This window comes from Janthinobacterium sp. SUN033, assembly GCF_030397595.1.
In the GTDB taxonomy this organism is placed as follows: Bacteria; Pseudomonadota; Gammaproteobacteria; order Burkholderiales; family Burkholderiaceae_D; genus Janthinobacterium; species Janthinobacterium kumbetense.
In genome coordinates, this window is record NZ_JAPQNV010000008.1 from 57,672 (window position 1) to 173,014 (window position 115,343).

99 protein-coding genes, 4 tRNA genes and 1 pseudogene (2 of these 104 cut by a window edge) are annotated in these 115,343 nt (G+C 62.2%); 38 read left to right on the forward strand and 66 right to left on the reverse strand.

Features of this window, described 5'->3' with window-relative positions; genetic code table 11:
- Window positions 1–2,238 carry the 3' portion of an AAA domain-containing protein gene (locus OX460_RS27005; RefSeq protein ID WP_289900503.1) on the forward strand. Its footprint begins 1,101 nt before the window's first position, so only the last 2,238 of its 3,339 coding nucleotides appear in the window; its start codon lies off the left edge, out of view; its stop codon occupies window positions 2,236–2,238.
- Window positions 2,239–2,376: 138 nt separating this feature from the next.
- Here OX460_RS27005 and OX460_RS27010 read toward each other — a convergent pair whose 3' ends face one another.
- Together OX460_RS27010 and OX460_RS27015 are read right to left on the reverse strand one after the other, a co-directional pair.
- The gene (locus OX460_RS27010; RefSeq protein ID WP_289900504.1) at window positions 2,377–3,786 is read right to left on the reverse strand and encodes a heavy metal sensor histidine kinase; all 1,410 of its coding nucleotides are present in this window, start codon (window positions 3,784–3,786) and stop codon (window positions 2,377–2,379) included.
- Window positions 3,783–4,493 carry a heavy metal response regulator transcription factor gene (locus tag OX460_RS27015; RefSeq protein ID WP_289900505.1) on the reverse strand — a complete coding sequence of 237 codons (711 nt, stop codon included), beginning with the start codon at window positions 4,491–4,493 and terminating at the stop codon, window positions 3,783–3,785. Before OX460_RS27015 ends, OX460_RS27010 begins: the two co-directional genes overlap by 4 nt.
- Window positions 4,494–4,631: 138 nt before the next feature.
- Between OX460_RS27015 and OX460_RS27020 the strand changes: the two genes are divergently transcribed.
- Together OX460_RS27020 and uraH are read left to right on the forward strand one after the other, a co-directional pair.
- A complete protein-coding gene (locus OX460_RS27020) occupies window positions 4,632–5,126 on the forward strand; it encodes a heme-binding protein (protein WP_289900506.1) in 495 nt (164 codons plus the stop codon).
- An 11-nt stretch (window positions 5,127–5,137) separates the two neighbouring features.
- Window positions 5,138–5,548: a hydroxyisourate hydrolase gene (uraH, locus tag OX460_RS27025; protein WP_289900507.1), complete on the forward strand. Its 411-nt coding sequence runs from the start codon at window positions 5,138–5,140 to the stop codon at window positions 5,546–5,548.
- A 7-nt stretch (window positions 5,549–5,555) separates the two neighbouring features.
- On the opposite strand, the gene OX460_RS27030 is transcribed toward uraH, so the two are convergent.
- Entirely contained in the window at window positions 5,556–6,254 is a 699-nt protein-coding gene (locus OX460_RS27030) for a glutathione binding-like protein (RefSeq protein ID WP_251351679.1), read from the reverse strand.
- A gap of 188 nt (window positions 6,255–6,442) precedes the next feature.
- Between OX460_RS27030 and OX460_RS27035 the strand changes: the two genes are divergently transcribed.
- A complete protein-coding gene (locus OX460_RS27035) occupies window positions 6,443–6,868 on the forward strand; it encodes a hypothetical protein (protein WP_251351680.1) in 426 nt (141 codons plus the stop codon).
- A gap of 16 nt (window positions 6,869–6,884) precedes the next feature.
- Here the strand turns inward: OX460_RS27035 and OX460_RS27040 are convergent, their stop codons facing one another.
- Window positions 6,885–8,531, reverse strand: coding sequence for a methyl-accepting chemotaxis protein (locus tag OX460_RS27040; protein ID WP_289900508.1), 1,647 nt, complete (start codon window positions 8,529–8,531; stop codon window positions 6,885–6,887).
- A 288-nt stretch (window positions 8,532–8,819) separates the two neighbouring features.
- On the opposite strand from OX460_RS27040, the gene OX460_RS27045 reads away from it, so the two are divergent.
- A complete protein-coding gene (locus OX460_RS27045; RefSeq protein ID WP_218965295.1) occupies window positions 8,820–9,248 on the forward strand; it encodes an EamA family transporter in 429 nt (142 codons plus the stop codon).
- Window positions 9,249–9,321: 73 nt separating this feature from the next.
- Window positions 9,322–9,687: a hypothetical protein gene (locus OX460_RS27050; protein WP_251351682.1), complete on the forward strand. Its 366-nt coding sequence runs from the start codon at window positions 9,322–9,324 to the stop codon at window positions 9,685–9,687.
- Here the strand turns inward: OX460_RS27050 and OX460_RS27055 are convergent.
- On the reverse strand, window positions 9,681–10,118 hold the full coding sequence (locus OX460_RS27055) for a hypothetical protein (RefSeq protein WP_251351683.1): 438 nt from the start codon (window positions 10,116–10,118) through the stop codon (window positions 9,681–9,683). The two genes, OX460_RS27050 and OX460_RS27055, sit on opposite strands and share 7 nt — an antisense overlap.
- A gap of 170 nt (window positions 10,119–10,288) precedes the next feature.
- Here OX460_RS27055 and OX460_RS27060 point away from each other — a divergent pair, with 170 nt between their 5' ends.
- Window positions 10,289–11,131 carry a helix-turn-helix transcriptional regulator gene (locus OX460_RS27060; RefSeq protein WP_289900509.1) on the forward strand — a complete coding sequence of 281 codons (843 nt, stop codon included), beginning with the start codon at window positions 10,289–10,291 and terminating at the stop codon, window positions 11,129–11,131.
- 57 nt (window positions 11,132–11,188) lie between these two features.
- On the opposite strand, the gene folE is transcribed toward OX460_RS27060, so the two are convergent.
- Window positions 11,189–11,752: a GTP cyclohydrolase I FolE gene (gene folE / locus OX460_RS27065; RefSeq protein WP_099666133.1), complete on the reverse strand. Its 564-nt coding sequence runs from the start codon at window positions 11,750–11,752 to the stop codon at window positions 11,189–11,191.
- A 74-nt stretch (window positions 11,753–11,826) separates the two neighbouring features.
- Window positions 11,827–12,666: an NAD(+) diphosphatase gene (gene nudC / locus OX460_RS27070; RefSeq protein ID WP_289900510.1), complete on the reverse strand. Its 840-nt coding sequence runs from the start codon at window positions 12,664–12,666 to the stop codon at window positions 11,827–11,829.
- Between the two features lie 292 nt (window positions 12,667–12,958).
- On the opposite strand from nudC, the gene OX460_RS27075 reads away from it, so the two are divergent.
- The 5 genes from OX460_RS27075 to OX460_RS27095 all read left to right on the forward strand — a co-directional run bounded on the left by OX460_RS27075 (window position 12,959) and on the right by OX460_RS27095 (window position 21,459).
- Window positions 12,959–15,292, forward strand: a complete 2,334-nt coding sequence (locus OX460_RS27075; protein ID WP_289900511.1) for a catecholate siderophore receptor Fiu — start codon at window positions 12,959–12,961, stop codon at window positions 15,290–15,292.
- A 384-nt stretch (window positions 15,293–15,676) separates the two neighbouring features.
- Entirely contained in the window at window positions 15,677–16,990 is a 1,314-nt protein-coding gene (locus OX460_RS27080; RefSeq protein WP_077398166.1) for a dicarboxylate/amino acid:cation symporter, read from the forward strand.
- Between the two features lie 108 nt (window positions 16,991–17,098).
- Window positions 17,099–18,091, forward strand: a complete 993-nt coding sequence (locus tag OX460_RS27085; RefSeq protein ID WP_077398167.1) for a porin — start codon at window positions 17,099–17,101, stop codon at window positions 18,089–18,091.
- A gap of 121 nt (window positions 18,092–18,212) precedes the next feature.
- A complete protein-coding gene (locus tag OX460_RS27090) occupies window positions 18,213–20,123 on the forward strand; it encodes an ATP-binding protein (protein ID WP_289900512.1) in 1,911 nt (636 codons plus the stop codon).
- On the forward strand, window positions 20,116–21,459 hold the full coding sequence (locus OX460_RS27095) for a sigma-54 dependent transcriptional regulator (protein WP_289900513.1): 1,344 nt from the start codon (window positions 20,116–20,118) through the stop codon (window positions 21,457–21,459). Before OX460_RS27090 ends, OX460_RS27095 begins: the two co-directional genes overlap by 8 nt.
- On the opposite strand, the gene OX460_RS27100 is transcribed toward OX460_RS27095, so the two are convergent.
- Window positions 21,460–22,197: a metallophosphoesterase family protein gene (locus OX460_RS27100; RefSeq protein ID WP_289900514.1), complete on the reverse strand. Its 738-nt coding sequence runs from the start codon at window positions 22,195–22,197 to the stop codon at window positions 21,460–21,462.
- A complete protein-coding gene (locus tag OX460_RS27105) occupies window positions 22,194–22,766 on the reverse strand; it encodes a GNAT family N-acetyltransferase (RefSeq protein WP_289900515.1) in 573 nt (190 codons plus the stop codon). The genes OX460_RS27100 and OX460_RS27105 overlap by 4 nt, the downstream gene beginning before the upstream one ends.
- A gap of 176 nt (window positions 22,767–22,942) precedes the next feature.
- On the opposite strand from OX460_RS27105, the gene OX460_RS27110 reads away from it, so the two are divergent.
- Window positions 22,943–23,791, forward strand: coding sequence for a hypothetical protein (locus OX460_RS27110; protein ID WP_099666128.1), 849 nt, complete (start codon window positions 22,943–22,945; stop codon window positions 23,789–23,791).
- A 6-nt stretch (window positions 23,792–23,797) separates the two neighbouring features.
- Here OX460_RS27110 and OX460_RS27115 read toward each other — a convergent pair whose 3' ends face one another.
- Window positions 23,798–24,286, reverse strand: coding sequence for a GNAT family N-acetyltransferase (locus OX460_RS27115; protein WP_289900516.1), 489 nt, complete (start codon window positions 24,284–24,286; stop codon window positions 23,798–23,800).
- A gap of 278 nt (window positions 24,287–24,564) precedes the next feature.
- Here OX460_RS27115 and OX460_RS27120 point away from each other — a divergent pair, with 278 nt between their 5' ends.
- Together OX460_RS27120 and OX460_RS27125 are read left to right on the forward strand one after the other, a co-directional pair.
- Window positions 24,565–25,482 carry an ABC transporter ATP-binding protein gene (locus OX460_RS27120; RefSeq protein WP_289900517.1) on the forward strand — a complete coding sequence of 306 codons (918 nt, stop codon included), beginning with the start codon at window positions 24,565–24,567 and terminating at the stop codon, window positions 25,480–25,482.
- A gap of 10 nt (window positions 25,483–25,492) precedes the next feature.
- Window positions 25,493–29,074: a M1 family aminopeptidase gene (locus tag OX460_RS27125; RefSeq protein ID WP_289900518.1), complete on the forward strand. Its 3,582-nt coding sequence runs from the start codon at window positions 25,493–25,495 to the stop codon at window positions 29,072–29,074.
- Window positions 29,075–29,162: 88 nt separating this feature from the next.
- On the opposite strand, the gene OX460_RS27130 is transcribed toward OX460_RS27125, so the two are convergent.
- Window positions 29,163–29,594, reverse strand: a complete 432-nt coding sequence (locus tag OX460_RS27130; protein WP_289900519.1) for a hypothetical protein — start codon at window positions 29,592–29,594, stop codon at window positions 29,163–29,165.
- 105 nt (window positions 29,595–29,699) lie between these two features.
- Window positions 29,700–29,963 (reverse strand): hypothetical protein, encoded by a 264-nt coding sequence (locus OX460_RS27135; protein WP_289900520.1) that lies wholly within the window; start codon window positions 29,961–29,963, stop codon window positions 29,700–29,702.
- Window positions 29,964–30,346: 383 nt separating this feature from the next.
- Between OX460_RS27135 and OX460_RS27140 the strand changes: the two genes are divergently transcribed.
- Complete coding sequence (locus OX460_RS27140; protein WP_289900521.1) at window positions 30,347–30,763, forward strand: hypothetical protein; 417 nt, start codon at window positions 30,347–30,349, stop codon at window positions 30,761–30,763.
- 47 nt (window positions 30,764–30,810) lie between these two features.
- Here OX460_RS27140 and OX460_RS27145 read toward each other — a convergent pair whose 3' ends face one another.
- The 4 genes from OX460_RS27145 to ssb form a co-directional block, all read right to left on the reverse strand.
- Window positions 30,811–32,052, reverse strand: a complete 1,242-nt coding sequence (locus tag OX460_RS27145; RefSeq protein WP_289900522.1) for a glycosyltransferase family 39 protein — start codon at window positions 32,050–32,052, stop codon at window positions 30,811–30,813.
- Window positions 32,052–32,417, reverse strand: a complete 366-nt coding sequence (locus OX460_RS27150) for a hypothetical protein (protein ID WP_077398178.1) — start codon at window positions 32,415–32,417, stop codon at window positions 32,052–32,054. The genes OX460_RS27145 and OX460_RS27150 overlap by 1 nt, the downstream gene beginning before the upstream one ends.
- Entirely contained in the window at window positions 32,414–33,865 is a 1,452-nt protein-coding gene (locus OX460_RS27155) for a UbiA family prenyltransferase (RefSeq protein WP_289900574.1), read from the reverse strand. Before OX460_RS27155 ends, OX460_RS27150 begins: the two co-directional genes overlap by 4 nt.
- Before the next feature lie 241 nt (window positions 33,866–34,106).
- Window positions 34,107–34,616, reverse strand: a complete 510-nt coding sequence (gene ssb, locus OX460_RS27160) for a single-stranded DNA-binding protein (protein ID WP_034781209.1) — start codon at window positions 34,614–34,616, stop codon at window positions 34,107–34,109.
- A 382-nt stretch (window positions 34,617–34,998) separates the two neighbouring features.
- Here ssb and uvrA point away from each other — a divergent pair, with 382 nt between their 5' ends.
- Together uvrA and OX460_RS27170 are read left to right on the forward strand one after the other, a co-directional pair.
- Complete coding sequence (gene uvrA, locus OX460_RS27165) at window positions 34,999–37,848, forward strand: excinuclease ABC subunit UvrA (protein WP_289900523.1); 2,850 nt, start codon at window positions 34,999–35,001, stop codon at window positions 37,846–37,848.
- 101 nt (window positions 37,849–37,949) lie between these two features.
- The gene (locus tag OX460_RS27170; protein ID WP_289900524.1) at window positions 37,950–39,131 is read left to right on the forward strand and encodes a hypothetical protein; all 1,182 of its coding nucleotides are present in this window, start codon (window positions 37,950–37,952) and stop codon (window positions 39,129–39,131) included.
- Between the two features lie 185 nt (window positions 39,132–39,316).
- On the opposite strand, the gene OX460_RS27175 is transcribed toward OX460_RS27170, so the two are convergent.
- Entirely contained in the window at window positions 39,317–41,188 is a 1,872-nt protein-coding gene (locus tag OX460_RS27175; RefSeq protein ID WP_251351699.1) for a phosphoenolpyruvate carboxykinase (GTP), read from the reverse strand.
- A gap of 328 nt (window positions 41,189–41,516) precedes the next feature.
- On the opposite strand from OX460_RS27175, the gene OX460_RS27180 reads away from it, so the two are divergent.
- Window positions 41,517–42,530 (forward strand): D-2-hydroxyacid dehydrogenase family protein, encoded by a 1,014-nt coding sequence (locus OX460_RS27180; RefSeq protein WP_289900525.1) that lies wholly within the window; start codon window positions 41,517–41,519, stop codon window positions 42,528–42,530.
- Here OX460_RS27180 and OX460_RS27185 read toward each other — a convergent pair.
- Complete coding sequence (locus OX460_RS27185) at window positions 42,518–43,291, reverse strand: L-asparaginase (RefSeq protein WP_099666115.1); 774 nt, start codon at window positions 43,289–43,291, stop codon at window positions 42,518–42,520. The two genes, OX460_RS27180 and OX460_RS27185, sit on opposite strands and share 13 nt — an antisense overlap.
- Before the next feature lie 177 nt (window positions 43,292–43,468).
- Between OX460_RS27185 and OX460_RS27190 the strand changes: the two genes are divergently transcribed.
- Together OX460_RS27190 and OX460_RS27195 are read left to right on the forward strand one after the other, a co-directional pair.
- Window positions 43,469–43,954, forward strand: coding sequence for an asparaginase domain-containing protein (locus OX460_RS27190; protein ID WP_034781194.1), 486 nt, complete (start codon window positions 43,469–43,471; stop codon window positions 43,952–43,954).
- 609 nt (window positions 43,955–44,563) lie between these two features.
- Window positions 44,564–47,248, forward strand: a complete 2,685-nt coding sequence (locus tag OX460_RS27195) for a TonB-dependent receptor (protein ID WP_289900526.1) — start codon at window positions 44,564–44,566, stop codon at window positions 47,246–47,248.
- A 133-nt stretch (window positions 47,249–47,381) separates the two neighbouring features.
- Here OX460_RS27195 and OX460_RS27200 read toward each other — a convergent pair whose 3' ends face one another.
- Both OX460_RS27200 and dinB read right to left on the reverse strand, forming a co-directional pair.
- Window positions 47,382–48,278, reverse strand: coding sequence for a recombination-associated protein RdgC (locus OX460_RS27200; RefSeq protein WP_289900527.1), 897 nt, complete (start codon window positions 48,276–48,278; stop codon window positions 47,382–47,384).
- 118 nt (window positions 48,279–48,396) lie between these two features.
- A complete protein-coding gene (dinB, locus tag OX460_RS27205) occupies window positions 48,397–49,581 on the reverse strand; it encodes a DNA polymerase IV (protein ID WP_257218814.1) in 1,185 nt (394 codons plus the stop codon).
- A 181-nt stretch (window positions 49,582–49,762) separates the two neighbouring features.
- Here dinB and OX460_RS27210 point away from each other — a divergent pair, with 181 nt between their 5' ends.
- From OX460_RS27210 to OX460_RS27245, 8 genes are all read left to right on the forward strand, one after another.
- Complete coding sequence (locus OX460_RS27210; protein ID WP_289900528.1) at window positions 49,763–51,934, forward strand: S9 family peptidase; 2,172 nt, start codon at window positions 49,763–49,765, stop codon at window positions 51,932–51,934.
- A 220-nt stretch (window positions 51,935–52,154) separates the two neighbouring features.
- Window positions 52,155–52,230, forward strand: a tRNA-Val gene (locus OX460_RS27215).
- 54 nt (window positions 52,231–52,284) lie between these two features.
- Window positions 52,285–52,361 (forward strand) — tRNA-Asp (locus tag OX460_RS27220).
- A 217-nt stretch (window positions 52,362–52,578) separates the two neighbouring features.
- Window positions 52,579–52,654 (forward strand) — tRNA-Val (locus tag OX460_RS27225).
- 56 nt (window positions 52,655–52,710) lie between these two features.
- A tRNA-Asp gene (locus OX460_RS27230) sits at window positions 52,711–52,787 on the forward strand.
- 105 nt (window positions 52,788–52,892) lie between these two features.
- Window positions 52,893–53,996 (forward strand): hypothetical protein, encoded by a 1,104-nt coding sequence (locus tag OX460_RS27235; RefSeq protein ID WP_289900529.1) that lies wholly within the window; start codon window positions 52,893–52,895, stop codon window positions 53,994–53,996.
- A complete protein-coding gene (locus OX460_RS27240) occupies window positions 53,987–54,613 on the forward strand; it encodes an ATP-binding cassette domain-containing protein (protein ID WP_099666112.1) in 627 nt (208 codons plus the stop codon). Before OX460_RS27235 ends, OX460_RS27240 begins: the two co-directional genes overlap by 10 nt.
- 136 nt (window positions 54,614–54,749) lie before the next feature.
- Window positions 54,750–55,088 (forward strand): CzcE family metal-binding protein, encoded by a 339-nt coding sequence (locus OX460_RS27245; RefSeq protein ID WP_099666111.1) that lies wholly within the window; start codon window positions 54,750–54,752, stop codon window positions 55,086–55,088.
- A 73-nt stretch (window positions 55,089–55,161) separates the two neighbouring features.
- Here the strand turns inward: OX460_RS27245 and ahpF are convergent, their stop codons facing one another.
- The 22 genes and pseudogenes from ahpF to OX460_RS27355 all read right to left on the reverse strand — a co-directional run bounded on the left by ahpF (window position 55,162) and on the right by OX460_RS27355 (window position 80,798).
- Window positions 55,162–56,757, reverse strand: coding sequence for an alkyl hydroperoxide reductase subunit F (gene ahpF, locus OX460_RS27250; RefSeq protein WP_099666110.1), 1,596 nt, complete (start codon window positions 56,755–56,757; stop codon window positions 55,162–55,164).
- Window positions 56,758–56,863: 106 nt separating this feature from the next.
- A complete protein-coding gene (gene ahpC / locus OX460_RS27255) occupies window positions 56,864–57,427 on the reverse strand; it encodes an alkyl hydroperoxide reductase subunit C (RefSeq protein WP_077398190.1) in 564 nt (187 codons plus the stop codon).
- A 195-nt stretch (window positions 57,428–57,622) separates the two neighbouring features.
- The gene (locus tag OX460_RS27260; RefSeq protein ID WP_099666109.1) at window positions 57,623–58,015 is read right to left on the reverse strand and encodes a DUF3597 domain-containing protein; all 393 of its coding nucleotides are present in this window, start codon (window positions 58,013–58,015) and stop codon (window positions 57,623–57,625) included.
- Window positions 58,016–58,185: 170 nt separating this feature from the next.
- Window positions 58,186–61,029, reverse strand: a complete 2,844-nt coding sequence (locus OX460_RS27265; RefSeq protein ID WP_289900530.1) for an EAL domain-containing protein — start codon at window positions 61,027–61,029, stop codon at window positions 58,186–58,188.
- A 134-nt stretch (window positions 61,030–61,163) separates the two neighbouring features.
- Complete coding sequence (gene rbsD / locus OX460_RS27270; RefSeq protein WP_289900531.1) at window positions 61,164–61,556, reverse strand: D-ribose pyranase; 393 nt, start codon at window positions 61,554–61,556, stop codon at window positions 61,164–61,166.
- A 5-nt stretch (window positions 61,557–61,561) separates the two neighbouring features.
- Window positions 61,562–62,470, reverse strand: a complete 909-nt coding sequence (gene rbsK, locus OX460_RS27275; RefSeq protein ID WP_289900532.1) for a ribokinase — start codon at window positions 62,468–62,470, stop codon at window positions 61,562–61,564.
- Window positions 62,467–63,525 (reverse strand): LacI family DNA-binding transcriptional regulator, encoded by a 1,059-nt coding sequence (locus tag OX460_RS27280; RefSeq protein WP_289900533.1) that lies wholly within the window; start codon window positions 63,523–63,525, stop codon window positions 62,467–62,469. The genes rbsK and OX460_RS27280 overlap by 4 nt, the downstream gene beginning before the upstream one ends.
- Window positions 63,526–63,539: 14 nt before the next feature.
- Complete coding sequence (locus tag OX460_RS27285; RefSeq protein WP_099666105.1) at window positions 63,540–64,511, reverse strand: ABC transporter permease; 972 nt, start codon at window positions 64,509–64,511, stop codon at window positions 63,540–63,542.
- A gap of 18 nt (window positions 64,512–64,529) precedes the next feature.
- Entirely contained in the window at window positions 64,530–66,080 is a 1,551-nt protein-coding gene (locus OX460_RS27290) for a sugar ABC transporter ATP-binding protein (protein WP_289900534.1), read from the reverse strand.
- Window positions 66,081–66,164: 84 nt separating this feature from the next.
- The gene (locus OX460_RS27295) at window positions 66,165–67,100 is read right to left on the reverse strand and encodes a sugar ABC transporter substrate-binding protein (RefSeq protein WP_251351573.1); all 936 of its coding nucleotides are present in this window, start codon (window positions 67,098–67,100) and stop codon (window positions 66,165–66,167) included.
- 232 nt (window positions 67,101–67,332) lie between these two features.
- Window positions 67,333–68,214: an EamA family transporter gene (locus OX460_RS27300; RefSeq protein WP_289900535.1), complete on the reverse strand. Its 882-nt coding sequence runs from the start codon at window positions 68,212–68,214 to the stop codon at window positions 67,333–67,335.
- Window positions 68,215–68,378: 164 nt separating this feature from the next.
- Window positions 68,379–69,467, reverse strand: coding sequence for a zinc ribbon domain-containing protein (locus tag OX460_RS27305; protein ID WP_289900536.1), 1,089 nt, complete (start codon window positions 69,465–69,467; stop codon window positions 68,379–68,381).
- Between the two features lie 9 nt (window positions 69,468–69,476).
- Window positions 69,477–70,607: a zinc ribbon domain-containing protein gene (locus tag OX460_RS27310; protein ID WP_289900537.1), complete on the reverse strand. Its 1,131-nt coding sequence runs from the start codon at window positions 70,605–70,607 to the stop codon at window positions 69,477–69,479.
- A 65-nt stretch (window positions 70,608–70,672) separates the two neighbouring features.
- Entirely contained in the window at window positions 70,673–71,398 is a 726-nt protein-coding gene (locus OX460_RS27315; RefSeq protein WP_289900538.1) for a hypothetical protein, read from the reverse strand.
- A 51-nt stretch (window positions 71,399–71,449) separates the two neighbouring features.
- Complete coding sequence (locus OX460_RS27320) at window positions 71,450–72,130, reverse strand: hypothetical protein (protein ID WP_289900539.1); 681 nt, start codon at window positions 72,128–72,130, stop codon at window positions 71,450–71,452.
- A gap of 264 nt (window positions 72,131–72,394) precedes the next feature.
- A pseudogene (locus tag OX460_RS28525) lies at window positions 72,395–72,502 on the reverse strand (zinc-ribbon domain-containing protein); the annotation flags it as partial.
- Between the two features lie 281 nt (window positions 72,503–72,783).
- The gene (locus tag OX460_RS27330; RefSeq protein WP_289900575.1) at window positions 72,784–75,045 is read right to left on the reverse strand and encodes a YgiQ family radical SAM protein; all 2,262 of its coding nucleotides are present in this window, start codon (window positions 75,043–75,045) and stop codon (window positions 72,784–72,786) included.
- Between the two features lie 237 nt (window positions 75,046–75,282).
- Entirely contained in the window at window positions 75,283–75,561 is a 279-nt protein-coding gene (locus OX460_RS27335; protein ID WP_034753883.1) for a DUF4404 family protein, read from the reverse strand.
- Window positions 75,562–75,572: 11 nt separating this feature from the next.
- Window positions 75,573–75,785, reverse strand: coding sequence for a VF530 family protein (locus OX460_RS27340; protein WP_071326083.1), 213 nt, complete (start codon window positions 75,783–75,785; stop codon window positions 75,573–75,575).
- Window positions 75,786–75,894: 109 nt separating this feature from the next.
- The gene (locus tag OX460_RS27345; RefSeq protein WP_289900541.1) at window positions 75,895–78,048 is read right to left on the reverse strand and encodes a M3 family metallopeptidase; all 2,154 of its coding nucleotides are present in this window, start codon (window positions 78,046–78,048) and stop codon (window positions 75,895–75,897) included.
- A 223-nt stretch (window positions 78,049–78,271) separates the two neighbouring features.
- Complete coding sequence (locus tag OX460_RS27350) at window positions 78,272–80,425, reverse strand: M3 family metallopeptidase (RefSeq protein ID WP_289900542.1); 2,154 nt, start codon at window positions 80,423–80,425, stop codon at window positions 78,272–78,274.
- A 154-nt stretch (window positions 80,426–80,579) separates the two neighbouring features.
- Window positions 80,580–80,798 carry a SlyX family protein gene (locus OX460_RS27355; protein WP_046683207.1) on the reverse strand — a complete coding sequence of 73 codons (219 nt, stop codon included), beginning with the start codon at window positions 80,796–80,798 and terminating at the stop codon, window positions 80,580–80,582.
- Between the two features lie 160 nt (window positions 80,799–80,958).
- On the opposite strand from OX460_RS27355, the gene OX460_RS27360 reads away from it, so the two are divergent.
- Window positions 80,959–81,351 carry a type II toxin-antitoxin system RelE/ParE family toxin gene (locus tag OX460_RS27360; protein ID WP_251351553.1) on the forward strand — a complete coding sequence of 131 codons (393 nt, stop codon included), beginning with the start codon at window positions 80,959–80,961 and terminating at the stop codon, window positions 81,349–81,351.
- On the forward strand, window positions 81,348–81,704 hold the full coding sequence (locus OX460_RS27365; protein WP_251351552.1) for an addiction module antidote protein: 357 nt from the start codon (window positions 81,348–81,350) through the stop codon (window positions 81,702–81,704). The genes OX460_RS27360 and OX460_RS27365 overlap by 4 nt, the downstream gene beginning before the upstream one ends.
- A gap of 7 nt (window positions 81,705–81,711) precedes the next feature.
- Here the strand turns inward: OX460_RS27365 and OX460_RS27370 are convergent, their stop codons facing one another.
- Window positions 81,712–83,772: a UvrD-helicase domain-containing protein gene (locus OX460_RS27370; protein WP_077398209.1), complete on the reverse strand. Its 2,061-nt coding sequence runs from the start codon at window positions 83,770–83,772 to the stop codon at window positions 81,712–81,714.
- 209 nt (window positions 83,773–83,981) lie between these two features.
- Here OX460_RS27370 and OX460_RS27375 point away from each other — a divergent pair, with 209 nt between their 5' ends.
- Window positions 83,982–84,467: an SRPBCC family protein gene (locus OX460_RS27375; protein WP_099666092.1), complete on the forward strand. Its 486-nt coding sequence runs from the start codon at window positions 83,982–83,984 to the stop codon at window positions 84,465–84,467.
- 9 nt (window positions 84,468–84,476) lie between these two features.
- On the opposite strand, the gene OX460_RS27380 is transcribed toward OX460_RS27375, so the two are convergent.
- Together OX460_RS27380 and OX460_RS27385 are read right to left on the reverse strand one after the other, a co-directional pair.
- Window positions 84,477–85,598 (reverse strand): HD domain-containing phosphohydrolase, encoded by a 1,122-nt coding sequence (locus OX460_RS27380; protein WP_289900543.1) that lies wholly within the window; start codon window positions 85,596–85,598, stop codon window positions 84,477–84,479.
- Between the two features lie 165 nt (window positions 85,599–85,763).
- Complete coding sequence (locus OX460_RS27385; protein ID WP_289900544.1) at window positions 85,764–87,212, reverse strand: dihydrolipoyl dehydrogenase; 1,449 nt, start codon at window positions 87,210–87,212, stop codon at window positions 85,764–85,766.
- A gap of 129 nt (window positions 87,213–87,341) precedes the next feature.
- Here OX460_RS27385 and OX460_RS27390 point away from each other — a divergent pair, with 129 nt between their 5' ends.
- Window positions 87,342–88,232, forward strand: a complete 891-nt coding sequence (locus OX460_RS27390) for an ArgP/LysG family DNA-binding transcriptional regulator (protein ID WP_251351549.1) — start codon at window positions 87,342–87,344, stop codon at window positions 88,230–88,232.
- Window positions 88,233–88,246: 14 nt separating this feature from the next.
- Here the strand turns inward: OX460_RS27390 and OX460_RS27395 are convergent, their stop codons facing one another.
- Complete coding sequence (locus OX460_RS27395; protein ID WP_289900545.1) at window positions 88,247–90,292, reverse strand: primosomal protein N'; 2,046 nt, start codon at window positions 90,290–90,292, stop codon at window positions 88,247–88,249.
- An 840-nt stretch (window positions 90,293–91,132) separates the two neighbouring features.
- Window positions 91,133–92,218 carry a uroporphyrinogen decarboxylase gene (gene hemE, locus OX460_RS27400; RefSeq protein ID WP_289900546.1) on the reverse strand — a complete coding sequence of 362 codons (1,086 nt, stop codon included), beginning with the start codon at window positions 92,216–92,218 and terminating at the stop codon, window positions 91,133–91,135.
- 200 nt (window positions 92,219–92,418) lie between these two features.
- Between hemE and OX460_RS27405 the strand changes: the two genes are divergently transcribed.
- The 5 genes from OX460_RS27405 to OX460_RS27425 all read left to right on the forward strand — a co-directional run bounded on the left by OX460_RS27405 (window position 92,419) and on the right by OX460_RS27425 (window position 101,679).
- A complete protein-coding gene (locus tag OX460_RS27405) occupies window positions 92,419–94,362 on the forward strand; it encodes a S9 family peptidase (protein ID WP_251351546.1) in 1,944 nt (647 codons plus the stop codon).
- Complete coding sequence (locus OX460_RS27410; RefSeq protein ID WP_289900547.1) at window positions 94,359–98,540, forward strand: DEAD/DEAH box helicase; 4,182 nt, start codon at window positions 94,359–94,361, stop codon at window positions 98,538–98,540. The genes OX460_RS27405 and OX460_RS27410 overlap by 4 nt, the downstream gene beginning before the upstream one ends.
- Before the next feature lie 69 nt (window positions 98,541–98,609).
- Window positions 98,610–99,098 (forward strand): hypothetical protein, encoded by a 489-nt coding sequence (locus OX460_RS27415; protein WP_251351544.1) that lies wholly within the window; start codon window positions 98,610–98,612, stop codon window positions 99,096–99,098.
- Between the two features lie 169 nt (window positions 99,099–99,267).
- Entirely contained in the window at window positions 99,268–101,127 is a 1,860-nt protein-coding gene (locus OX460_RS27420) for a DUF885 domain-containing protein (protein WP_289900576.1), read from the forward strand.
- Window positions 101,128–101,298: 171 nt separating this feature from the next.
- Window positions 101,299–101,679: a hypothetical protein gene (locus OX460_RS27425; RefSeq protein WP_099666085.1), complete on the forward strand. Its 381-nt coding sequence runs from the start codon at window positions 101,299–101,301 to the stop codon at window positions 101,677–101,679.
- Between the two features lie 84 nt (window positions 101,680–101,763).
- Here the strand turns inward: OX460_RS27425 and tatC are convergent, their stop codons facing one another.
- From tatC to OX460_RS27520, 19 genes are all read right to left on the reverse strand, one after another.
- The gene (gene tatC, locus OX460_RS27430) at window positions 101,764–102,519 is read right to left on the reverse strand and encodes a twin-arginine translocase subunit TatC (RefSeq protein ID WP_289900548.1); all 756 of its coding nucleotides are present in this window, start codon (window positions 102,517–102,519) and stop codon (window positions 101,764–101,766) included.
- Window positions 102,516–103,049: a Sec-independent protein translocase protein TatB gene (tatB, locus tag OX460_RS27435; RefSeq protein WP_099666084.1), complete on the reverse strand. Its 534-nt coding sequence runs from the start codon at window positions 103,047–103,049 to the stop codon at window positions 102,516–102,518. Before tatB ends, tatC begins: the two co-directional genes overlap by 4 nt.
- 48 nt (window positions 103,050–103,097) lie before the next feature.
- Window positions 103,098–103,334 carry a Sec-independent protein translocase subunit TatA gene (gene tatA / locus OX460_RS27440; RefSeq protein WP_289900549.1) on the reverse strand — a complete coding sequence of 79 codons (237 nt, stop codon included), beginning with the start codon at window positions 103,332–103,334 and terminating at the stop codon, window positions 103,098–103,100.
- An 80-nt stretch (window positions 103,335–103,414) separates the two neighbouring features.
- Window positions 103,415–103,786: a histidine triad nucleotide-binding protein gene (locus OX460_RS27445; protein WP_099666083.1), complete on the reverse strand. Its 372-nt coding sequence runs from the start codon at window positions 103,784–103,786 to the stop codon at window positions 103,415–103,417.
- A 15-nt stretch (window positions 103,787–103,801) separates the two neighbouring features.
- A complete protein-coding gene (locus tag OX460_RS27450; protein WP_034753849.1) occupies window positions 103,802–104,173 on the reverse strand; it encodes a phosphoribosyl-ATP diphosphatase in 372 nt (123 codons plus the stop codon).
- The gene (gene hisI / locus OX460_RS27455) at window positions 104,170–104,607 is read right to left on the reverse strand and encodes a phosphoribosyl-AMP cyclohydrolase (RefSeq protein WP_034753847.1); all 438 of its coding nucleotides are present in this window, start codon (window positions 104,605–104,607) and stop codon (window positions 104,170–104,172) included. Before hisI ends, OX460_RS27450 begins: the two co-directional genes overlap by 4 nt.
- Window positions 104,608–104,633: 26 nt before the next feature.
- On the reverse strand, window positions 104,634–105,395 hold the full coding sequence (gene hisF, locus OX460_RS27460) for an imidazole glycerol phosphate synthase subunit HisF (protein WP_034781025.1): 762 nt from the start codon (window positions 105,393–105,395) through the stop codon (window positions 104,634–104,636).
- Between the two features lie 60 nt (window positions 105,396–105,455).
- Window positions 105,456–106,229 carry a 1-(5-phosphoribosyl)-5-[(5-phosphoribosylamino)methylideneamino]imidazole-4-carboxamide isomerase gene (gene hisA / locus OX460_RS27465; RefSeq protein ID WP_070219639.1) on the reverse strand — a complete coding sequence of 258 codons (774 nt, stop codon included), beginning with the start codon at window positions 106,227–106,229 and terminating at the stop codon, window positions 105,456–105,458.
- Window positions 106,230–106,283: 54 nt separating this feature from the next.
- Window positions 106,284–106,922 carry an imidazole glycerol phosphate synthase subunit HisH gene (hisH, locus tag OX460_RS27470; protein WP_099666081.1) on the reverse strand — a complete coding sequence of 213 codons (639 nt, stop codon included), beginning with the start codon at window positions 106,920–106,922 and terminating at the stop codon, window positions 106,284–106,286.
- A 38-nt stretch (window positions 106,923–106,960) separates the two neighbouring features.
- Window positions 106,961–107,551 carry an imidazoleglycerol-phosphate dehydratase HisB gene (gene hisB / locus OX460_RS27475; protein WP_010402123.1) on the reverse strand — a complete coding sequence of 197 codons (591 nt, stop codon included), beginning with the start codon at window positions 107,549–107,551 and terminating at the stop codon, window positions 106,961–106,963.
- Between the two features lie 19 nt (window positions 107,552–107,570).
- Entirely contained in the window at window positions 107,571–108,665 is a 1,095-nt protein-coding gene (hisC, locus tag OX460_RS27480) for a histidinol-phosphate transaminase (RefSeq protein ID WP_289900550.1), read from the reverse strand.
- Between the two features lie 33 nt (window positions 108,666–108,698).
- Window positions 108,699–109,658 (reverse strand): site-specific DNA-methyltransferase, encoded by a 960-nt coding sequence (locus OX460_RS27485; protein ID WP_099668311.1) that lies wholly within the window; start codon window positions 109,656–109,658, stop codon window positions 108,699–108,701.
- 5 nt (window positions 109,659–109,663) lie between these two features.
- Entirely contained in the window at window positions 109,664–110,989 is a 1,326-nt protein-coding gene (gene hisD, locus OX460_RS27490) for a histidinol dehydrogenase (RefSeq protein WP_099666079.1), read from the reverse strand.
- Window positions 110,990–111,015: 26 nt separating this feature from the next.
- Window positions 111,016–111,684, reverse strand: coding sequence for an ATP phosphoribosyltransferase (hisG, locus tag OX460_RS27495; protein ID WP_077398226.1), 669 nt, complete (start codon window positions 111,682–111,684; stop codon window positions 111,016–111,018).
- Window positions 111,685–111,696: 12 nt separating this feature from the next.
- Window positions 111,697–112,947 (reverse strand): UDP-N-acetylglucosamine 1-carboxyvinyltransferase, encoded by a 1,251-nt coding sequence (murA, locus tag OX460_RS27500; protein WP_077398227.1) that lies wholly within the window; start codon window positions 112,945–112,947, stop codon window positions 111,697–111,699.
- 4 nt (window positions 112,948–112,951) lie between these two features.
- The gene (locus OX460_RS27505) at window positions 112,952–113,188 is read right to left on the reverse strand and encodes a BolA family protein (RefSeq protein ID WP_010402134.1); all 237 of its coding nucleotides are present in this window, start codon (window positions 113,186–113,188) and stop codon (window positions 112,952–112,954) included.
- A 70-nt stretch (window positions 113,189–113,258) separates the two neighbouring features.
- A complete protein-coding gene (locus OX460_RS27510) occupies window positions 113,259–114,020 on the reverse strand; it encodes an ABC transporter permease (RefSeq protein ID WP_251351539.1) in 762 nt (253 codons plus the stop codon).
- Window positions 114,017–114,934, reverse strand: a complete 918-nt coding sequence (locus tag OX460_RS27515; RefSeq protein ID WP_289900551.1) for an ABC transporter ATP-binding protein — start codon at window positions 114,932–114,934, stop codon at window positions 114,017–114,019. The genes OX460_RS27510 and OX460_RS27515 overlap by 4 nt, the downstream gene beginning before the upstream one ends.
- Window positions 114,935–115,144: 210 nt before the next feature.
- Window positions 115,145–115,343, reverse strand: the 3' portion of a protein-coding gene (locus OX460_RS27520; protein WP_077398229.1) for an STAS domain-containing protein. 149 nt of this gene lie beyond the right edge of the window; only the last 199 of its 348 coding nucleotides appear in the window; its start codon lies beyond the right edge, outside the window; the stop codon is at window positions 115,145–115,147.

Genomic DNA, 115,343 nt, shown 5'->3' on the forward strand with positions numbered 1-115,343 from the left:
GCCGTGCTGTCTTGCCTGGACCGCGCCGGCGACGCCTTCATCGGCAAGGTGGCCGTCGCCTTCGAAGGCGTGCGCGACCCCATCACGATAGCCCGCTTGCGCCCGGAACTGACGGGCTTTGAAATGGTCGTCGCCTCGTCGAACAATGCGGCCGTGGAAAACATTTCCGGCGATTTACCTAAACCCAAGCAGCTGGGCAAGGAATGGGCGCGCACGCGCTATTTCGAAAGCGTGGCGCGCCGGGTCGTGGCGGACGGCAATGGCGCCAACCGCGCCCTGGGCGAGGCGGAAGCGCCGTGGGGTTTGATGTCCTGTGCGCTGGGCAACAACGCGAACCGCCGCCGCTTCGTCAGCAATTTCTATGACGACGACTGGGACAAGAGCACGGCGCGCAAGACGCCGAACGCGCAGAATATCCGCCAGTGGCTGGCCAGCTACCAGGGCGTCAGCTTCGCCCAGGCCGCGCGCGAATTTCGCGAGACGGAACACGTGGTGGAAAAGGCCCTGGCCGAGCACGCCCAATACGCGGCCCTGTGGCAAGCCGTGGGCACTTGCACGGAGGCCGATTTCATCGAGGCCAGCCAACACGCGCTGATTGCCGCGGAACAAGAAATGGATGCGGCCAACGGCACCCTGTCCGGCGCGCTGACGCAGCAGGACACCTTGCTCGCCAGCAAGAAGGATTTGCTGGAAGAGGAACGCCTGGTGGCGCTGACGCAGCCCGGTTTCTTTGCCCGCCTGTTCCGCACGGCCCCGGCGCGTGCCTACAAGGATGCCGTCGTCGCCAATGCCGAAGCGCAACGCCAGGCCGCGCGCGACGTGTCCGCCATCAAGCTGCTGCTGAAGGGCGAACTGGAGCCACGCTGCGAGCGCGCCCGCAACAGCCTGCACATCGCCCTGCGCACGGCGCAATCGCGCCAGCGCGAATGGGATGACAGCACGGAACTGCTGCGCCGCGCGCGCATGCGTTTCCCCACCATCATCGCGCCGGCTACCTTGGATGAACTGGACGGCGACGCCCTGCAAATTGGCGGCCTGTGGCATGAACCGGCGCTGGCCCGCCTGCGCTCGCGCCTGTTCGCCAAGGCCCTGGCCCTGCATGAAGCGTGGCTGGCCGAGGTGGCAAAGAAGGGCGGACCCGGCTTTGGCGGCAACTTGCTGGCCGTTTCCAAATTGCTGAAAAACAAGCGCGCCTACGACCAGTCGCACATCGCCATGGTGTGGCACAGCCTGTTCATGGTGGTGCCCGTCGTGTCGACCACGTTTGCCTCGTTCGCGCGCCAGTTCCAGGGCATGGGTCCCGAATCGCTGGGCTGGCTGTTCATCGATGAAGCGGGCCAGGCCGTGCCGCAAGCGGCGCTGGGCAGCCTGTGGCGCGCCAAGCGCGCCGTCGTCGTGGGCGACCCGCTGCAGATCGAACCCGTATTCACGGTGCCGGGCCGTCTCGTGCAAACCTTATCCGCCCTGTCGCCGCACACGCGCGATGGCAGCTATGCGCCAACGTCCGTATCCGTGCAGACCCTGGCCGACAAGGCCAACCGTTATGGCGCCGTCGTCGGCGCCGGCAGCGCACAGCCGCTGTGGATAGGCAGCCCCCTGCGCGTGCACCGCCGCTGCGTGGAACCGATGTTTTCGCTGGCCAACAGCATCGCCTACGAAGACAAGATGGTCTACGGGCTGGCCGAGCGCACGCCGCCGGCCGGCGCCCGGGGCCTGACGCGAGGCCCCAGTTGCTGGATCGACGCCGTCGGCCCCGTCAGCTACAAGCAGGTGGTGCCCGTGCAGCTCGATTTCGTGCTGGAAGTGCTGTTGAAGCTGTACCGCCGCGACGGCAAGCTGCCCGACATGTATGTGATCACGCCGTTCAAGGCCGTGCGCAACGAATTGCGTTCGCGCATCGTCGACATGGACTGGGACCGCCGCCTCGGTTACGGCAAGGCGCCGACGGCCCGCGAATTGCGCCAGTGGAGCAGCCAGATGGTGGGCACCGTGCACACCTTCCAGGGCAAGGAACAAAGCGTGGTGATGCTGGTCCTCGGCGCCGACGACAGCACGGCCGGCGCCGCGCAATGGGCGGCGGCTACGCCGAACCTGCTCAACGTGGCCCTGACGCGCGCGCAGCATTACGTGTATATCGTCGGCAACCCGCTGCTGTGGGGGCAGTTGCCGCACTTTGCGCCGGCGTGTGCGCAGTTGCCGCATACGGGCATGCATGAGTTTTTGGTGGAAATGGGGTAGAACACCTGAGCAAACCTGCTGCACGTCGCGGTTTGCCGCCTCCGATGCTCACTGCCTCGGCGGCCCCGTGCCTGCGCACAGTTCCGCGTCTCGACACAATGGGGGCGCCGAACCTCTCTTGTGCTCGCTACGGTTTTATCAGGCGTTCTCAACGGGGAAAACAAGGGTAAACGTCGTGGCGGCCGCGTCGGACGCCACGCTCGCGCTGCCGCCATGCAACTGCATGATGGCCGTGACGATGGCCAATCCTAAGCCTGTGGAAGCGGCCGAATCGCTGCGGGCCGGGTCGGCGCGGTAAAAGCGCTCGAACAGGTGCGGCAGGTGGCGCGCGGGGATGGCGGGACCGAGGTTGCTCACGCTCAATTCCACACCCTCGTTCGTCGCGTACGAACGCAGCAGTATCGTGCTGCCGGGCGCCGCATGGCGGATGGCGTTCGACAGCAAATTGCCCAGCGCGCGGCGCAGCAGTTGCGGCTCGGCCGTCACCGCGCCGCTGCCGTGGCACGCCAGCGCCAGCTCCCTCTCTTCGGCCAAGCCTTCAAAGAAATCAGCGAGGCGCAAAAACTCGTCCTGCACGGGCAAGACTTGCTTGACGAGCACCATTTCATCCTGCTGCGCCCGCGCCAGGAACAGCATGCTGTCGATCATGCGCGACAGCCGCTCCAGCTCTTCCACATTCGACGACACCAGCTGTTCATACTCGTGCGCACTGCGGGGCCGGGCCAGCATGACCTGGCTTTGCCCCAGCAGATTGGTGACGGGCGTGCGGAATTCATGCGCGAGATCGGCGGAAAACTGCGACAGCCGCGCATAGCCTTCCTGCAGCCGCGCCAGCATGGCGTTGAGCGCCTGGATCAAGGGCAAGAGCTCCGTCGGCGCCCCGCGCGCATCGAGTTGCTGCTCCAGCTTGCCCGGCCGCACAAGAGCCGCATGCGCGGCGATATTGCGCAGCGGCCGCAATCCCCGCAACAACATCACGCTGGCCAGCAAGGCCGCCACCAGCGCGCTGACGGCCACCGATACGACGATCTGCCAGCGGTAGGCGGCAAACATGGCCGTGCGGTCGCCATAGACCCGGGCGACGGAAATGTCGGCCATCTGCGCGGGATCGCCGATGCGCGCGCTGGCCGCCACGACCCTGGCCGGATAACCGTCGCGGCTGATCCAGCTGACGATGTCGCCGGCCGTCACGGGGACATCGACGGCCACGGGAACAGCATGCGCCACCATCTCGCCGTGCGGGTTGACATCGATCAAACGCGTGCCATCGGCGCGCACGATGCGCACCAGGGAATTCTCTTGCCCGCTCATGGTGTCGCGGAAATACTGGGGCCGCTCGCGGATGATATCCAGGGTGCCCGCATTGCCCAGCAATTGCTGGATTTGCCGCAGCTTTCCCAATAATAAAATATCGTCGCGGCGCTCGATTTCCGCCACAAATGAACGGTACAGATGCATGCCCAGCCCGGCCGACACGAGTGCCACGATCAGCACGAACACGAGCGTGACGCGCAGGGTCAGCGAGCGGCGCAGTTGCGAGAATTTCATGCGTCGGCGCCGTTGTCGGATACGGTCGGCGCGCGCAATTCGCAGACATAGCCCATGCCCCGCAAGGTGTGGATCAGCTTGGGTTCGAACGGATCGTCGAGCTTGCTGCGCAGGCGGCGGATGGCCGCGTCGATGACGTTGGTGTCGCTCTCGAAATTGATGTCCCACACTTGCGAGGCGATGATGGAGCGCGACAGCACTTCGCCCTGGCGCCGCGCCAGCAGATGCAGCAAGCCGAATTCCTTGGCCGTCAGGGTGATGCGCTGGCCTTGCCGGCTGACCTTGCGTTTCATCACATCGATTTCCATGTCGCCGATGCGGATCACGTCGTCTTCACGCGGCGGGCCCCGGCGCAACAGGGTGCGGATGCGCGCCACCAGTTCGGCAAAGGCAAACGGTTTCACCAGGTAATCGTCGGCGCCCAGTTCCAGCCCCTTGACCCGGTCCTGCACCTCGTCGCGCGCCGTGAGGAAAATCACGGGCACGTCGGCGCCGCCTTCCTGCAGCCGCAGTGCGCGCAAGACTTGCCAGCCATCCATGATGGGCAGCATGACGTCGAGCACGATGAGATCGGGCGCCTCGCTGCCGGCCATGTGCAGGCCGTCGCGGCCGTTGCGCGCCAGGCTCACCGTGAAACCGGACTCGGCCAGGCCGCGCAACAGGTAGTCGCCCGTCTTCGGTTCGTCTTCAATGACCAGGATGCGCATGGCGACTTTCTAATGGGAATATGAAACCATTTTACGCCGCACGCACGCCGCCGCGGATGATAAAAATGTCATGCGGCGATCATCTTCCCGTAGGGCAAGCCTGGCCATACTGGCGCCATCTTGTTTACTGGACGCCACATGAAAACCCTTATTTTTGGCAGTACCTTGCTGTGCCTGCTGGCCAGCCCCGCCTACGCGCAATTGCGCAGCATCAATGACCTGCCGCTGGCGGCGGCCAACAATCTGGCCAGCGCGGCCATGGCCGCGTGCCAGGCGCAGGGCCGGCACATCGTCGTCACCGTGCTGGACCATGGCGGCAATGTCGTCGCCGTGCAGCGCGCCGATGGCGTCGGGCCGCACAACACGGAAGCCAGCCGGCGCAAGGCGTACACGGCCTTGTCCACTAGGAGCGACACTTACACGTTGGCCGTGGCGGCCCGCAACAATCCGGACATGAGCAATTTGACCACCGTGCCGGAACTGTCGCTGCTGGGCGGCGGCTTGCCGTTGATGGCACAGGGGCAGGCGGTTGGCGCCATCGGCGTCGCCGGTGGCGGTGGCGCCCTGCAAGACCGTGCCTGCGCCCGGGCGGCGCTGGCCGCCCTCCCTGAACTCGATTCCACCCCACCTTGAAAGCAACAACGATGACTTGTCTGAAAAAAATCACCGCCGCCCTGGCCTTCGCCAGCCTGTCCAGCACGGCCCTGGCCGCCGCCAATCCCTTGAGCGTGCACATCCTCGACTTGCAAAGCGGCCAGCCGACGGCGGGCGTGACGGTAACCCTGGAGCAAAAGAAGGGAGATGACTGGAAGCAATTGTGCAGCGCCGTGACGAATGCGCAGGGGCGCATCGCGGCCATGTATCCGGCCGATACGCCCCTGCAGGCGGGCGATTACCGCATCGTGTTCAAGACAGGCGAGCACTATGCGCGCCTGAAACAGGAAACTTTTTTCCCGGAAATCCCCGTGCAATTTCACGTGGAAAAGACCGACCAGCACTATCACATTCCCTTGCTGCTCAGTCCTTTCGGTTTTTCCACTTACCGGGGAAACTGACCATCGATCACGCCACCGTCTTCGCCGTCTGTCCGAACAGCACGCTTTTCGCGTCGCCGCTGACGGTGGGCTGCACATTGATTTCGGCCGCCCGCGCATAAGCGCGCACGGTGGCGGGACGGGCGGCGATGGCCGCGAACCAGCGCGCCAGGTGCGGGAAATCTTCCAGCTTCTGGCGCTGGCGGGCGTGCGGCACGATCCACGGGTAGATCGCCATGTCGGCGATGGAATAGTTGTCGCCGGCCACGAATGCACGGTCCGCCAGGCGCTTGTTCAGCACGCCGTACAGCCGGTTCGTTTCATTCACGTAGCGCGTGATGGCGTATTCGATGGGTTCCGGCGCATATTGCACGAAATGGTGGTTTTGCCCAGCCATGGGGCCCAGGCCGCCCATTTGCCAGAACAGCCACTGCATGACTTCGGCGCGTCCCCGCACGTCGTCCGGCAGGAATTGCCCGCTTTTCTCGGCCAGGTATTGCAAAATGGCGCCCGACTCGAACAGGGACAGCGGTGCGCCGCCATCTGCCGGCGCCTGGTCGACGATGGCGGGGATGCGGTTGTTCGGCGCGATGGCGAGAAACTCGGGCTGGAACTGTTCGCCCTTGCCGATATGCACGGGAATAATGTTGTAGGGGATGCCCGCTTCTTCCAGGAACATCGTCACTTTGTGCCCGTTGGGCGTGGTCCAGTAATACAGGTCGATCATCGTGGTCTTTCCAGGTAGATAAGTAGGGCAGGCGGCCTCCGCATCACTATTGTCGCGCCGCAACTGATATGCATGGATATAATGCCACGTAAGCGAAAAACAAGACGGCGCCCAAGCGAGGCAAGCGCCCACTCGCGCCGTCACGCAGGCATCCCGACATTCCAGAGCACAAACAAAGAAAGCCGACCATGCGCAAACTCCTGATCGTCACGCTGTCCGTCCTGCTGTCAGGCTGTGTCCAGGACTTCGCCATCTATATGTTCGATGGACAAGACCATTCCCTGACCGTGCGCCGCCAGCAACGTTATTTTTGGCAAGATACGGTGGAAGTGCAGCTGATGGCGACCAATTTGCCGCAATGCCAGCGCCTGCATACCCTGTCGACGGATGCGCCGGCCGACATCACCGTCGAGCTGTTTGCGGCCGGCGACGGCATCTGGAATATCCGCATGGGCAAGCAGCTGTGGCAGGCGGAAACGAATACCTGCAATGAGCTGACGGAAATGGAAAACGACCCGAAAGCCGACCTGGGCCAGCCGATCGGGCAATTCGTGGTCGTCGATGACAAGCTGGAATTCGAACCGGCGCCGCAAGCGGCGGCGCCCGCCCAGTAAGTCCTGAACGAAACCCCTAGCGCGCTGCCAGGCTGCGCAGCGGCTTTTTCGCCACGGCGCGTGGCGCGCCAGCCGAGCTTGCCGCCAGGCGCGGCGCCGTCCCCGATTCCTGCGCCGACAGCTTGAAGCGCGCCACCAGTTGCGCCAGCACGGCCGCCTGGTCTTGCATGCTCGACGCCGCTGCCGCCGCCTCTTCCACCAGTGCCGCATTTTGCTGCGTCACGCTATCCATCTCCGTGATCGCCTGGTTGACGTGGCCGATGCCCGTGCTTTGCTCGTGCGAGGCGGCCGTGATGTCGGCCATGATGTCGGTCACGCGCGAAACGGAAGCGACCACCTGATCCATGGTCGTGCCCGCCTGTGCGACGAGGGTGCTGCCGGCCGCGATGCTGTCGACGGAAGCGCCGATCAATTCCTTGATTTCCTTCGCCGCGCCGGCCGAGCGTTGCGCCAGATTGCGCACTTCCGACGCCACCACGGCAAAGCCGCGTCCCTGTTCGCCCGCGCGCGCCGCTTCCACGGCCGCGTTCAGGGCCAGGATATTCGTCTGGAAGGCGATGCCGTCGATGACGCCGATGATGTCGACGATCTTGCGCGACGAAGCGTTGATGGTGTCCATGGTGCCGATCACTTGCGCCACCACGGCGCCGCCCTGGCGCGCCACGGCGGAAGCGGACTGCGCCAGTTCATTCGCCTGCACGGCGTTGCCCGCGTTCTGGGTCACGGTCGACGTCAATTCCTCCATCGAGGCGGCCGTTTCTTCCAGCGAACTGGCTTGCATTTCCGTGCGCGCCGACAAGTCCATATTGCCGCTGGCAATCTCGCTCGATGCCGTGGCAATCGTCTCGGCGCTGTGGCGGATTTCGCTGATCGCATCGACCAGGTTGGTCTGCATGGTTTTCATCGCGTACAGCACGCTGTGGCGGTCATTGGCATGCGTGCGCACGACGCCGCTCAAATCGTTATTCGCGATCTTTTCCGCCACGTCGGCCGCATACTCGGGATCGCCGCCCAGCGCATGGCGCAGGCTGCGGTTGATCACCACGACGACAGCTGCCAGCAAGCCGCATACCAGTACCAGCACGCCCAGCGAGGTGAGCAGCGACTGGCGGAAGGCCGCATCGATATCATCCATGTACACGCCCACCACCAGGGTCCAGGCCCATGGCTTGTAAGCCACCACGCGGCTCATCTTCGGTTCGGGGGTTTTCTGGCCGGGACGGGGGAAATAATAGTGGACAAAGCCCTTGCCCGCATCGCTCTTGCCGACGGTAACGATGTCGCGGTACAGATAAGTACCGTTGGCATCTTTAAAATCCGACATGTTCTTGCCGTTCGTTTGCGGTGCGGCGGGATTCATCACGACGACGGCATCGAGGTTGATGATGGACAAATAACCGGTCTCGCCGAAACGCATGCTCTTGATCACGGCCGTGGCCTGCTTCTGCGCTTCTTCCTTCGTCAGGGCGCCGCTGGCGGCCAGGTCGCCGAACATCTTGACGGCGCCCAGGCCCAGGTCGGCGGCATTGCTCAGGTCGGCACTGCGCTCTTCGATGCGGATCTTGCGCACTTCCAGGGCGTTATAGACAAAAATAACGGTGATGCACAACAGGCTGCAAATCAGGGGAATCCATAACTTTTGCTGGAACGTCAATTTCTTCATGCTGTGTCTCCAACTATCTATTTGCGGCAAAGGGGCGTGGCCCGCTTCCAGCTCGGCTGGCCAGGAATGCGGCGGCGACGGTGCTCTGGCGGCACCGTTCAGACTGCTTCAGCATACGCTCGAACGACCGATATTTACAATGCCGGGAAGCAATGAATTTTGCCCAGTGTTGTTAATGCGTTGCGACAATTGATGAGAATTGATGTTGCGTTGCAATAAAATTGGGGCCAGCGGCCGCCGTTCTTTTGCGCTACAGTCACTCCCATTCCCCACCGCGCAAGGAGTTCCATGTCCACCACCATGAGCTGGCAAGGCTTTGCCATCCTGTCGGCCGTGTTCGCGGCCCTGACGGCCATCCTGGGCAAGCTGGGCGTGGCCCACCTGAACAGCAACATGGCCACCTTGATACGCACGGGCGTCATCCTGCTGGTGACGGCGGCCATCATCTCGCTGCGCGCGGAGTGGCAGCGCCCCGCCGGCGGCAACTGGGTGGGCTGGACTTGCCTGATCGCCTCGGGCGTGGCCACGGGCTTGTCGTGGCTATGCTATTTCCGCGCGCTGCAGTTGGGGCCCGTCTCGCTGGTGGCGCCCGTCGACAAGCTCAGCGTGGCGCTGGTGATGCTGGCCGGCTGGCTGGTGCTGGGCGAACCGTTCACGCTGAAAGGGGCCCTCGGTGGCGGCTTGATCGTGCTCGGCTCGCTGATTTTGCTGCTGTGACGCATTCCACGGCACGCGGCGGCGCGCCTGTGTCAGAATGCACGCCGCATAGATCGAATCACGAAAGAACAGCATGACCAAGAATGAAGCCATGAAACGCATCAACGACCGCCTGGGCAAACCCACCCTGACGGACAAGAACACGCACTTTGCCAGCGTCGCCAGCTATGGCACGGACGAAGGCTGGTGGCTGAAGATCCCCTTCCTGACGTTCAAGCAGGAATTGCACTTCATCCTCAACAATGAAAAAACGAAAAGCTTCCAGCACCTGAAGATCGGTGCCAACCAGATCCTCAGCCCCGGCATGAAGTTCCGCAGCACGGGCGGCGCGGCCGACGCCTTCATGTCGGCCTCGGCGCCGAAACGCCTGATCGACTTGCTCGACGGCGGCAGCAAGTACAACTTCACCAAGCATTTTATTAATGACTACCGCTACTGATGCGCAGCCGTGCTGCCGCCGCCCGGCGGCAGTTGCGGCGGCAGCCACACCCTGAGCAAATGCTGGGCGATGTCGAGCGCGTCGTCGCGGCTGGTGCCGAAATGCAGGGGATAGCCCCAGAACTTGCCAAATAAGACGGCAAAAGCCTTGCCGGCCAGGCGCTTGGCGGCGCTCGGTTCGATCAGCACCATGCCCTGGATATACGCGCGGATGGCGGCCTTGTTCTGCTTCATCCACAGCGATGCGCGCTTGCGCTCCGCCTGCGGGTGTTCATGCCCGTCTTCATCAAAACCTTCTTCGCTGAGGATGACAAACGCCTGCCGGCGCGCCAGCAGCGCGTCGAACTGGGCAAACAGCACATCGGCCTGGGTATCTGCCGCGCCGTCGCGGCGCATCCAGACGAGGGGGAATGTGGAAAAATCGAGTTGCATGGGATGACTCCTTCAAGGGGGTTGCCGTTCCTCCTCACCTTCATCAGAACACTGGCGGCGGCGGTTGCCGTGGAAGCGGGGCTGCGGATGCCCATACGATAGCGTTGGCAGTGCTGCGCGTCATTGCATAAAATAGCCACAATATTATTCAATCCAGCCAAAGTCTTCCCATGCCCCATCCCCTTTTGCCCAGCATGCTGACGGCCCGCCTGGGCCTGGACGACGACGCCTCCATCCTCGATTTCGATGTCGATGGCGTGCTGCGTCCCTTGCTGGCCGTGGGCCTGGCCAGCGTGCCCGAGGATGCGGAACAGGCGCCGCACCAGCACCGCAAGGGGCAGTTGCTGTATGCCACGCGGGGCGTGATTCATTGCGAGGTGGAAAGCGGCGTGTGGATCGTGCCGCCCCAGTGCGCCGTGTGGATACCGGGCGGCCTGATGCACGCGGCGCAGGGCGTGGGCGAGGCGCAATGTTATTGCCTGTTTGTCGAGCCGGGCATGGCACCGGCCTTGCCCGCCGTCTGCTGCACCGTGGCCGTCTCGCCATTGCTGCGCGAACTGATCACCAAGGCGGCCGGTTTTCCCACCCTGGCCGCGCTGCAGGGCGCGCAGGAACGCCTGGTGCTCACCCTGCTCGATGAACTGGCGGCCGCACCCATGGAAGACTTGCATTTGCCGATGCCGCGCGATGCGCGGCTGCGCCGCCTGGCCGCCCTGCTGCTGGCGCAGCCTGCCGATAAACGCACGCTGGCCGAGTGGGCCAGCCGCATCGGCATGAGCGAGCGCAGCATGACCCGGCAATCCCTGGAGGAGATGGGCATGAGCGTGGGCCGCTGGCGCCGGCAATTGCACGTCATCCTGGCCTTGCAACGGCTGGCGCAAGGGCGCAGCGTGAAAGCGGTGGCGCTGGAACTCGGCTATGAAAATACCAGCGGTTTTGTCACCATGTTCCGCAAGGCAGTGGGCAAGCCGCCGGCCCGCTACCTGGCGGAACGGGAATCCAGGAGAATATAAAAACGCATAAAAAAAGGCGGCATATGCCGCCTTCGTCCTGCATCATCGCTTAAATCATCATACTTCGCGCGCCAGTGCCAGGAACTCCGTGCGCAGCGCCAGGTTCGGCTGCATCTCGCCCAGCATGGCCGAGGTGATGGTTTCTTCGCCCGGCGTGCGGATGCCGCGGCTTTCCATGCACAGGTGGCGGCAGCGTACGACCACGCCCACCGACTTCGGTTCCAGCACTTCCATCAAGGCATTGGCGATCTGCATCGTCATGCGTTCCTGCACTTGCAGGCGCTTGGAGAAGCAATCGACGAGGCGCGTCAGTTTCGACAGGCCGACGATCTTGCCGTTGGGCACATAACCGATGGTGGCCTTGCCGAAGAACGGCGCCAGATGGTGTTCGCAATGGCTGTAGACGGGGATGCCGCGCACGACGATCAGCTCGTTGTACTGTTCCGCGCCATCTTCAAAGGCTTTCAACAAATCGACCGGATCCTGGCCATAGCCGGAGGTCCAATGTTTCCAGGCTTTTGCCACGCGCGCCGGCGTTTCCAGCAAGCCAGGACGCTGCGGATCTTCACCAAAGCTGCTGATGAGCCGGCGCCAGTCGTTTTCGGAGAATTCTTGAGACATGCTAAACCACCCTAAAATTTGCAATTGCCGCCAGTATATAGAAAATGCGGCAAGCTGCCTGAGCAGCCCCCGCTTTACGGCACTACCGGCGGGCGGTGCGCCTGCACCAGCAGCGCGGAAATCGACACGCTGGAACTCGCTTCCGGCCAGGCATCGCCGGGGCCGAACCAGCGCGCCTCGGCGATCTCGTTCTCGTCGAGGCGGATCTCGCCATCGAGGTAATCGGCCGTAAACGCGATCATCAGCGAATGGGGAAACGGCCAGGATTGGCTCATGAAGTACTGCAGGTTATGCACGCGCAAGCCCACCTCTTCCATCACTTCGCGGTGCACGGCTTCCTCGATCGATTCGCCCGCTTCCAGGAAACCGGCCAGGGGACTGAAACGCTGCGATGGCGAATGCTTGTGCATGGCCAGCAGCACTTGCTCGCCCTTGCGGATGAGTACCATCATGGCGGGCGAAATGCGCGGATACGCGAGCATGCCGCAGGCGGCGCAGGTGAAACAGCGTTCGCCGCGCGTGCGCTGCATGGGCGTGGCGCACACGCCGCAATGACGGTGCGTGCGCGCCCACTCGGCCAGCTGCGCGGCGCGGCTGGCCAGGCCCAGGAAAGCATCGTCGACGGCATGGAACAGCGAGCGCATGCCGTGCCAGGCCAGGGGGGCATCGGCGGGCAAGGCATCGTCATCCGTCCAGACGGTATGGCAATAGCGGCCCTGCCACAAGCCCACGGGCTGGGCGCGGCTCAGGTCGATATCGAGCGCGGCCGCCTCGGCGGCAGTGGGCAGGGTCAGCTCGGGCGTGCGCAACAATAAACGCCCGCGGTGAAAGACGAATGTCAGCGTGTCGGCTGCCGCCGGGGCCGGTTCGGGAGCATCGATCAGGGGGACGAAGGCATCGGGTGTCTGCAGCATGCTTGGCGGAAATTTGTAAAGGTTGCTCATCATACTCCCGCTGCCGGACGCCTGCGCGCGTAGCAGCGGCCATGCAGCAAAGCAAGCATTCATGGGCCATGACAGTGTTTTTTTTACGGCACACCCAATCCGTTGCGTAAACGAGACTGATAACGATTCTCATTTACGAATTAGCGCCCAATAATTACAATGTCTGCCTACCCGTCCATCGCCAGCCACTTGCCCGCTTGCCACAGCACAGCGTCGCGCAGCCAGCCAGGAACCACTACCCTGACCTTATCGAGAGAGCAAGATGGCAATCAAGAGCCGCAAACACGTCCAATCCCGTTTCAACCAGCACATCGGCGCCGCCCTGGCCGTGATGCTGCTGCCCGTTGCCGCCCAGGCCGCCGATCCGGCCGGTCAGAGCGCGCCTGCATCGCAGCAAACCCTGAACGAAGTCAAGGTCATTGGTTCCAAGGAAAATGATTTCAAGGCCGAAAAAGCCTCGTCGCCGAAATACACGGAGGAGCTGGTCAACACGCCGCAAACCATCGTCGTGATCAAGAAGGAATTGATCGAACAGCAAGGCGCGCTGACCCTGACGGATGCGCTGCGCAACACGCCGGGCGTGGGCACTTTCTTCCTCGGTGAAAACGGCAACACGAACACGGGCGACGCCGTCTACATGCGCGGTTTCGATTCGTCCGGCAGCATCTATGTCGATGGCGTGCGCGACGTGGGTTCCATTTCGCGCGACGTCTTCAACATCGAACAGATCGACGTCTTGAAGGGCCCGGCGGGCACCGACAGCGGCCGCGGTTCGCCGACCGGCTCGATCAATCTGGTCAGCAAGACGGCCACCATGGAAAACAAATTCAATTCGCTGCTGACGGCGGGCAGCGGCAAGCAGAAACGCGCCACGGCCGACTGGAACCGCATCCTCGACAGCGATACGGGCACGGCCTTGCGCCTGAACCTGATGACGCAGGACAGCGGCAATCCGGCACGCGATGAAGTCAAGAACAAGCGCTGGGCCTTCGCGCCCACCGTCACCTTCGGCATCGGTAAACCAACGCGCATCACGGCCAGCTACCTGCACGTGGATCAAAACAACGTGCCCGACGGCGGCGTGCCGACCATCGGCTTGCCGGGCTACTCGACACCGGACGTTCCAACGAAGGATCAACCGGTCATCCGCAGCTTCCTGAACAGCGCCGCCAGGGTCGATCCGAAGAATTTCTACGGTTCTACCTCGGACTACGACAAGATCAAGGCCGACATGGGCACCTTGCGCATCGACCATGATTTCTCGCCCAACGTGCAAATCCAGAACACCACGCGCTACGGCAAGACCAAGCAAGACTACCTGCTGACGGCCTTCATGGGCAGCATGGGCAACCTGAAGACACCGGTCACCACCGATCCGTCGACCTGGACCCTGGCGCGCTCGCTGCGCACCGTGAAGGACCAGGAAAACACGATCCTGACCAACCAGACCGTGGTCAGCGCGCAATTCGACACGGGCGTGCTGAAGCACTCCGTGGTGGCCGGCGCCGAGTTCACCAGCGAAAAACAGACCAACTACAGCTATGTGCCCGCCAGCCTGGGCACCTTGCCGGCAGCGAACCTGTACAAGCCGAATCCGCGCGACACCGTCACCGGCCACAACCCTGTGCGCAGCGGCGCCTTCACCGAAGGCGAAGTCAACACGCAAAGCCTGTATGTGTTCGATACCATCAAGTTCGGCGACAAGTGGCTGTTCAACGGCGGCGTGCGTTTCGACCATTTCAACACCACGTATGACGCCGTCGCCCTGCAAGCGGCCGTGGCCAAGGACCAGGTGCAAAAACTGCCGGTCGGTACGCCAATTCCCACCCACCTGACCCTGGGCGACACCTTGGCCAACGGCAAGATCTCGGCCATGTACAAGCCGACGCCGGACAGCAGCGTGTACGCCTTGCTGGCCACGTCGAAAGCGCCACCTGGCGTCAACTTCGCCCTGAGCGCCGCCGCCAGCAGTGCGCAAAACCCGAACTATGACCCACAGGAAACCATCACCAAGGAAATCGGCACCAAGTGGGACTTCCTGAAGCAAAAACTGTCGCTGTCGGCCGCCGTCTACCAGACCACCGTCAAGAATGAAGTGGAGCAAGATCCTGTCATCTCGACCATTTATTACCAGACCGGCAAGAAACGCGTGCAGGGCCTGGAACTGGGCGTGGTGGGCGAGATCATGCCGAACTGGCTGGTCAGCGCCGGCTATACCCGCATGAATACCAAGGTCGAGTCGAACAAGGTCTTCACGGCCAGCGGCGAGAAGAGCCTCACCTACACGCCAAAACAGGCGTTCACCAGCTGGACTTCGTACACCCTGCCGTTTGGCCTGAAGATCGGCGGCGGCGCGCGTTACGTAGGTGAAATGCTGCGCGGCACCGACGGCGCCGTCGGCACGCCGGCCCGCGTGGATGCCTACTGGGTCTTCGACGCCATGGCAACCTATACCGTCAACAAGAACCTCGACGTGCAGTTGAACGCCTACAACCTGGCCGACAAGACCTATGTGGCGGCCATCAACAAATCCGGCTTCCGCTACACCCCGGGCCAGCCACGTTCGTTCAGCCTGACGGCGAATATCAAGTTCTAACGTCAAGAGAACACGCATTGCGTCACATCAAGCCCCTCTTCGGAGGGGCTTTTTTATTGTCCTGATAATCTTGTCTTTTTGGCGCACCGCCGCCCTGCCGCGACTAGCGTATGAAAAGTCATACAGCGATATCCCGTCGCGTCCAATATTTCGCGCAAGCACGCCAAGTTGCGACATCTAAACAACAAAAAAGCATCCTTAAATCAACAACTTAAGAAGTTAGGTTCCAAATTCCCATTTCAGGCATATCCTTTGCTATGTACAGGTTTTGCTGCAAATAATCGCTGGCACGCAAGGGCTTGTTTTTGAGAAATATTGACTCCAAGCTTGAGTTGCTCGCTATCAATAATCCGCTCACAGCGGCGTTTCACCGGAGGAGTCAAAATGAAAAAGAAACGGCCATTAACCCTGTACATCCTGATTGCCATGATCCTCGGCATTGCCGTGGGCTATGGATGCAACACCGCTTTCCCTGATGCCAAGCTCAGCGCTCAAATCGCTGGCAATATTTCCATCGTCACCGACGTCTTCCTGCGCCTGATCAAGATGATCATTGCGCTGCTGGTGTTCTCCACCCTGACCGTCGGTATCGCCCACATGGGCGACGGCAAGACGGCGGGCCGCATCGGCCTGAAAGCCATGTGCTGGTTCGTGGTGGCCTCGCTGGTGTCGCTGGCGCTGGGCATGGTGCTGTCGAACCTGATGCAGCTGGGAACCAACCTCGGTTTGCCATTGCCGGACATTCACGCGTCGACCAATCTGAAAACGGCCGCCTTCACCTTGAAAGATTTCTTCACGCACCTGGTGCCGAAGTCGCCGATCGAGGCCATGGCCAACAATGAAATCCTGCAAGTGCTGGTGTTCTCGATCTTCTTCGGCGGCGCACTGGCCGGCCTGGGCGAATCGGGCAAGACCCTGACGGCCGTCGTCGACCAGCTGGCGCAAGTCATGCTGCGCATCACCGGCACCATCATGAACCTGGCCCCGCTGGCCGTGTTCGCCGCAATGGCTTCCGTCATCACCACCCACGGCCTGGGCGTGCTGGTCACGTTTGCCAAGTTCATGGGCGGCTTCTACGTTGGCCTGCTGTGCCTGTGGGCCCTGCTGATCGGCGCCGGTTTCGTGGTCATCGGCCCGCGCATCTTCAAACTCGTCGGCCTGATCCGCGAACCCTTCCTGCTGGCATTCTCGACGGCCAGCTCGGAAGCGGCCTATCCAAAACTGCTGACGGCGCTCGACCAGTTCGGCGTGGACCGCAAAATTTCCAGTTTTGTGTTGCCAATGGGCTACTCCTTCAACCTCGACGGTTCGATGATGTACTGCACCTTTGCCGTGCTGTTCATCGCGCAAGCCTACGGCATCGACCTGTCGATCGGCACCCAGATCACCATGCTGCTGCTGCTGATGCTGACCTCGAAAGGCATGGCCGGCGTGCCGCGCGCCTCGCTGGTGGTGATTGCCGCTACCCTGAACCAGTTCAATATTCCGGAAGCGGGCTTGCTGCTGCTGATGGGCGTCGACCAATTCCTCGACATGGGCCGTTCGGCCACCAACGCGGTCGGCAATGCCGTCGCCACGGCCGTCGTCGCCAAGTGGGAAGGTGGCCTGGCCACCGAGGAAGAAGCCGCCGCGGCCAACGCGGCCAGCCTGAACACGGAAAGCCATTGGGGCGAAGCGGATCACGCTAGCAAAGCCTGATAGCGCCATGGCCCGCCACAAGCGGGCCATTTATTTGTTGTCGATGTTGAGTAACAAGCAGTCAGGTAGTGCGATCAGTAGTCATTCCAACTTATTAGAGAGATTTTCATGAAAAAAGTCCTGTTTACCCTGCTGACCCTCGGCGCAGCCTCCACTGGCGCCATGGCCCAATCGAGCGTGACCATCTACGGCGTGGCTGACGCCGGCCTGGTGTTCGACAAGGATGCGGCTGGAGACCGCCTGAACCGCGTCGCTTCCGGCGTCGCTTCCGGCTCGCGCATCGGCTTCAAGGGCAAGGAAGACCTGGGCGGCGGCCTGGCCGCTACCTTCGTGCTGGAAAGCGGTTTCAATATCGACACCGGCACCTCGGGCCAGGGCGGCCTGCTGTTCGGCCGCCAGGCATATGTCGGCCTGACCGGCAGCGCCGGCGCCGTCACCCTGGGCCGCCAATATTCCCCGTACTACCTGGCCCTGCGCGACGTGGCCGATCCGTTCGTCATCGGCCTGGCCGGCACGGCATCGAACCTGATGGTGACGAATATCCGCGTCGATAACATGGTGCAATACACCACGCCGACCTGGAGCAAGCTGTCGGCCGACCTGGCGTATGGCTTTGGCGAAGTGGCCGGTGACAATGCAAAAAACCGCAGCATGGGCGGCGCCGTGCATTACATCGACGGTCCGCTGAACGTGACCCTGACGCACCACCGCAAGGAAAATGCGCTGGCGACCCAGCAAACGCGCAACACCCTGCTGGCCACGCGCTACGACTTTGGCGTGCTGCAAGGCAACTTCGGCTACGCCGACAACCGCGCCCTCGACAACAGCAAGAGCAACGACATCCTGGTCGGCTTCAGCGCACCGTTCGGCGCCACCAAGCTGGTCGCGTCCTACATCCGCCACAACGACAAGAGCAATGCCAACCGTGACGCCCAGCAATGGGCCATCGGCGCGTTCTACGCCCTGTCCAAGCGCAGCGACCTGTACACCGGTTACGGCCACATCAGCAACAAGAACGGCGCCACTTTCGTCGTCGGCAATGCCACGGACAATGGCACCGGCAACAGCGGTTTCAACCTGGGCATGCGCCATACCTTCTAAGGACGTCGAGCTGTCCGTGACATAGAAGTGTGAGCCGCCGGATGCATATCCGGCGGCTTTTTCTTTTTACGCAATATTTAAATGCGATACTGTGGGTTCTTGCAAGTTGGCAGCTGATTTTATGAATAGCAGTACTACGAAACCCTCCCTTTCCTGGCGCCAGCGCCTGTCGCAACGGTCGGGCCGCGAAACGCTGGCCTGGGGCGTGGTGCTGGCCGCCTGTCTGGCCACCGTCTGGCTCGTGTATTTCTGGACCGAACGCATCGCCATCGGTAAGCTGCAGGCCAGCGGCGCGCAGCGCCTCGAGGTGTATGTCAGCAGCCTGGAAAATGCGCTGGAAAAATACGACTTCCTGCCCAAGACGCTGGAACTGAACCGCGACGTCATCCGCCTGCTGCAGCACCCGGAAGACCCGGTGCTGGTCGATACGGTCAACCATTACCTCGAGCAAATGAATGCTCAGGCGAAATCATCGACCATTTTCATCAGCAACCTCGACGGCAACACGCGGGCCGCCAGCAACTGGCAGCAGCCGGACAGCTTTATTGGCGACAATATCTCGTTCCGCCCCTACGCCCAGGACGCGCTGCGCGGCACGCCGGGCCGCTTCTATGGCGTGGGCACGACGCGGCTGGAACCCGGTTATTTCTTTGCCCACGGCATCTACCAAAATGGCCACATGCTGGGCCTGGCAACGGTGAAGGTGAACCTGGAAAACCTGGAAAAACGCTGGGTGCAGGGCGCTGACAAGGTGATGCTGGCCGACGAGCACGGCGTGATCTTTCTCAGCTCCATGGCGGACTGGAAATACAAGACCCTGGCGCCGCTGTCGCCCGCCATCGTCGAAGAACTCAACCGCACGCGCCAGTATTATTCGAAGCAGCTGGCAGCCATCCCCTTCGTTTCCGACCGCCAGCTGGGCAATGGCGCCCGCGTGATCAGCGTACGCGAGCAGGAACACGCCGACACGCCGCCGAAGATCAGCTCCAGCGTCATGACGCAGATCAAGCTCAAGTCCCCGCAAGGCTGGACGTTCATTTACCTGTCCGACCTGGCGCAGGCCAAGGCCAGCGCGCGCGCCGCGGCCGCCTTCTCTTGCGTGCTGCTGGGCTTTTTCATGCTGCTGTTCTTTTACCTGCGCCAGCGCCGCGCGGCCGTGGCGCAAAAATTGCGCGCCCGCGAAGATCTGCAACATGCGTACGACAACCTGGAAGCCATGGTCGAGGAACGCACGTCGGAACTCAATGCCATGACGCAAAGTCTGAGCCAGGAAATCGACGTGCGCAGCAAGGCCGAGCAAAAACTCCACATCACGCAAAACGAACTGTTTCAAGCCGGCAAGATGGCCGTGCTGGGGCAAATGTCCGCCAGCATCACGCATGAACTCAACCAGCCGCTGACGGCGCTGCGCACCATGTCCGACAATGCCGTCATCCTGCTCGAACGCGGGCGGCTCGACGACGCGCGGCGCAATTTGGCGAAGATCTCGCAAATTGCAGCCAGGATGGGGACCATTACGGGTCAATTGAAGATTTTTGCGCGCAAGTCGACCACCAGCCTGACCTCCGTGTCGATCCCCACGGCGATCAGCAACGCCCTGTTCCTCGTCGAACGCCGGCTGCAGGTGGAAAATGTGCGTTTTACTTTGCAATTGCCGCCCGAAGACATCTTCGCCATGTGCGAAAGCAACCGCCTGGAACAGGTGCTGGTGAACCTGTACGCCAACGCGCTCGACGCCATGAACGGCAGCGACGTGCGCAGCCTGCGCGTGGCCGTCGAATGCACGCAGGAGCACGTGCTGATCCACGTGGCCGACACGGGACCGGGCCTGTCGACGGAAGTGTGCGAACACCTGTTCGAACCGTTCTTCACGACCAAGCCGCAAGGCCTGGGACTGGGACTGGGGCTGGCCATTTCCGAACAGATCACGCGCCAGTTCGGCGGCGTGCTGCGCGCCGAAAACGCCCCCGGCGGCGGCGCCATCTTCACCATCGAACTACAGATTGCAACGCAGGAGGAAAAACATGTTTGACGGCTTGAAGGTCTTGCTGGTCGAGGACGACCCCACCGTACGCGAAGGCAGCGAGCAGGCGCTGCAACTGGCCGGCCTGGACGTGCTGGCGTTTCACTCGGCCGAGCTGGCCTATAAACTGCTGACGCCGGATTTCCCCGGCATCGTCGTCAGCGACGTGCGCCTGCCCGGCATGAGCGGCCTGGAATTGCTGCAGGCGGTCAAGACGCTGGACGCCAACCTGCCCGTGATCCTCGTCACGGGCCACGGCGACATTACGATGGCCGTGCACGCCATGCGCACGGGCGCCTACGATTTCATCGAAAAACCGTATTCGTCCGAGCAACTGGTCGACGTCATCCTGCGCGCGCTGGAAACGCGGCGCCTGACCCTGGAAGTGCACAGCCTGCGCCGCCAACTCGAGGACGGCGGCGGCATCGAAGCGCGCCTGCTGGGAAATTCCGTGGCGATGCGCGACATACGGCGCCTGATACTCGACGTTGCCAACGAACCGGCCGACGTGCTGATCTATGGCGACACGGGCACGGGCAAGGAAATGGTGGCGCGCTGCCTGCATGACTTCAGCCACCGCCGCAAGCACAACTTCGTCGCCGTCAACTGCGGTGCGATTCCCGAAAGCATTTTTGAAAGCGAAGTCTTCGGCCACGAACCGGGCGCGTTTACGGGCGCGGCCAAGCGGCAGGTGGGCAAGATCGAGCACGCGGATCAAGGCACTTTTTTCCTCGACGAAATCGAATCGCTGCCCCTGTCCCTGCAAGTCAAATTGCTGCGCGTGCTGCAGGAACGCTATATCGAGCGCCTGGGCTCGAACGTGCCCACGCCCGTCGACGTGCGCGTCATCGCGGCGGCCAAGCTGGACCTGGAAGACTTGTCGCAGCAACAGAAATTCCGCAGCGACCTGTACTACCGCCTGAATCTGATCGTGCTGCATCTGCCGCCGCTGCGCGAACGGCGCGAGGATATTCCCATCCTGTTCGAACACTTCGTGCTGGCCGCCGCCGCCCGTTACAACCGCGCTGCGCCCGTCGTCTCCAGCGCGCAGATGCGCAACCTGATGGCCCATTCCTGGCCCGGCAATGTGCGCGAGCTGCGCAATATCGCCGACCGCTTCGTGCTGGGCATCGCCGGCGGCGCCTCGAGCTTGCTGGCGGCCGGGCTGGCCAGTCCCCTGTCGCTGGCGGAACAGGTCAACGGTTTCGAACGCGCACTGATCGAACAGGAACTGCGCGCATATTCCGGCAACGTCAGTGAAGTGAGTGCAGTGCTCGGCTTGCCGAAGCAAACCTTGTACCACAAGATGCAGAAGTACAACCTGGTGGCCGAAGAGTTCCGCTGATCAGCCGACCCGGCCCGTGCGCAAGGGCGTGACCCAGTCGGGCCGCCCGTTCGCCAGCGCCAGCCGGGCTGCCTTTTCCCAGTCATATGCGACGGCGTGCAACTGCACCGTCCAGGCGCCATCGGCACCCTGCTCGGCGATGGCATAGCGCGCATGCGGCGTGCCGTTTTCCATCACGTGCGGATAACCATGGTCGTCGTCGTAGGCTTGCAAGCCCACGCTGCCCGGATTGACGACCAGCCGGCCATCGGGCAAGCGTACCTGGCGCGGCATGTGCGTGTGGCCGCACAGGATCAGGGCCGCGTCCGTCATCCCCGCGCGTTCGGCCACCTCGTCCGGCGTGGCGGCGCGGCTGCCTTGCGGCGTGACGCTGTCGAGAAAATACACGAGATCGCTTTGCGGCGTGCCATGCACGAGCAGCACATCCTTGCGCAAGCGCAAGGTGGCAGGCAGCGCATTGATCCACGCAAATTGTTCAGGCAGCAGTTGCGCGCGCGCAAAAGCGTCCGACACGCCCATGCGGGCCGGGTCGCCGAACAATTGCCGCTCGTGGTTGCCGCGGATGGTGGGCAAGTCCAGCCCCATCAGGCGCGCCGCCGTGGCGCGCGGCTGCAGATGGCCCGAGACGATATCGCCCAGGTTGACGATCATGTCCACGCCACGCAGGGCGATGTCGGCCAGCACGGCCTCGAGCGCGTCCAGGTTGCCGTGGATATCGGAAATGGCGGCAATTTTCATGGTGTGACTCCCTCCCGTGCGCACCATTCTGCGCGCGTCAGCCGATACAGGCAATGCGTGCGCAAACGGTGGCCAGGCGGCAGGGCCGGATGCTCGAACGTGGCCGCATCGCGATGCATGCCCAGGCGCCCCATCAGCGCGCTCGAGCGCACGTTGGGCAAGGCGGTGAACGAGACGATTTCCGGCAATTGCAAATGGGTAAAACCCGCCTGCAAGGCGGCCTGCGCCGCTTCCTGCGCGTAGCCTTTGCCCCAGTAATCGAAGGCCAGGCGCCAGCCGATTTCCACGCATGGCGAGCACGGCAATTGCGCGTCGGGAATATGCAGTCCCGTCATGCCGATGAAGGTATTGTTTTCGCGCAAGGACACAGCCCACCATCCCCAACCCCGCTCGGCGATGAGGCCGCGGCAACGCTGCGCCACGGCGTCGCTGGCCTCGCGCGACAGGGTAGCGGGAAAGCAGGCCATCACGCGAGGGTCCCCATTCAGGGCCGCAAATGGCGGCAGGTCGCTGTCGCGCCATTGGCGCAGCAGCAAGCGCGGCGTCGTCAGTTCGATGATCTGTTGCATGTTTTTTCCTCTCTTGACTAATGGTGACATCGGGTAGGACAAGTCCGACGGCCAGTTGCGTCGTGCGGCTACGTGATCCAAAAGTAACAATTGCTACCATTTCCTCATTGCATTACCGCATCACGCCAGCCGCCCCGACGTCGCGGCCCGTTCACTTTATTTTGAGGAGTAGCCCCATGTTTGCCACGCCCGTCCCCGCCCGCCTGACCCCGCCACGTTTGCGCCATCTTGCCTTGCGCAGCACCATGATGCTGGGCGTGCTGGGCGTCGCCACGGCCGCCGCCACGGCGCGGGCGGAACCGTCGCCCGCGCTGGATCGCGTCAGTATCTCGGTAGGGGCGTTTTCCGCCGATCCGCGCATCAATATCGGCGCCGACACGCAGTTTGGCCGCATCGATGCGCCCGAATCGAAGCAAAGCCACACGACCATCCCCCGCATCAAGGCGGACTTGCTGATCGGCGACCGCCATGGCCTGGCATTCGACTACTACCGTTACGACAAATCCTACACGCCAAGCCTGACAGGCGACACCATCATCAATGGCCAGCCCGTCACGGGCACGGCCACGGCGAATGCCGATTTAAAACTGGATCTGGCCAAGCTGGCCTATAAATGGTGGCTGGGCAGCGGCAACGACACCTTCGGCATCGGCCTGGGCGCCGCCTACTACCACGCCAGCCTGAACGGCACAGCCACCGGCATCGTCAATGGCGAGACGGCCACGGCGCGCGATTCCATCGGCGAGCACGCGTTCGCGCCGCTGCTGGAAGTGGGCTGGCGCCACGCGTTTACACCGGACTTGCGCATGTATGCGGAAGCGTCAGGCATCAAGAAAAACGGCGGGCGCATCAACGGCCACATCTACGGCGGCAATATTGGCGTGGAATGGTTTCCGTTCAAAAATATCGGTTTCGTGGCCGACTATGGCATTTCGAAAATCAAGCTGCACCGCGACAGCGAACGCGATGCCGACCTGAACGTGCGCCTGACGGGGCCGTCGGCGTATGTGAAAGTGCGCTTCTAAACGCGCTCAAGCCGCCGGTTTCAGCACGGTCAGCTGGAACTGCGGCAAGGCAGGGTCGTCATACGCCTCGACCCTGGCAAACGGCAGACGCGCAAACGCGTGACGCCAGAACGCGCAGGCAGCGGCATCGTCGCGAAACGTCGCCACCAGCCACGTCTGCGCGCTGTCCAGCAGCACCCTGCGTACCACTTCCAGCGCCACGCCCCGGCGCCGGTATTTCTTCAGGATAAAAAAGTCGCTGAATTCCTGCACCGGCAGCTCACCCGCCATGCCAGGTTCCGTGAGGAAAAAGCCAGCCAGTTCGCCATCGACCTCGATCCAGCTGGCCGTGTGGCCGGCTGCGTGCACATACGACGCCAGTCCTGCGTCGCACACGTCATAGCGGCCATCGGCCAGCAGCGCCTCGCCGCTCCAGCTAGCATTGTCGTAACAATACAGCTGGAACAGCCGGGCCAGCGCTGCCTCTTCGCCAGGCACGATGGCGCGCAAAGTCATGTTTCCCGGCGTTGCACGCATATCCCCATCCTTTCCGCACCATGGCGTCATTGAAGCTGGCGAGTGTAGCACCGGGGCATTCATCCCGCCCCTCCAGTATTTCATCCCTGCATTTCCTTCCTTGGTCACAAAACCGTTTTTTCCCTCAAGTTGCCTATATACCATCCCCTTTCATTAACGTCCGCCATCGCGGTTGATAAAGACAAGGGTGATCCCCTATCACAGGCCGGCAGGCACGCCTCTGCCGGCGTTTAGACCCACGTCCTGGAGAGTGCTGCATGCTAAAGATCAAACAGTTGAACAAAACGTACGCGAATGGCGTCAAGGCCATCAACAATGTCAGCCTGGAGATTCCCAACGGAATGTTCGGCTTGCTGGGGCCGAATGGCGCGGGCAAGTCCTCGCTGATGCGCACCATTGCAACATTGCAAGATTCCGATAGCGGCAGCATCCATTTCGATGGCGTCGATGTGCTGCAGGACAAGGCCGGCCTGCGCCGCCAGCTCGGCTATCTGCCACAGGATTTCGGCGTGTATCCGAAGGTCAGCGCGGAAACCCTGCTCAACCACTTTGCCGTCTTGAAAGGCTTGACGGAGAAGGGGCCGCGCAAGGAAGCCGTGGAAGCCCTGTTGCAGCAAACCAATCTGTGGGAAGCGCGCAAGCGCAACCTGGGCACGTATTCGGGCGGCATGCGCCAGCGCTTCGGCATCGCCCAGGCGCTGCTGGGCGCGCCGCGCCTGGTGATCGTCGATGAGCCGACGGCCGGCCTGGACCCGGACGAACGCAACCGCTTCCTGAACCTGCTGGCGAAGATCGGCGAGCAGGTGGTAGTGATCCTGTCGACCCACATCGTCGACGACGTGACGGACCTGTGCCCGCGCATGGCCATGATCGTCAAGGGGCAAGTGCTGGTGCAAGGCGAGCCGCAGGCGGCCATCGACACCCTGCTCGGCAAGGTGTGGCGCCGCAGCGTCGGCATGGACGAGCTGGCGCAGTACCAGCAGTCGCACAATGTGCTGTCGACGCGCCTGGTGGGCGGCAAGCCGCAAATCAATGTGTATGCCGACAACCAGCCCGACAGCGGCTTCGTGCAGATCGCCCCGGACCTGGAAGACGTGTACTTCTTGCATGTGCGCAACGCTGCCCGCAACGGCGCCGCCGTTCCCGCTGCGGCACCGTCCGCCGTCGCGGCGTAAGGAGCGCGCCATGTGGAAGGAATTTTTCAAGTTTGACCTCGGCTATCAGCTGAAACAGCCGCTGCTGTGGGTATTTGCCGTCATCCTGGCCTTGCTGGCCTTTGGCGCCAGCAGCAGCGATTCGATCCAGATCGGCGGCGCCATCGGCAACATCAACCGCAATGCGCCCACAGTGGTGGCGCAGCTGCTGACGATGTTCAGCCTGCTGTCGATGTTGCTCATCACCATCTTCATCGCCGGCGCCGTGCTGCGCGACAGCGAAGTGGGCATGGCCGACATGCTGTTCGCCACACCCATGCGTAAATGGGACTACCTGTTCGGCCGCTTCGCCGCCGGCTTTGTCGCCTGCCTGGTCATCTTCGCCTGCATCGCCTTCGGCACCATGCTCGGCCCCCTCATGCCCTGGGTCGATGCGCAGCGCGTGGGCGCGTTCCCGCTGCAGGCGTATGCGTGGAGCTTCGCCGTGATGGTGATCCCCAACCTGCTCTTCATCGGCGCCCTGCTGATGCTGCTGGCGGCCACCACGCGCTCGATGATGCTGGTCTACGTGGGCGTGCTGGGCTTTTTCGTGCTGTGGGGCACGGCCGGCGCCTTTACGCGCGACATCAACAACGAATGGATCGCCGTCCTGCTCGACCCGTTCGGCATGCGCGCCCTGGGCCGCATGACGCGCTACTTCACGTCCGCCGAAGCGAACGCGGGGCTGCCGCCGTTTGCCGGCTTCCTGCTGGCCAACCGCCTGCTGTGGCTGGGTATCACGGCGGTGCTGTTCGCCGCCACCGTGATCCTGTTCAAGCCGCAGCGCACGGGCACGGGAAAACGCCTGTTCGGCAAGCACAAGGCCGAAACGAGCGGCCCCGCCGTCACGGCGCCGCGGGACCTGCCGCGCAGCGTCCCCACCTTGACGGCCGCGACAGCCTGGCGCCAGTGGTGGCAAATCCTGCGCTTCGACGCCGTCGGCGTCTTCAAGAGCCTGCCCTTCCTCGTCATGCTGCTGTTCGGCATGATCAACCTGATCGCTGCCGCGAATGTCGGCAAGAATATGTATGGCACGGCCGTGTATCCGATGACACATTTGCTGTTACAGCAGATCAGCAACAGCTTCAGCTTCCTCCTGATCATCATCGTCACCTTCTATGCGGGCGAACTGATCTTCAAGGAACGGCAAGCGCGGATCGCCGACGTCAGCGACGCCATGCCCGTGCCCGACTGGGTTCCCCTGCTGGCCAAATGCACGGCCCTGATCGGCGTCATCGCCGGCTACCTGCTGGCGGGCGTCCTCACGGCCATCGGCTTCCAGCTCGTCAAGGGCGGCGCGCCCGTGGAACTGGGGCTGTACTTGAAAGGCACCCTGCTGGGCGCCCTCTTCTTCGTGCTGATGGGTTTGTGCACCCTCACCCTGCAAGTGTTGTCGAATAACAAGTTCATCGGCTACCTGCTGGTGATCCTGCTGATGGTGGCGCAAGCCGTGCAGGGCATGCTGCACTTCGAACACAATCTGTACGCCTTTGGCGGCACGCCGGCCATCCCGTATTCGGACATGAATGGCTATGGCCACTTCTTGACGGGCTGGGCCTGGTTCGCGCTGTACTGGAGCCTGTTTACCGTGGCCCTCGTCATGCTGGCGCAGGCGTTCTGGGTGCGCGGCCTGCCGAACGGCTGGCGCGCGCGCCTGGGCCTGGCCCGCCAGCGCCTGCAAGGCCGTGCAGGCGCCGCGCTGGCCGTGGTGCTGCTGTGCTGGACAGGCACGGGCGGCTGGATCTTCTACAACACGAACGTGCTGAACAAGTACGAGACGTCGAACATCCGCATGGACAAGCAGGCGCGCTACGAAAAACTGTACCAGCGCTACCAGCACTTGCCCCAGCCGAAGATCACGGATGTCCAGGCCGATGTGGATATTTATCCTGAGCAACGTAAAGTCTTGATCAAGGGCCATTATGTGCTGCAAAACAAGACGGCGCAGCCGCTCGATACCCTGCGCATCCAGCTCGACCCGCAACTGAAGACGACGTGGTTGAACTTGCCGGCGCACAAGGTCGTACTCGACGACAAGGAGCTCGGTTTCAGCATCCTCAAGCTGGCGCAAGCGCTGGCGCCCGGCGCCACCCTGCCGCTGGACTTCACGGTGACCGTCACGCACCAGGGTTTCACCAACAGCGGCGCGCCGGACCAGGTCAACCTGAACGGCAGCTTCTTCAACAACCAGGCTTATTTCCCCCACTTCGGCTATGCGAAGGAAATGGAATTGCTTGACCGCAATGAACGCCGCAAGCGGGGCCTGGGCGAACCGCAGCGCATGGCCAAACTGGAAGACACGTCCGCGTATGGCAACACGGTGCTGGGCGGCGATGCCGACTGGATCCATTTCGACACGACGGTGTCCACCAGCGGCGGGCAGATCGCCCTGGCGCCCGGCTATCTGCAAGGCAGCTGGGAAAAGGATGGCCGCCGCTACTACCGCTACAAGATGGACCAGCCGATGCTGCCGTTCTTTGCCTACCTGTCGGCGCGCTGGGAAGTCAAGAAAGGTGCGTGGCGCGGCTTGCCAATCGAAATCTATGTCGACAAGAAACACGGCTACAACACGGACCGCATGATCACGTCCGTGCAAAAGTCGCTCGACTACTACAGCACCGAGTTCACGCCCTACCAGCACAAGCAGGTGCGCATCCTGGAATTCCCCGGCTACCAGAGCTTCGCCCAGTCGTTTGCCAATACGATTCCGTATTCGGAAGGCATCGGCTTCATCGCCGACCTGCGCAACAAGGAAGACATCGACTATGTGTTCTACGTCACGGCGCATGAAATGGCGCACCAGTGGTGGGGCCACCAGGTGATCGGCGCCAATGTGCAGGGCGCCAGCATGCTGATGGAATCGCTGGCGCAATATTCGGCCTTGATGGTGATGGAAAAGGAATACGGCCGCGACAAGATGCGCCGCTTCCTGCGCTATGAACTGGACCGCTACCTGAGCGGGCGCGGCGGCGAAGCCATCGAGGAATTGCCGCTGGCGCGTGTTGAGGGACAGCAATACATCCACTACAACAAGGGCAGCCTGGTGTTCTACCGCCTGCGCGACGAGCTCGGCGAAGCCGCCCTGAACCGTGCCCTGAAACGCTATCTGCAAGACAAGGGTTACCAGCAGGCGCCGTTCACCACGTCGTCGGAATTGCTGGCCTATATCCGCGCCGAAGCACCGCAGGACAAGCAAGCCCTGATCACGGACCTGTTCGAGAAAATCGTGTTCTACGATAACCGCGTCACGCAAGCGACGGCCGTCAAGCGCCCGGATGGCCAGTGGGATGTCACCATGCAATTGCACCTGGCCAAGCTGGAGTCCGACGGCAAGGGCAAGGAAAGCCCGCGCGCCTACGACGAACCGGTGGAGATCGCCATCTTCGCGCGCGCGCCGGGCGCCGGGGAAAAAGACGAAAGAATCTTGTTCACCGACAAGCGCATGTTGTCGGGCAGCGACCCCGTGCTCACCATCACGGTGAAGGAAAAACCATTTGAAGTGGGTGTCGATCCGTACAACAAGATGATCGACCGGGTCTCGCGCGATAACCGCAAGGAAGTCAGCGTGAATTAAGGCTGCAATGAAACCTTGAGGCAACGCAAACAGGCCGCCTATCCGTGATAGCGCGGCCTGTTTTTTTTACGGCGGGCCCGGTACTTTTTCAGGCCAGAAAAAAGATCTGGCGCAGCGCACAGCCCACCTGTACCACACAGAACACCATGGCAAGGAGCAATAGCCCCAGATGGATCTTTAAAAAGATATCCAGTCGTTCCCGGCCGGCCACGGGCGGCACGGCGGCCGTTTTAAAACGCAGCCCTTTTCCGGCCAGTAGCAATAACACTATGCTGACTGGAAAAGATTGCAGAAAAATACGTCCTGGATACAAAGTCCACGCCAGTCCGATCAGGATGGAAATCAATGCCAGCACATCGCACAAGAGAAATAGATATTTTCTTTTTTGAAAATTCGCCAGCGATGCAAGCAGCCATCCCTTTTCCTTGCCGAATATGCGCTCCAGAACCAGCCATTGCGAACCTGATGAATCGACAGCTATATGCATTGCAAGATTTTTCTTCAATTGAGCCAGTGACATTATCTTCGCACCAATAGCCACAATATACGCACAGCATATTGCGGCCACGTTACGAGCAGCGGTATATATCAAGCGGGCATGTTCAACCCGCCATTATCTGTCCGCTTATGCCGAACAATAGGAATTATAGGCATACATCACGCCGGCGCCAATCAAGATGCCGCCACCGAGCGCCTGGCCGCCTGGCACGGTAGCCACGCCCGCACCGACAGTGCCGACACCGCCCCAGAAACCTGCCGTGGCGGTATATTCGCTCGACGACATGCTATCCGAACAAAATGCACGACCGCCCGAGATGTCTTGAATTTCCATTTCCGATAAAACTTGCATTCTTACTCCAGTAATTACATCAGCATGGAAAATGTCCATGCGCCACGTCTGCAGAAAACACGATATCGGTAAATAGCATGTCTTCCATCAGATTCGTATTCATCGCATGCGTGAATTACATGCACTGCATCCCTCCGATAAAATTTATTCAAAGAAACATTGCAAACAATATACCATCGCACAAACAATCGCCCAAATAACTTTATTGGCGAAATAAACAATGGCAAAGCGATTATTTTCCTTATGCGAAAATATCATAAGAATATTTGTATTTCGTCTTATTCAAACCGGGGTTTGAAGAGAAGCGCAATCCGCACCATGCGATGGAAATGCGGATGGCGCTGCGGTACAGGCAAAGCCTGGCGTAAGATGGACGGTATCGTCGGCGAGTGCGCCGGCACCACCTTCAAGGGGAATTGCCTATGCCGCATCGTCACCTGCCCATCCGCGCCAGCCTGCTGCTGGCGGCCCTCGTTTTCACGACGCCCGCCTGGAGCGCCGATGCCATCCACAAGGAAACAGTAGAACTGACGGCAGGCAAGGCTGCGCTCAGCGTGAAAGGCAAGATCAAGGGCTATGCCACGGCCGAATACACGCTGGCAGGCAAGGCGGGCCAGACTCTCGGCGTCAAGCTCAAGACCAATCAACCGTCGAATTATTTCAACCTCCGTCAAGCCGGGCAGGAGGATGCCCTGTTCATCGGCTCGAGCGGCGGCAACAGTTATGAGGCAACACTGCCGGCCGATGGCGAGTACACGGTGCAAGTGTATTTGATGCGCAACGCGGCGCGCAGGAATGCCGTGGCCAGCTACAGCCTGGAGATGCGGCTGCGCAATTGAGTCTCCGCGGCCATGACAGCGCAAGAGGCGGGAGCGCCGCCCCTGTCTTATCTGGCCGGATGCGCGGCCTGGCGTCGGGCGGCCACGAGCGATTCCAGCACCAGGCCCGTCATCACGGCCAGGACCGGCATCATGGGCTCACGGTATCGGAAGATCACGTAAAACAGCATGTGAACGCCCGTGTAGCACGCAAGCGCCAGCCAGAGCAGGGCGACCTGCCGATTCCTGAGCCTGGGCATCAGCACAGTCCCGATAGCACCGGCAATCAGGAGCAGGAACTGTATCGCCCACAGCAGACGCACAAGCTTTTCTGCCGGCGACTGGTTGCCTTTTCCCGCATGCAGGGGAGGCGTCCAGAAGTATGCCGCTTTTTTCACCGCCAATGCCAGGAACGCTGCCGGGTGGGCCTTCAACCAAGAAATGGCCTCTTGTTTCAAGGTCTCGGAAGCCTGGACTTCCCCCGTTTTCCGAAGGGCATCCCAGGTGGAGCCGCGTGGTGTTTCCGAGATGGAAATGAACATGCCTGTCGCTGCCGGGTTGTTACCCAAATACAGATTGAAGCCGCCATTGGTGTTCAAGACAGGGGCGCCTATCACTTGCATGTTCCGGAACAGCCATGGGCTGGAAATCACCAGCGCCACGGACAGCGCGAGCATGGCCAGGCTTGCCCGCCGAACCGTCGATGCGGGAGACAGCAGCAACGCCCATGCAAGGACTGCAAGCAGTGACAAGGCGGCATTGCCCGTCAGTGCCAACAGACCGAAGAGTACTCCGCACCCGGCCGCCACGCTCTTCGAGGGCTGGCGTGCCAGTCTCAGCGCACACCACATGACACCCAGCATCAGGGGAATCATCAGGTTTTCCTTCGCCAGGTAGATCCCGTAGATGCCGCCTGGCAGATAGAGCGCCCAGGCAGCCGCGGCGATGAGACGCCCCGACCGGCCTGCGCCAGCCTCTTTGGCCACCAGGTAGCACAGCACGATTGCCGCGCCGCCCAGGCACATGTTCACCAGGCGAACCGCCAGCAGATCGTCGCCAAAGAGAAAAAAGACAGGCGCGAGTATCAACAGGGGATAGCCCACGTTATACATCGCGCGGTTGCCCATGCTGTCGACGATGCCATTCCCGCCAAGCAAGTTAAGCGCCATGCTCCGGTAGGCAAGTTCATCGCCTTCCGGCACATGCTGGAAGCCCGCAATCGCCGCCGCCCTCAGGGCAAGGCCGATGCCGGCGATGATTGCCAGCCACAGCCAATCTCGCTGTTGTTGGGCATCATGCTTGTCCTTCATCAACTCCTCCCCACCAAAAACACCCCCGCACAAATCAGCGCAACGCCCATCACACGGGGCAGGCTGACCTGCTCGCCCAGCAGGCAGGCGATTGGCAGGGTGAGCACGAATCCCAGGCCTGCCAGGGGATAAGCCTTGCTCACTTCCCATTGCGACAGTACGCCTAGCCAGGCCACCGCCCCCAGGCCGTACAGGAGGAATCCCCCCAGCACATACTTGTCCGTGAGGATATGCATGAGGGTCATGAATGACTTGGGCTGCGCCATCATCGCCTGCACCCCGTCACCGGACATGCCGGTCTTCAATGAGAACTGCGCCATGACGGATAGCGCGATGCTCAGGATGGCAATGCAGAACGTGTTCATGGGTAAGTACCCAACACCAGAAAATGCGCCCCCAGCATGACGGCCACCATGGCGCAGACGGTCATGCGGCTGCCGTGGTCCTTGAGGGCGTAAATCACCGGGTCATCGTGCATTTCACCTCGGGAAGTTTTCACCCACAGGCGCGCAAGCCAGTAAATCAATCCCAGGGCGACCAGCCACAGCATCTGCGGGGTGCCGTAGCGCACCTGCGTTTCCGGTGCACTGATGAACAGCCCGAACACCACCACGGCGGAGAGTGCCGCCCCGCCCCCCAGAGGCCACAACACGGCCAGGTCGCTCACCTGGTAATCGCGTCCACGCGTGGCTGCCTTGCCATTTCCTTCCAGGGTGACCAGCTCCGCACAGCGCTTCACGAGGGCGAGGCTGAGGAACATGAAGACCGAGAAAGCCAGCAACCAGGAACTCGTGGCAGTGCCAATGGCAACGGAACCGGCCAGGATGCGCAAGGTATACAGCAAGGACAGCATGAGCACGTCGATCAGCACGTATTCCTTGAGCACCCAGCTATACGCGCTGGTCAGCACCAGGTAAAGCAGGAGCATCAGGAGGAAGGCATTCGACACGGACCAGGCCAGAACGAGGGCCAGGAGCAAGGCCCCCGCAGCCACGACCAGGCCCTTCAGAATCGGCAGGCGGCCGCTGGCAAAAGGGCGAAGCCGCTTGCGGGGGTGCGCCCTGTCGCTTTCCAGGTCCCACAGGTCGTTGACCATGTAGGTGGCGGAAGCCGCCAAGGAGAATGCCAGGAAGGCCACGCCCATGGTGCTCATCTTGCCCAGGTCGAGGAAGGAAAATGCCGTCAGCAGGGGCACGAACAGCAGCAGATTCTTTAACCACTGGTGGACACGCAGGGCTTTGAGCCACACGCCAAGCCCGCCGCTCGCTCCCGGAAACTCGCGTTCGATCGGAACGTGCCGCCGCACGGCTTGGGTCGTATTCCAGGCGACATCCACCAGCACCGCCGCCTCGGCGGCTTGCCAGATGGGAATATCTGCCTTGCTGTCGCCGGCATACACAAAGCATGGCCCGACCTGCTCCCGGATGGCTTGCAGCTTGGCCTTGCCCTTGAGGTTGCGACCGGCCTGCGTCGCCAGCACCTTGTCGAACAGGCCCAGGTGCCCGGCCACGTTGCGGGCGATCGAATGGTGGGCCGCCGTCGCCAGGACAATAATGCGGCCCTTGCGCTTTTCCTCGCGCAGGTAATCCAGCAGGCACGCGCGGTAAGGGAGGTGTTCGCCCGAGATGCCGGCACGCGCCGCAATGGTCTCCTTGAAGCCCGCCCGCCCTCGCATGAGCCAGAACGGCATGCGGAGCACATTGAGCGGGGAGTGCTTCACCACTTGGATGACGGATTCCAGCAGGGTATCGGTTGGCGTCAGCGTGCCGTCAAGATCGACAACCAGGGGCGCTTTGGTCGAAATAGCCACCATTTTCTCCCGATTCTGGTGTGGCATGGCAGATGGAGTGCTGAAAGCAGTGATTAAATTATAGGGGGAGCCACGATGGCGATGACCAACATATATCAAGGAAGAGAGCGGTTATCTGCTTGAGCTGAACGCCCGTAGCACCTGAAAGAGACCTGCAAAAAAAAGAAACCCGCAACAACAAATAAAAACGCCTCGCAAATCCAGGATTTGCGAGGCGTTATGCAGCAATGAGCCGTAGTGCGTCTTAGAACGGAATATCGTCATCCATGTCCGAGAAGTTCGGCGCCGGCTTCGGTGCCGGACGTGGCGCCGGGGCTGGTGCCGGACGCGGGGCCGGTGCCTGGCGTGGGGCCGGGGCTTCGTAGCCGCCGCCACCGCCGTAGCTGTCATCGCCACCGCCGGCGTCGCCGCCCATGCCGGAACGGCCGCCCAGCATTTGCATCTGTTCCGCGATGATGTCGGTTGCGTACTTCTCGACGCCGTCCTTGTCCGTGTATTTACGGGTTTGCAGGCGGCCTTCCACGTAGACGGACGAACCTTTTTTCAGGTACTGGCCGACGATTTCCGCCAGGCGGCCGAAGAACGAGATACGGTGCCACTCTGTCAATTCTTTTTGTTCGCCCGTGTTGCGGTCCTTCGATTTGTACGAAGTGGCCACGGCGATGTTGGCGATCGCGTCGCCGCTAGGCATGTAGCGGATTTCCGGGTCACGGCCCAGATTGCCGACGATGATGACTTTGTTGACTGATGCCATGAATAACTCCTGATGAACTGCAGCGGGAGCCGGTGTCCCGCGCGTTAGTTTAGTGTACTAAACGAGGATTATAAGCGACCACGCGGCGCAAAGCACCCGCTTTCTGGCGGACGCCCTCTCCCGTGCGGCAGCACGTTTTTTTCACGGCAGGTGAAAACAAGAAACTTGAATACTGGTATTATATACAGTGTTTAAACTGTCTGCACGCATCTGTATCAAACTTTGTCAGGGCACGTTCGCCTGGCGGCGCAATCCGCCCGTGGCTGCCTCAGGCATGCAGAGCAAAACCCGGCTATAGTAACAGGTTGACCCGTTGTGGCTCCTCATCTGCACCCAGGCACAATGCGCCGGCCGCACCACTCACTGAAAGCAAGGCAATCACATGGAACAGATCCGCATTCGCGGCGCTCGCACGCATAACCTCAAGAATATCAATCTCGATTTGCCGCGCAATAAGCTGATCGTGATTACCGGCTTGTCCGGCTCCGGCAAGTCTTCGCTGGCCTTCGACACCCTGTACGCAGAAGGCCAGCGCCGCTATGTCGAGTCGCTGTCGGCGTATGCGCGCCAGTTCCTGCAGCTGATGGAAAAACCGGACGTCGACCTGATCGAGGGATTATCTCCCGCCATCTCCATCGAACAGAAGGCAACGTCGCACAACCCGCGCTCGACGGTGGGAACCGTGACGGAAATCCACGATTATTTGCGCCTGCTGTATGCGCGCGTCGGCACGCCCTACTGCCCCGACCACCCGGAAAACGCGCTGGCCGCCCAGTCCGTCTCGCAAATGGTCGACGCCGTACTGGCCATGCCGGAAGACACCAAGCTGATGATCCTGGCGCCCGTCGTCGCCAACCGCAAGGGCGAACACGTGGACCTGTTCGAGCAGATGCAGGCGCAGGGCTTCGTGCGTTTTCGCGTGCAAAGCGGCACGCACGCGGCCAAGATCTATGAAGTCGATGACCTCCCGAAATTAAAGAAAACGGAAAAACACACGATCGACGTCGTCATCGACCGCGTCAAGGTGAACCAGGAGATCAAGCAACGCCTGGCAGAAAGTTTCGAAACGGCCCTGCGCCTGGCCGACGGCCGCGCCATTGCCTACGAAATGGATACGGCCCAGGAACATGTGTACTCCAACAAGTTCGCCTGCAATGTGTGTGGCTATTCCCTGCAGGAACTGGAACCGCGGCTGTTCTCGTTCAACAACCCCATGGGCGCCTGCCCCGAATGCGACGGCCTGGGACATATTGAATTCTTTGACCCGAAACGCATCGTCGCGTTCCCGAACCTGTCGCTCGCCTCGGGCGCCGTCAAGGGCTGGGACCGCCGCAACCAGTTTTACTTCCAGATGCTGTCGAACCTGGCCGCATATTACGAGTTCGACCTGGACATGCCGTTCGAACAGCTGGCACTGAATGCCCAGCAAGCCGTGTTGTACGGTTCCGGCAAGCAAGTGATTCCGTTTACCTATGTCAACGAACGGGGCCGCACCGTCATCAAGGAACACACGTTCGAAGGCGTGGTCAACAATCTGCAGCGCCGCTACCGGGAAACGGACTCGATGGCCGTCAAGGAAGAGCTGGCCAAGTTCATCAATGAAAAATGCTGCCCCTCATGCGATGGCGCGCGCCTGCGCGTGGAAGCGCGCTTCGTCAAGGTCGGCACGGGCAAGCAGCAGCGGGCCATCTATGAAGTGGCGGAAAAACCGCTGCGCGAGACGCTGGAATTCTTTGAAAAGCTGAAACTGACGGGCGCCAAGAAAGAGATCGCCGACCGCGTGGTCAAGGAAATCATTTCGCGCCTGAAATTCCTCAACAATGTGGGCCTCGATTACCTGTCGCTGGACCGCAGCGCCGACACGCTGTCCGGCGGCGAAGCACAACGCATCCGCCTGGCGTCGCAGATCGGCTCCGGTTTGACGGGCGTCATGTATGTGCTCGATGAACCGTCGATCGGCTTGCATCAGCGCGATAATGACCGCTTGATCGAAACCTTGAAACACTTGCGCGACATCGGCAACAGCGTGCTGGTGGTCGAGCATGACGAAGACGCCATCCGCACGGCCGACTATATCGTCGACATGGGCATCGGCGCGGGCGTGCACGGCGGCGAAATCATCGCCGAAGGCACCTTGCCCGAGATTCTGAAGAACAAGAAATCGCTGACGGCGCAGTACCTGAACGGCAAGCTGAAAATCGCCGTGCCGGCCAAGCGCCACGCCAGCAATCCGGAAAAGCAGTTGCTCATTACTGGCGCGACGGGCAACAACCTGAAGAAAGTGTCGCTGAGCTTGCCGGTGGGCTTGATGACGTGCGTCACGGGCGTGTCCGGCTCGGGCAAGTCGTCGCTCGTCAACGATACCTTGTATCCTGCCCTGTCGCGCCATTTGTATGGTTCGCAGACGGAACCGGCGCCGCACGACTCGATCAGCGGACTGGAACACTTCGACAAGGTCATTTCCGTCGACCAGGCGCCGATCGGCCGTACGCCGCGCTCGAATCCCGCCACCTACACGGGCTTGTTTACGCCGATCCGCGACCTGTTCTCCACCGTGCCGACGGCCAAGGAACGCGGTTACAGCGCGGGCCGCTTCTCGTTCAACGTGAAGGGCGGACGTTGCGAAGCGTGCCAGGGCGATGGCGTGATCAAGGTCGAGATGCATTTCTTGCCCGACGTCTACGTGCCATGCGACGTGTGCCACGGCAAGCGCTACAACCGCGAAACGCTGGAAGTGCAATACAAGGGCAAGAACATCACGGAAGTGCTGGGCATGACGGTGGAAGAGGCGCATGAATTCTTCAAGCCGGTCCCCTTGATCGCGCGCAAGCTGCAAACCCTGCTCGACGTGGGCCTGGGCTACATCAAGCTGGGGCAAAGCGCCACCACCCTGTCCGGCGGCGAGGCGCAACGCGTGAAACTGTCGCTGGAATTGTCCAAGCGCGACACGGGCCGTACCTTGTACATCCTCGATGAACCGACGACGGGCTTGCACTTCCACGACATCGACTTGCTGCTGAAAGTCATCCACCGCCTGCGCGACCAGGGCAACACCCTCGTCATCATCGAGCACAACCTGGACGTCATCAAGACGGCCGACTGGATCGTCGACCTGGGTCCCGAAGGGGGCGCCGGCGGCGGCCAGATCATCGCCACGGGCACGCCGGAAGACGTGTCCCTGAATCCGGCCAGCGTGACGGGTAAATACCTGGGGCCGCTGCTCAAGCAATAAGCCGCGCCTCCCGCTCGATCCCCCGGCCAATGATCTTGCCCGGGGGATTTTTCTATGGGAAACTATTTTCTCTGGTCACAGCACCGGCTTTCAGAGAAAACATGCCGCACTTCCCTTCACGTTTATCCAGCTGGGTTCGCCATTGCGTAACCACGTCATGGTTGCTGTCGTCCAGCGTGGCGGTGGCGTGTTCCTGCATGCAGGGGATATCCGGCGAGTTCCTCCATGCGGCACCGGCCGCATCCGGCAAGCCGGCCGTGGTCACGGTGCCTGCCAATGCACGCGGCATCCTGTTTCTTCCAAATCAATCTCCCGATTTCCTGCTCAGGGATCAGGATGGCCATATCCTTGTCGGCCCGCCAGTCCCCCTTTCCACCAAGCGGTTTCGTATTATCGAGCGCGGTACGGGGCGCAAGCTGACACCGGTGGCGGTACGATTGCGCGTGGAAAAACAGGTGGGCGTACAGCCCTATATTTACTATCTGGCCAACCCGGAAATGCAGCAATGCGCCGAAGAGAAGAACGCGTCCATGCCGATATGCCGCAGAGTGAAAGCCATGGAACGGAGCTGGGACAAACCGGAACCGGAGGGGCCGAGCGATGCCGTCAAGCGCTTCGCCATGCAGCAGGGCTTGCGTGAGGTCAGCGAGGAAATCGATGCCTCCTATGGCTTATACAGGATCGAGGCGCGCGAAGGCTTCAAGCCTGGCAAGCTGTACGACATCAGCTATCGCTCTACAGAGCGCAAGCTAACAGCGGTGCTGCGCATGGGCACCACGCCCTTGCGCATCAATGCCCCAGGCCAATTTTCCATTCGCACAGACGGCGCACCGCGGCGTGAGCGTTTGCAGATGGCGCAGGGTGGCACTTGCTCCAGGACCGCCAAGCTGGCCAGCCAGCCCTTGCAACTGGCTTGGCCACCAGCCTACGACGCGTATGAGTCGCTTGTGATGTACTTCATGCGGCACAAATTACATCAGGAAGACAGGCAGCAAACCGCGCCGCCAGGACGCTTTTTTTCATTCCAATACTGGCCGTCCCTGTGTACCAACATCGCCCATGGCAGCAGCTTTCATGGCAATGGCCGCGAACTGGCGGTCGGCGATTGCCAGGCGCCTGCCGCACGCGAGGTCAAGGCCTACGCAGGCGTGCTGGAAGTGGAGGACCGCTTGCATGAGACAGCGCCCCTGTCCGTCACATTTCCAAAGGCAAAGCCGGATGAATGTCCAGCAATGATGGACGAGGTCTATCCGATTTATTTCGTGTCGGCCCAGACAGGCTAGACGCCTCGAACGCGCCATAAAAAACGGCGCGGATTGCTCATGCAATCCGCGCCGTTTCTCTTTTTGCTAGCACCCCAGTCATTGCCGGCGTGTCATTTATCTCACGCCAGTCTTTGCCAGCGTGTTTCTCCCCCACTACAACTCTTCACACCTGACAAGCTTGTCAGGTGCCGCTTGACGCTAACTTACGCACCCAGCCGCTTTTCCAGCGCAGCCTTGTGACCTGCCAATTCCTGCGGCAGATGATACGCGAGTTTTTCAAACAACTCCGTATGCAATTTCAATTCTTCCACCCACGCGGCCTTGTCGATCGAGGTGATGGTGTCGAACTGTTCTTGCGTGAATGGCAAGCCATCCCAGTTCAGGTCGCCATACTGCGGCGTCGTGCCGAACAGGTTTTCCACGCCGCCCGCCTTGCCTTCGATACGCTCCAGCATCCATTTGAGCACGCGCATGTTGTCGCCAAAGCCAGGCCAGACGAATTTGCCAGCCTCGTCCGTACGGAACCAGTTGACGCAATAGATCTTCGGCAGGGCAGCCGGGTTGACCTTGCCCACCTTGACGCCCATGTCCAGCCAGTGCTGGAAGTAATCGCTCATGTTATAGCCGATAAACGGCAACATGGCAAATGGATCGCGGCGCACGACGCCCATCTGGCCCACGGCCGCGGCCGTCGTTTCCGAGCCCATGGTGGCGGCCATGTAGACGCCCTCGACCCAGTTGCGCGCTTCGGTGACCAGCGGCACGGTGGTCGAGCGGCGGCCGCCGAAGATGAAGGCCGAGATCGGCACGCCGGCCGGATCGTCCCAGGCTGCGTCGATCACAGGGTTTTGCGTTGCCGCAACCGTGAAGCGCGCGTTCGGGTGCGCCGCCTTGGTGCCGGACGCTGGCGTCCAGTCCTTGCCCTGCCAGTCGATCAGGTGGCTTGGTGCTTCTTTCGTCAAGCCTTCCCACCAGACGTCGCCATCGTCCGTCAGCGCCACGTTGGTGAAGATCGTGTTGTCGCGCATGGACGCCATGCAGTTGTAATTGGTTTTTTCGTTGGTGCCCGGCGCCACGCCAAAATAACCGGCTTCCGGATTGATGGCGTACAAACGGCCGTCGGCACCCGGCTTGATCCAGGCGATATCGTCGCCGATGGTCGTCACTTTCCAGCCGTTAAAACTTGCCGGCGGAATCAGCATGGCGAAGTTGGTCTTGCCGCAAGCGGACGGGAACGCTGCCGCCACGTAGTGTTTCTTGCCTTCCGGCGATTCCACGCCGAGGATCAGCATGTGTTCGGCCAGCCAGCCCGGGTTGCTGTCCGATGCTTGCGCTTCCTGGTAACCCATGTTCGAAGCGATGCGCAGGGCGAAACATTTCTTGCCCAGCAAGGCGTTGCCGCCGTAACCCGAACCGAAGGACCAGATTTCGCGCGTTTCCGGGAAATGCACGATGTATTTGGTGCTGTTGCACGGCCATTTCACGTCGGCCTGGCCGGCGGCCAGCGGTGCGCCCACGCTGTGTACGCACGGCACGAACTCGCCATCCGTACCCAGCACGTCGTACACGGCACGGCCCATGCGGGTCATGATCTTCATGTTGACGGCGACATAGGGCGAATCGGACAGTTCCACGCCGATGTGCGCGATCGGCGAACCCAGCGGGCCCATCGAGAAGGGCACGACGTACATGGTGCGGCCGCGCATGCAGCCATCGAACAGGCCGTTCAAGGTATGGCGCATTTCGCCGGGCTCGGTCCAGTTATTCGTCGGGCCGGCCGCTTCTTTCGTTGCCGAGCAGATATACGTGCGGTCTTCGACGCGGGCCACGTCGCTCGGATCGGAGCAGGCCAGGTAGGAATTCGGGCGCTTTTGCGCATTCAATTTTTTCATGGTGCCGCTGGCAACCATTTCAGCGCACAAGCGCTCGTACTCTTCTTGCGAACCATCGCACCAGTAAATACGCTCTGGCTTGGTCAGCGCAGCAATGTCGGCCACCCAGTTGATCAGTTTCTGTTGTTTAATATAAGCTGGGACGTTGAGTGCGGCGACGCCACCCATGACGGGCTGATTCATATTACCTCCAATACCAATAAAAGAAATTCTGGTCATTCCGGCAAGACAGGCAGCATCGTTGAGAGGTGGCTGCGGCTCACTGCGGGCGGTGTGCTCACGCGGGCAGGGCTCTGGTGTCGTTTACCTGGATCATGCACCCAGGCTGCAGGAACAGTTTGCGCTATAACTATAATCAGGAAGCTTCAAAAGTGCCGGCGATTGTACACCCGCGTAACGGCTATTCTCGCAAAAATGTAGGAGAATAGCTTGACTAATGTAGTAGGCTATTCAGCATTTCCCGTATCCTGTTATTTCCCTACCAAATCCTCACTAAAATCGGCCATCCACCATGAAAATTGCCATACTCGATGATTACCAGGATGCCGTGCGCGGCCTCGATTGCTTCCAGTTGCTCGATGGCCACGAGGTCAAGGTCTTCAGCAACACGGCGCGGGGCCTGGGCCAGCTGGCGATCCGCCTGGCGCCGTACGACGCGCTGGTGCTGATCCGCGAACGCAGCAGTTTCAACCGCGCCTTGCTGTCGAAATTGCCGAACCTGAAACTGATTTCGCAAACAGGCAAGGTCAGCGGGCACATCGACGTGCCGGCCGCCACCGAGCTGGGCATCGCCATCGCGGAAGGCATCGGCTCGCCCACGGCGCCGGCCGAACTGACGTGGGCGCTGATCATGGCGGCGCAGCGCAAGATCGTGCCATACGCGCAACATTTACAGGAAGGGCTGTGGCAGACATCGTCGCTGGAGCCACAGCGCAATACGCTCGGCATGGTATTGAAAGGGCGCACCCTGGCGATCTGGGGCTACGGCAAGATCGGGCAATTGATCGCCGGCTATGGCCGCGCCTTCGGCATGACCATCCTCGTGTGGGGCAGTGAAGCGAGCCGCGCGGCGGCCGTGGCGGCCGGCGATACGGCGGCCACGTCGCGGGAAGCCTTCTTTGAACAGGCCGACGTCTTGACCCTGCACCTGCGCCTGTCCGATGCGACGCGCGGCCTGGTAACAGCCGAGGACCTGGCGCGCATGAAGCCGACGTCCCTGTTCGTCAACACGAGCCGCGCCGAGCTGGTGATGGAGGGCGCGCTGGAAGCGGCGCTGCCGCAGGGTCGCCCGGGCGCCGCGGCGCTGGACGTATTTACGGACGAGCCGCTGCCGCCAGGCTCGCCATTGCTGCTGCTGCCGAACGTGCTGGCCACGCCACACCTGGGCTACGTCGAGCGTGACAGCTATGAACTGTATTTCCGCTACGCCTTGCAAAACATCGTTGATTTTGCGCAAGGTCAATGCACGCGCCTGCTCAATCCCGAGGCGCTGGCGCATGCGCGGCAAGCTCCTCAGGAACGCTGAAAGCCCTTCAGCAGGTCCGGCTCGCCCGTGATGCGGATGGCGGGCGCGGGCAGCACGTGGCGGCCGCGCCACAGGCCGGCCCAGCCGGGCGGCCAGGCGATGTCCGGTCCGGCGTACGGCGCCACGCCGGCGCGCACGGCGACGACCGGCACGGGCGGCATGTCGGGCAAGGGTTCGCCTGGCGTGCGCTGCATGTCCAGGCTGTACATGTAATGGGGCAATAACGCATCGCAGACGCGGCCAAACCAGTCGCTATGGTCATCGTCGCGTCCCAGCGCTTGCGCCAGGCCCTGCGGGTCGAAACGGGCCAGGGCATCGATCAGTTCGCCCGTGGTGGCGCCCGGCGTATCGCCCCAGCCCATCACGGGATTGACGTTGTAATCGGCGCCCGAACCGTACCAGCCTTCGCGCCAGGGCCGCTGCATCCAGTCGCGCGGCCCCGTAAACAAATGCCAGCGCCAGTGCAGGCCGGACGGCTTGGGCCAGGAATACAGATACAGCTTCTGATAGCCGGCCTGGTGCAGTTCGCGCACCATGGCCATCAGGCGCGCATGCGGCATGCGGTCCGGCGGCGCGCGGCGAAACAGGATCGCTTCGCCATCGGCAAACTGCACGTCGTCGGTCGACAGGTTCAGGTCCAGGGTCCGCGCTTCGCTGCCGAAACGGGCGGCGATCCAGCCCGTCAGCAAATTGACGGACGTGATCACCCCGTAACCGCGGTGGCGGTGAAAAATGACGGTGCCGGGAGCGAGCGCTTTCATACGGAGTCGGGGTGGCAGGCAAACAAAGAAACCAGTGTACTCACAGATGACCAAATTTTCCAGATGCGGCGCGGTAGCGGGGCGCAGGCACGCTGCCCCATCTGCGGCGGCATTCACGCAACGCTGCCAATCCACGCTATCATGCGCGTCATTCTCCACTGACATCGTGACCACATCATGACTTTGCGCATACTCGCCACTGGCGGCACTTTCGACAAACACTACAACGAATTGAACGGTACCCTGGGCTTTTCCGACAGTCATTTGCCGGCAGCGATTGCCCGCGCGCGCATGACGGCGCCCGTGGCGCTGGAGCAATTGCCCCTGCTCGACTCGCTCGACATGCAGGATGCGGACCGCCAGCGCGTGCTGGCCTCGTGCCGCGCGGCACAGGAAAAAGCCATCGTCATCATCCACGGCACCGACACCATGCGCGAAACGGCGCAGGTGCTGGGCGCGGCGAACCTGCAGCAAACGGTCATTTTGACGGGCGCCATGATTCCCTACGAAATCGACAACTCCGACGCCCTGTTCAACCTGGGCTTTGCCTGCGGCGTGGCGCAAACCTTGCCAGCCGGCGTGTACGTGGCCATGAATGGCCAGATCTTCGCCTGGGACAATGTGCAAAAGAACCGCGCCGCCGGCGTGTTCCAGCCCTTGTAAGCCGATGGCAGGACAGGGGGTAAAAGCAGACCGGCCCACGGCCTGACTGGCCCTCTGTCACAATTCGACCAGCCCGTTTTCAACGGGCTTTTTTTATGTTTTTTTGCCTTTCACAAATTCTGCGAAACCACAGAATTCGTCGAATTATTGCAGGTAAAACATCAAATTGCCAATATAATAATTTTGTGTTGTAAAAAAACGCCATTGATCATTTTTAAAAACACCGATATTATTAAATATAAAACTGCAATTTAACAATTAAATTAAATATTCTTCTGTATCCATAATTTATTGCCAAATCCGACACGGTTGATATGCATTTTTTCTTGCTGAGACGACATAATGTTCGCCTCGACAAGTCAAAAGTGCATTTATAACAATATTGCGCTAAGTAGTCTTCCACCTCCCACCGACGTGGTTCCGCCTACCGTACACGAGCACCGCTGGCCATCTACCCGATGGCCAGAGCGGTGCTCGTGTACTGCTTGTCGTTATTAAAACTACTACGGAGTAATTGTTACAATGGCATTTAAAGAAAAAATTGGCGTGCGCAGCGTACGCCTGGCCCTGACCGTTCTGGCAGGTAGCGTCTTGTTCTCTGGCCAATCCATGGCGGACGAAGCAATTCAAAAAGTTGAAATTACCGGTTCGAGTATCAAGCGTATCGCTGTCGAAGGCGCCTTGCCTGTGCAGCGCCTGACGCAAGAAGCGATCGCCAAATCGGGCGCCACTTCGGTAGCCGACCTGATCCAGGCCCTGCCAGCCATGCAAGGCTTCACCATCGGCGCAGTCGCAGCAGGTTCCGACTCGGGTGGCAATACCAGTGCTTCGCTGCACGGTATCGGCGAGTCCTACACCCTGGTACTGCTGAATGGCCGCCGCATCGCGCCACAAGGCTCCGGCACCACGGTCAACCTGAACGCCATTCCGATGAGCGCCGTTGAGCGCGTCGAAATCCTGACCGACGGCGCTTCGGCCCTGTACGGCTCGGATGCCATCGCCGGCGTACTGAACTTCATCCTGAAGAAAAACCAGCAAGGCGCCACCCTGGAAGCCACCTACGGCGGTCCGGAAGACAAGGGCGGCAACGCCTGGAACACCAGCGTCACCTATGGTTTCGGCGACCTGGACGAAGACCGTTTCAACGTGCTGGTATCGTACCGCCACGATGAGCAGTCGAAACTGATCGCGACCGACCGCGATTTCGCCAATACCTCTTTCCTGAAATTCAAACGCGGCGGCAACAACTACATCTGGGACCGCACCAGCACCTCGGCATCGCCAGCAGGCGCCACCGTAGCCTACAAAACGAAGAACAGCGCATCGACTTCCTTCACGCCTTACTTGCGTCAAAACGGAAATTGCCCTGACGATTCCTTCGTCACGACCGGCAATTCACGCGCTTGCGGCTTCGACACGGGTTCCACCGTGGAAATCGTGCCACAATCGAAACGCGACAGCCTGTTTTCCAAAGCAACGTACAAGCTCAATGACAGCCTGAACGCGTTCGCCGAACTGGCCTACTCGCGCTACGACCTGACGGCGCGTATCGCCGCCAACCCGATCCCCATCTCGATCGCGCAAACGGTAAAGAACCCTAAAACCAACCTTGACGAGCTGGTGTTCAACAATCCAGCTGCCTACGCGAAATACGTGCAACCTTACCTGACGCCAGCGCAACAGGGCGATCTCAAATCGGTCACGGCCAACTACCGCAGCACCGACTTCGGTTTGCGCGCAAGCCAGACCATTACCCAAACCAAACACATGGTGGTTGGCGTGGAAGGCGAACTGGGCGCGTGGAACTTCGAAAGCGGCCTGACCTGGTCGCAAAACTCGATCGACGAGCGTTACACGGGCGGCTACGCGACAAATCAGGGCTTCAATGCGATCCTGGCCAATCCGGATTTCGATGCGTTCGCGTTGGGCCAAAAGCCATCCGTGCAAGCGCAAGTCGCCGGCGCGCAGTTCGTCGGCTCCGTGCGTACCGCATCGACCACGATGCGCGGCGTCGACACGCACGGTTCGCGTGAACTGTTCTCCTTGCCAGGCGGCAAGGCCAGCCTGGGTATCGGCGGCGACTACCGCACCTACCGCTATGAGCAGTCCCCAGGCGCCACCGGTGACGATATCTACAGCTTCAACACGAAAGCTTCCTACGACATGAGCCGCGACACCTACGGCGCGTTCGTCGAGTTGCTGGCTCCTCTGACCAAGTCGTTCGAAATGACCGTCGGTGGCCGTTACGATGCTGTCAAGGCGATCGATGACAAGCTGAACAGCAAAACAGTCGGTAAAAAAGACAGCGCCAATACCTACAAGGTATCGGCACGCTGGCAGCCGGTACAAACCGTGCTGATCCGCGGCTCCTACGGCACGGGCTTCAAGGCGCCAAGCATGCTGGACATCGCTCAGCCACTGGTCAATGCCGGCTTTACCGCCAAGAAATTTACCTGCCCATACCCAGGTACCGAGTTCTGCCGCGGCGAACCAATTCAATACAACGCCGTATCGGAAGGCAATCCAGAACTGCAATCGGAAAAATCGAAACAGTTCACCCTGGGCTTCCGTGTTGAGCCTAGCTCGGCCTTCTCGTTCGGCGCCGACCTGTGGGATGTGAAACTGCGCAATGCCGTCTCGGAAATCACCGAAGATCAGGCATTTGGCGATCCGGTCAAGTATGCGACAAGCTTCGATTACTACAGGGAGCCATCGACCGGCAATATGTACTACGCGTTCAAGAAACTGTCGGTCAACGTCGGCAAGAAGGAATACCGTGGTATCGACTGGGATCTGTCGGCCAACCACAAGTTTTCCTTCGGTAAGCTGACTGCTCAATTGAGCGGTACGCACATGTTGCACGCGAACTACACCAAGGCAGGCAGCAACAACGTGTTCACCAGCAACATGAACTTCTTCGGCGACACCAACGAAGTCACGTTCCGCAACCTGATGAAGCTGACGACGACCCTGGATACGGGCCGCCTGAGCAACACGGTAACGGTCAACTACCGTAACGGCTATACCGATGCGGCAGCAAGCGTGTACAACGAGGACACCAAAACCAAAATAGACGACTTCCGCCTGCAAGTACCGTCGTACACGACGTTCGACTGGCAAGCACGTTTCGCCTTTGACAAGCAAACCACGATCCGCGCAGGCATCAAAAACCTGTTCGACCGTGCACCGCCGCTGTCGCTGCGCGCTTCGTCGGGCCACCAGGTTGGTTTCGACCCACGCTACGCCGATCCAATGATGCGTTCGTTCTACATCACCGGCAACTACAAGTTCTAATTTGACGTTGTGAATTAGCTTGTCCGAAAGCGCCTTGCACTTCACCGTGCAAGGCGCTTTTTTTATCTTTTCGCAATCCACAGGCGAAAAAAAAAGGAGCCGCAGCTCCTTTTTCGTACCGGCATGACTGCGCTTATGCAGTCGCTTCGCCGCCCAGGGCTTCGACCACGTCGGCCATCAGCTTGCTCAGTTCGCCCGTCATCAGCATCACGTCGCCGTCGAAACGCTCTTCGTCGTTCTTCGTGCTCGATTCCGTTTCCTTGATCACGTCCAGCGGCTTGACGCTCTTGATGGCCAGCGATTCCGTCAGCACGAACGAAATCTTGTCGTTCCACGTCATGGCTAGGCGCGTGCACTGCTTGCCGGCCGCGATGTGGCGGCGCACGTCGTCCGCTTCCAGGGTGTGGCGCACGTAGCGCACGGTGGCCTTGCTCTCGCCCGTGGCGCGCAATTCCGTATCCATGTCGACCGTGAAGCCGGCCGGCGCATCGTCCGCCTGCAGCCATTCCGTCATCACCGCCACGGGCGAGCGCTGCACGCGCAGGCTTTCCAGCGGCAATTTATCCACGGCCTTGAGCAGCAGCTTGATGACTTCATCGGCTTTCGCCGGGCTGGCGGCATCGACCACCAGCCAGCCATTGACGGGGTCGATCCACGTCCAGACGTTACTGCGGATGCTGAAGGCGCGCGGCAGCAGCTCGTCGGCCACGCGTTCCTTCAATTCTTTCATGGCTTTCTTGCCAGGCGCAAAGCCTTGCGCTTCTTCCATCTCGGCGGCGCGGGCCTTGGCCACCTGGTTGATGACGGTCGCTGGCAGCAATTTCTTTTCCGTGCCCAGCAAGATCAGCATCTGCTTGTTGACCACGTGGACCAGACCGCCGTTCGGGCGTGGCGTATCCCAGCCCTGGCGCATCAGATCCATGCTGGTCGCCGGCGTAAATTTGTTCGAGGACAAGGCCTCTTCCAGTTGTTCTGGCGTATAGACCCATGGTGCGGGCAGGCGGTAAATCTGAAGATTCTTGAACCACATAGTTTTTGTCTTCCGTTTGTTTCAGTAGTGCCAGGGGAACGCCATTCTACACTTTCGACACGGGAATGCCGTCAAAAGCGCGGACTGGCGCGGTGTTGTTGATGCGTGGGGAATGCCGCTACAGGGCGGGAAACAGCTCCGCCTGGGCTGGCGCCTGCCGCATCACGATGGCCGGATCGGACAAGGTCGAGATGCGCACGCCCAGCAGGCGGATTTTCTTTTCAAATGGCACGCGCCGCAAGCAATCGCGGCTGGCCCGCAGGATGGCGGCGGCGTCCGCCGTGGCGCTGGGCAAGGTGATGTCGCGCGTGACGGTGCTGAAATCCTCGAAACGCAGCTTGATGCCCACCGTGCGCCCCGCCAGCGACTGCTTGTCCAGGTCGCCCGCCACGCGCGTGCACAGGCTTTCCAGCTTTTCCGACAGCGTGGCGCGGTCGCGCACCACCTGCAAGTCGCGCTCGAACGTCGTTTCGCGGCTGACGGACTTGGTTTCCCGGCTCGTCTGCACGGGCCGCTCGTCGATGCCCAGCGCCGCCTGGCGCAGCCAGCCCGTGTACAGGTCGCCAAACTGCGTGCGCAGCATGGCCAGGTCGGCTTGCGCCAGCTCGCCGATGGTGATGATGCCCAAGGCTTCCAGCTTGGCCGTCGCCTTCGGGCCGATGCCGTTGATCTTTTTCGCCGGCAAGGGCCACACGCGCGTGGCGATATCCTCGGGCGACAAAATGGTGAGTCCGTCGGGTTTTTCCAGGTCGGAACAGATTTTCGCCAGCAATTTGTTGGGCGCCAGGCCAATCGAGCACGACAGGCCCGTCGCCTCGAACACGGCCGCCTTCAGGCGCGCTGCCATGGCCGGCGCCTGCTCGCCATGTTCCGTCAGGTCGACATAGATTTCATCGATGCCCACGTTCTGGATGATGGGGCACAACTGAGCCACGGCTTGCTTGAAGCGGGCCGAATACTCGCGGTAGGCCTCGAAATCGGCCGGCAGCAGGATGCTGTCGGGCGCCAGCCTGGCCGCCTTCATGATGCCCATGGCGGAAAACACGCCAAACGCGCGCGCCGCGTAGGTCGACGTGGTAACGACGCCGCGCCCCACGTAATCGCGCATGCGCGCAAATTGCCGCGTGCCATCAATCTGCAGCACGGGCTGCTGCAGGCGCCCGCCGCCGATGACGACGGCTTCGCCGCGCAATTCCGGATATTTCAACAGTTCCACGGAAGCGAAGAAGGCGTCCATGTCCAGGTGGGCGATCCAGCGGCGCGCGGCGGGTGCTTCGGCAAGTGTGGGGGCAGATGGAATCAAAAAACACCTCGCGGCGGATCGGCTTGCCTTCATTGCGGCAAGATACTGTGCATGCATACAGTATTACCGGAAATGACCGCGGATGCAAGTTGAAACGCACGGGACCCGATGGCGACGATCAGCGGTTGCTTTTCTCAATAGCAAGATTACAATCCTGACACAACTATTCAAAGGAGTTGCCTTGTCCACAGCACATCATGCTTCGCGCCGCCGGTCCGTCTGGTCATCCATCCTGCCGGCCCTGCTACTGTCCACGCTGGCGCCATCCGCGCTGGCCGCCGACGCCACCACCACCATCGCCACGGCCGTCGCCCCCGTCGCCGCCAAGACAGCCTGGCAGGAAACGCGCCACGGCACGGTCGTCACGGACGACTACCGCTGGCTGCAAAAGAAAGCCGATCCTGCCGTGATCGACTACCTGAATGCGGAAAACGCCTACACGGCAGCCGTCACGGCGCCGATCCAGCCGCTGGCCGACAAGGTAACGGCGGAAGTCAAGGGACGCATGCAGGAAGTGGACTTGTCCGTGCCTGCGCGCCAGGGCAATTTCTACTATTACACGCGCATGGAAGCGGGCAAGCAATATCCGATTCACTGCCGCCGCCCCGTCGGCGCCAGCGGCGCCTATGATGCGCAGGCGGCAGAGGAAGTCTTGCTGGATCAGAATCAATTGGCCGAAGGCCACAAATTCTTTGCCGTGCGCGCCTTCAGCGTCAGCCCGAATGAACAGTTGCTGGCCTACACCACCGACACGACGGGTTTCCGCCAGTACGAGCTGCATGTCAAGGATTTGAAAACGGGCAAGTTGCTGGGCGACAGCATGCCGCGCGTGACATCGCTGGCCTGGGCGGCGGATAACGCCACCCTGATGCTGGCGCAGGAAGATGCCACCACCAAGCGCTCGGACCGCTTGTTCCGCCTGGCCCTGGGCGGTGCGCCGCAACAGGTCTACCACGAGCCTGTGGAGCAGTTCGCCATCAACGTGGGCCGCACGCGCGACAAGCAATTCTTCGTGCTCACCTCGGGCAGCACGGACACGAGCGAAGTGCTGCTGCTGCCAACGAGCAAGCCGCAAGGCACGTTCCAATCCGTGCTGAAACGTGAAAAAGGCCACCGCTACGGCATCGAGCACCGCGACGGCCAGCTGTATATTCTGACCAACAAGGGGGCGAAGAATTTCCGTGTCGTCAGCGCGCCATTCTCCGCGCCGCAGCCGAAGAACTGGAAGCCCGTCGTGCCGCACAACAAGGATGCCGTGATCCAGTCCATCGACGTCTTCCAGGGCTACCTGGTGGTGATGGAAAAGGCGCGCGCCCTGAACCGCGCCCGCATCTTTGATTTTGCGCAAAAGAACTGGAAGGCGGTGCAGTTCGACGACCCCGTCTACCTGGCCACGGCGGCCGGCACGCCGGAGTTTTCCGCCACGCAATTTCGCATGTCCTACCAGTCGCCCGTCACGCCGCCCACCGTCATCGACGTCAGCATGCAGGACGGCAAGCGCACGGTGCTGAAGCAGCAGGAAATCGTCGGCGGCTTCGACAGCAGCCGCTACACCACGCAGCGCTTGTGGGTGAAGGCGCGCGATGGCGTGCAAGTGCCGCTGTGGGTCGTCTACAAGAAAGGCGTCAAGCTCGACGGTTCAGCGCCGCTGCTGCTGTACTCGTACGGCTCCTACGGTATTTCCACGGAAGCCACTTTTTCCATCAGCCGCATCAGCCTGCTGGAACGGGGTGTCATCTATGCGCAAGCGCATATCCGCGGCGGCACCGACATGGGCGAAGCCTGGCATGAAGACGGCATGTTGATGAAGAAGAAAAACACCTTCAATGACTTCATCGACAGCGCCGACTACCTGGTGCGCGAAAAATGGACCAGCCCGAACCGCCTCATCATCCAGGGCGGCAGCGCGGGCGGCTTGCTGATGGGCGCCGTCGTCAACATGCGCCCCGACCTGTTCCACGCCGTGCACGCGGCCGTACCGTTTGTCGACGTGATGAACACCATGATGGACGCCAGCCTGCCCCTGACGACGGGCGAGTACCTGGAATGGGGCGACCCGAACCAGAAGGCCGCGTACGACTACATGCTCAGCTACTCGCCGTACGACAACATTGCGCGCAAGAACTATCCCGCCATGCTGGTGACGACGGGTCTGAACGACAGCCAGGTCATGTACTGGGAACCGGCAAAATATGTGGCCAAGCTGCGCGCCTATAAAACGGACGGCAATCCCCTGCTGCTGAAAACGAATATGGGTGCCGGCCACGGCGGCGCGTCGGGCCGCTATAACGCCATCGCCGAGAATGCGTTCAATATGGCGTGGATGCTGTCGCAATGGGGCATCACGGAATAGGAGCCCTGAGAAAAAGCCCATGGCAGCGTTACATTGCCTCGCCGTACTATCCGTACTGTCTTCGGCAATGCGCCTTGCCCTGCACTTTTTTCAGATGCTCCCAACCGCATTCGGGCAATAATCTGAAAAAAGCGCTTGCAGAAGGATTTTACCCGTCCTATAATAGCGCCTCTTCCAGACGTGGTGACAAACGTCGGGATGGTTTTCTGAGACAAGCAACGGGTGCTTAGCTCAGTTGGTAGAGCGGCGCCCTTACAAGGCGTAGGTCGGGAGTTCGAGCCTCTCAGCACCCACCAAATCAGAAAACTGTCCAGTGCTTCATGGATCAGCAATACAGATCATACGAGCTTGGAGTGGTAGTTCAGTTGGTTAGAATACCGGCCTGTCACGTCGGGGGTCGCGGGTTCGAGTCCCGTCCGCTCCGCCAATAAAAGAAAAGCCCTTTGGTTCCTGGAACCGAAGGGCTTTTCCCATTTCAGAAGCCAAAAACACGTCCATCCCCCCTCGCCTGAACATTTTTGCGCTTTTCAGCAAAAAAACTGCCATTCCCCCTCAAGAATAGTTGCACAAGCATGAAAGCGCCCCCTATAATAGTGCCTCTTCCAGACGTGGTGACAAACGTCGGGATAGTTTTCTGGGTATGCGGGTGCTTAGCTCAGTTGGTAGAGCGGCGCCCTTACAAGGCGTAGGTCGGGAGTTCGAGCCTCTCAGCACCCACCACCAAACAGAAAATTATCCAGTGCTTCATGGATCAGCAACACAGATCATACGAGCTTGGAGTGGTAGTTCAGTTGGTTAGAATACCGGCCTGTCACGTCGGGGGTCGCGGGTTCGAGTCCCGTCCGCTCCGCCAATAAAAGAAAAGCCCTTTGGTTCCTGGAACCGAAGGGCTTTTCCCATTCTGGGAGCGCAAATGCACTAGAATCAGCGCTCTTGCCGACTCCGCCGCTCCTGCCTGATGCGCCTGCCCCGCAGCTTTTCCCCCTACCTCGCCCTGCGCTTGCGCCTGGCCCATCATGCTTTGCTGCAATTTGCCGCCAGCCTGGCCAGTTCCATGGAAATTCTCGTGTTCCTGGCCGGTCCCGTCCTGCTGGGCCTGCTCAGCGTCATCGCCCTGCCGGGATTTCTCGCCATGAACCTGCCCTGGCCAGCGGCCCTGGGCTTGCTGGCGGCGCAAGTGCTGCTGACATGCCTGCCCGCCTGGCTGCTGCGCAAGCGATTGTTGCCGACCAGTACCGCCGCGTGGCTGCGCCAGCTGCCCTTGCCGCGCCACCTGCGCTGGCAAGCCGACATCGCCGTGGCCGGCCTGCTGATGCTGCCGCTGGGCCTCGCCTATGCCGTCTCGGCCACCATCTGGCTGCTGCAGTCGCCGCCCTGGCTGCGCCCCATTGCCGCGCCCGGCATGGCGGCCACCCTCGCCGTCTGGCTGCTGGCGTGGCTGCTGACGGCGCGCATCGTGGCGCAACGCCTGCGCGCACCGCGGCCCGCACACAGGGCGCGTGCGCCCACGATGACGGCGTATGTGCCGCAACGGCCCCGCTGGCGCACGATATTCCTGTGGCGCCAGCTGTTCTGGCTGCCGTTCTGGCGCAATGAAAATGTGATCGGCCTGCAGCAAAGCGTGCTGCTGGCCACGGCTGGCGCCAGCATGCTGGCCTGGCTGCTGCGCGCGCCGCTCGTACCCGCGCCGCTGCTCGGTTTGCTGGCCAGCGCCAGCCTGATCATCGTGACGGACCGGGGCGACAAGGCCGTGCGCGAACAGATCGCCGTGCTGCGCCCCGCATTGGACGCCTGGCCCCTGGCCAGCACGGCCCTGACGCGCCTGGCCTGCGCCGCCAGCCTGCTCCCCGCCTTTGCCGTGCTGCTGGGCGCTGGCATCTTGCTGTATTGCATCGATCCCGCCGCCCTGCAGCGGCGCGTGACCGGCGTCTACGCCCTCACCGCCAGCGCGGCCCTGCTGGCCATCGTCGGCCTGCCCCGCCTGACGCCGCGCGGGCGCGTCGCCCTCGTCGTTTTCTCCATCCTTGCCTTGAGCGCCATCGGAAGCGAATTATGGAATTGAACCTGCCTACTCCCGTGCTGCACCTCGAGCACCTCGATTTTCACTTCCCCACGCACAGCGTCTTCCAGGGCTACAACCAGCAATTCGGCCCCGGCGTCACCTGGCTGCGCGGCGCAAACGGCGCCGGCAAGACGACCCTGCTGAAACTGGCGGGCGGCGCCCTGCTGCCCGCGCGCGGCGCCATCCGCCTCGATGACATCGACAGCGTCGCCATGCCGCTGGCCTACCGTGCCCAGACCTTCTATTGCGGCGGCGACACGCCCGCCCTGCCCTGGCTGCAAGTGCACGAGTTTCTCGACCTGCACCTGGCCCTGTACCCAGGCAGCGACCAGTCGCTGCTGAACGCGGAACTGCACGCCTTTGCCATGACATCAACCTTGCAGCAAAGCATCACCGCCCTCTCGCTGGGCCAGCATAAAAAGCTGCAACTGGCCCTGGCCCTGGCCTTGCCCGTGCGCCTGCTGCTGATCGACGAACCGTTCAACGGCCTCGACGCGGCCGCCATGACCCACCTGCGCGCGCGCCTGGCCGAACCGTCCCGCCTGGCGCGCCAATGCATCGTGCTGACCAGCCATTTGGCGCCGGACGTGCCGCTGGCGGCGACGCTGGAAATATAGACAGGAAATACAGCTTTGCAGATCGACCAAGGACAGCTTACGATGCCGTGTTGCAAAAACCGGCGATCCCGGTGCAGCCATTACCCATAACACGGCGCGCTTATTCACCGCGCCTGGCTTATTCTTGGAGATTACTATGTTGAACACCCACCGCCGCGCCCTGGCGATTTTGTGCGCCGCCTTCGCCACCTCGGCCATCGCCGCCGGCCCCACGGGCACGGCTACCGACTATGGCAGCAGCGCCCCGCACGCCGCTGCCCAGCGCACCATCGAGCTGCAGGCCGACGCCCGCCACATCAACGTCACGCACGGCGAAACCGTCACCATCGCGCGCGCCGGCCAGCGTTTTACGTGGCACGTGCACACCTTCAACAACAGGACCGTCTTCGCCCTGGCCGACATCGCGCCGAAGGACATGCCCGTCGATGGCATCCAGGTGTATGTGGCCGGCAACCCGCTGTACGCGGGCAGCTAAGTTTCTTCTATGCATAAAAAAAACCGGAACCCCCTTGCGGCGGTTCCGGTTTTTTCTTGATACGGCTCAATAGTTACGCCGTCAGTGCTTCCTTGGCGGCAGACTCTTCGACCACTTCCTCGTCATCCGAGCGGATCAGGTGGTCAAAGGCGGACAGGGCTGCCTTGGCGCCTTCGCCGGTGGCGATGATAATCTGCTTGTACGGCACCGTGGTGACGTCGCCGGCCGCAAACACGCCGGGGATCGAGGTCTGGCCGCGGGCATCGACTTCGATTTCGCCGTGGCGCGACAACGCTACCGTGCCTTTCAGCCATTCCGTGTTCGGCACCAGGCCGATTTGCACGAAGACGCCTTCCAGCTCGACCTTCTTCGATTCGCCGCTGACCCGGTCCGTGTAGCTCAGGCCATTGACGATCTTGCCGTCGCCGTGGATCTCGGTGGTTTGCGCCGAGGTGATCACGGTCACGTTAGGCAGGCTGTGCAGCTTGCGTTGCAGCACCGCATCGGCGCGCAATTCCGCGCCGAACTCGATCAGGGTCACGTGTTTCACGAGGCCGGCCAGGTCAATCGCCGCTTCCACACCCGAGTTGCCGCCGCCGATCACGGCCACGCGCTTGCCCTTGAACAGCGGGCCATCGCAGTGCGGGCAGTAGGCGACACCGTGGTTGCGGTATTCCTTCTCGCCCGGCACGTTGATTTCGCGCCAGCGGGCGCCGGTGGCCAGGATGACGGTCTTGGCTTTCAGGATCGCGCCATTCGCCGTTTCGATCTGCACCAATTTGCCCGGCGTCAATTTCGCGGCGCGCTGGGTGTTCATGATGTCGACTTCGTATTCCTTGACGTGCTGTTCCAGCGCCATGGCGAACTTCGGACCATCCGTTTCCTTGACGGAAATAAAATTCTCGATGGCAAGGGTATCGAGTACCTGGCCGCCGAAACGCTCGGCCAGCACGCCCGTCTTGATGCCTTTGCGGGCCGCGTAGATGGCCGCTGCCGCGCCGGCAGGGCCGCCGCCGACGATCAGCACGTCGAACACGTCTTTCTTGTTCAGTGCCTCGGCCTGGCGGGCGCCGGCGTTGGTGTCGAGCTTGGCGAGGATTTCCTCGACATTCGTGCGGCCCTGGCCGAAGTGTTCACCGTTCAGGAACATCATCGGCACGGCCATGATCTGGCGCGCTTCCACTTCTTGCGGGAACACGCCGCCATCGATGGTGGTGACCTTGATGCGCGGGTTGATCACGGCCATGGCATTCAATGCCTGCACCACTTCCGGGCAGTTATGGCAGGAGAGCGAAATAAACGTTTCAAACTCGTAATCGCCGTCAAGGTTGCGGATCTGCTCGATCACGGCATCGTCGAACTTGATGGTGTGGCCGCCCACTTGCAGCAGCGCCAGCACCAGCGAGGTAAATTCATGGCCCAGCGGCACGCCGGCGAAACGCACGCCGATATCGGTGCCTGGGCGGTTGATGCTGAACGACGGGGTCCGTACGCCAGCGTCAGTGCGCTCGACCAGCGTGATCTTGTCGCTCAACAGGACTATTTCCTGGAGCAATTCTTTCATCTCGCGGGCTTTTGCGCTGTCATCGAGAGAAGCGACCAACTCAAGCGGATACACCACTTTTTCCAGGTAGGATTTCAGTTGGGTTTTGAGGGTGGCGTCTAACATGATGTTTTCCTTTTCTACAAATATTTAGGCGAATGCCGGGCCGGACACCCGGTCCGGCATCGCGGTAACTACTTGTTTGCTGCTAGATGTTGCAAGGTTTCAAGACTTAGATCTTGCCAACCAGGTCCAGCGATGGGGTCAGGGTCGCTGCGCCTTCCGTCCATTTGGCTGGGCACACTTCGCCTGGGTGGTTCGCCACGTACTGAGCGGCTTTGACTTTGCGCAACAGTTCCGCTGCGTCACGGCCGATGCCGTTGTCATGCACTTCCAGCACTTTGATGAAGCCGTCAGGATTGATGACGAAGGTACCGCGCAGTGCCAGGCCTTCTTCTTCGATCATGACTTCGAAGTTGCGCGACAGGGCGCCGGTCGGGTCGCCGATCAGTGCGTATTGCACTTTCTTGATCGCGTCCGAGGTGTCGTGCCAGGCTTTGTGCGCGAAGTGGGTATCGGTCGAGATACCGTAGACATCGACGCCCAGTTTCTGGAATTCAGCATGGTGATCGGCCAGATCTTCCAGTTCGGTTGGGCAAACGAAGGTGAAGTCGGCCGGGTAGAAGACGAATACCGACCACTTGCCTTTCAGCGACGCTTCCGTCAGGTCGACGAATTTGCCATTGTGGTAAGCGGTTGCCTTGAATGGTTTAACTTGGGTATTGATCAGCGACATAGTCATTTCCTCTCGTGTGGTGAATCAGTAAGACTCTAGTGTAAGGGGTTTTAACCCATATGCAAAATTGATTGTCACAATAGTTTCAATTAGTTTTAGCTATCATGACGCCATGGGAACTCCATGATAGGCAGTTCCCACGGGATTGGATAGCGGTGACAGTGGATACCCCTGCCGCCGCCAGATGTTCAATTCTTAATTCTTCAGCTCTTCCGGTACCTTGCCGCCGTTTTCCGCCAGCTTGATCATCACCTGGCGGTGCAGCCAGATATTCATGCTGGCCGAATCGTTGGTGTCGCCCGTGAAATGCAGCTCTTGTGCCAGTTCCTTGCGCGACGCCAGGCTGCTGTCCAGTTGAAGCAGTTTCATCAGGTCAACGATGGACGTGCGCCAATTGAGTTTTTCCGCGTTCTTGCTGGCCAGGTCGACCAGCACCACTTCCACGTCCACCACCGGCACGGCAGCCGCTGGTGCGGCGGCCGGTGCGGCCGCCGCTGGCGCGTCGGTAGCGGCGGCTGGCGTGGCTGCCGGGGCAGCGTCGGACGAATGGTGGAAGATCTTGTTGTAGATATTGCTGAAAATGCCCATGAGGTCACCTCGAGTTGAGTGAATGGAAGAAATACTGCCTGCGCTCCCGGTGTAGGTACCGGTGACAGCAAAGCCGGGCGCAGGCGCCAGCCCGTCGAGTATAAGCCCGTTCAAGCCGGGAGCCCTGTCCCGCAGGCGTGGATGCCATCTGGTGGCAGGCGATGCCTGTTTCAAGGGTGCAAGGGCCGCTGCGCGCGCAGCAGCGCATCGAACGCTTCGATGGCCAACGGCGGCGCAAACAGCTCGCCTTGCGCAAAATCGCAGCCGATCTCCAGCAGGCGCGCACGCTGCTCATCGGTCTCCACCCCTTCGGCAATCACCCGCAAGCCCAGCTTGTGGGCCATGGTGACGATGGCTTCGCACAGCACCAGCTCGCTGGCGCCGGGCGCCAGCTTGCGCACCAGCACGCCGTCGAGCTTCAGGTAATCGATGCCGCATTGCTGCAATTGCGTCAGCGAAGCATGGCCGCTGCCGAAGTCGTCCAGGGCGATCTGCAAGCCCGCTTCGCGCAAGTGCTGCAAGCGTGGCGCCATGCTGGTGCCGCCAGGTAAAAGCACATCTTCACGCATGTCGAGCACAATGGCCGAGGCCGGCACACCGAGCGCCGCCAGCTGGCGCAGCCAGGTGCCGGGCGCCTCGACTTCGCGCTGCAATTCCAGCGACGACTGGTTCAGGCACAGTTGCAGCCCCGGCAAGCCGATGGCATGGCACTGCGCACGCCAATGCAGCAGTTGCGCCGCCGCCGTGCACAGCACCCAATCGCCGATCTCCACGATCAGGCCGCTGCTTTCGGCCAGCGCGAGGAAATCCGGCGGGCACACGAGGCCCCGCTGCGGATGGTGCCAGCGCAGCAAGGCTTCCGCCTTCTCGATGCGTCCGCCATGCAGCGCGACGATGGGCTGGTAATACAGCTGCATCTGCTGTTCGCGCAGGGCCGTGCGCAAGTCCGCTCCCAGGCGCATGCGGTTGACGGCCGCCACCTGCATGGCGGGCGTAAAGTAGCTGTAGCGGTTGCGCCCCGCCCCTTTCGACACATACATGGCCTGGTCCGCGTGCTTGAGCAATTCCTCGATGGTGCCCGCGTCGTCCGGATACAAGGTGATGCCGATCGAGGCCGAGACGAACGCCTGCTCCTGCCCCAGCAGGAATGGCGCCAGCAAGCCGTCGAGTATCTGCCGCGCGATGCGGTCGACTTGCTGCAGATCATCGAGGTCGGACAGGATCACCGTGAATTCATCGCCGCCCAGGCGCGCCACCGTGTCCGTCTCGCGCACGCCCACGCGGATGCGCCGCGCCGCCTCGATCAGCAGGATATCGCCCTGGTGGTGGCCGAGGGTGTCGTTGACTTCCTTGAAATGGTCGAGGTCGATGAACAGGATGGCCACGCGGCTCGTATCGCGCCGCCCCTGAGCCAGCGCCTGGCGCAGGCGTTCGTGGAACATGCGCCGGTTCGGCAATTGCGTCAGGGTATCGAAGTTGGCTTGCTGCCAGATCAGCGCTTCCGTTTGCCGCTTGTCCGTCACGTCTTCCAGCATGCACAGGTGGTGCGGGCCGCCATGGCGCGCCGTGGCGATGGCCGTCACCGAGGCGTCAACCCACACCACGCCGCCATCGGGCCGGACGATCCGCTTGGCGTGGCGAAAGCCCTGCAAGCTACGCGCCAGCAACTGCGCCACCTGCTCCTGCTCGCCGGGCACATCGTCGGGATGGCTGATCTCCATCCAGCTCGTTTGCTTCATGTGTTCCAGGCTGCGCCCGCTGATGGCCAGGTAGCGCGGATTGATGTCGAGAAACTGTCCGCTCACGGTATCGATCAGGGCGATGCCCATGGGCGCTTCCTCGAACATGGTGCGAAAGCGCAATTCCCCCTGGCGGATGGTTTCCTCCGTGCGGCGGCGCTCGCGTGCCAGGTTGTTGAAGTGAAAGGCCGCCGACACGGCCAGCAAGCTGCCCGCCAGGCCCAGCGACAGGTATAGCCAGCCCAGGTCGGCGCCCGGCACGGGGCGATACAGGAAACCCTTGTAGGCGCGGCTGTCCGTGGCATTGCGCGGCAGCACGCCCATGCTGGCATACGTGTCGGCGATGTGCTGCCAGCGCTGGGGATTCATGTAGCCGAGCTCCACCAGCACGGGCTGCAGCAGCAATTCCATCTGCTGCGCCTCGTACAGCAGGTGCGCGCGGTCGTGGCGCTGGCTGTACTTGACGTGGATCAGTTGCGCCATTTCCTCGCGGTGCGCCATCGCGTATTGCCAGCCGCGCAGGCTGGCCGCGCGAAACGCTTTCACGCGCTCGGGATGGCGGCGCAGTTCGTGCTCGCTGGTAAACAGGTTGTCGCCGTAGAAATCGATGCCGGCCGTGCGCGGCGTAAATTGGTAATAGGGAAAGCCCGCCCGGTCCAGGTAGTCCGGTTCGTTGGTGGAATACGCGGCGATGGCGTCGACCTTGCCATCGATCAAATCTTCGATGCGGTAGCTGGGAGGCAAGTGGCGCATCTGCTGCGGCGCGACACCCATTTTCGCCAGGAACAGCGATACTTCATCGGCGGCAAGGGCCACGTCGCCGGCCGCACCGATCATCACGGGCGCCCCCACCAGCTTGCGCACGTCGGGCGCGCCGCCCTGCTGGCGCATCAGCAGCACGCTGGGCGAATGCTGGAACACGACGGCCAGCACCACCAGGGGCTTGCCGGCCAGCCGGCTGAGCAACAAGGTGCTGTTACCCACGCCATACTCGGCCTGGCCCGCCAGCACGGCCGCCTCGGCCAGCGGCCCGCCGCCGCCTTCGACCAGCCTGACTTCCAGGCCCGCCTCGCGGTAATAGCCTTGCTCGATGGCCGCGTAATAACCGGCAAACTGGAACTGGTGCGTGAAATTGAGTTGCAGGGTAACGGGTTCCAGCGCCCGGGCTGGTGTGGCCAGGCACAGCAGCAGGAAGACAAAGCCGCGCCAGGCGCGCGCCAGCCTGCCGGCGAGCGGCAAGACAAGGCGGAAAGCGTCGCGGGCTTTCATCGGCATGGCGGAACACCACAGGAAGCTGCCGAGCTGGCAGGGGTAAGGCTATTGTAGCCGCCCCTTTTGCCAATGGATAACTATTTCAGTGAGGACAATAGCGTTGATGTTTTTGGCAAACAATGTCGCCATTGTTTGCGCTAGAACACGACGCCGGCCACCAAAATGATGTTGGCGTACGGACTGCACTCGCCCGTGCGCACGATGGCGCGCGCGCCCTTGCTCAATTGCTTGAACTCCTCATGCGTCACCTGGCGCGCATCGGGCAAAGCCAGGGCTGCCACCTGCGCCGCCATGGCTGGATTGTGCTGCGGCAATTCGCTGGCGAGCAAATGGTATTCCACCTGCATTTCAGTCAATACCGTGTTGACGGTATCGATGAAGCCGGGGATGCCGCGCGTCAGGGCCAGGTCGATCAGGGGCACGCCCGGCTGCGACGGCAAGCCCGCGTCGCCGATGACGAGCATGTCGCCATGGCCGAGCGAAGCGATCAGTTGCGACAGTGCGATATTGAGCAGCGGATTCTTTTTCATGGTTGTTAGAACAGCTCGTGCAAGTGGGGGATCGAGGTTTGCGCACCGGGCTTGGTGACGCTCCAGGCGGCCGCGCGCTGGCCTTGCTGGATCGCTTCGGCCTCGTCCATGCCGGACGCCAGGCCCGCCACAAAACCGCCGATGAAGGTGTCGCCGGCGGCCGTCGTGTCGACGGCTTGCACCACTTCGGCGGGGAAGGTGAAATCGCCGCCGTACAGGGCCGCGTGCACGCCCTTGGAACCGAGGGTAATGATGACGTTGTCGCTGCCCAGCTTTTGCAGCGCGGCGGCCAGCGCCCCGGCATCCGCGCCATCCGGGCTGACGCCGGCCAGCATGGCCGCTTCGATTTCATTCGGAATCAGGTAGTCGACCAGTTCCAGCACGCCATTCGGCAAGCTGGCCGCCGGGGCCGGGTTCAGCACCACGGTCTTGCCCAGCGAACGGGCCAGCTTGATCGCATGCACGACGGTGGCCATCGGGGTTTCCAGCTGCAGCACGACGATATCGGCCTGTTCGATCAAGCCTTGCGCCGCATCAATGTGTGCCGGGCTCAACAGATCGTTGGCGCCGCCGGCGATGACGATGCTGTTCTGGCCATTGTCATCGACGAGAATCGAGGCGATGCCGGAGGCCACGCCCGGCAAGGTGGTGATGTGGCTGTCGATGATGCCGTCGCCGACGAGCGCCGCGCGCAACGTCGCGCCGAACGCGTCGTCGCCCACGCAGCCGACCATGGCCACTTGCTGGGCGCCCGCCACTTTGCCGCTCAGGCGCGCGCAGGCCACGGCCTGGTTGGCGCCTTTGCCGCCAGGAATGGTGCGAAAGGCGCCGCCCGTCAGGGTTTCGCCGGGGAGGGGCATGCGCGGCACGCGCAAGACCAGGTCCATATTGATGCTGCCGATAACCACGATCATGATGTCATTCCCATCAGTTCAGTTGCAGGTGAAGAAGTAGGTGCGGAAGAAGATAGCGTGACGGCCGCGCTGGAGCCGCGCACGTGCAGTTCCGGGGCGATGCTGCGCTGCTGGCGCGGCAAGGCGGGGTCGGCGATGCGCGCCAGCAGGCAGGCGGCCGTGATGCGGCCCAGTTCGCGCGTATTTTGCGCCACGCTGGTCAAGGCCGGATGCACGAAGCTGGCCAGGTCGATATCGTCGAAGCCGACGACGGCCAGGTCCACGGGCACGGCAATGCCCCGCTCGGCGGCGGCGCGCAGGGCGCCAAAGGCCATCAGGTCATTGCAGCAGAACAAGGCGTCGGGGCGCTGGTCTGGCGGCAGCGCCAGCAAGTCCAGCGCGGCCGCATAGCCGCCAGCGCTCGTAAAATCGCTGTAGCGGCACAGGGCGTCGGCCAGGACCACGCCGGCGTCCGCCATGGCGCTGCGCACGCCGGCGATGCGGTCGTTGGAAATGCTCACTTCGCGGGGACCGGCGATGCAGGCGAGGCGCCGGCGTCCCAGGCCCAGCAAATGGCGCGCGGCCAGCACGCCGCCGGCGCGGTTGTCGACGGCCACGGCATCGATGGACAGGTCGCTGGGCGCGCGGTCGAGCAGCACGGCCGGCACCTTCATCTTGCGCAGCAATTCGCCATCGCTGTCGGCCAGCGCGGACAAAATCAATCCGTCGCAGCGTTTGGTCAGCAGCACGTTCAGGTAATCGCGCTGCTTGACGGGGTCGTCATCGGAATTGCACAAAATGACGCTGTAGCCGGCCGCGTAGCAGCTGTCCTCGATGCCGCGCGCCACTTCCGAAAAATACGGGTTCGTATTGTTGGGAATGATCAGGCCGATGGTGCCCGTGCTGCGGCTGCGCAGGGAACGCGCCAGCGCGCTGGGCACATAATGCAATTGCTCCGCCGCCGCCAGCACGGCGCGGCGCGCCTCGTCGCTGACGGGGCGGGTATTGTTGAGGACGTGCGACACGGTGGTGAACGACACCCCCGCCGCCTGCGCCACTTGCTTGATGGTTGCCATGGGCGATGTTGCGCTTAGGCGCGTTCGCCGCGGCGGCGGTAGGTGTCGAGCACCACGGCGGCGACGATCACCAGGCCCGTGACGATGCGTTTCACGGGTTCCGACACGCCCACTTGCGCCAGGCCCGCTTCCAGCACGGAAATGATCAACACGCCGATAAAGGTGCTGATGACGGAACCGCGCCCGCCCATCAGGCTCGTGCCGCCGATCACCACGGCGGCGATCACTTGCAATTCCATGCCCACGCCGCCGTTCGGGTCGGCCGCTTCCAGGCGCGACACCTGGAACAGCGCGCCCACGCCGGCCAGAAAGCCCATCAAGGCAAACACCAGCACTTTCGACGGTTTTGTATTGATGCCGGACAAACGTACGGCTTCCTCGTTCGTGCCGATGCCGATCCAGTGGCGGCCCAGCACCGTGCGCGTGAGCACCAGGTGGCCGATGACGACGATGGCGATCGAGGCGATGAAGGCGGGCGACAGGCCGAACGCGATTGGCGAGCTGATGCCGTCAACGGCGCTGCCGATGTACTCCGTGCGCGAGTTCGTCACTTGATACGCCATGCCGCGCGCCATTTCCAGCACGCCCAGCGAGACGATGAACGAGGGAATGCGCCAGCCGACGGAAATGAGGCCCGTGGTGGCGCCGCACAAGGCGGCGACGAACATGCCCAGCAGGGCCGCGCTCCACACGGGCCAGCCCCAGTGCACGACGGCCAGCGACAGCACGGACGCGGCCAGCGCCATCACGGAACCGACGGACAGGTCGATGCCGCCGATGATCAGCACGAACGTCATGCCGACGGCCATCACCACCAGGGTGGGGATGTTGTTCGACAGGGTGCTCAGGGTGGCGAGCGTGAAGAAGTTTTCGCTGGCAAACGAGAACAGCACGCACATGGCGACCAGGGCGCCGATCAGGCCCGCATAGTTTTTCAGATCGGCCAGGCTGCGCTGCAGATACGAAGGAGAGGAGTTGGTGGTCATGGGAATCTTTCCGGCGGATCAGGCCGCAGCTGGAGTGGAAGTGGGGGTCAAATAGCCGGAGAAGGCGGCCGACAGCAGCGCGTCCTGGCTCCAGGCGCCGCGCTCGAAGGTATCGACGATGCTGCCGGCGCTCATGACGGCGATGCGGTCGCAGATCAGCATCAGTTCGCGCAAGTCGCTCGAGACGATGACGAGGCCCTTGCCCTGGCGCGCCTGTTCGGCCAGCACCTGATAAATATCAAACTTGGCGCCGATATCGATGCCGCGCGTGGGCTCGTCGAACAGCATGACGGGGCAGTCGCGGTACAGCCAGCGGGCGATCACCACCTTTTGCTGGTTACCGCCAGACAATTCGGCCACCGTTTGCGCGCTGTTGCGCGAGCGAATGCCCAGGCGCTGGATATAGTCATCGGCCACCGTCGCTTCGGCCGCGTCGTTGAGCCAGCCAGCGCCGCTGACGGTGTCAAGCGAGGCCAGGGTCGTGTTCACGGCGATGGACTGGCGCAGCAGCAAGCCTTGGCCCTTGCGGTCTTCCGTGATCATGGCGATGCCCGCTTGCACGGCGGCCTGCGGCGAGTGCAAGGCGGCAGGCGTTGCGCTGTCGCCGAGGAACACGTCACCGGCGTCGGCGCGGTCGGCGCCGAAGATCAGGCGCAGCAATTCCGTGCGGCCCGAGCCGATCAAGCCGGCGATGCCGAGGATTTCGCCGGCGCGCAAGTCGAACGAGGTGGGGTTGACGACCTTGCCGCGCGCCAGGCCCCGCACGCGCAGCAGCGGTGCGCCGATGGTGCGGCCGCTCAGGTCGACGGCGTCGTCGGCCGAGCGGCCCACCATCAGGCTGACCAGGTCGGCGGCGGAGTGGCCCGCGATATCGTCGTCGCACACGAGCTGGCCGTCGCGCAGCACGGCGATGCGGTCGGCCACGCGCTTGAGTTCTTCCAGGCGGTGAGAAATATAGATGATGCACACGCCGTCGGCTTTCAGGCGTTCGATCTGCAGGAACAGCAATTCCACTTCGCGGTGCGTCAGCATGGCTGTCGGTTCATCGAGCACCAGCAGGCGGCAAGCGCCAATTAAATTGCGCGCGATCTCGATCATCTGCTGGTGGCCGATGCCCAGTTCGCCGACCAAAGTCCACGGATCGAGGCCGCCCAAGCCCACTTTTTCCATCTGTTCGCGCGCGTCGCGCTCAAGGCGCGTACGGTCGATGAAGCCGAAACGCTGCGGCAGATTCTTCAGGTACAGGTTTTCCGCGATCGACAGGGTGGGAATCAGGTTGAGTTCCTGCATCACCATGCGGATACCCAGCGCCTCGGCGGCGCCGCGCGAGGCGGGCTGGTATGGCTTGCCGTCGAGCAGCATCGTGCCCGTGGTGGCTTGCTCCAGGCCGCAGATGATCTTCGACAAGGTGCTCTTGCCCGCGCCGTTCTCGCCCGTCAGCGCCAGCACCTGGCCAGGGGCGAAGCGCAGGCCCACGCCACCGAGGACGGGGCCGACATAGGACTTGCCGATGTTATCGAGCGTTAACAAGGGGATGGCGGCTGGCGCCGGGGGAATGTCGGTGGGCATGATAAAACTCCGCGGTAGTGGCGGCGGGGCCGGCGCCGCCTGCTCGGTGAGCAAGCGGGCGCCGGCCCCGGCGGGATCAAACGATCAGGACTTGGCGCCCTTGGCGACCAGTTCGACCTTGGTTTCGATGACGCCACCAAGCTCGGCCTGTTTCTTCTTCTGCGCCAGGGCTTTCAGCACGGTCTCGATGCCGAACACGGCTTGTTGCGAACCGAACTGGTCGGCGGTAGCCAGCACGCGGCCATCGGCCAGCATCGGCTTGATGGCGTTGATGTTGTCGTAGCCGACGACGAGCACTTTGCCCGTCTTGCCGGCCGCCTTGATGGCGGAAATGGCGCCGATGGCCATGTTGTCGTTACCGCACAGCAAAGCCTTGATATTCGGGTTGGCGTTCAGCATGGCGGCCGCCACCGTGTTGGCGGGGGCGATTTCCCACTGGCCCGACTGCACGCTGACAACCTTGGCGCCGGCTGCCGTCATTGCATCCTGGAAACCCAGGGTGCGCTGCTGCGCATTGTAGGTGGTGGACACGCCTTCGATGATGCCGACGGGGTCGCCCTTCTTGATTTGCTGCGCCAGATAGTCGCCGACGACCTTGGCGCCCTTGCGGTTGTCCGGGCCGACGAACGGCACGGTGATGCCCTTCTCTTTCAGGGCGCCCGCGTCGAGCTTGTTGTCGATATTGACGACGATGATGCCCGCGTCGATGGCTTTCTTCAGCACCGGCACCAGCGCTTTCGAGTCGGCCGGCGCGATCACCAGCGCGTTGACGCGCGAGACGATCATTTGCTCGACCAGCTTGATCTGGCTCGACGTATCCGTTTCATCCTTGATGCCGTTCGACAGCAGGTCGTACTTGGCGGCATTCGCCTTCTGATGCGCCTTGGCGCCATTTTCCATGGTCAGGAAAAATTCATTGGCGAGCGACTTCATCACCAGCGCCACCTTTGGTTTGGCAGGTGTCTGCGCCATCGCCGGCACGGCGGGCAAGGCACACACCAGGACAGCGGCGGCAATCATTTTCAGGCGAATACGGGATGTCATGAGCGTCTCCAGAGTTGTTGGTCAAGCACGTGTACTGCATGCTTTTTAGGAAATTCGTTGCGCGCAAACGTTTGCGCGAAGCGAATAGTGCCTCAATGCCCCATATCAGTGCAAGCAAAACTGTATGTGCGGTGCAGCAAAAAGGGAGCGTTCAGAGGGAAACAGGCAGGCTGATGCCATCAGCCTGCCGGAGGGAAATACGCGGAAGTCAGGACTTTGTTGCGGGACGGGCGCTGGCCCACTGCACGGCCAGCACGCTGGCCAGCACCAGCAGCAAGCCCAGCATCGACCAGCCCGTCATGGCCTGGCCCAGCAAGGCCCATCCCAGCACGACGGCCATCAGGGGGCTGAGCAAGCCCAGCGAGGACACGGCCACGGGCGACAGGCGGGCGATGCCGCGGAACCACAAGGCATATGCCAGCAGGGCGCCGGCCAGGCACAGGTAGGCGTAGGCCAGCACTTGCTGCCAGGACAGTGCCGGCAAGGGCGCGTCGGCCAGCCAGGCGACGGGCGCCAGCATCAGGCCGCCGAGCAGCAATTGCCAGCCCGTCAGCGCCAGCACGGGCAAGTCCGGCTTCCAGCGCCGCGTCAGATAGGTGCCGGCCGCCATGCAAGCCGTGCCGCCCAGCGCGGCGGCGATGCCGATGGGCTCCCACACCGTGCGTGGCGACAACAGCAGGACGCCCATGCCGGCCACGCCCAGCACGCTGGCGCCCAGGGCCAGGCGGGCCGGCCGGCGCCCTTCCACGCCCCAGGCGAGCCCCATCACCAGCAGCGGCTGGATGGCCCCCACCACGGCCGCCAGGCCGCCCGGCAAGCGGTAGGCGGCCACGAACAGCAGCGCCTGGAAGACGCCGATATTCAGGGCGGACAGGATCAGCACGCGGCCCCAGTCGCGCCGTGCGGGCAGGCGCCGCATCAGCAGCAGCAACAGCAGACCGGCCGGCAACACGCGGATCAGGGCTGCTGTGAAGGGACGGTGCGGCGGCAGCAGTTCGGACGTGACGATATACGTGGAACCCCAGATCAGGGGCGCCAGCGCCGTGAGCAGAATATCGCCCCAGGCGGGGCGGGCAAAGGAAGAGGTCATGAAACTATCTCGACATTAAGATAAAAGACCAGTGTGGGCGCGAACTATCTTGATGTCAAGATAAATACCTGCCTCCCCTGTCTGGCAGGCGGCGAAAAAAAACCCGGCATGGCCGGGCTTCTGGAATGCTGCAAGGCGGCAAGCTGCGCCGCCTGGACAGCTGCCTAATCGCGCATGCGGCGCAGGGTCGTCACCCGCATGCCGCCCATGCTGATCTGCGCCGTGCTGCCATCGTCGCTGACGATAATGTCCATGGCCGTTTCGCCCGCGCCTTCCGGTGCTATCGTCACGGTATTGCCGTTGGTGGTGAAGGTGGCCTTGGTCGAAGTCCCGTTATTGATCACGCTATCGCGTGTAAATTCCAGGACATTGCCCATCGCCGCCTGCCATTTTCCCACGGCCGGGTGGCCGCCAAAGCTGAACACGCCTTTCAGCTTGTCCAGCATGCCAGCGCCCTGCCCGGCCCGCGCTTTGCCCATCACACCGGTCATGGCCGCCTGGCTCATCTGCGCTTGGTCGATGACTTGCCACTGCTTGTCGACCAGCGCCAGCGGCAGCCGCACTTCCAGATCGCCGTCCGGCAAGCGTTGCAAGATCAATGCGCGGTCCGGCGACTTGGCGAACCACGCCGCCTCATCGGTCAACGCCAGGGTGGCCTTGGCCATCGCCACTTGCTGTTCGCCCAGGTCGCGCACCTGATCGTAGCCGCTGACCTTGGCCACTTTCACGCCCTTGGCCACGCACAGCTTGTCGCCGCGCAAGGCCGCCTTGCCCGGCGCGGCCAGCGCGTAGACGAATTGCGATTGCACAACCCAGCCGCCGCTGCCTTGCTCGACGGGTGCGCTGTACAGCCCGCTACGCACGAGGATATCCAGCCATTGCCGGGTGGAACTGTCGTACGACGCCACGCGGATCTCTTCCTTCTGGTACGGCAAGTTGGCAAGGCACAGCAACTTGTCGCGCGCCGCCTCGTCGGCCGCCAGATGGGCATCGATGGCGCGGCTGAAACTGCTGGACGAAGCTGCCTCTGGCGCCAGCAACCACGCCAGTGCGCCACCGGCCACGACGACCACCGCCAGCACGCCGCCGGCAAGAATGAGGTGGCGCCGCTGCACACCGGCCGGCTTGACGGGCGCGACGGGCGCCGGCGCAGGTGCGGGCGACGGCGCGGCGTTCACGGCCTTGCCGCATTCATCGCAAAAACGCGCGCCCGGCGCATATGCGGTACCGCATTGGGTGCAGAAGTGAGCCATGGCGTGCCTTTACTTGAGTTTATGCGCGCATTCGCCGCAAAACACATCATCGGATGCGACCGGTGCCTTGCAACTTGGGCACTGCAGACTGTCAGCCGGTGCGGCGGCCGGTGCAGCGGCAGCGGCTGGCGCTGCGGGGGCGCTCGCCTGCTCGGCCAGTGCACGCGCGCGCTCGCGCGCTTCCTCGGCTTTTTTCTTGACCGTGGCCAGGCCGTCGTTCAGACTCGCTTCCGAGGCGCTGAAATCAACATTGCGCGTGGCGTCCAGGTAAATGATGCACACGCCCTTGGTAAAGATCAGGCCAGGCACCACGGCCGCGGCCGCCATCAGCAAGCCGCCGCCCAGGCCGGCTGCGACGATGTAGCCGGAACCGGAGCCGCCACGACCCAGGCCCGCAGCCAGCGCATACATATTCATCTCGCCCAGGCTGAGGATGCCGGCCGACATGCCCGTGGTGAGCGACACGCCGGTACCGAGCACGCCAAAGATCAGCAGGGCCACAAACGCGGTGATCAGGAACAGCAGCACTTCCAGCAAGATCACGGACACCAGCTTGGTGCGCACGATCTGGTTCAGGCGGGCAATGATCTGGAACACGCTGGCACCCGACCAGGCGGCGGGGCCGGCCAGCGGCAGCATCACGTAAAACAGCGCAAACACCAGCACGCCCAGCACGATGGCCGACAGCGGGAAGACGACCGCGTACAGCACGGGGCCGAGCACGGGGATCTTGCAGACGAACAAGATGATGGCGATGGCGATCATGGCCGCCAGCACGATCAGAAATTCAAGGAAGACGACCGCGATCAGGCGGTGGCTCGTGTACAGCGAAACGAGCACGGCATCCACCAGGCTCATGCCCGGCTGGCCTTGCGCATCGCGCATCAGCAGGATGCCCACGGCATTGGAACCGTAAAACATCACAAGGAAGGCCATCAAGGCGCCCAGGAAGGCCAGCAGCGCGCTGCTCATGCCGCCGGCAAGCATCGTCAGCACGCCACCGACGAGCACGGCGCCGATGAAGGTCAGGGCCAGCAAGGCAATCGCGCGGAAGTTCCTGATGGCGTCGGTCGCTTCGATCAGCGAACCCACGGCGGAGGAAAAGGGAAGAGGTTTAGCTGCTTCTGTGGAAATGGTCATGTCTAGCCTGAAAGGGGGAAATCGAAAGGGGACGGCCTGCCTGGCCGCCCCGTGGTAACACGGTGTTAGTAGGCCTGCGCCAGTTGCAGCTCGGATGCCGGCGCCTGGCGCTGGACGATCTGCAGCTTGACGTCCTGGCCACCGACGCGCTTGCTATTCAGGTACAGGGCCGTGCGCACCGGGTAAATGCCCTGCGGCACGCCTTCGGGCATGGGAATCGAGAAGCCGCCCTTGTAGGCGCCGCTGCCGTTATTGCTGCTGACCACCTTGCGCACGGTTTTGATCAAGTCGCCATTTGGCTTGTACAGGCTCAATTCCTCTTCCACCAGCGGGTTCGGATCGCGCGTGCCGGCCGCCACTTCGATATACGAATTGGTCTGCGCCTTCTGGCCCGGACGCACGGAGGACGGCGTAAAGCCCGTCTCGTATTTCACCAGGGTCGACTGCTCGGGCAGCTTGCCCTTGTTGGCCACCTTGTAGTCGGTCTGCACCTGCTGCGCCGTCTTGACTTGCTGGCTTTGATAATTCAAGGCCACGCAGGCGAGCGCGCCCAGGCTGGCGCCCAGCGCCGCGCCGCGCACGGTGTTGTTGCCGCCGCCCAGCAAGCCGCCCACGACGGCGCCGATGCCGGCCAGCATGGCCGTATTGCATTCGCCGCTGGCCGCTTCCGTGCCTGCGGTAGTGGTATTGCCGGTGGCGCCAGGGCCGCCCGGCGCGGCGCAACCGGCCAGCATCGAGGACACGACCAGCATCGCCACCAGGGGCTTGGCCATTTGTTTCAGGTTTTTCACGTTATTCTCCGGAAAGATCAATCAATAGGAATGGAAGGCAAGCAGCGCGGCTTACTCGATCTGGATTTGCGACAACGCCTTGTCTTGCGCTTCTTTCGCCTTGCGCTTGATATCGAGCGCGTAGCGGTTGCCCGTGTCCATGCGCAACACGGCATTCGCGTTGGCAATGGCACAGTCGTATTTGCGCTGGCTCATGCAGTGGCTCGCTTCCGACAGGCTGTCCGTGATCACGCTTTCGAGACCGGAAGGCTTGCTGGCAGGCGCGGCCGGCGGCGTCACCTTGACGGGCTTGGCGGGCTTTTCCGCGACAGGTGCCGGTGCCGGCGCCGGTGCCGGAGCAGGAACCGGTGCGGGGGCTGCCGCTGGCTCAGGCTCAGGCTCGGCAGCAGGTGTCGCGGCATGGTCGGCCGTCGTGGCGCCATCGAGCGCAGGGTCGCTGATGGCCAGCGGCTGCTCGGCGGCAGCCGTCGTGTCGTCGGCGGGAAGCGTCGGCGTGGGGATTGGCGCGGGTTCGGCAGGCTTGGCTGACAGGTAATAATATCCGCCTGCCGCACCCACTACCACTACCGCCGCGATGGCTGCGACGATCAGCTTGATCCGGCTGCCACCGGCCGGGCTGTCGGATGCCGCTGCGGGCACGCCGGCCGGTACGGGAACAGGTTCCGCTGCGGGGCCAGGATCGGCACGGCGCTTTTCCAGCACTGGCGCTGGTGGCGCGACAGGCTCTGGCACGGGTGCCGGGGCAGGCTCAGGTTCTGGCACGGGTATGGATGCAATGACGGGCTCAGTGACGGGCTCGATAAGCGGCTCGATCACGGGGGCGATCGCAGCCTCGATGACCGGCTCGATAACCGGCTCGATGCGCGGCTCGATGACCGCTTCCGGCAGCGGCGGCGGCACCGCTGCGGCAACGGGCGCCACGGCAAAGCTGAATGCGCACTTGGGGCAGAACTTGGCGTCCGGCTTGCAATCATGGCCGCACTGGCCGCAGGATTTGCCTGGCACGGGAGCGGCGGCGGCAGGAGCAACGGCAAACGTCGTGCCGCAGGAAGAGCAGAATTTTGCGCCCGGCTTATTTTCGGCCTGGCAGGAAAGGCATTTCAATTGGCATCTCTTTTCATCTAAACGCTGGAAGTCGCGTACGCTGGCGCTTGCCAGAATGGCAGCATTGTTGCCGTACGGCTAAATATTCAACGAGTATATTTTCAAACACCAAGTTGCCACAAGGGAAAATTGCCTTTTGCTCTATTCAATTTTTAAATATTGGTAAAAATTCCGCCATCACGGCATGTCGCGCCCCATGCTGGTGCGCAGATAACAAAAAACCCGGCAACGCTGTCTGCGTTGCCGGGTTTTCAGGCGATGCCCGGGGTGCCGAGGACGGCTTACTTGCGTCCGCCCCGTGCCGGTGCGGCATGGCCGCCCTTGGCTGGCGGCTTGCTGCCACGGCCCATCGGCACGGCGGCCGGCTTGGCCTTCGTCTTGATGGTCGACAAGATCGATGGACGCACCTTCGACTCGACGGCAGTCGCCTTCGGCGCCGCGGCCGTGCCGCCCAGGGCGATACGGTTCTTGCCCGGCGTAACCTTGAACTTGTCCGGCGTGCCGGCGCCATGCGTCTGGCGGCTGCGTTCGCCGGCGGCCAGGCCGCCCGACTCGGACGAGGTCCAGGCGGGAATCAAATGCTTGTCGCCATTGCCGATCAAGTCGCCACGGCCCATGTTGACCAGCGCTTCGCGCAGGATCGGCCAGTTGGCCGGGTCTTGGTAGCGCAGGAACGCCTTGTGCGTGCGGCGGATCTTGCCGCTGCGGGCCGTTTCCACCACTTCCGAATCGGCTGTCACCTTGCGCAAAGGATTCTTGCGCGTGTGATACATGGTCGTCGCCATGGCCATCGGCGTGGGCATGAAGGTTTGCACCTGGTCCAGCTTGAAATTGTTTTTCTTCAGCCACAGGGCCAGGTTCAGCATGTCCACGTCCGTCGTGCCCGGATGGGCGGCGATGAAGTAGGGAATCAAATACTGCTTCTTGCCTGCTTCCAAAGAGAAACGGTCGAACATTTCCTTGAACTCGTCATACGCGCCGATGCCGGGCTTCATCATCTTCGACAAGGTGCCCTCTTCCGTGTGCTCAGGAGCAATCTTCAGCAAACCGCCGACGTGGTGCGTGACCAGTTCCTTCACGTACTCGGGCGAACGCACGGCCAGGTCGTAGCGCAAGCCCGAGCTGATCAAGACTTTCTTGATGCCGGGAATGGCGCGCGCCTTGCGGTACAGGGAAATGAGCTTGCTGTGGTCCGTGCCCAGGTTGACGCAGATGGACGGGTACACGCAGGACAGCCGGCGGCACGAGACTTCGATCTCTTTTTCCTTGCAGGCGAGGCGGTACATATTCGCCGTCGGGCCACCCATATCGGAAATGGTGCCCGTAAAGCCTTTGGTTTTATCGCGGATATGTTCAATCTCGCGCAAGATCGACGGTTCCGAACGGCTCTGGATGATGCGTCCTTCATGCTCCGTGATCGAGCAGAAGGTGCAGCCGCCGAAGCAGCCGCGCATGATGTTGACGGAAAAGCGGATCATTTCCCAAGCCGGGATATGCGCCTTGCCATAGCTCGGATGCGGGGCGCGCGCATAATTCATGTCGTACACGCCATCCATCTCGTCCATGGCCAGCGGCAGCGGCGGCGGGTTGAGCCACACGTCGCGTTCGCCGTGCGCCTGCACCATGGCGCGCGCATTGCCGGGATTCGATTCCAGATGGAACACGCGCGAAGCGTGCGCATACATGACGGGGTCATCCTTGACGACGTCGTAGGCGGGCAGGCGCACCACCGTCTTGTCGTGCTTTTCCTTGGCCATGGCCAGGCGCTCTTCGCGGCTCATGATGCGGATCGGCTTGATGACTTCGGCCGACTTCGACGCATTTTCCGTGGCGCAGGCGGTCTTGTCTTCCTGCACCATCTCGTACGGGCTGTAGTGCGGATCGATCTTGCCGGGCACGTCGACGCGGGTGGAATTGTGCACGCCCCAGTCGTCGCCAGGCAGCCAGCCGGACGGTACCATGAAAGCCGTGCCGCGCAAGTCGCGGATATCCTTGATCGATTCGCCGGCAGCCAGGCGGTGCGTCAGGTCGACCAGCGCCCGCTCGGCATTGCCGAAGATCAACAAATCAGCCTTGGAATCGGGCAAGACGGAACGGCGGACCTTGTCCGACCAGTAATCGTAATGCGCGATGCGGCGCAGCGACGCTTCGATGCTGCCGATGACGATGGGCACGTCGGGATACGCTTCACGCGCGCGCTGGGCGTACACGGTGACGGCGCGGTCCGGGCGCTTGTTCGGTTCCGCGTTCGCCGTGTAGGCGTCGTCGGAGCGGATCTTGCGGTCGGCCGTGTACTGGTTGACCATGGAATCCATGTTGCCGGCGGTAATGCCGTAGTACAGGCGCGGCTTGCCGAGGATGCGGAACGCGTCGGCCGACAGCCAGTCCGGCTGGCTGATGATGCCGACGCGGTAACCCTGCGCTTCGAGCAGGCGGCCGACCAGGGCCATGCCGAAACTCGGATGGTCGATGTAGGCGTCGCCCGTGACGAGGATGACGTCGCACTGGTCCCAGCCCAGCGTGTCCATCTCGGCACGCGACATCGGCAGGAAAGGCGCCACGGCAGCGCGGGCAGACCGCTTGGGAACGGTCGCAAATAAATTGGTAGGGGAGCTCATAGGGTACGGATTGTACCGGAATTGGCCATTTCCAACCTGACGGCCTGCTTTTTACTGTTGGATTTCAGTACAAAAAACGTTTAATTTTCAATTACTTGGGAGAAAGAGGCCCTTGGGGTCAGACCCGGCGGGTCTGACCCCAGATGTTGCTTTAGGGTTAAATTAAATACCCATATTGGCTAGAATCTCACCAAGTTCTCGCAGCGCCGGCTCCAGTTTCGGATGCTTGACGGCAAACTTGGCCGACAATTCCTGGCTGCGCTCGGCCAGTCCATAGGTGGTCGATTCTTCTTCCTGTTCCTGCGCGGCGCGCTTTTCCATCAGCAACTTGATGTCGACATCGAGTTTTTGCAGCAAACCATGCAGTTCTTCATCGACGGGGCCGCTGGTTTCCAGCGTCGAATGCAGTTGTTGCAGCGATTCCTTGAGTTTGCTATCCATGTTTTTTCCTGTCAGTCAGTAAATTGCGTGTCCAGGTACAGCTGTTCCACCTTGCTCCTGGCCCACGGGGTCTTGCGCAAAAACTTCAGGCTCGACTTGATGCTGGGATCGCTGATGAAGCAATTGATATCGATGTGCTTGGCCAGGCCGTCCCAACCGTAGTGGGCGTGCAGGCGCGTCACGATACCTTCCAGGGTAATGCCATTCAAATCTTGCTGACTCATATACTCTTTCGACTGCCTTCTTGTTTACATCTTACTCAATTCTACGCCGCCGGCACGGAAAGCTTGCGTGCGCCAGGTCAACGCAACGCAAGCTTCTGATGGGGACGTCTTACTTGGCGTTCAAGCCACGGCGTTCCAGCAATGGTTCCACGGTGGCATCACGGCCGCGGAAGTCGCGGAACAGCTGCAGCGCATCGACGCTGCCGCCGCGCGACAGCAATTTGCTGCGGAACCAGTCGCCATTCTTGCGCGTCAGGCCGCCGTTTTCCTTGAACCAGTTGACCGATTCCGCGTCCAGCTTTTCCGACCACAGGTAGGCGTAATACGCCGCCGAGTAACCGCCGGAGAAACTGTGCGAGAAGTAGCTGGTGCGGTAGCGCGGCGGCACGGGCGCGTAATCGACGCCCGCATCCTTCAGCGATGCCGCTTCAAAGGCCAGCACGTCGGTCGGAACCTGGCTCGGCGCCAGCTGGTGCCAGCGCTGGTCCAGCAGGGCCGCCGACAGGTATTCCGTCGTCATGAAACCCTGGTTGAATTTCTTCGCCGCCGTCACCTTGTCGAGCAACTCCTGCGGCATGGCCGCGCCGCTCTGGTAGTGCTTGGCATAGTTTTGCAGCACTTCCGGCCAGACGGCCCACATTTCATTGACTTGCGATGGATACTCGACGAAGTCGCTCGGCACGCTGGTGCCGGCAAAGCGCGGGTATTTCACGTTCGAGAACATGCCGTGCAGCGCATGGCCGAATTCGTGGAACATGGTCGTCACTTCATCGAACGTCAGCAGGGTCGGTTGGCCGGCGGGCGGCTTCGGAATGTTCAGCTGGTTGGCGACGACGGGATGCGTGCCCATCAGCATCGACTGCGACACGTATTCATTCATCCATGCACCGCCATGCTTGTTGCCGCGCGCATAGAAATCGGCGATGAACAGGGCCAGCGGCTTGCCGTTCGCGTCCAGCACGTCGTAGACGCGCACGTCCGGGTTGTACACCGGCAAGTCCTTGCGTTCTTTGAAGCTGATGCCGTACAACTTGTTCGCAGCAAAGAAGACGCCGTTGTTCAGCACGCTGTTCAATTCCAGGTACGGTTTCAGCTCGTTTTCATCGAAATTGAAACGCTGCTTGCGCAGCTTGTCCGTGTAGATGGCCCAGTCGGCTGCTGCCACCTGGAAACCGCCCTTCTCGGCATCGACGATTTGCTGCAGGTCGGCCGCTTCGCGGCGCGCATTGGCAACGGCCGGTTTCGCCAGTTCCGACAGCAGGGTGTTGACGGCCGTGGTCGTCTTGGCCGTCTGGTCTTCCAGCGAATACGCGGCGTAGTTGGCGTAACCGAGCAGGGTGGCCCGTTCGGCGCGCAGCTTGGCCAGCTTCAGCACGATGGCGCGGTTGTCGAACTCGCCGCCCTGGCTGCCGCGGTTCAGCGACGCATCCATCAGGCGCTGGCGCGTCTTGCGATCCGTCAATACCGCCAGCGGCGGCTGGCCGCTGGTGTTCACGAGGGCGATGACGAACTTGCCGTTCAAGCCGCGTTCCTTGGCTGCCGTGGCGGCCGTATCGATATCGCTGTCCGTCATGCCCGCCAGCTCGGCGCGCGTGTCGACGACGATGCTCTTGGCATTCGTTTCCTTCAGCACGTTTTGCGCGAAAGCCGTTTCCAGGCCCGCCTGTTCGGCGTTATAGGCTTTCAGCTTTTCCTTGTCCGCATCGGACAGCTTGGCGCCGGCGCGCACGAAATCCGTGTGATAGCGTTCCAGCAGGCGCAAGGATTCGGCATCCAGGCCCAGCTTGTCGCGCTTGGCGTACAGGGTGTCGATGCGGTTAAACAGTTTCGGATTCAGGGTGATGGCGTCGCCATGCGCGGCCAGTTTCGGCGACACGTCCACTTCCACCGCTTCCAGCACGCTGTTCGTGTTGGTCGACGTCATGTTGCTGAAGATGCTTTGCACGCGGTGCAGCAGCTGCCCCGTGCGCTCGAGCGCCACGATGGTGTTTTCAAACGTGGGCGCCTGGCGGTTGCTGGCGATCGCGTTGACTTCGGCCAACTGGCGTTTCATGCCTTCGGCAAACGCCGACGCGTAGTGTTCATCCTTGATCAGGCCGAACTGCGGCATCTGGAATGGCAGCGGACTCGCTTTCAGCAGGGGGTTCTGCGCGCTGACGGTGGCGGCAGGCGCGGTTTTTGCAGTGGCGGCAGCCATGGCGGATGGGGCGGCGTGGGCCAGCATGACGCTGGCGGCGATGACGAGCAGTTGTGGACGGATCATGACATCTTTCAGGAAGCGCGGGAAGAACCGCGATCGCGTCGCGGGCCAGTGGCAGATCATAGCAGCCTGTCACACAGGCGTCATCCAACATGGGCGATCCTGTGGTGCATCACGCAAAATGCGCGGTTTACCACGGTTTACGAGCAGAATCGCCAAATAAAAATGGCCGCCCGTTGCGGGGCGGCCATCGATGTTCAGCACCGGCCAGGCCGGTGACGGGGGATTACTTGGCGTTCAAGCCACGGCGTTCCAGCAGCGGCTCGATCTTCGCATCGCGGCCGCGGAAGTTGCGGTAGATGTCGAGCGCATCGGCGCTGCCGCCGCGCGACAGCAGTTTATTGCGGAACCAGTCGCCGTTCTTGCGCGTCAAGCCGCCGTTTTCCTTGAACCACTCGACCGTGTCGGCGTCGAGCTTTTCCGACCACAGATACGCGTAGTAGCCGGCCGAATAGCCGCCCGCGAACGCATGCGAGAAGTAGGTGGTGCGGTAGCGCGGCGGCGCCGGGGCGAAATCGACGCCCGCGTCGCTCAAGGCGGTTTTTTCAAACGCCAGCACGTCGGTGGGGATCTGTGCCGGGGTCAGCTGGTGCCAGCGCTGGTCCAGCAGGGCCGACGCCAGGTATTCCGTGGTTTTATAGCCCTGGTTGAAATTGTCGGCCGCCGTCACTTTCGCCAGCAGCTCGGCCGGGATGGCCGCGCCCGTCTGATAGTGCTTGGCGTAGTTTTGCAGCACTTCCGGCCACAGCGCCCACATTTCATTGACTTGCGACGGGTATTCGACGAAGTCGCGCGGCACGCTGGTGCCGGCAAAGCGCGGGTATTTCACGTTCGAGAACATGCCGTGCAGCGCATGGCCGAATTCGTGGAACATGGTGTTGACTTCGTCAAACGTCATCAGGGTCGGCTGGCCCGCTTCCGGCTTCGGAATGTTGAGGTTATTCGCAATCACCGGCTTGCGGTTCAGCAAGGTCGACTGGCCCACGTAGGCATTCGCCCAGGCGCCGCCGCGCTTGTTGCTGCGCGCGTAAGGGTCCAAGGTAAAGATGGCCAGTTGCGTGCCGTCTTCATTGAAGACGTCGTACACCAGCATGTCGGACGTGTAGACGGGCAAGTCGGTGCGCTGCTTGAAGGTCAAGCCGTACAATTTACCTGCGGCAAAGAACACGCCCTTGGTCAGCACGCTGTGCATTTCAAAATACGGTTTGAGTTGATTTTCGTCAAAGTTGTAGCGTTCGGCGCGGACCTTGTCGCTGTAGAAGGCCCAGTCGGCGGCGCCTACCTTGAAGCCGCCTGTGCCTGCATCGATGACCTTCTGGATATCGTCCGCTTCACGGCGCGCATTGACGACGGCCGGCTTCGCCAGCTCGCCCAGCAAGGCGTTCACGGCGGTCGTGTCGTGCGCCGTCTGGTCTTCCAGCGAGTAGGCCGCGTAGTTCGGGTAGCCCATCAGCGCGGCACGTTCGGCGCGCAGTTTCGCCAGTTCCAGCACTTCCTGGGTGTTGTCGAACTCGCCGCCACGGCTGCCGCGCGCTTGCGAAGCGGCCATGATGCGTTCGCGCACGGCGCGATTGGTCAGCAGCGACAGCGGCGCCTGGCCCGTCGTGTTGACGAGGGCGATCACGTATTTACCGTCCAGGCCGCGCTTCTTGGCCAGGCCGGCGGCCACCTCGATGGCGGCCAGCGACAGGCCGTCCAGTTCTTCGCGCGTATCGACGACGACGGCCGAGGCGTTCAATTCTTTCAGCACGTTCTGTGCGAACTTGGTCGACAGGGCAGCCAGCTGGCCGTTGTAGGCGCGCAGCTTTTCCTTGTCCGCCGCCGACAGTTTGGCGCCGGCGCGCACGAAGTCCGTGTGATAGCGTTCCAGCAAGCGTTTCGATTCCGCATCCAGGCCCAGCTTGCCGCGCTTGGCGTACAGGGTGTCGATGCGCTTGAACAATTTGTCGTTGAGCATGATCGCGTCGCTGTGGGCCGCCATTTTCGGCGCCAGTTCGCGTTCCAGGCCCTGGATCGTGTCATTCGTGTTCGAACCGGACATCACGGAAAACACGGTGCGCACGCGGCTCAGCAGCTGGCCCGAGCGTTCCATGGCCACAATGGTGTTGTCGAAGGTGGCTGCTTTCGGGTTATTCGCGATGGCATTGATTTCCGCCAGGTTGGCGGCCATGCCTGCCGTAAAGGCCGGCGCGTAGTCGGCGTCCTGCACCTTGTCGAACGGCGGATAGTTGAAAGGCAGGCTGCTGGCCTGCGCAAACGGGTTCGAAACGGGCAGCGCCGCGGCCGCGGTAGCGGTGGTGGCAGGCGCAGCGGTGGCGGCAAAAGCGGCTGGCGCCAGCATCAGGCTGGCGGCGATGACGAGCATTGTTGGACGGGTCATGTCTACTTTCAAGGAACGCAAGAGAGCCGCGATTGTGTCGCGGGCCAGCCTGAAATAATAACAGCCTGAAACACTTGCGTCACCAGCAACTACCGATGGTAGCGCGCCAGCCAGTGATGAACGGTTTTCATGCGCCCCGTATCACGATGCCGATTTAGTAATGCGGCGGACGTTCGTTGACCAGCCCGCCATTTGCCTGCTGCGCCCCGTCACGCACGTGCTCGCCCAGCTTGTGCAGCATGGCTTCCAGCTGGTCGATGCGTTTGCCCTGCTGGTACACCATCTGGTTCAGCGACTCGACCAGGTCTTCCTGCTGCGCCAGCTTGATTTCGATATCGACGAAACGTATTTCCATCTGTTCTGCATTGTCCATGGTGCTTCTGCTCATTTCTGACTGAAAGCGGCATTCTACCGCCGCAGCGACGTGCGCCAGAACAAACAAACGGCATTCTTCCCGGTGCGGCGCCGATTCTTGCCTATTCTCTCCTTATAGCTTGATCAAGCCGCTTGACGAATGAGAACAAACGATTACAATGGTTGAACCAACACCAACACCAACCGAGCCACTGCTGATCGACACGCGCAAGACGGCCGAATATCGGCGCTGGGAAGATTCCCTGCACGATGTGGCGGCGGCCGCCATCGATGCGCGCATCAAGCATTTGCAGCACGGTAAAAAGGGCGACTGGCGGCCAGTGGGTGAAGGCGTGTGCGAACTGCGTTTTTTACAGACGGGACCGGGCTGGCGCGTGTATTTTCATGAAACGAACCGGGGCACCCTGATCTTGCTGCTGTTGGGCGGCAATAAATCCAGCCAGCAGCGCGACATCAGGCAGGCGCAAGCCATCCTGCGGGAGCTGAAAGCCCGGCAGGCAGCCCTCAAGAAAGCAGCGGCAAGCCCCTCGACAGGAGTACGAAAGAAATGAACCACGACATCGACCACGACACCTTCGACCTCGACGACCTGGAAGCATTGGGACTGAGCAAATTCGACCCGACGCAACACCTGACCAGCAAGGCCGCCGTGGCCGCCTACATGAGCGAAATCGTCGCCACCGGCAATGCCGAACTGTTCCAGTCCGCCATGAACGACGTGGTGCGCGCCTACGGCATGGGCAAGGTGGCGGCCCGTGCCGACATCACGCGTGAAGGCGCGTATAAAGCCTTGCGCGAAGGCAGCAAACCGCGCTTCGAAACCATCTTGAAAATGCTCGATGCGCTGGGCATGCAGCTGGCCATCGTGCCGAAAACCACGCCGGACGGCGCCGCGGAAGCCTGAACGCCGCTTACACTTTCGGCGCGGCCAACAGCGCCTTCATGCGCGCCAGCCGTTCTTTCGGCGAAATCACTTCCGCCTCCGTCGGCACGGCGTCGCCCACGTCGAGCTGCATTTCCTTGATGAAACGCGACGGGTCGCAATGGACTTGCTCGCCAGCCCGCTTGCGCTTCTTGCACCAGGTGACGTGCAAGGTGCGCTGCGCGCGCGTGATGCCCACGTACATCAGCCTCCGCTCTTCCTGGATGCGCGCGGCGATGGTTTCGGCCGGCGCATCCGCGTCGCCCTTGTGCGGCAAAATTCCCTCTTCCACGCCGACCAGGAATACGTGCGGAAATTCCAGCCCCTTGGACGCGTGCAGGGTGGACATGCGCACGGCGTCCTGCTCCTCGTCCTTGCCTTCCAGCATGGTCATCAGGGCCACCATCTGCGTCAATTCCAGCACGTTCTTTTCTTCGCCGTCGCGGTCCTTGCCGCCCCGGCCCCGTTCCTTCAGCCAGTTGACGAATTCCAGCACGTTCTGCCACTTGCTTTGCGCTTGGCGTTCCTCGAAGGCATCGTACAGATACGATTCGTAGTGGATTTCCTTCATCATGTCGTCCAGCACTTCGGCCGCGTTGTCGCCGCTGCCGGCCGCGCCCGGACGGCTGGCGCGCGATTCCAGGTCGTTGATGAAGTTGCAGAAGTCGCGCAGCGGCCCCAGCTGGCGGTCCGTCAGCTTGGCCTCGATGCCGCCTTTAAAAACGGCCTGGAACAGCGAGCACTGCCACTGGCCCGAAAACGCCCCCAGCACCTCCAGCGTCGACTGGCCCACGCCCCGGCGCGGCGTCGTCACGGCGCGAATAAACGCCGGATCGTCGTCTTCGTTGGCCAGCAGGCGCAGGTAGCTGATGATGTCCTTGATCTCGGCCTTGTCGAAGAAACTCTGGCCGCCCGAGATCGTGTACGGAATGCGTTCCTTGCGCAGGCACTGCTCGATGATGCGCGCCTGGTGGTTGCCCCGGTACAAAATCGCGTAATCGGAAAATTTGTTTTTCCGCTCGAAATGGTCGGCCGAGATCATGATGGCGACCTGCTCCGCCTCCTGCTCGTCCGTCTGCATGCCCAGCACCTTGATCGGCTCGCCCAGGCCGTGTTCCGACCACAGCGACTTTTCAAACAGTTTGGGATTGTTGCCGATGACGGCATTGGCCGCATTGAGCACGCGCATGGTGGAGCGATAATTTTGCTCCAGCTTGATCACGCGCAAATCGGGGAAATCCGTCTCCAGGGTCTTCAGGTTTTCCACGGTGGCGCCGCGCCACGCATAGATCGCCTGGTCATCGTCGCCCACGGCCGTAAACATCGGCTTCTTGCCGATGCCCGTCACCATCAGTTTCACCAGTTCGTACTGGCAAGTGTTCGTATCCTGGTATTCGTCGACGAGCAGGTAGCGCAAACGGCGCTGCCACTTGTCGCGCACGGGGCCGTTGTTGCGGAACAGCTCCACCGGCAAGCGGATCAGATCGTCGAAATCGACGGCCTGGTAGGCGGACAGCGTTGCCACGTAGCTGCGGTAGATGCGCGCCGCATTCGCCTCGTCCTCATCCTTGGCTTGCGCCAGCGCCATATCCGGATCGATCAGGCCATTTTTCCACAAGGACATGGCGTTCTGGATGCCACGGATCACCTGTTTATCGGTGGTAATGGCGAGATCTTGCACGAGGGAAAAACAGTCGTCGCTGTCCATGATGGAAAAGCGGTCCTTCAGCCCCACGCCATTGGCTTCCTGGCGCAGGATTTTCACGCCCAGCGAGTGGAAAGTCGACACCGTCAACTGCTTGGCCTGGCGCGGCTGTTTCAACAGTTTGGCGATGCGTTCCTGCATCTCCAGCGCCGCCTTGTTGGTGAAGGTCAGGGCAGCGATGGTGCGCGGGTCGTAGCCCCGGTCTTCGATCAGGTGGGCGATCTTTTGCGTGATCACGCGCGTCTTGCCCGAGCCGGCGCCCGCCAGCACCAGGCAGGGGCCGTCGAGGTAGGTTACCGCTTCGCTTTGGGGCGCATTCAGACCGAACTGTGGTGCTTTGGACATCAGGGTATTTCCGCAGGGAACAGCAGCCCATTGTAACAGTGTCGCGCCCGCCTTTTGCACGCTGGCGCATGCCCGAAAAACAGGCAACGGCATTGATATATCGCCATATGCCGCCATCTGAGCCGCTGCAATGCGTGCGGCGATGCCACGCCTGGAGTACCATTCCGCCTATATCGCCCCTGTGCGCCCACTTACCGAATGGCAGTCCCATGAAATTTGAACACCTGATTGAAATCAACGATCCCTTGAATCCGCTGATCGACACCTTGACCCTGGAGCAAGTCTGGCGCGGCCTCGTCTTGCGCGCCGAATCGCCGAAGCTGTTCGTGCCCCACCTGGACGAATGCCAGATCAGCGAGCGCAGCGACGCCGGTTTCGCGCGCAGCCTGCGCTATGGCGAACTGGTCATCAACGACAAGGTGGTGCTGGTGCCGCAACTGCAGGTGCGCTACGAAGTGCCGGCGCAAAAGGATATCAGCGCCTCCTCGCTGGTGATGACCATCGAGATGCCCGACGAAGCGAGCCTGTGGGTGCGCTTCCAGTACGACGACGGCCACGACGCGGCCACCGATGCGGCCAACGCCCTGTACGACGACTTCCGCCGCTCCGCCTACAAGGAGTCCGACATCGACACCGTGCGCATCATGCGCGAACTGGCGCTCGAAGGGCGGCTCGATGCGGGTTTGCTGAATTAAACGCCTGCGCTAAATTCTTGCGCTGCGGCCCCATAGCTGGTCGGGCCGGAACTGCAAGCCCGCCTGCTCCGCGCTGAGCACTTCGCGGATGGCATGCAAGTCCACGCGCGTATCGCGCCGCAGCGGCACGTCCAGGCGCGCGCCGCGGGGGCCGATCAGCGATTGCACGTGGGGCGTGCTGGCATTCAAGCCCTTGCGCGTGACGACGCCGATTTCTCCATTCAGCAGTTTCACGAAGGTGCCGATGGGGTAGATACCCAGCTCGCGCACCAGCAAGGACGCCAGCGGCGCATCCAGGGTGGCCTTGTCGGCCATCAACATTTCGCGCAGGGCCACGTTCGGCAGCAAAGGCTGGCGGTAGCTGCGCTTCGAGACGCGCGCGCAATAGCGGTCGGCCAGCATGATCAGGCGGGCGCCGATGCCGATCGCCTCGCCTTGCGTGCCCAGCGGATAGCCGCTGCCATCGATATTTTCATGGTGCTGCAACACGGCTTGCAGCCAGACGGCGTCCGTCACGCCCGTCGCGCGCAGCAAGTCGACACCGGCTTGCGGATGGGCGCGCAAATAGGCGCGTTCCTGCGCATCCAGCGGCCCCGCCTTGTGCTGAAAATCCGCATGGCGTTCCAGCATGCCCACATTCATGCTCAGCGCGGCCAGCACCAGGCTGCGGATCACGCCCTCATCGAGTTTCAGGGCGCGCGCCAGCAAGGCCGTGATGACGGCCGTGTCGACGCTGTGGCGCACGGCAAAGTCGCCCGCGCCCTGGTTGTGCAAGATGCAGGCCAGCGCCACGTCGGCGTCCAGCACGACCGCCTCTTCCACCAGCTGCGCCAGCGCGGCCAGCGGCAGGTGGCTGCCCGCTTGCCCGGCGGCAATGGACGGCAAGACGAGGGCCAGGCCCGCCGTGACGAGGTTCAGCATGCGCAAGGCTGACGGCGCTTCCGTAGCCGTGCGCGGCACGTCGGCACTGGCATCGGCGATGACGCCGCGCGCCAGCAGCAATTCGATCTGGTTTTCGCTGCTGATGACATGGCCCAGCCTGGCCAGCAAGCCGCCCGTTTCGCCGTGCACGTCCCAGGGCAAGGCCACGCCCAGTGCGAGTTCTCCTGCGTAAATGCGCCGAATTTTCACATCGTCTCCATCATCGCCTGCACCCGCCTGTTTTTACCATCCTGGCATCAGCGGTATGTACCGATTGAAATGTTTTTTGCTTTTAATCAATATTTCAATGTGGCAGCGATGATCGCGCAATCATGTGAGCTTGTCTACAAAATTATGTAAATCGCAAAGTTGCCTTCAAGGGCCGGGGGTACAGTCGGCGCAGCCGGGCGCGTGTTCCGGGTCTTTTTCCAGGTGCAGCGCCAGTTCGCGCAAGGCCGTGCGCACGCCTTCCTCGATGACGGGGTGGTAAAACGGCATGTCGAGCATGGCCGGCACCGTCAGCTGCGCCTGGCACGCCCAGGCCAGCAAATGGCCCAGGTGTTCCGCCCGTGGGCCGATCAGCTCGGCGCCGAGAAAGCGCTTGCTGCCGAATTCCGCATACACGCGCAGCAAGCCCTGGTTTTGCAGCATCACGCGGCTGCGGCCCTGGTTGCCGAACGACACGGCGCCGACGGCGAAACGGCCCGCGTGGCTCACGCACAATTGCTGGTATGTCGCGCCCAGGGTGGCGATCTGCGGCTCCGTGAAGGCGATGGTCAAGGGCGTGCGGCGCAAGCCCGGTTTGACGTCCGGAAAGCGCGCCGCGTTGTCGCCCGCGATGCGGCCCTCGTCGGCCGCTTCGGGCAGCAGCGGCAGCGCATTGTCGGCATCGCCGGCGATGAAGATGGCGCTCTTGCCGCACTGCATGGTGTGCGCATCATGCAGGGGGACACCGTGACGGTCGAGCTCGATTTGCGCCGTTTCCAGGCCGATCTTGTCCACGTTCGGGCGGCGGCCGACGGCGGCCAGCAGATACTCGAACTGCTCGGTTTTTTCCACGCCGGCGGCATCGCGGCTGGTCAGCAGGATACCGCTGCCATCGGGCGTTTTTGCCACGTGCGCGACGCCGGTCATGAAGCGGATATCGAGTTCGCGCGCCAGCACGGCGTCCGCCTCGCGCAGCACCAGCGGGTCCGTCAGTTGCGCGACTTTATTGCCACGCGCAAACAGGGTCACGCGCACGCCGAGACGCGCCAGCGCCTGGCCCAGTTCCAGGCCGATCACGCCGCTGCCGACCACGGCCACGGAAGCGGGCAAGTCCGTCCACTCGAACACGGCGTCGCTGGTGATGACTCGGTCTCCCGCCGCCTGCCACTCGGACGGCACGATGGCCGTGGAACCGGTGGCGATCACCACGCTGGCCGCTTCCACCAAGGTATGTTCATCCACCTGCAATGTGCCGGGGGAAATAAAACGCGCGTGGCCGCGCAGTTTTTCTTCGTCAGGGATGGCGTTGACGCCGTCGAGCACGAAGCCGACAAAACGGTCGCGCTCGCTGCGCACCCTGGCCATCACTTGCCGGCCATCGATGCGCACGGGGCCCGGGTGCACGCCAAAAGCCGGCGCGGCAGCCACGGCATGGGCCGCCTCGGCCGCCGCGATCAGGAGTTTGCTGGGCATGCAGCCCACCCTGGCGCACGTCGTGCCGTACGGCCCGCTTTCTATCATCAGCACGCGCTTGCCCTGCATGCGCGCCGCCCTGTGCGCCGTCATGCCGGCCGTGCCGCTGCCGATCACGGCCACATCCACTCGTATCGTCTTCATGCCGCTGCCCATCCGTTTGAGGTTGCTCACAGCGTTCGATACTACCCGTTTGCTGAAAATAAGGTTTTACTTTGCAGCAATATATGCATTAGTATAACTAATCATTTTCAAAATTTATAAGCTGAGCTAATGGGATCACTCGATTATCGCGCGCTCGCCGTGCTGGACGCCGTCGCCAGCCATGGCAGTTTCGACAAGGCCGCCCTGGCGCTGGGCATCACCCAGTCGGCCGTCTCGCAGCGCATCAAGGCGCTGGAAGACGCCAGCGGGCGCCTCTTGATCATCCGTGGCCAGCCAGCCGTGCCGACGGGCCTGGGCCAGCGCCTGATCGTGCATCACCGCAACGTCAAGCTGATGGAAGCCTCGCTCGACATCGACCTGGGCAACAGCGTCAGCATGCCGGAAATCGCCATCGCCATCGATGCCGACAGCCTGGCCACGTGGTTCCCCGACACCTTGTCCGCCCTGCTGGCGCCGCCGCGCTGCCAGCTCGACGTGCGCCTGGCCGACAGCGACAGCGCCTTGCAGATGGTGCGCGACGGCTCCGTGTTCGGCTGCGTGGCGGCCGAGTCGGGCACAGCGATCGATGCGGCGGCCGCCACCAGCGTCACGCCGCTGGGCACCTTGCGCTATGTCTGCGTAGCCACGCCCGTGTTTGCGGGCCACTGGTTCGGTGACGGATTTATTGCCGAAGCGGTGCAACTGGCGCCGGCCGTCGTGGGCCAGCACGGCTTGCTGGCGCGTTTCCTCGCGGAACAATTGAACATGCGTGAACCGTTTCCGCACCACACCTTGCCGGTGGAAGCGGCGCGCCGCGGCTGCGTCCAGGATGGCCTGGCCTACGGCTTGATGCCGCAGCGCCTGGCCGCGCAGGCGCTGGCGACGGATCGTCTCGTGGATCTGATGCCGGGCAGCACCCTCGACGTACCGCTGAGCTGGCATGCCTGGACCCTGGACACGCCGTTTACCAAGCTGCTGTCCGAGCAGATCGTCAAGTCCGCGCGCGACTACCTGAACTAATTCAGTGACTTGATTTAAATATCCAGCGGGTCCACTTCCAGCGACCATTTCACGCGCGTCTTCATGGCGCGCAACTCCATCAGCCATTCTTTCAGGAACGCTTGCAGGGCGGGCCGCGAGGCGGACTCGAGCAGCAGTTGGGCGCGGTCCACGTTGTAGACGCGTGTCATGCTCATGGGAATCGGGTCGTTGATGGTCACCTGCGGGTGTTCCATGCATTCCTTGGCCGCCTGCAGGAACTCGATGGCCGTGGCCAGCTCGGGCGCTTCCGCGCGCAGCAGGGCCTGGAACAGGTACGGCGGCAGCGCCGCCTGCGCCCGCTCTTCCAGCAAGGTGGTGGCGAAGTGGTCGTAATCGTGGTTGACGACGGCGTCGTACAGCGGATGGCGCGCATAGCGCGTCTGGATCAGCACTTCGGACACGCTGCCCCCTTCCGTCTGCGCAGCCCGCCCTGCCCTGCCCGCCACCTGCATCAGCTGGGCGAACAGGCGCTCGCTGGCCCGGTAATCCTGGGAAAACAGGGCCGTGTCCGGATTCAGAATACCGACCAGGGTCAGCTTTTTGAAATCGTGACCCTTGGCCACCATCTGCGTGCCGATCAGGATATCCACTTCGCCCCGGTGCACGGTGTCGAACGCTTCCTGCGCGCTGCCCTTCTTGCGCGTGGAATCGGCATCGATGCGCAAGATCCGCGCCTCTGGAAACAATTGCTGCAAGCCCTCTTCCACCCGCTGCGTGCCCCGTCCCAGCGGCTGCAGGTCGACGTTGCCGCACGTGGGGCAATGGCGGGGAATGCGCAGTTCCAGGCTGCAATGGTGGCAGCGCAGCCGGTGTTCGGGCTTGTGCAGCACCATGAACGAGGTGCAGCGCGTGCAATTGCTGATCCAGCCGCACGATTCGCAGCAGATCACGGGCGAATAGCCGCGCCGGTTCAAGAACAGCAGCGACTGTTCACCGCGCTCCATGCGCAGTTTCAAGGCGGCTACCAAATGCGAAGTCAGGCCATCTTTCGGCCGGTCGCGCTCCATGTCGAGAATCTTGACGCGCGGCAACACTGCATTCTTGACGGCCCGTTCGCGCAACTCCAGCTTGCGGTAGCGCCCCGTCTGTGCATGGTGCCAGCTTTCCAGCGACGGCGTGGCCGAACCGAGCACGATGGGAATCTGCAATTGCCAGGCGCGCCACACGGCCAGGTCGCGCGCGGAATAGCGCAAGCCTTCCTGCTGCTTGTAGGAAGGATCGTGCTCCTCGTCGATGACGATCAATTTGAGTTTCGGCAAGGACGCCAGGATGGCCAATCGCGTGCCGAGCACGATGCGCGCCTGGCCCTGGTGGGCAGCCAGCCAGTGCAGCATGCGCTCGCCTTCGGACAGGCTGCTGTGCAGGGTCGCCAGCATGACGCCGGGAAAGCGCGCGCGGATGTTGCCTTCCAGCTGGGGCGTCAGGTTGATTTCCGGCACCAGGATCAGGATTTGCGCATCGTCCTCGCGCGCCAGCACCTGGGCGCAGGCTTGCAGATACACTTCCGTCTTGCCGCTGCCCGTCACGCCGTACAGCAGGGTCGGTTTAAAGCCTTGCGCGCCGCCGATGGCGTCGGCCGCTTCTTGCTGGGCAGGATTCAGGGCCGGCATGTTCAGGGGCGTGCCGTCGTGCGCGTCGGCCAGCTTGCCCAGCTTCTTGATGGCGCGGTCGAGCGCCACGGTGGTGAGCACGCGCAAATTCTTCGGTAAACCCGGCAGCGCCACTTCACCGAGCGGACGCTGGTAGTAATCGGCCGCAAAGGCGGCGAGCGCCAGCCATTGCTCCGACAGGGGCGCCAGCTGGCTGCGCACGGCCAGCACATCCTTCAGTTTCGCGGCGGGCACGTCGGTGCTGTCGGACACGCCGACGATCAGCCCCATCACTTCGCGCCGGCCGAACGGCACCAGCGCCAGCTGCCCCACTTGCGGCAGAGGCACGGCAGCATCCGGCGCCGCGTTCCAGCGGTAGTCGAACAGGGCGTTCAAGGGTGTGTCGAGCGCGATGTTCAGGATGCACGACGTCAAAATGCACTGCGACATGGGGGTAGGGCCTATCTCAATAAAAAAGCGCGCCGCAGAATCGATGGCGCGCGGGATGTCCGGCATCAAGCCAGCGGGCCATGATACTTGTTTCGCCCCTCAAACGCCTAACGGCAGGCAGGATGGTGTGGCATCGTGCCTGAAGAAAATTCTGTGGATAACTTTGTGGACAAAGCAAAATTAACTTTCAGAAAAATGTGGACAGAAAATTTCGATCGCCGTCAAGAGCGGCACGCAAGAAAAATTAAGTATTTAAAATCAACGACTTAAAAATTGACACCCGGGAGGCTGGAAAACCGCGGGGCATTTCCGCCGCTGTGCATAACTGAACCATTTGTAATTTATTTATACAGAAATCAGCCCGCTTTTGCGGCGGCCGATCCGGAAAAACGGCGGCCCCATGCTGCAAAGTTGACAATTGCCGGGCAAGAGTTCGTTTTTCCCTGCCGGGCGGCGAAACATTGTTCAATTATCATGCAGTGCAACATGCACTTCAGGTGAAACCTGAACATCGGCGCTAAGTATCGGTTAACAAAATACTTTTCAATTTTATCCACAGAATCTGTTGATAACTTTGTGGACAATGAAGGAATAAGGCAGGCGAACGAAAGAATAACCTTATCAATAGCAACAAAGTCCGCCGAACAAGGCTTTTTTTATGTCTTAATAATCAATCACTTGCAGAGCATCCCCGGGCATGGCTTTTCGACTGCCTCTTATTTCCGCAGCAAAAAAAATTGTGCATAAGTCGGTATTTCTTGCGAAGGCGCAGCAAAGAAAAAGGCAGGCTTCCGCTGGAAAGCCTGCCTTTCTGCCCCTGCGCCAGGGGAAAACGGCTACTTACTGGCCGCTGCGCATGGCGCGGCTCATGCTGTGCACGGCTTCCACCATCGCTGCCACCGATTCCGGCGGCGTGAACTGGGAAATGCCGTGGCCCAGGTTGAACACGTGGCCCGTGCCTTCCGACGGCGCGCCGAAGGCGTTGAGCACTTTCGCCACTTCGGCGCGGATCTGCTCGGGGCTGGCGAACAGGATGGCCGGGTCCAGATTGCCTTGCAAGCCCACTTTATGGCCCACCAGCTGGCGCGCGCGCGTCAGGTTGACGGTCCAGTCCAGGCCCACGGCATCGGCGCCGATGTCGGCGATCTGCTCGATCCACTGGCCGCCGCCCTTGGTAAACACGATGGCAGGGATTTTCACGCCATCCTTGTCGCGTTTCAATTGCGCCACCACTCGCTGCATGTAGGCCAGCGAGAATTCCTGGTAGGCGCCATCGGCCAGCGCACCGCCCCAGGAATCGAAAATCATCACGGCTTGCGCGCCGGCATCAATTTGCGCATTCAGGTACTGCGCCACGGAAGTGGCGTTGATGGCCAGGATGTGGTGCATCAGGTCCGGGCGGTTGTACAGCATCTTCTTGATGGTGTGGAACTCTTTCGAGCCGCCGCCTTCCACCATGTAGCACGCCAGGGTCCACGGGCTGCCGGAAAAACCGATCAGCGGCACGCGGCCGTTGAGTTCCGTGCGGATCTGCGTGACGGCCTTGAAGACGTAGTCGAGCGATTCCAGGTCCGGCACTTGCAATGCCTTCACATCCTGTTCCGTGCGCAGCGGGCGCTCGAACTTCGGGCCTTCGCCATCGGCGAAATACAGGCCCAGGCCCATGGCGTCAGGCACCGTCAGGATGTCGGAAAACAGGATGGCCGCGTCGAGCGGGAAACGCTCCAGGGGCTGCAAGGTCACTTCCGTGGCGTAATCGGGATTCTTTGCCAGGCCCAGGAAGGAACCGGCCCGCTCGCGCGTGGCGCGGTATTCGGGCAAATAGCGGCCCGCCTGGCGCATCAGCCAGACTGGGGTGTGCTCGGTCGGCTGGCGCAGCAGGGCGCGCAGGAAAGTATCGTTCTGGAGCGGAGCAAATTGTGGCATGGAAGGCAATCAATAGCTTGGAGAAGCGGTATTATCGCATCCAATCGCCGCCATTTCATTGATTCCGGTGCCGCTTTGCAGCATTTGCCACGCACAGCGATGACTTTCGTTGTGCCAGCCCTTCCATTATGATGATGCACGCCGCCGCGCGCCTTGACCCTGCCTGGCGGCCCTTGATCCCCTCACTATACGGAGCCCGCATGACCTCGACCGCATCCAGCACCCCTTATGGCATCTGGCCATCGCCGATCAGCGCGGCCATCGTCGCCGCCGGCGCCTCGCCGCTGACGCAGCTGGCCCTGGGCGGTGCGGATGGCGGCGACGTGTTCTGGCTGGCCGGGCGCGCCAGCGAGGCGGGCCGCAACACCCTGCTGCGCCAGCGCGGCGCGCGCGTCGATGAATTGACGCCGGCGCCCTTCAATGTGCGCACCCGCGTGCATGAATATGGCGGCGGCGCGTATGCCGTGGCCGGCGATACCGTCTACTTTTCGCATTTCGCCGACAATTGCCTGTACCGCGTGAGCGGCGACGCCGCGCCCGCAGCGTTCACCACGGGCGGCAACACGCGCCATGCGGATTTCGTCGTCGATGCGGCCCGTTCCCGCCTGATCGCCGTGCGCGAGCAGCATCCGCAGGAAGGCCATGCCCTGCCGGAAAACTGCCTGGCCGCCGTCGGCTTCGACGGGCGCGAAACGGTGCTGGCGCGCGGCCACGATTTCTATGCGGCGCCGCGTTTGTCGCCGGACGGCAGCCAGCTGGCCTGGATCAGCTGGGACCACCCGCGCCTGCCGTGGCAAGGCACGGAACTGTGGCTGGCCGACGTGCAGGCAGATGGCAGCCTGGGCTCGCCGCGCCTGATCGCCGGCGGCGCGCGCGAGTCGATTTGCCAGCCGGAATGGTCGCCGAACGGCTTGCTGCACTTCGTGTCCGACAGCAGCGGCTGGTGGAACCTGTACCGCCTGCACGGCGCCGACATCGAGGCGCTGTGCCCGATGGAAGCGGAATTTGCCACGCCGCACTGGACCTTCGGCGGCAGCATGTATGGTTTCCTGTCCGACGACGAGATCGTTTGCACGTATATCCAGGCTGGCATCAGCTACCTGGCGCAATTGAACGTGGCGGCGGCCAAGCTGGAACCGATACCGCACCCGTACCAGGAAATCCGCGAACTGCGCGTGGGCCCCGGCTTCGTCGCGCTGCTGGGCGGCAGCCCCACCATTGCGCTGGAACTGGCGCGCATCGATTTGGCCAACCATGAACTGGAAGTGCTGGCACAGTCGATCACGGCCCTGCCTGCGCTCGGTTACCTGTCCGTGCCGCGCAGCTTGAGCTATCCGAGCAACAATGGCCGCACGGCGCACGCCTTCTTTTATGCGCCCACGAATGGCGACGTGCAGGCGCCGGCAGGAACGTTGCCACCCGTCATCGTCATCAGCCACGGCGGCCCCACCAGCATGGCCAGCAATACCTTGAAACTGGCGACGCAGTACTGGACCAGCCGCGGCATCGGCGTGCTCGACGTCAACTATGGCGGCAGCAGCGGCTTCGGCCGCGAATACCGCGACGCGCTGCGCGGGCAGTGGGGCATCGTCGACGTGGAAGACTGCATCGCCGGCGCGCGCTACCTGGCCGCCAACGGCCTGGCCGACCCGGAACGCCTGATCATCCGCGGCGGCAGCGCGGGCGGCCTGACGACCCTGTGCGCCCTGACCTTCCACGACGTCTTCAAGGCGGGCGCCAGTTACTACGGCGTATCCGACCTGAAGGGCCTGGACAACGATTCGCACAAATTCGAATCGCGCTACACCGACTACCTGATCGCTTCGCAGCCGCAAGCCGAGGCGCTGTACCGCGAGCGCTCGCCCATCCACCACACGGATAAACTGTCGCGCCCGATGATCTTCTTCCAGGGCCTCGATGACAAGGTGGTGCCGCCGCAGCAGTCGCAGCTGATGGTCGACGCCCTGCAGGCGCGCGGCGTGCCCGTCGCGTATGTCCCGCTCGAAGGCGAGGGCCACGGCTTCCGCAAGGCGGAAAACATCGTGCGCACCCTGGACGCGGAACTGTATTTCTACCAGCGCGTGTTCGGCCTGCCCGTGGCGGCCGGCGAGCCTCCCGTGCATATCGCCAATTTGCCCGCATGACCGAGCAAAATGTCGACCAGCATCTGTTGGACGAGTTCGCCGCACTGGAGCAGCATGAGCAGATGATCCTGGCCCTGCTGGCGATCACGGGCGAACCGGTGGGCAAGCATGCCGTGTATGAACACTTGCAGCGCGCCAATGTCGTCGAACCGGACGGCACGCCGTTTTCCCTGCTGGTAGTGACGAACATGCTGCTGCGGCTGACACGCCTGGCGCTGGCGTCGGAAATCGTGGGACGGGGCTTCGCCTGCGAAGCGAGGCTGCGCTGGCCCGCCATGCGCGCGGCCATCGAACACCTGGTGTTTCGCGACCTGTGCCAGGCCATCGAGCTGATCAATCCCGTGCGCCGCAACTGGGATGGCTATGTGGAGCTGCGCAGCTACCGCCAGGGCGTGGCGCGCCTGCGCATCGCCCTGCTGCGCAATGACGAGGTGCGTCACGTGGCCGCCATCCTGGCCGCCTGCATGGCGTGCTATGAAGCGCAGCAGCTGCATCCGCTGATCGAAATCTTCGGCCGGCCGTTCGAGCCGGAGATGTTGTCTTTCGTCATGCCGCAACTGCAGGATGACATCCTCGCCGTGCTGCTGGGCAATGCGCCGCGCGAGCCGGGCACGGCGCACGCCATCCGCGCGTACGCGCGCGCCCACCACGCGCGCCAGGCGGCGGCTGACGACCATATCGGCGCCGCCCTGCCGCTGGCCCTGGCCGAAGACGCCCTGCTGTGCGGCGAACTCGACGCGGCTGCGCGCTACCTGGCAGGCCAGCAGGGTCCGCAGGTGTTGTTTCTCGACAGCAGCATCGCCCTGTTGCGCGGCGAACATACGCACGCCGTGGCGGGCTTCGAGACGGCCTTGAAAGGACTGCGCAAGGAAACAGGCAAGCGCAAGCTGTGCTTCACGGGCATCGGCGGCCACTTGTACGTGCTGGCCTTGCTGCGCAGCAACGACGCCAAGCTGCTGAAAAGCGCGGAAACTTACCTCGATATCGCCCTGCACGCGCAGCCGAACCACGACAGCATCGTCTACCAGCAACTCAATACCCTGCGCCTGGTGCGCGCCGGCGTGCAGCTGGCGGAAAGCATCCCCACGCGCAGCTGGGAAACGGCACTGCAGGCGCAACTGTTCCAAGCCTTGTTGTACTACTGGCTGGCGCTGCCGCAGTTGAGCGAACGCAAGGATCAGCTGCGATCGCTGGTGCAGCAAGCCGACGCGGCCGGCTACGATTTGATCGCCGCGCAGGCGGCCGGCTTGCTGGGCTTGATGGGCGAGCCGCAGCAGGAGCGCTATGCAACGGCCAAGCGGGCGCAACACGGCTTGACGGACATGGCGCCGTGGTTCGAGCGCCAGGAAGCGTGGCAGCGCCAGCTGAGCGCGCTGATCAACCTGCAGCAGAACGCACCCGCCGAGGCGCTGGGCGGCGTCTCGCGCCTCGTGTGGCTGGTGGCGTTCGACCCGCGCTTTGGCCTGACGGCCGTGGAAGTGCGCGAGCAGAAGCGCGATGCGCGGGGCGGCTGGAGCAAGGGCCGCGCCATGGGCCTCAAACGCCTGGCCGAGGAGGCGGGCGACATCGATTTCCTCACGCCGCAGGATGCGCGCGCGGCGGGCAGCATCGCGCCGTTCAAGCAATACTATTCGTCGGCGCCCCGCTATGAAGTCGAACTGGACAAAGCCGCCGTCTTGCTGGTGGGCCACCCGCTCGTCTTCTGGCTCGACCACCCCGACACGCGCGTGGAGCTGATCGCCGGCGCGCCCGAGCTCCTCATCAAGTCGCACGAGGGGCAACTGTGGCTGGGCATGCAGCCGCCGCTGCCCGACAACGGCAGCAATGTGGTGGTGCAGCGCGAGACGCCGACGCGTTTGCGCGTGGTGCACATCCTCGACGAGCACCGGCGCATCGGCGCCATCGTGGGCCTGGGCCTGTCCGTGCCCCTGCATGCGGAAAAACAGGTGATGCAGGCGATCGGCGCCATCTCGTCCATGGTCACCGTGCAATCGGACATCGGCGGCGGCGCGGGCGACGCGGAAGCGATCACGGCCGACCATCGCCTGCACGTGCACCTGCTGCCCTACCAGCAGGGCCTCAAGATGCAGATCTTGGTCCGCCCCCTGCTCGATAACGGCGCCTATTACGCGCCGGGCAGCGGCGCCGAAAGCGTGTTTGCCGATGTGGCGGGCCGGGCCGTGCAAGCGCGGCGCGACTTGAACGGGGAACGCGAAGCGCAGCGCCAGCTCATCGGTCGCTGCCTGGTGCTGGAAGAGGCGGAAGAAGAGCATGGCGAGTGGCTGCTGGGCCAGCCTGCCCTGGGCTTGCAATTGCTGGTGGAATTGCAGGCGCTGGACCCGGACGGCATGGTACTGGCCTGGCCGGAAGGCGAAACCATGCGCGTGTCGAAACGCATCGACAGCGGCCAGATGCGCCTGAACATCAAGAGCGAAAAAGACTGGTTTGCCGCCAGCGGCGAAGTGCAGATCGATGAAGACAAGGTGATGGATTTGCGCGCCCTGCTCGATTTGATGCAGAACAATAAAAGCCGCTTCGTGGCCCTGGGCGACAACCAGTTCCTCGCCCTCAGCGACGAATTGCACCGCCGCCTGTCCGAGCTGGCCGCGTATGGCGAGGCGCATGCCGATGGCGTGCACATCCACCCGCTGGCCGCCTTCGCGCTGGAAGAGCTGGCCAACGATGCGGGCGGCGTCAAGGCCGACAAACTGTGGCGCGAACACTTGCTGCGCCTGCGCGCGCTCGACGACTATCAGCCGCAACTGCCCAGCACCTTGCAGGCGGACTTGCGCGACTACCAGCTGGCCGGTTTTAACTGGCTGGCGCGCTTGGCGCACTGGGGCGTGGGCGCCTGCCTGGCCGACGACATGGGACTCGGCAAGACCTTGCAGGCGCTGGCGCTGATCCTGGCGCGCGCGCCGCACGGCCCCACTCTCGTCGTCGCCCCCACATCCGTATGCATGAACTGGATCAGCGAAGCGCAGCGCTTCGCGCCCACCTTGAACATCAAATTGTTCGGCAGCGGCGACCGCGCCGACATGCTCGATACCTTGCAGCCGTTCGACGTGGTGGTGGCCAGCTATGGCTTGCTGCAACAGGAAGCCACTATGTTTGCCGGCGTGCGCTGGCATACGATCGTGCTCGACGAAGCGCAAGCCATCAAGAATGGCGCCACCAAGCGCTCGCGAGCCGTGATGGCCCTGCAGGGGGACTTCCGCATGGTGGCCAGCGGCACGCCGCTGGAAAACCACCTGGGTGAATTGTGGAACCTGTTCCGCTTCATCAACCCCGGTTTGTTGGGTACCCTCGACCAGTTTAATTTGCGCTTTGCCGGGCCTATTGAGAAAGATCAAGACAAGCGGGCGGCGGCCGGCGCGCGGCTGCGGCTGCGCCGCCTGATCGCGCCATTCATCCTGCGCCGCACGAAGACGCAAGTGCTGTCGGAATTGCCGTCGCGCACGGAAATCGTGCTGGAAGTGGAATTGTCGCCGCAGGAAACGGCGCTGTACGAATCCTTGCGCCGCGAAGCGCTGGAAAAGCTGGCCATGGTGGAAGGACCGGCATCGAAAAAGGCCATCCAGATCCTGGCCGAGATCATGAAGCTGCGCCGCGCCTGCTGCAATCCGCAACTGGTGGCGCCCGAGCTGGGCCTGGCCAGCAGCAAGCTGGCGGCGTTCGCCCAGTTGTTGTCGGGCTTGCTGGAAAACCGCCACAAGGTGCTCGTCTTCAGCCAGTTCGTCGACCATTTGACCCTGATCCGCCAACACCTGGAGCAGCATGGCGTCAGTTACCAGTATCTCGATGGCAGCACGCCCATGCAGGAGCGCAAGCGCCGCGTCGACGCCTTCCAGGCGGGCGAGGGCGACGTTTTCCTCATCAGCCTGAAGGCGGGCGGCATGGGCATCAATTTGACGGCGGCCGATTACGTGATCCACATGGACCCGTGGTGGAACCCGGCCGTGGAAGACCAGGCGTCCGACCGCGCCCACCGCATGGGGCAATTGCGCCCAGTCACCATTTACCGGCTGGTGGCGAAGCACACGATCGAGGAAGGCATCGTCGAATTGCATCAGCACAAGCGCGACCTGGCCGACAGCCTGCTGGAAGGCAGCGACGCGGCCGCGCGCATGTCGGCCAATGACATGCTGGGCATGCTGCAGGAAGGGTTGAAGCAATGAGATTGAAAAAATGAGCGGCGCCACCGCGTTCCATGCGATGATCGTTTTTCCCTGTTTTAATGCCACGCCATGACCGACTATATCGCCACCAGCGCCGGCCAGCGCGCCACCTTTTTATGCGGCAAATCCTGGACCGCCTACGTCAGCACCTTCCTCATCGCCGTGCTGCTGTTCTTTGCCGCCCTGCCGCTGGCCTTCAAGTACAACGCGCGCGCCGCCTTCGTCGTGCTGATCGGCTCGGCCCTGATCGTCGGCTACCGCCTGCTGACCATCCGCAGCTATCAGCTGTACTACGACGAGGCAGGCGTCTGGCTGGCGTCCGGTATCTTGCCGTGGAAAAAGAAACTGACGGGCGTCAAATGGCGCGACATGGATGAAGCCGTCTATGAAACGAACTTCTGGAGCTGGCTGTTCCAGTCCTATACGGTAAGAGTCAGCCAGCGCTACACGCAGGAAACGGAAATCCACGCCACCGGCATGGCGCGCGGCAAGGATGCCGTGGCGGCCATCAATGCGCGCCACCAAGAATTGCTGCACGGCAGCGCCATCGTGGTCTAGCGCGGCGCGCTCCCGGCGCAAAAAACTGCGCAGCGGCGGCAATTAATGCTAATCTTTGGGCCGCCCAGGCAAGCAAGGCCAACCTTTCAATAGTTGTTTGTTACTTATATTATCAGTTTATTATTTTCTGATCAGGACAAACAGCAAAATATTCAAGAGATAAACTATGCTGATAAAAAATAAAGTTGCGCTCGCCGCATTGATGATGGCCTTTACCCTGACTCCGGCCAGCGCCGCCAAGAAGCCGCAGAAGCAAGGCAAGGCCGGCACCAGCAGCAGCAAGAAAAAAACCGTCGGCAAGAAAGCGGCCGTCGTCAGCGCCGCCACGGCAGCCACGGTAGCGGCCGTCGCCAGCGAGAACAGCAGCGACCGTTCCATGAATAACCTCAGCGGCCAGTTCCTCACGGCCCTGTGGCGCCTGGACCCGGAAAGCGCGATTTCGGTCGGCAAATACGATGGCGCCGCCAACCTGAGCATTCCCGACGCGGCCAGCCGCCAGAAGCAACTGGCCTTCATCGAAGAATGGCTGGGTAAATTCGGCAAGCTGAATGCGAGCAAAATGTCGGACAAGCAACGTACCGACCTGGCCCTGCTGACGAATAAACTGCAATCGGACCGCTGGTATCTGACCACCTTCCGCGAATTCGAATGGAATCCCGCCCAATACAACGTGGCCGGTTCCATCGACTTCATCCTGAACACGGAATACGCGGCCCAGCCGCAGCGCCTGCGCACCTTGCTCAAGCGCATCGCCACTGTGCCGCAATACTATGCGGCCGCGCGCGCCAGTATCAATCACCCCACGCGCGAACACACGCAGCTGGCCATTGCCCAGAGCGCCGGCGTGCTCAGCGTGCTTGACGACCTGAACAAGACGGCACAGGGCTCCATCCTGACGCCGGTGGAAAAACAGCTGTACACCGTCCGCATCGCCGCGGCCCGCACGGCCGTGCAAGGCTACGCGTCATGGCTGACGGAACAGGATGCCGCGCTGGCGCAGAACGGCAACGCGCGCTCCTTCCGCATCGGCAAGGAGTTGTATGAGCAGAAATTCGCCTACGATATCCAGGCCAGCGTGAGCGCCGAGCAGATGTACCAGAAAGCCCTGGCCGCGCGCGAAAAGCTGCTCGAGCACATGGATAGCCTGTCCGACGAGCTGTGGGTGAAAACCATGGGCGCCACGGCCAAGCCGGCGGACCGCACGGCGAAGATCGGCATGGTGATCGACAAGCTGTCCAGCAACCATGTGGCGCCTGCCGATTTCGTGCCGGAAATCCGCCGCCAGATTCCCGAACTGCAGGAATGGGTGACCAGCCACAACCTGCTGACGATGGACCCGAAAAAGCCCCTGGTCGTGCGCGAAACGCCTGCCTACCAGCGCGGCGTGGCTGGCGCCAGCATCGAAGCGCCCGGCCCGTATCGCCCGCAAGACCGCACCTATTACAACGTGACGCCGCTCGACGGCGAAACGCCGGAACAGGCGGAAAGCAGCTTGCGCGAATACAACCACTGGATCTTGCAGATCCTGAATATCCACGAAGCCATCCCCGGCCACTACACGCAGCTCGTGTACGCGAACAAGTCGCCGTCGCTGGTCAAGTCCATCTTCGGCAATGGCGCCATGATCGAAGGCTGGGCCGTGTATGGCGAACGCATGATGCTCGAGTCCGGCTATGGCAATAACGCGCCGGAAATGTGGCTGATGTATTCGAAGTGGAACTTGCGCAGCGTCACCAATACCATCCTCGACTACAGCGTGCACGTGCTGGGCATGACGGAAGCGCAGGCGCTCGACCTGCTGACGCGCCAGGCCTTCCAGACCCAGCGTGAAGCGACGGAAAAATGGCGCCGCGTGCAGCTGAGCTCGGTACAACTGACCAGCTATTTCAGCGGCTACAGCGAAATCATGGACTTGCGCGAACAGCGCAAACAGGCGCTGGGCAGCAAGTTCGTGCTGAAAGATTTCCACGAGCAATTCCTCAGCTACGGCAGCGCGCCCGTGAAAGTCATCAAGGAATTGATGAATTAACTGGCGCTCGCCGTCAGCTTGCAAAGGGCGCCGCGGCGCCCTTTTTGCATGCGCTTGCGCCGCCGCAAACCACTGGAGCGCCTGTCCATTAAGCTGATGGGAAGGCAGGCGCCACCGCACTCCTCACTGGCAATTGCCGATTTTCCTGCTAGGCTGGATACAGGAGCGTCCATGCATATGCCCATCCAGTTCGACACCCTCGATTACGCCAAACGCCTCGCCTCGGCCGGCGTGCCCACCCAGCAAGCGGAAGCGCATGCGACGGCGCTGGGTGAAGTACTGGGTTCGGCCGTGGTCGTGCATGGCGAACTGGCGGCGATGGAGCGCAATCTGCTGGGGGAAATCAAGCTGGTGGCGCAAAAGGTCGATACCAGAGTGGATGCGCTGGAACTGAAATTCGATACCAGAATAGATGCACTGGAGCAAAAATTCGATGCCCGCCTGGAACGCATGGACTTGCGCCATGGCGCGGACATGAAACACGTCTACTGGATGATGAGCACCCTGATCTTGCTCAACCTGGGCATCCTCAGCAAGCTGATGCTGCAGTAAGCACCCACTAACTTTCTTGGCGATAAAAAAGCCGCGGCTCCCGAGGGAGGCCAGCGGCTCGTATCGGCACGCGTTGCGGGCCGTCTAGGACGCTTCTTCCGGCGCTTGCGTGGCCCTGACGAAGATGGGCGCCACCAGCAGGCCCAGCTCGAACAGCAGGCACATCGGGATGGCCAGCGAGAACTGGCTGACCACGTCCGGCGGCGTGACGATGGCGGCGATCACGAAGGCGCCGACGATGATATAGGGACGCACTTCCTTGAGTTTCGCGATGGAAACGAGCCCCATGCGCACGAGGATCACCACCACCACCGGTACCTCGAAGGTGGCGCCAAAGGCCAGGCACATCGACATGACGAAATCGAGGTAGTTTTCGATATCGGGCGTGACGGCGATCGACGAGGGCGAAAAATCGCTGATGAAGTGGAACACGCGGCCAAACACAAAGAAATAGCAGAAGGCCACGCCGGCCATGAACAGCAGGGACGACGAGATGACCAGCGGCGCGATCAGGCGCTTTTCATGCGTGTACAGGCCGGGGGCGATAAACGCCCACATCTGGTACAGCACCCAGGGCAAGGCGACGATGAAGGCGATCACCAGGGTCACTTTCATCGGCACCAGGAAGGGCGAAATGACGCCGGTGGCGATCATTTTCGAGCCGGCCGGCAGCGAGGCGATCATCGGCGCCGCGATAAAATCGTAGATATGCGAGGGCCCGGGCCAGTAAAACAGCACGGCGCAGACGACGGCGATACCGATCGAGGCCTTGACCAGGCGGTTGCGCAGCTCGACCAGATGCGAGATAAAGGTTTCTTCCACCGGAGATTTGCTACTCATGAGTAAAAGGAGGAGGAACTGGCGCGCGGACGAAAGCGCGCCACGCGGGCGGCCGCCGACTGCACGTGCAGCTTGCCGCCATGGCGCTGCTTGTACCAGCCGGGGATGGCGGAATTGCGCACCAGCTTCTTGCGGCGGAATTCGCGCGCCTTGCGGGCCAGGTCATCGTTGGTCGCGCGCAGCATGGCTTCATGGGCATCGTGCTGCCCCTCATACGCACTGGCATCGCCGCGCCAGGCGCTTTCCACCTCGGCCAGGTTGCCGGAGATCGAGTTTTCCACGCCATGCATGGATTTCTCCACGCTTTGCTTGACGGAATGGGCCGCATCCTGCACTTCCTTCTGCAGGTTTTTCAGCTCTTCCATTTCAATTTCGCGCGAGACTTCGGATTTCACCTGGTTCAGATAGCGTTGCGCGCGGCCATACAGGGTACCGGCCATGCGCGCCACTCTCGGCAACTTTTCAGGGCCGATGACTATCAACGCAACCACGCCGATGATGGCGATTTTAGAGAGACCGAGATCGATCATAAGCGGACAAGGGCTGTTACCGGACGAGGCAAGCGCCCCGCCACGCTATCAGAACTTGCTTTTCTCTTTCGTTTCGACGTCGATGGTGCTTTTGTCGGCCACTTGCGATGGCGCAACAGGAGGGGTGTTGGCTGCCGGGGCGTCATCTTCGCCCTTGACGCCATCCTTGAAGCCTTTGACGGCCTTGCCGATATCACCGCCGATATTGCCCAGTTTCTTGGTGCCGAAGACCAGCATCACAATGACCAGAACGATCACCCAGTGCCAAATACTCAATGAACCCATCACATTCTCCTTGCGGGACGGTGCCCGAATAGCGTCGACCAATGCCGGTAGTATACACGCGAACCCGGCGCGCAGCGAAATCAGTGTTGACCGCGCCAGGGGCGGGGACCGCCGTACACATGCATGTGCAGGTGATACACCTCTTGCCCGCCGTTCGGGCCGCTGTTGATCATGGTCTTGAAGCCCCCGGCAGGCGCGCCATCGGCGTCATACGTGACGGCGCAGCCGAACTCGGCAGCGAGCTTCGGCGCCAGGCGCAGCAGCTTGCCCAGCATCTCCGTATGGCTGTCATCGCAGTCCGACAGGCTGGCCACGTGGCGCTTCGGGATCAGCAGCAGATGCACGGGGGCGGCCGGGTTGATGTCCTTGAAGGCCAGCAAGTCCTCGTCTTCATACACGATGGTCGAGGGAATTTGTTTTGCAGCAATCTTGCAAAAAATACAGTTATCCACGCACGCTCCAGTAGGTCAGTGTTTGTCTGTTTCGCCGGCGTCGCGCAGCTCATCCTTGCGTGCCGCCTTTTCTTCCAGGCCGGACAGGCCTTCGCGGCGCGCCAGCTCGTCGAGCACCTGCTGCGGCGTCAGGTCGAACTGCGCCAGCATCACCAGACTGTGAAACCACAGGTCGGCGCATTCGTACAGGACCTTCGACGGGTCGTTGTCGCGGCGCGCATCCTTGGCGGCCATCACCGTTTCCGTCGCTTCTTCGCCGATTTTTTTCAGGATGGCGTCATCGCCCTTGGCAAACAGGCGCGCGACATAGGAGGTGGCGGGGTCGCCGCCGTTGGCCAGCTTGCGCGATTCGATCACGGCGGCCAGGCGTTTTAACGTTTCACTCATTTGCTCTTGCTTTCCGCGTAAATCGTCTCGGGGTCTTTCAGGACGGGGTCGGTGACTTGCCATTCGCCCGTTTTTTCGTCGCCTTCGAATTTCTGGAAGAAGCACGAATGGCGGCCCGTATGGCAGGCGATGCCGCCGGCTTGTTCGATTTTCAGCAAGACCACGTCTTCATCGCAATCGAGGCGGATCTCCAGCACCTTTTGCGTGTGGCCGGACTCTTCGCCCTTGTGCCACAGTTTCTTGCGCGAACGGCTCCAGTACACGGCTTCGCCCAGTTCCACCGTGCGCGCCAGCGCGTCGCGGTTCATCCAGGCGAACATCAGCACGTCATTGCTGCCCGCTTCCTGCGCGATCACGGGCACCAGGCCGTGCTCGTCCCATTTGACCTTTTTCAGCCACTTGGCATTGCTTGCTACGATGGTTCCGTTTTGCATGTTCTGTATCCTGGGTACTATTTTGTTTACGCCAGGCGCATGGGAATGCCCTGCTGCGCCATGAACTGCTTGGCTTCCTGCACCGTGTGCTGGCCATAGTGGAAGATGCTGGCGGCCAGCACGGCGTCCGCGCGGCCCACCTTGATACCATCGACCAGGTCTTGCAAGCCGCCCACGCCGCCCGAGGCGATGACGGGGATGCTGACGGCGTCGGACACGCCGCGCGTCAGGCCCAGGTCGAAGCCCACCTTGGTGCCGTCGCGGTCCATGCTGGTGAGCAAGATTTCGCCGGCGCCCAGGCTTTCCATTTTACGCGCCCACTCAAAGGCGTCCAGGCCCGTGGCGGTGCGCCCGCCATGGGTAAACACTTCCCACTTACCGGGCGACACTTGCTTGGCGTCGATGGCGACGACGATACATTGCGAGCCATGCTTTTGCGACGCCTCGTACACGAGTTGGGGATTCGTCACGGCCGAGGTGTTGATGCTGACCTTGTCGGCGCCCGCGTTGAGCAGCCGGCGCACGTCTTCCACCACGCGCACGCCGCCGCCCACGGTCAGCGGAATGAACACTTGCGACGCCACGGCTTCGATGATGTCGAAGATCAGGCCGCGGTTGTCGCTCGAGGCGGTAATGTCGAGGAAAGTGATTTCATCGGCGCCCTGCTCGTCATAACGGCGGGCAATTTCCACCGGGTCGCCGGCGTCGCGCAATTCCGTGAAATTGACGCCTTTGACAACGCGGCCATTGGTCACGTCGAGGCAGGGGATGATACGTTTTGCAAGCATGATGGTATCCAGATTGTCGCCAGGCCAGGGCATGCACGCGCACACCCCGGCCAGGCTGGCTTAAACGGCGGCGTCGGTCAGTTCGTCGGCGCGTTCCTGCGCCTGCGCCAGGTCGATCGTGCCTTCATAGATGGAACGGCCGCAGATCACGCCTTCGATGCCTTCGGCCTGGACCGCGCACAGCGCTTCCACGTCGCCGATATTGTGCAGGCCGCCCGAAGCGATGACGGGGATCTTGACGGCTTGCGCCAGCTTGACGGTGGCCTCGATATTAATGCCGCCCATCATGCCGTCGCGGCCGATGTCCGTGTAGATGATCGATTCGACGCCGTAGGCTTCGAATTTTTTCGCCAGGTCGATCACTTCGTGGCCCGACATCTTGCTCCAGCCATCCGTTGCCACTTTGCCATCTTTGGCGTCGAGGCCGACGATGATGTGGCCCGGGAAGGCACCGCAGGCGTCGTGCAGGAAGCCGGGGCTTTTCACGGCCGCCGTGCCGATGATGATGTAGGTGATGCCGGCGTCGAGGTAGCGCTCGATGGTGTCGAGGTCGCGGATGCCGCCGCCCAGCTGCACGGGGATTTCCTCGATGTCATTTTCCACGGCGAAATCTTGCACGGCCTTCAGGATGGCCTTCACGGCGCCTTCGTTCTTCGGCTTGCCGGCAAAGGCGCCGTTCAGGTCGACCAGGTGCAGCCGGCGCGCGCCTTGCATCAGCCAATGGCGGGCCATCTCGGCCGGGTCTTCGGAAAATACGGTGGCAAGTTCCATATCGCCTTGTTTCAGGCGTACGCAGTGACCGTCTTTCAGGTCGATGGCGGGAATGAGCAGCATGGTCAGTGTGATTTAGAGTGGGTGAGGGGCGGAAAAAAAGCCGGATAGCTAACGTTAAGGTTGCCAGTGAACGAAGTTCTTGTACAGCTGCAAGCCAGCGGCAGCGCTTTTTTCAGGGTGAAACTGTGTCGCGAAAATATTATCACGGGCGACGGCACAAGCAAACGGCGCGCCATAGACAGTCTCGCCCACCGTGTGCGCCGCTTCTTGAGGTTGAGCAAAATAGCTGTGCACAAAGTAAAAATAGGCGTTGTCGGCGATACCATCCCACATGACATGGGACGCCGTTTGCCGTACTTGGTTCCAGCCCATTTGCGGCACCTTGAAGCGCGAGCCGTCTTCCTGCACCTGGCCGTCGAGCTGGAAGCGCACGACTTTGCCTGGCAGCAAGCCCAGACCGGCCGCATCGCCCTCTTCGCTGCCGTCGAACAACATTTGCTCGCCGATGCACACGCCCAGCACGGGCTTGCTGTCGGCAGCGCGCAGCAGCGCTTCGAGCACGCCCGATTCGCGCAGGCTGCGCATGCAGTCGGGCATGGCGCCCTGGCCCGGCAAGACGATGCGGTCGGCGCTGTCGATGTCTTGCGCCAATCCGGAAATGCGCACGTCGGCTTCCGGCGCCACGGCGCGCAGGGCCTGCGCCACCGAGCGCAGATTGCCCATGCCGTAATCCACCACCACAATTTTATTCATGTTTGATCCCGGAATCTACAATATAGCGAGAGCGGCGCTTACAGGCTGCCCTTGGTCGATGGAATGATGCCGGCCGCGCGCTCGTCGAGCTCGGCAGCCATGCGCAGCGCGCGGCCAAAGGCCTTGAACACGGTTTCGCATTGATGGTGGGCATTCGTGCCGCGCAAGTTGTCGATATGCAATGTCACGCCCGCATGGTTGACGAAGCCGCGGAAAAATTCCAGCGTCAGGTCGACGTCGAAGCCGGCGATCATGGCGCGCGTAAACGGGATGTGGTATTCGATGCCCGGGCGGCCCGAGAAATCGAGCACCACGCGCGACAGCGCCTCGTCCAGCGGCACATACGCATGACCGTAGCGGCGGATGCCCTTCTTGTCGCCGATAGCCTTGGCCACGGCCATGCCCAGGGTGATGCCCACGTCTTCCACCGTATGGTGGTTGTCGATATGCACGTCGCCCGTCGCTTCGATATCCAGGTCGATCAAGCCGTGGCGGGCGATCTGGTCCAGCATATGGTCGAGGAAGGGCACGCCGGTATTGAGCTTTTGCTGGCCCGTGCCATCGAGGTTGAGGGCGACGCGAACTTGCGTCTCATTGGTGTTGCGCGTGATTTCTGCGGTGCGGTTCATGGGAGGCTCTGGCGATAGGCTAAACGAGGGATGCCTTGAAGGCATCGTAAAAAAGGGAATTCTCTTCCGGGGTGCTGACGCTGATGCGCAGGCAATTGGCCAGCGCAGCATGCATTTTACTCATATTTTTAATTAAAACCCTGCGGGCAAGCAGTTTTGCGCAAACATCGTCGGAATCAGCCACACGAATCAGAAGAAAATTTGCCTTCGAGGGAAACACGGTCACACCCGGCAGCTCCGCCAGGCGCAGCGCCAGCGTATCGCGCGCGCTGTTGAGCAGATCCGCCTGGGCATTCAACACATCGAGGTGTTCGAGCGCGAATTCGGCCGCCGTCTGCGTCAGCACATTCACGTTATACGGCGGGCGCACTTTTTCAAATTGCGCCAGCAGGGCCGGCGCGGCCGACATGTAGCCGAGGCGGATGCCGGCCAGGCCCAGTTTCGACACGGTGCGCATCACCACCAGGTTCTCGAACTCGGGCAAGCGGCCCATGAAGCTGTGCTGCGCGAACGGCTCATACGCTTCGTCGACGACGGCGATGCCCGTGTCGCCCAGGGCGGCCAGGATGCGTTCGATGTCGGCGCTGGCAAACAGGTTGCCCGTCGGGTTGTTCGGATAGGCGAGGAACACCAGCGCCGGGCGATGCTGTTCGATCGCCGCCAGCATGGCCGGCATATCCAGGCTGAAGTCGGCCTGCAGGGGCACGCCGACGAAATCCATGCCGGCAAACTGCGCCGAGCGCGCATACATGACGAAGGCCGGCACGGGCGCCAGCAGCACGGCGCGCTTGCCCGGCTCCTGATGGGCGCACGCCATGGCCAGGATGGAAATGAGCTCATCGGAGCCGTTGCCCAGCATGACGTCGAAGCCGGCGGGCACGCCCAGCTTGGCGCAGATGGCCGCCTGCAGGCTGGCGTACGACGGCGGATAGCGGTTCAGCGCCACGCCGGCCAGGCGCGCGCCCAGCTCTTCGCGCAGCTGCGCCGGCAGCGGATACGGATTTTCCATCGCATCAAGTTTGATGTAACCGCTGGCATCGGCTACCTGATAGCTTTTGACGGCCCGCACATCGGACCGCACGGTGTTGCTGATTAACTGATCGAGGAAAGACATGCTGCAAACACTCCTGATGGAATTAAATGGAGACTAAATGACGACGTCTTCCGGCACGGCGGCGCTGCGCGCCTTGCGGGCCGGCGCTTTTTTCGCGGCGGGCGGTTTTTTCACGGCAGCCGGTTTTTTACTGGCCGCCTTGGCGGCCTTGGGCACGGCGGCGGCGGCGCGGCGCTTGGCCGGCGCCTTCTTCTTTTCCGCCTGCGGCGCGGCCGGTTCGGCCAGCTCCTGTGCCAGCGCCGCCAATCGCTGTTCGATGATGGCGCAGTAATCGGGATTCAACTCAAAGCCGACGAAATCGCGCCCGCAGCGCTTCGCTGCCAGGGCCGTGGTGCCGCTGCCCATGAACAGGTCGAGCACCACGCCGCCGGGCGGGCACGACGCCTTGAGCATGCGCTCGATGATTTCGAGCGGCTTTTGCGTCGGGTGGTCGGCCCGTTCCGGGTGTTCCTTGTGCAGGCGCGACACGCTCCACAAGTCTTTCGGGTTGTAGCCCACTTCCAGCCATTTGGCGCCGATGAAGATCGAGCGCGAACGGGCTTTCTTGGTGGCCGCGTCGTAGGCGATGCGCACCGCGTCAAGGTCGAAGTAGTAATCCTTGCGCTTGACGAAGAAGCCGATGGTGTCGTGCACCGATGAAAAGCTGCGCACGCTGCCGCCCATGGACGGCACGCGGCGGTCCCAGATGATTTCATTCATCATCGCCATGCGCTGTTTCAGCATGACGAAGATCTCCGGCGAATAGCGCCAGGTGAGGAAGATATACAGGCTGCCGTTAGCTTTCAGCTTGGGCAGCGCCGCATCGATCCACTGCTCCGTCCAGCGCAGGTAGTCGGCCACCGACTGCTGGTCCGAGGCATTGCCGTAATCCTTGCCCAGGTTGTACGGCGGATCCGTCAGGATCAGGTCCACCGAGCCATCGGGAATGCGCGCCAGCCCCGCCAGCGCATCTTCGCAATAGACCCGGTTGACCCAGTCCGGCTGCTCCGCCATATTCGTCATGGCTGCGGCTTCAGACGCAGTTCGGCGCTGCGCGCGTGCGCCTGCAAGCCTTCGCCATACGCCAGGGTAGCGGCGACACGGCCCAGGGTTTGCGCACCCGCTTCACTGACGTGAATGATGGACGAGCGCTTCTGGAAGTCGTACACGCCCAGCGGCGACGAAAAGCGCGCCGTGCGCGAGGTCGGCAGCACGTGATTGGGGCCGCAGCAATAGTCGCCCAGCGATTCGGACGAAAAGCGGCCCAGGAACATGGCGCCCGCGTGGCGGATCTGCTCAGCCCACTGCTGCGGGTTTTCCGCCGAGATTTCCAGGTGTTCCGCGGCGATGCTGTTGGCGATCTCGCACGCTTCTGCCATGCTGCGCACCTTGATCAGCGCTCCGCGGTCGGCCAGCGACGTGCTGATGGTGGCCTGGCGCGGCATCGTCGGCAGCAGCTTGGCGATGCTCTCCTCGACTTGCGCGATGTAATCGGCGTCGGGGCACAGCAGAATCGCTTGCGCCAGCTCGTCGTGCTCGGCCTGCGAAAACAGGTCCATCGCGACCCAGTCGGGGTCCGTCGTGCCGTCGCACAGCACGAGGATTTCCGACGGTCCGGCGATCATGTCGATGCCGACGATGCCGAACACGCGGCGCTTGGCGGCAGCCACGTAGGCGTTGCCGGGACCGACGATCTTGTCCACGGCGGCAATCGTCTGCGTGCCGTAGGCCAGCGCGCCGACGGCTTGTGCGCCGCCGATGGTGATCACGCGCGTCACGCCGGCAATCGCGGCGGCGGCCAGCACCATCTGGTTTTTCACGCCATCGGGCGTCGGCACGACCATGATGATTTCGCCCACGCCCGCCACGTGCGCGGGAATGGCGTTCATCAGCACGGACGACGGGTAGGCGGCCTTGCCGCCCGGGACGTAGATGCCGACCCGGTCCAGCGGCGTGATCTTCTGACCCAGCACCGTGCCATCGGGCTCGGTGTAGGTAAAGCCGCGCAATTCCTCACGCTGGCGTTCGTGGAAGGCGCGGATGCGCTGCGCGGCGATCTGCAGCGCCTCGCGCTGGGCCGACGGCAAGCCGTTCAAGGCTGCCTGCAATTCGGCTTGCGAAATATCAAACGCCGCCATTTCCGCCGCGCCGCCATGCGGGATGCGGTCGAAACGGTTGGTGTATTCCAGTACGGCGGCATCGCCGCGCGTTTTCACATCGGCCAGGATTTTTGCGACCGACGTTTCAATCGCTGCATCGGTGCCCGCCTCGAACGCCAGCAGCGTATCGAGCGATTGTTGGAAACCGTCCTGGCTTGAATCGAGCTTGCGTATCTGTATCGGCATAATCGGCTTTCTGCTACTGAAGGTATCTAGGCTTGCGAAGCGCGTTCAAACGCCTCGATGATCGGCTGCAAGCGCTCGCGCTTGAGCTTGAGCGCAGCCTGGTTGACCACCAGGCGCGACGAAATTTCCATGATGTGCTCGACCTCGACGAGGTTGTTCGCGCGCAAAGTGCTGCCCGTGCTGACCAGGTCGACGATGGCGTCCGACAGGCCGACCAGGGGCGCCAGCTCCATCGAGCCATACAGCTTGATCAGGTCGACGTGCACGCCCTTGGCGGCGAAATGCTCGCGCGCCGTGTGCACGAACTTGGTGGCCACGCGCAGGCGCGCGCCCTGGTGCACGGCCTTTTCGTAGTCAAAACCGGCCTGCACCGCCACCGACATGCGGCAAGAGGCGATATTCAGGTCGATCGGCTGGTACAGGCCTTCGCCGCCGTGCTCGAGCAGGACGTCCTTGCCCGCCACGCCGAAATCGGCCGCGCCGTACTGCACGTAGGTCGGCACATCGCTGGCGCGCACGATGATGACGCGCACGTTCGGATCGTTGGTGGCCAAAATCAGCTTGCGCGAGGTCTCCGGGTTTTCCAGTACCTTGATGCCGGCCGCTTCCAGCAGCGGCATGGTGTCCTCAAAAATGCGGCCTTTCGAGAGCGCCAGTATCAGCTGCGAATTGTCGCCCGTGTTCGATCCGTTCATGCTCGTTCCTTGTTATTTAATGCGTACGATGTTCGCGCCGACGGCCGACAATTTCACTTCCATGCGGTCGTAGCCGCGGTCGAGGTGATAGATGCGGTCGATCAGGGTTTCGCCATCGGCGGCCAGGGCCGCGATCACCAGCGACGCCGAGGCGCGCAGGTCGGTCGCCATCACGGGCGCGCCGCGCAGCTGCTTGACGCCGGCGATGATGGCCGTGTTGCCCTCGATGGTGATGTCGGCGCCCAGGCGGTTCATTTCCTGCACGTGCATGAAGCGGTTCTCGAAAATCGTCTCGGTGACGCGGCTGGCGCCATTCGCGATGGTGTTGACGGCCATGAACTGCGCCTGCATGTCGGTCGGGAAGCCCGGGTACTCCGTGGTGCGGAAGCTGACGGGGTTCGGACGGGCCGACATCTCGGCGCGGATCCAGTCGGCGCCGAAGGTCATCGTCAGGCCCATGGCGCGCAGCTTGTCGAGCGCCGCGTCGAGGATATCGGTGCGCACGTTGCGCAGGGTGATATCGCCGCCGGTGGCCGCCACGGCGCACAGGAAGGTGCCCGTTTCGATACGGTCGGCGATCACCGCGTGCGAGGCGCCGTGCAGGGCATCGACGCCCTGGATCACCAGGCGGCTGGTGCCGATGCCGTCGATCTTCGCGCCCATGGCCACCAGCAGGTGCGCCAGGTCGGTCACTTCCGGTTCGCAGGCGGCGTTTTCCAGGATGGTCTCGCCTTCGGCCAGGGTCGCGGCCATCAGCAGGTTCTCGGTGCCGGTGACGGTGATCATGTCGGTGACGATGCGCGCGCCTTTCAGCTTGGCGCACTTGGCGTAGATGTAGCCCGCTTCGATGCGGATCTCGGCGCCCAGCGCTTCCAGACCCTTGATGTGCTGATCGACGGGGCGCGAACCGATGGCGCAGCCGCCCGGCAGCGAGACCTTGGCTTCGCCGAAGCGCGCCAGCAAGGGGCCCAGCACGAGGATCGAGGCGCGCATGGTTTTCACCAGTTCATACGGCGCTTCCAGGGTGTCGATGGCGCTGCCGTTGAGAACCACGCGGTCGCCGTCCTGCTGCACTTTCAGGCCCGTCTGGCCCAGCAGCTTCAACATGGTGGCCACGTCGTGCAGGTGCGGCACGTTCGTCAGGTCCAGGTCGCCCGCGGTCAGCAGACCGGCGCACAGGATGGGCAGGGCGGCGTTTTTCGCGCCGGAGATGGCGATGTCGCCGTTCAGGCGGTTGCCGCCGTTGATGAGGAGCTTGTCCATGTGCTTATCCTTGGAATTCTTCAGGTGTCAGGGTTTTCATCGACAGCGCGTGGATTTCTTCGCGCATGCGGTCGCCCAGCGCCGCGTAGACGATCTGGTGGCGGGCGATCAGGCGTTTGCCGGCAAACGCGGGCGAAACGATCACGGCCTGGAAGTGCTGGCCATCGCCCTCCACTTCGAGGTGCGTGCATTCGAGGCCGGCCGACAGATAGCCGTGGATCAGTTCTGGAGTGGTGGTCACGATAAGTCCTTGATATTGAATAATGTAGTGATGTGATGTGCCGCAATCAACGGCGCAATGAGTGTCGTAATCAATGTCGCAAACGATAGCCGCTCTTCAGCAGGCGGATCGACGCCAGCGCCAGGATCACGAGAAAGCCGGCGACGATGGACACGCTAAGCCACGGGCTGACGTCGGACACGCCGAAGAAGCCGTAGCGGAAACCGTCGATCATGTAAAAGAAGGGGTTCAGATGCGATACCGTCTGCCAGAACGGCGGCAGCGAGTGGATCGAATAGAACACGCCCGACAAGAAGGTGGCCGGCATGATCAGGAAGTTCTGGAAGGCGGCCAGCTGGTCGAATTTCTCGGCCCAGATGCCGGCGATCAAGCCCATGGTGCCCAGCATGGCGGCGCCCAAAAAGGCGAAGACGACGATCCACAGCGGCGCGACAAACGACAGGTCGGCGAACCAGCACGTGATGGCAAACACGCCAAAGCCCACGGCCAGGCCGCGCGCGACGGAAGCGAGTACATACGCCGAGAAGATTTCCCAGTGCGACAAAGGCGTGAGCAGCACGAACACCAGGTTGCCCGTGATCTTCGACTGGATCAGCGAGGACGAGGAATTGGCGAACGCGTTTTGCAGCACGCTCATCATCACCAGGCCGGGAATCAAAAAGGCCGTGTAGCTGACGCCGGGGCTCGGCTCCACGCGGCCGTCGAGCACATGGCCGAACACCAGCAGGTACAGCATCGACGTGAGCACGGGCGCGGCCACGGTTTGCGTCGCCACTTTCCAGAAGCGCAGCGTCTCTTTGTAGACGAGGGTGCGAAATCCTGTCGAAATCATACGGTACCTTTATCCATGATCTGCAAGAAGATATCTTCCAGGTCGGCTTGTTGCAATTGCATTTCATCGATCTCGGCGCCCGCCTCGCGCAGGCGGGCGAGGATTTTTTCGACTTCGCTGTATTCGTTGACGCGCAGGCTGAACTTGTTCGGCGCCTGTTGTTCTTCCGGGTGCAGCACCAGGTGCTGCAGGTCGGCCGGCAGGCTGCCATTCTTGAGGTGGACCTGCAGCTGCGAGCCGGCGATGCGGCGGATCAGGGCCGACATGGTGTCGAGCGCCACCACCTTGCCCGTCTTCAGCATGGCCACGCGCTGGCACATGGCTTGCGCCTCTTCCAGGTAGTGCGTGGTCAGCACGACCGTGTGGCCGCCTTCGCGGTTCAGGCGCGAGATGAACTTCCACAGGGTCTGGCGCAGTTCCACGTCGACGCCGGCCGTCGGCTCATCGAGCACGATGACGGGCGGCTTGTGCACCAGCGCCTGGGCCACGAGCACGCGGCGCTTCATGCCGCCGGACAGGGCGCGCATGTTCGTATCGGCCTTGCCGGTCAGGTCGAGGTTTTCCATGACCTCGTCGATCCACTTGTCGTTGTTCGGCAAGCCGAAATAGCCGGACTGCAGGCGCAGGGTTTCACGCACCGTGAAAAACGGGTCAAATACCAGTTCCTGCGGCACCACGCCCAGGTTGCGGCGCGCATTGCGGAAGTCCGTGACCACGTCGTGGCCATGGATCTTGACGGTGCCCGCGTCGGGGCGTATCAGGCCGGCGATGATGGAAATGAGGGTGGTCTTGCCGGCGCCATTCGGGCCGAGCAGGCCGAAAAACTCGCCTTCCTCGATGGCCAGCGACACGCCGCCCAGCGCCTTGAGCGATTTATAGCTCTTTTCTACATTCGTTATTTGAATTGCGGTCATGTGCTTGTTTCAAGTGTAATGCGTCTGGTGTGATGCGCCAGTTGCCGGTGCAATGCAGGCCGGCTGGCCGGTGCAGGGCGCCCCTTCCGCAGAGGGTGGCGCAACAGTCAATTATAGTTGGAAACTTCGTGGAACACTTGGAGATCAATCCGACGGCGCTGCTGGCCTGCCGGCTTGAAACCTACTGCTGATGCGGGGAGTGGGACAGGATCAATGATGATGCAGGTCGGACGGGCTGCGTTCGGCGTGGCCGCCGGCGCTGGCGCAGTCGTCGGTCGTCAACGTGCTCGAAACGAGCGAGCAGACGCCATACAGCTTGGTGAGGTTTTTCAGGTTGTCCGGCAGGTTTTTCAGCTCCAGCACGCCGCCGGCATCCTGCGCGGCGCGCTGCCACGTCAGCATGACGGAG

Excerpts from the sequence above, each read along its gene's own strand:
- OX460_RS27150 (WP_077398178.1), bottom strand. The coding sequence starts at position 32,417 with ATGAACACGTTCTGCATTGCCATCCTGAGCATCGCGCTATCCGTCATG.
- OX460_RS27135 (WP_289900520.1), bottom strand. The coding sequence starts at position 29,963 with ATGGACATTTTCCATGCTGATGTAATTACTGGAGTAAGAATGCAAGTT.
- hisG (WP_077398226.1), bottom strand. The coding sequence starts at position 111,684 with ATGAACGGATCGAACACGGGCGACAATTCGCAGCTGATACTGGCGCTC.
- OX460_RS27305 (WP_289900536.1), bottom strand. The coding sequence starts at position 69,467 with ATGGCTCACTTCTGCACCCAATGCGGTACCGCATATGCGCCGGGCGCG.
- OX460_RS27405 (WP_251351546.1), top strand. The coding sequence starts at position 92,419 with ATGACCTCGACCGCATCCAGCACCCCTTATGGCATCTGGCCATCGCCG.
- OX460_RS27200 (WP_289900527.1), bottom strand. The coding sequence starts at position 48,278 with ATGTGGTTCAAGAATCTTCAGATTTACCGCCTGCCCGCACCATGGGTC.
- tatA (WP_289900549.1), bottom strand. The coding sequence starts at position 103,334 with ATGGGTTCATTGAGTATTTGGCACTGGGTGATCGTTCTGGTCATTGTG.
- OX460_RS27015 (WP_289900505.1), bottom strand. The coding sequence starts at position 4,493 with ATGCGCATCCTGGTCATTGAAGACGAACCGAAGACGGGCGACTACCTG.
- OX460_RS27130 (WP_289900519.1), bottom strand. The coding sequence starts at position 29,594 with ATGTCACTGGCTCAATTGAAGAAAAATCTTGCAATGCATATAGCTGTC.
- OX460_RS27055 (WP_251351683.1), bottom strand. The coding sequence starts at position 10,118 with ATGCAACTCGATTTTTCCACATTCCCCCTCGTCTGGATGCGCCGCGAC.
- OX460_RS27390 (WP_251351549.1), top strand. The coding sequence starts at position 87,342 with ATGGGATCACTCGATTATCGCGCGCTCGCCGTGCTGGACGCCGTCGCC.
- OX460_RS27310 (WP_289900537.1), bottom strand. The coding sequence starts at position 70,607 with ATGACCATTTCCACAGAAGCAGCTAAACCTCTTCCCTTTTCCTCCGCC.
- hisH (WP_099666081.1), bottom strand. The coding sequence starts at position 106,922 with ATGAATAAAATTGTGGTGGTGGATTACGGCATGGGCAATCTGCGCTCG.
- OX460_RS27485 (WP_099668311.1), bottom strand. The coding sequence starts at position 109,658 with ATGGCGGAGCAGCCGGACTGGGTCAACCGGGTCTATTGCGAAGATGCG.
- hisI (WP_034753847.1), bottom strand. The coding sequence starts at position 104,607 with ATGCAAAACGGAACCATCGTAGCAAGCAATGCCAAGTGGCTGAAAAAG.
- OX460_RS27155 (WP_289900574.1), bottom strand. The coding sequence starts at position 33,865 with ATGGTGGCTATTTCGACCAAAGCGCCCCTGGTTGTCGATCTTGACGGC.
- OX460_RS27090 (WP_289900512.1), top strand. The coding sequence starts at position 18,213 with ATGAATAGCAGTACTACGAAACCCTCCCTTTCCTGGCGCCAGCGCCTG.
- OX460_RS27395 (WP_289900545.1), bottom strand. The coding sequence starts at position 90,292 with ATGTCGCAGTGCATTTTGACGTCGTGCATCCTGAACATCGCGCTCGAC.
- OX460_RS27425 (WP_099666085.1), top strand. The coding sequence starts at position 101,299 with ATGCATATGCCCATCCAGTTCGACACCCTCGATTACGCCAAACGCCTC.
- OX460_RS27030 (WP_251351679.1), bottom strand. The coding sequence starts at position 6,254 with ATGATCGACCTGTATTACTGGACCACGCCCAACGGGCACAAAGTGACG.
- OX460_RS27035 (WP_251351680.1), top strand. The coding sequence starts at position 6,443 with ATGCGCAAACTCCTGATCGTCACGCTGTCCGTCCTGCTGTCAGGCTGT.
- OX460_RS27365 (WP_251351552.1), top strand. The coding sequence starts at position 81,348 with ATGAACCACGACATCGACCACGACACCTTCGACCTCGACGACCTGGAA.
- OX460_RS27170 (WP_289900524.1), top strand. The coding sequence starts at position 37,950 with ATGCCGCACTTCCCTTCACGTTTATCCAGCTGGGTTCGCCATTGCGTA.
- OX460_RS27515 (WP_289900551.1), bottom strand. The coding sequence starts at position 114,934 with ATGACCGCAATTCAAATAACGAATGTAGAAAAGAGCTATAAATCGCTC.
- OX460_RS27010 (WP_289900504.1), bottom strand. The coding sequence starts at position 3,786 with ATGAAATTCTCGCAACTGCGCCGCTCGCTGACCCTGCGCGTCACGCTC.
- ssb (WP_034781209.1), bottom strand. The coding sequence starts at position 34,616 with ATGGCATCAGTCAACAAAGTCATCATCGTCGGCAATCTGGGCCGTGAC.
- OX460_RS27180 (WP_289900525.1), top strand. The coding sequence starts at position 41,517 with ATGAAAATTGCCATACTCGATGATTACCAGGATGCCGTGCGCGGCCTC.
- OX460_RS27240 (WP_099666112.1), top strand. The coding sequence starts at position 53,987 with ATGGAATTGAACCTGCCTACTCCCGTGCTGCACCTCGAGCACCTCGAT.
- OX460_RS27285 (WP_099666105.1), bottom strand. The coding sequence starts at position 64,511 with ATGACCACCAACTCCTCTCCTTCGTATCTGCAGCGCAGCCTGGCCGAT.
- hisB (WP_010402123.1), bottom strand. The coding sequence starts at position 107,551 with ATGAACCGCACCGCAGAAATCACGCGCAACACCAATGAGACGCAAGTT.
- uraH (WP_289900507.1), top strand. The coding sequence starts at position 5,138 with ATGACTTGTCTGAAAAAAATCACCGCCGCCCTGGCCTTCGCCAGCCTG.
- hisA (WP_070219639.1), bottom strand. The coding sequence starts at position 106,229 with ATGCTGCTCATTCCCGCCATCGACCTGAAAGACGGTCACTGCGTACGC.
- OX460_RS27450 (WP_034753849.1), bottom strand. The coding sequence starts at position 104,173 with ATGAGTGAAACGTTAAAACGCCTGGCCGCCGTGATCGAATCGCGCAAG.
- uvrA (WP_289900523.1), top strand. The coding sequence starts at position 34,999 with ATGGAACAGATCCGCATTCGCGGCGCTCGCACGCATAACCTCAAGAAT.
- hisF (WP_034781025.1), bottom strand. The coding sequence starts at position 105,395 with ATGCTTGCAAAACGTATCATCCCCTGCCTCGACGTGACCAATGGCCGC.
- OX460_RS27110 (WP_099666128.1), top strand. The coding sequence starts at position 22,943 with ATGTTTGCCACGCCCGTCCCCGCCCGCCTGACCCCGCCACGTTTGCGC.
- OX460_RS27350 (WP_289900542.1), bottom strand. The coding sequence starts at position 80,425 with ATGACCCGTCCAACAATGCTCGTCATCGCCGCCAGCCTGATGCTGGCG.
- OX460_RS27280 (WP_289900533.1), bottom strand. The coding sequence starts at position 63,525 with ATGGCAACCATCAAGCAAGTGGCGCAGGCGGCGGGGGTGTCGTTCACC.
- OX460_RS27290 (WP_289900534.1), bottom strand. The coding sequence starts at position 66,080 with ATGCCCACCGACATTCCCCCGGCGCCAGCCGCCATCCCCTTGTTAACG.
- murA (WP_077398227.1), bottom strand. The coding sequence starts at position 112,947 with ATGGACAAGCTCCTCATCAACGGCGGCAACCGCCTGAACGGCGACATC.
- OX460_RS27060 (WP_289900509.1), top strand. The coding sequence starts at position 10,289 with ATGCCCCATCCCCTTTTGCCCAGCATGCTGACGGCCCGCCTGGGCCTG.
- OX460_RS27370 (WP_077398209.1), bottom strand. The coding sequence starts at position 83,772 with ATGTCCAAAGCACCACAGTTCGGTCTGAATGCGCCCCAAAGCGAAGCG.
- OX460_RS27265 (WP_289900530.1), bottom strand. The coding sequence starts at position 61,029 with ATGCCGATGAAAGCCCGCGACGCTTTCCGCCTTGTCTTGCCGCTCGCC.
- OX460_RS27080 (WP_077398166.1), top strand. The coding sequence starts at position 15,677 with ATGAAAAAGAAACGGCCATTAACCCTGTACATCCTGATTGCCATGATC.
- OX460_RS27245 (WP_099666111.1), top strand. The coding sequence starts at position 54,750 with ATGTTGAACACCCACCGCCGCGCCCTGGCGATTTTGTGCGCCGCCTTC.
- OX460_RS27125 (WP_289900518.1), top strand. The coding sequence starts at position 25,493 with ATGTGGAAGGAATTTTTCAAGTTTGACCTCGGCTATCAGCTGAAACAG.
- OX460_RS27175 (WP_251351699.1), bottom strand. The coding sequence starts at position 41,188 with ATGAATCAGCCCGTCATGGGTGGCGTCGCCGCACTCAACGTCCCAGCT.
- hemE (WP_289900546.1), bottom strand. The coding sequence starts at position 92,218 with ATGCCACAATTTGCTCCGCTCCAGAACGATACTTTCCTGCGCGCCCTG.
- OX460_RS27095 (WP_289900513.1), top strand. The coding sequence starts at position 20,116 with ATGTTTGACGGCTTGAAGGTCTTGCTGGTCGAGGACGACCCCACCGTA.
- nudC (WP_289900510.1), bottom strand. The coding sequence starts at position 12,666 with ATGCTGCAGACACCCGATGCCTTCGTCCCCCTGATCGATGCTCCCGAA.
- tatC (WP_289900548.1), bottom strand. The coding sequence starts at position 102,519 with ATGAGTAGCAAATCTCCGGTGGAAGAAACCTTTATCTCGCATCTGGTC.
- OX460_RS27385 (WP_289900544.1), bottom strand. The coding sequence starts at position 87,212 with ATGAAGACGATACGAGTGGATGTGGCCGTGATCGGCAGCGGCACGGCC.
- rbsD (WP_289900531.1), bottom strand. The coding sequence starts at position 61,556 with ATGAAAAAGAATCCGCTGCTCAATATCGCACTGTCGCAACTGATCGCT.
- OX460_RS27040 (WP_289900508.1), bottom strand. The coding sequence starts at position 8,531 with ATGAAGAAATTGACGTTCCAGCAAAAGTTATGGATTCCCCTGATTTGC.
- rbsK (WP_289900532.1), bottom strand. The coding sequence starts at position 62,470 with ATGATCGTGGTTATCGGCAGCATCAATATGGACCTGGTCTTGCGCGTG.
- OX460_RS27190 (WP_034781194.1), top strand. The coding sequence starts at position 43,469 with ATGACTTTGCGCATACTCGCCACTGGCGGCACTTTCGACAAACACTAC.
- OX460_RS27045 (WP_218965295.1), top strand. The coding sequence starts at position 8,820 with ATGTCCACCACCATGAGCTGGCAAGGCTTTGCCATCCTGTCGGCCGTG.
- OX460_RS27375 (WP_099666092.1), top strand. The coding sequence starts at position 83,982 with ATGAAATTTGAACACCTGATTGAAATCAACGATCCCTTGAATCCGCTG.
- ahpC (WP_077398190.1), bottom strand. The coding sequence starts at position 57,427 with ATGTCGCTGATCAATACCCAAGTTAAACCATTCAAGGCAACCGCTTAC.
- OX460_RS27345 (WP_289900541.1), bottom strand. The coding sequence starts at position 78,048 with ATGATCCGTCCACAACTGCTCGTCATCGCCGCCAGCGTCATGCTGGCC.
- OX460_RS27115 (WP_289900516.1), bottom strand. The coding sequence starts at position 24,286 with ATGACTTTGCGCGCCATCGTGCCTGGCGAAGAGGCAGCGCTGGCCCGG.
- OX460_RS27295 (WP_251351573.1), bottom strand. The coding sequence starts at position 67,100 with ATGATTGCCGCCGCTGTCCTGGTGTGTGCCTTGCCCGCCGTGCCGGCG.
- OX460_RS27300 (WP_289900535.1), bottom strand. The coding sequence starts at position 68,214 with ATGACCTCTTCCTTTGCCCGCCCCGCCTGGGGCGATATTCTGCTCACG.
- OX460_RS27050 (WP_251351682.1), top strand. The coding sequence starts at position 9,322 with ATGACCAAGAATGAAGCCATGAAACGCATCAACGACCGCCTGGGCAAA.
- OX460_RS27195 (WP_289900526.1), top strand. The coding sequence starts at position 44,564 with ATGGCGGACGAAGCAATTCAAAAAGTTGAAATTACCGGTTCGAGTATC.
- OX460_RS27145 (WP_289900522.1), bottom strand. The coding sequence starts at position 32,052 with ATGAAGGACAAGCATGATGCCCAACAACAGCGAGATTGGCTGTGGCTG.
- OX460_RS27105 (WP_289900515.1), bottom strand. The coding sequence starts at position 22,766 with ATGCAACAGATCATCGAACTGACGACGCCGCGCTTGCTGCTGCGCCAA.
- ahpF (WP_099666110.1), bottom strand. The coding sequence starts at position 56,757 with ATGTTAGACGCCACCCTCAAAACCCAACTGAAATCCTACCTGGAAAAA.
- OX460_RS27360 (WP_251351553.1), top strand. The coding sequence starts at position 80,959 with ATGGTTGAACCAACACCAACACCAACCGAGCCACTGCTGATCGACACG.
- OX460_RS27120 (WP_289900517.1), top strand. The coding sequence starts at position 24,565 with ATGCTAAAGATCAAACAGTTGAACAAAACGTACGCGAATGGCGTCAAG.
- OX460_RS27075 (WP_289900511.1), top strand. The coding sequence starts at position 12,959 with ATGGCAATCAAGAGCCGCAAACACGTCCAATCCCGTTTCAACCAGCAC.
- OX460_RS27235 (WP_289900529.1), top strand. The coding sequence starts at position 52,893 with ATGCGCCTGCCCCGCAGCTTTTCCCCCTACCTCGCCCTGCGCTTGCGC.
- OX460_RS27260 (WP_099666109.1), bottom strand. The coding sequence starts at position 58,015 with ATGGGCATTTTCAGCAATATCTACAACAAGATCTTCCACCATTCGTCC.
- OX460_RS27140 (WP_289900521.1), top strand. The coding sequence starts at position 30,347 with ATGCCGCATCGTCACCTGCCCATCCGCGCCAGCCTGCTGCTGGCGGCC.
- OX460_RS27100 (WP_289900514.1), bottom strand. The coding sequence starts at position 22,197 with ATGAAAATTGCCGCCATTTCCGATATCCACGGCAACCTGGACGCGCTC.
- OX460_RS27340 (WP_071326083.1), bottom strand. The coding sequence starts at position 75,785 with ATGAGTCAGCAAGATTTGAATGGCATTACCCTGGAAGGTATCGTGACG.
- OX460_RS27330 (WP_289900575.1), bottom strand. The coding sequence starts at position 75,045 with ATGTCGCGTGCCGAGATGGACACGCTGGGCTGGGACCAGTGCGACGTC.
- OX460_RS27185 (WP_099666115.1), bottom strand. The coding sequence starts at position 43,291 with ATGAAAGCGCTCGCTCCCGGCACCGTCATTTTTCACCGCCACCGCGGT.
- OX460_RS27415 (WP_251351544.1), top strand. The coding sequence starts at position 98,610 with ATGACCGACTATATCGCCACCAGCGCCGGCCAGCGCGCCACCTTTTTA.
- OX460_RS27410 (WP_289900547.1), top strand. The coding sequence starts at position 94,359 with ATGACCGAGCAAAATGTCGACCAGCATCTGTTGGACGAGTTCGCCGCA.
- OX460_RS27085 (WP_077398167.1), top strand. The coding sequence starts at position 17,099 with ATGAAAAAAGTCCTGTTTACCCTGCTGACCCTCGGCGCAGCCTCCACT.
- OX460_RS27335 (WP_034753883.1), bottom strand. The coding sequence starts at position 75,561 with ATGGATAGCAAACTCAAGGAATCGCTGCAACAACTGCATTCGACGCTG.
- OX460_RS27510 (WP_251351539.1), bottom strand. The coding sequence starts at position 114,020 with ATGATTTCGACAGGATTTCGCACCCTCGTCTACAAAGAGACGCTGCGC.
- OX460_RS27355 (WP_046683207.1), bottom strand. The coding sequence starts at position 80,798 with ATGGACAATGCAGAACAGATGGAAATACGTTTCGTCGATATCGAAATC.
- tatB (WP_099666084.1), bottom strand. The coding sequence starts at position 103,049 with ATGATCGATCTCGGTCTCTCTAAAATCGCCATCATCGGCGTGGTTGCG.
- OX460_RS27020 (WP_289900506.1), top strand. The coding sequence starts at position 4,632 with ATGAAAACCCTTATTTTTGGCAGTACCTTGCTGTGCCTGCTGGCCAGC.
- folE (WP_099666133.1), bottom strand. The coding sequence starts at position 11,752 with ATGTCTCAAGAATTCTCCGAAAACGACTGGCGCCGGCTCATCAGCAGC.
- hisC (WP_289900550.1), bottom strand. The coding sequence starts at position 108,665 with ATGTCTTTCCTCGATCAGTTAATCAGCAACACCGTGCGGTCCGATGTG.
- hisD (WP_099666079.1), bottom strand. The coding sequence starts at position 110,989 with ATGCCGATACAGATACGCAAGCTCGATTCAAGCCAGGACGGTTTCCAA.